Raw genomic sequence first — 115343 nt, 5'->3', positions numbered from 1 at the left:
TGCAGCACAAATTAATGCCATACCTCGAGGGCGAATTAAGATTAGTGCACCAACAACATTTGGCACTCATGCATTAGCACCTCAGTTACCCGAGTTTTTAAGCACTTATCCAGAAATTTCCATTGATTTATCACTTACTAATCGTATTGTTGATTTAATTGATGAAGGATTTGATTTAGTTTTCAGAGTTGGCGAATTACCTGATAGTGGATTAATTGCAAGAAAATTAAAACCTTACCAGTTGATTTTGTGTGCTGCCCCTTTATATTTAAAATCCTCACCACCGATTAATTCACCAAAAGATCTTAAATATCACGAATGTTTAGGTTTTTCTCACACAACATTACAAACTCATTGGCAATTTGAGGGAGCTGAAGGTCATTTTTCTGTACCTGTATCAGGGCGATTCATGACCGACAGTGGTGATGCACTATTACCAGCTGCCATTGCTGGATTAGGTATTATGTTACAATCAGCCGAAATGGTGACACCAGCAATAGAAAAAGGACTGTTAGTTCATCTTTTACCTGATTATCATGTACCAACCCGACCCATGCATATTCTTTATGCATCTAATCGCCATGTTTTACCTAAACTAAGATGTTTTATTGATTTTTGTATCCAAAAATTTGGTGAAGATGAACAAGGTTAGAAATCATAATAAGCTGTATAAATTGGTTACCTAAAGCAGATGAGCCTGCTTTTTTGTTTATGAATATTCTAACCGCCTTGATTGGTGGTTTTTTGTATTATACAAAATAGATACTTAAGGAAATAAACAAATATACTAAAGCTAAGGCTAAAATTACTTTGAAGTTAAGTGATAACTTTCGGTAAGTAAATCGAATATTTCTTTATCTGATAAAGGTCCAGAAAGAATAATGCTGATCCAATGTTCTTTATTCATATGATATGCTGGCAAAATACCTTCTTTTTTCCTTAAAGATCCTATATGTTCAGGTCTTGCTTTAATATCCAGAATATCAATCTCTTTATCATCTTTTATACCAAGTTTTGAGCCAGATACATTCATAACAATAGCATACCATTTATCACCATCTTGATGATGTCGCAATACTGCATAATTAGGTAAATTTTCCCACAGATAATTAGGTTCTGAATGAAAATGTTTTTTGGCATAGTTAAATAATGTTTCTCTATTCATTATAATCTCCTAAAGATGTTGGATATAGAAAATACAACTTAACCGCATTGAAGTTTATTCCCTTAAGTATAACATTATAGTTGACTTGGAATAATCAAAATCATAAAAATAAATAGTCCATTATTTAGCTAATCTAATAAAAAATTTTTACACCACTGAATTATGTACAGTTCGAATGTAGAGTTATGTATAGTTAAAATGCCGACTATACATAGCACAAACCCTTATACAATAGGCCTTATAAGAAATCATGTATAGTATGTACAGTTTTTTATAAAATTTTATTTTAATGGGGGTAGTTAATTTCTTTACCACTCAAATTTGGGTGCAGTCTCTTTGGACAGATTTTTACATCCACGAAAAATCAACTTTAAATCAAAAATAAGTGAGTACTAAAAATACCCAATTTTAGGGGTTACTTTTTATTTTTGGGGTACACTAACGAATATAAAAAATAGAAATCATTTACCCAAAATGGTTTAAAAGACGTTTTTCAAGTCCCGACCACCCACCATTAACATATCTACACAACTCTACCTAAGTCAATCAAACCCTTATATACAAACACTTTCAAGAAATCCTTACTCAACCGAGTTCAACTGCAATTATCCTAAATCTAGCATTAAATCGGATACCAAACAGGATACAGAAAAAAACATTAACTAAATTTTTTATTTTTATTCAACATATTAGTTAAGTTATCCGAGTCCTATAACAGGGCTGGAAAAATAGATTTCATAACTTTGCCTTAATAACGATTATAATTTTATTTCTTAAAAATTGAACAATCCTCTAAATCTTCACATTTAAATTTAAACCCTCAACGTATTCACCACAACCCGTAATGCGGATGATATATTGCGATGTGGATAGTAGAGGTATAAAAATGGAAAAGTATAGCTATACTCATTAAAAATGCGGATGAGTTGACCATTAACCAGTTCCTTTGCAATCAGTTCTTCGGGTAAATAAGCAATCCCTAATCCCATTTTTGCGGCAACGAGCGTTGGATAATCATCATTTAAAATCCATTGTCCTTGTGGGGTGATTTTAACAATTTGACCTGAGTATTCAAATTGCCACTAAAAAAGATGTCCGTTGGATAAACGATAACTAATACCTTGATGTTGTGTTAACTTTTGTATCGTGCTAGGAAATCCTTTTTTTGAAAATAATCAGCCGTTGCTACAACCGCCATTTTCATAGGTTGACTAATGCAAAAAGCGACCATATCTTCCGCAACATCACTACCAAAACGAATACCCACATCAAATCCTTTTGCAACAATATCAACAAAACGATTATTACTAATAAACTCAAACTGAATATCAGGATATTTGTCCTTAAAATGGGCTAATTTAGAGAGTAGTAGCGTCTCAATCACTTGTAGTCCACAGTTAATACGCACTAAGCCAGATGGTCAATTTCGATAGTTTTCAATCTGTTGAAGTTCGTTATCCATTTTAGCAAAACTTGTTTCAACAGTACGAAATAGCTGCTCGCCAACTTGGGTAAGCGATTGCCAGTGCAACGGATAAAAGTAATAATATTACCACTATTTTATAAATCCACTTTTTTATATTTTAATGCCTTATTTAATTTACTCCACACGACTTAGTGTTGCCACAAAATCCTGTTTTAAATTTGCTAATACGGTTCGGCCAGACTCAATATGACCCAATGTAAACAATTGTGAATTAGTTCCTACACCTTGATAAAACAGAGCCAAATTCCCCCAAGGCGCATAATAAGTAAAATCCCCAGAAATATGAGCGGCACTTGCCATACCTTGAGTAATTAAGCGTTGTGGCAGATAAGCGATCTTCTCGGCTCCAACATAATCACTAAAAGTCAGTGTTAAAGGTAGCAGTGCCAGTAGCTGATGACTGGCAGGAGTATCGAGTAAATTGACAATCACTTGCTGATCGTCAATAGTCAGTTTTATTTTTGCTAATGTTGCACTTTCAGTTTTTTGACTAAACGCCGAGAAACTCATCAAAAGTGTAATAAATGCGGTTATAAACAAGTTTAATTGTCGTAATGGATGTCTATTTATCATGATGATATCGCCTAGAGTGAGAATTAGTTAGCTAGATACTGATCAAAAAACTGACTTGCTTCATTAAAATAACGCTGGGCTTCTGGCGCATCAGAAACCATTAAATATTGGGCATGAGATACGCCTTCTAGCACCACTAAATCAGCAGCCACGCCGGCATCTCGTAATTTCAAATGCATTCTGATTGTGTTACTTAAAAATAGATCGCGCGTTCCCGTAACTAACAGCGTTGGTGGAAAATCATTCACGTCACCATAAATGGGAGATAATAGTGGCTCTTTAAGATCATGATCGCCAGCATACAGTTTGGCTGCGTCTCCCAACCAGCCGTCATAACTGACGAGCACATTATCAATCCCCTCATGCGTAAAATAGGAATCACCAGTTTTACTTAAATCGGTCCAAGGCGTGCCAACAACGATCGCCGCTGGTAAAGGTAGGTCGTGAGCTTTGGCATTTAGCATTAAGGCTAGTGTCATACCACCGCCAGTTGAGGTGCCAAATACGCCAATATTCTCGGCAGGATACTGTTTAAGCAATTCGCGATAGGCTGTTAGTGCATCGTCTACGGCCGCTGGAAACAGAAAGTCTGGTGCCATTCGATAATCAATTGAAATGACGTTGATTTTTCCATATTCCGCCATCATAATTGCTTCAGCGGTACCTGCCTCACCTGGATTAAGCACATAACCACCGCCATGAAAATGTAATAAGATACGATTTTGATTATATGGTGCAATCGTTTTAGGTGTGACCATAAAGGCATTAACATTACCAAGCTGCGTAGCTGTAACACTGACTTGCATTCGTTCTTTTAACGTAGGAAGTGTTTTTAATGTTTGGGCAGCAATCGTATCAACCCATTGATGCCATTCGGAATTAGTTTTAGGATGATCCTTCCAAAAGGAAGGGGGGTCGCCAGAGACTAAAGGTTGTAATGCCTGACTCACTGTTGATGGATTTGGAAAATGTTGCACAGCCACTTCTGCCGTGTTCGCAAGTGTTGTTTGTACAAAAGTTAGCATAAACACTAAAGTCGTAAACTTGAATTTCATTTGTGATCCTTTTTATCTATATAAGATTAATTAAGCAAGGTTGCCTGTTGCTTTTTTATATAAACTAAAACACAAGGCGGTAATGATGGCACCTATAATACAAATAATCGTGGCCGTGATAAAAATGCCACTAACCCCTAATTGGTCAAAGGTCATTCCACCAACACCAGCTGCTAAACCAATGGAAAGTTGAATCGCGGCAACCGACAATCCACCAACCAATTCAGCTTTATCAGCAAGCGTTCGAGTGATCCACGTTGACCAACCAACAGGGATAAATCCAAACACAAATCCCCAAGCAATCACTAATGTAGTATCCATAGTCACATTATCAGAACTTAAAAACCTATATTTAATAAATAAGAGCATGGCTATAGCGGCTAAGACTAAATGAATAGCGATCATCACAGGTCTAAAAAATCGGCCAAGTAGTAAACCCGCAACAAAGGTTCCGATGCAATTAGCGATACCAAACACCAATAAAATAAGGGTTAATGGACCTGTTTGTAGTGCTAAATTGTGTTCTAAAAACGGTCGCAGATAAGTAAAAAAGAGGTGATAGCCTCCATAACTAAAAATTGTACCGATAATGCCAAGAAAACACCAATTTTGCTTAAATAGGGCAAACATATTTTTAAAATTACTGCTTTCACGCGGCGGTAAAGATGGTAGGGTAAGCCGTTGCCAAACTAGTGCGATAAAACTTAACGCCGCAGCAATAAAAAACACATTACGCCAACCGACTAAATGACCTAAATAACTGGCAAGAGGCAGTGAAATAATCGTTGCAACCGACACTCCGGTATAGACAATACTTAATGCTCGAGGAATATCTTTACTCGGCGCTAATTGTAATACTACAGCAGATGCCATTGACCAAAATCCACCAACACAAATCCCTAATAGCGCTCGACCAATCAGCATAATGAAATAATTAGGCGCAACAGCAACGAACAAATTGGATAATACTAATAAAATAGAAAAAGTGAGTAATACTACTCGACGATTAATATTTTGGGTCATGGGTGCGAGAAGCAAACTGGTGACTACCGCAAAAATCCCCACCATTGTGACGCTTTGGCCTGCTTGACCTTCAGTAATATTGAAATCTTGTGCGATAGGGGTTAATAAGCTAACAAGAATAAATTCCGCGGCAATCAAACTTGTTACTCCAATAAATAGTGAAAATATTGCTCCCCAATACGCCGTACTTGGGGAATTTAATGTGTTATCTGACATGGTTAATCCCATTATTATATTAAAGACGAATGAATTGAATAGTTGTGGAATGGGTCATAGTCTAAATAGCAGCTAAATATATGTAAATTACTTATATTTTATGGTTATTTATGCCTTAAAAGCATGGGTATAAACTGTATTTAATGTAATTAATATCAATAAAAAGAAGTCATAAGAATAAGCCCAGCAAAATAGGAGGATCATTTTGCTCACTTCTATATTCAGAGGAATTTATTGAGAAAAAGCCTGTTTCATTCGCTGTAAACAGATTTCAGCTGCTTTTGAAAAAATTTGATAACGTTTCCAAACTAAGTGAATATCAACCATTAATTGTGGCTCTAAAGGTTTAAAACAAAGATGACTATTACCTGTCGTGTTAATCAGCTTATCAATACTTAATGCATAACCCATGTTTTTTTCGACCATAAGTGAGGCATTGTAAAGTAGGTTATATGAGCCAATTACATTGAGTTTATCTAAATCACGTTTTAACCAGCGCGTAATTCGGTTATCGACTTCTTTCTGTTTAGAGATAATAAGTGGCAAGTTCCATAAATCGCTAGGTCTAATCACATCTTGATGTGCAAGTGGACTATCTTTACGCATTAACACTCCCCAAGTATCTTTTTCCGGCAATAGCAACGACTCATATTTGCTGATATTTTCCACACCAATTAATAATCCAAAATCGAGCAAGCCTTTATCGAGACGTTCTGTTACTTCATCAGCATCACCACTATAAATATGCACATGAATTTGCGGATAGTCGTGTTGTAATGCTTTAACAACCTCAGCAATTAATCCCATGGCATGGGTTTCACCACAACCAATATAGATATTGCCACTGATTTCCTCAGCTGAGGTTTGAAACTCTAATTCAGTTTTTTGCACTAATTCTAAAATTTCTTCAGCACGTTTGCGTAAACGCATACCTTCATCGGTTAAGGTAATTTTACGACTGCCTCGAATAAATAAGGTGTTACCCAATTCTTGCTCTAATTCAGCCAGTTGACGAGATAATGTTGGCTGAGTCAGATGTAAATACTCAGCAGCCGCAGTGATACTTTCCGCTCTAGCAAGAGCTAAAAAATAACGTAATACTTTAATATCCAAAATGACCTCACATACAACTATTTTTTATGCTTAAAAAGTATAACAATAATTAAGTTATAGGAAAAAGATTCGTTGTTTTTATGTACAGTAAAAATGTAGAGTTATGCAGAGTTAAAATGTAGACTATACATAGCACAAACCCTTATACAATAAGGCTTATAAAAAATCATGTATAGTATGGACAGTTTTTTATAAAATTTTATTTTAATGGAGGGGGTAATTTCTTTAACACTCAAATTTGGGTACAGCCTCTTTGGACAGATTTTTACATCCGCGAAAAATCAACTTTAAATCCAAAATAAGTGAGTACTAAAAATACCCAATTTTAGCGGTCACTTTTCGTTTTAGGTATACGTTTAGGTGTGCGATTGGTTGTGTTAAAATATAGTATTAATAAGGTTTTTTATTTGGTTGTTTAGTTTCCCTTGACCCACCAATTCCAAATTCTGCAATTTAAATCCTTTTAGCAATATTTATACAGTGCTAAGATAGTAAAACTATCAATTATCGGCCATATTATATGTTCCAATACCGTCCAAATGTCTTAGCCAATGAATGTCGTGATATGAATGATATTCGCGCGGAAATTGATAATATCGATCATCTAGTAATTCAATTACTAGCAACTCGTTTTGACTATGTTAAAGCCGCCAGTCAGTTCAAAAAAAATGCTATCGATGTTCAAGCTAAAGAACGTTTTAATAGTATGCTTGAGCAACGTAAGCTTTGGGCTGATGAGTTAGGTCTCGATGGTGATATCATTAAAGAATTGTATGCTAATTTAGTGAAATATTTTATTGATGAAGAATTAAAGCGTCTTCAACATAAAGAAAAATAATTACGTTAACTTGTTATTAACAATTTAATTTAAGCTTATTAATTGCTAGGTTAAATGTTTATGCTTGGTTCTTAACTTCCCCAACATTATTTATCTGGATAATGTTGGGAATGTGATAAACTTATTTAAATAAACCGTTGGTTTCAATAAATTCAATGACTTTATCTAATCCTTGTTTCGTCCGTAAATTAGTAAATGCCCATGGTTTATCAATGCGCATTTTATTGGTATCAGATTCCATCACTGCTAAAGAAGCACCGACATACGGTGCGAGATCAATTTTATTAATGACTAAAAAGTCTGATTTAGTTATACCAGGACCTCCTTTTCGTGGAATTTTTTCTCCTTCAGCAACATCAATGACATAGATAGTCAGATCGGCCAATTCAGGACTAAAAGTTGCACTAAGATTGTCTCCTCCACTTTCGATAAAAATAATATCTAGATGTGGAAACATTTCCATTAATCCCTCAACTGCAGCTAAATTCATTGATGCATCTTCGCGAATTGCTGTATGTGGGCAACCACCAGTTTCAACACCAACAATACGTTCGGGATCTAATGCTTTTGCATCGGTTAATATTCGCTGATCTTCTTTTGTATAAATGTCGTTAGTGACAACGGCTAATTGATATTTGTTGCGCATTGTTTTACATAGCATTTCAAGTAGGGCCGTTTTTCCTGATCCTACCGGTCCGCCAACTCCAATTCTTAGCGGTGTATGTGTAATGGTATTCATATTCTCTTCTCTTTTTTCTATAATTTTATGAGCTTAATTTATGATCGAAACAGTCTTGAGTACTGTGTTTCGTGACAACTACTGGCAATAGCTACTAAAGGCGATCCTGCGCCAATATCATCATCTTTAACATCATTTGCTTGCTTAATAATTGAAGGTAATAATGTTGATAATTGATAAATCAGCTGTTGTCCTGCTTGCTGTCCTAAAGGTACTAATTTGATTGCCGCCATAATGTTGCTTTCGAGCCAACTGTAACTCCAGCTTATTTGTATATCTTCTAACGACATTTTATTTGTGGCACCATACCAAGCAAATCCGGCAACTTGTGACTGTATTAATAAATTTTGCCATGGATGAATAAACCCTAATCCTTCTAGGAATCGAAAAAAGGCTTTTCCTCGTTGCTGTTCTTCAAGTCTTAATTCACTTGTTTCTCGTTGACGTAGTAAATTTCTAGTCCAATAACTAAAACCTTGTTCATCTTGGTTAATAGTACATTGATGTAGTCGAGCCAAAATAGGTAAGTCACAAAAGCGCAATGTGCTATACATTTGCTGTATTAGCCAATCTTTGGTTTCGATTTGATTAGTTAACCATTTGGCTTCAACTGCCCATTCTAATCCTTGAGAATAGGTGAATCCCCCAACAGGTAAATTTGCACTGGCTAATTGTAAGTTACGTAAATATTGCAGCATGTTTTTTATCTTAATGATGATGGTGGCCAATAGCACTACTTTGATAGGCTCCAGCTTCCGGTTCAAATGGAGCTTGTTCAACCAGTACTTTAATTCCTAATTGTGTTAGCATTTCATCCAACACATGATCATGTTGATAACGAACAAAGTCTGTAGCAATTTGTAATGGAACATGACGATTACCTAAATGATAACATGCTCTGGCTAACAACAATTTATCATTGCAGTAGGCTGTGGATACATTTTCGTTTGCAGCCAATACTTCAATAATTATTGATTCATCCTCTGTTGCAAGATAATCACCACCGCGAATTAATAAACCTCTAGGTAATATAACACCGGCTTCCTGACCACTATTAAGCACTATTTTGCTGCGGCTTTTTATTCGGCTATCAATATCTAATTTAGTACAGTATTTGACAGACTGTAGTTGTGTTTTTGTTAATGGTTTAGTAAGTATCTTTGTTAAAATTATCATGATGTTATGTTCTCAATTTATTAAAATAAAAAGTATCTCTGTGCCATTGGTAAGATAGATGTAGCTTCACAACTCAATAGATTGTTATCGGCCTTTACTTCATAGGTTTGGGCATCCACTTCAATATTGGGTTGCCATGAGTTATGGATCATGTCTTGTTTTTTAATCTGACGGCAATTTTTTGCCACACCAATCAAACTTTTTAATCCCAAGTTTTTTGCTACATTTAAATCGGCAGCTGATTGTGAAATAAATGTCATTCTAGATAAAAAACCTGCTTTTCCTAAGCTAGCAAACATAGGGCGATAGTGTACGGGTTGTGGTGTGGGAATTGATGCATTAACATCACCCATTTCGGCGTAAGCAATCATTCCCGCTTTAATAATTAAACTTGGTTTTATGCCAAAAAAAGCAGGTTGCCAAATGACTAAATCGGCTAATTTTCCTACTTCAATAGAACCTACTTCATGGCTTATACCATGGGTAATCGCTGGATTTATAGTGTATTTAGCTAGATAACGTTTAACTCTAAAATTATCATTCTGTTGATTATCTGGATATAATGGGCCACGTTGCGTTTTCATTTTATGAGCAGTTTGCCATGTTCTTATGATAACCTCTCCCACTCGTCCCATAGCCTGAGAGTCTGATGAAATCATAGAAAATGCGCCTAAATCATGTAATATGTCTTCCGCAGCAATAGTTTCTCTGCGTATCCTTGATTCGGCAAAAGCAACATCTTCTGCAATTCCAGCATCTAAGTGATGACAAACCATCAACATATCTAAATGTTCATCAATAGTATTGATAGTATAAGGGCGAGTAGGATTTGTGGAGGAAGGTAAAATATTAGCGTAACCACAAGCTTTTATAATATCGGGGGCATGGCCGCCTCCTGCGCCTTCCGTATGATAAGTGTGAATGGTTCGCTCTCCAATGGCAGCGAGAGTGTCTTCTACAAAGCCAGATTCATTTAAAGTATCGGTATGAATAGCTACTTGTACATCCATCTTATCGGCTACATCAAGGCAATTACTTATTGCTTGTGGTGTTGAGCCCCAATCTTCATGTAATTTTAAGCCAATAGCGCCGGCATTGACTTGTTCGATTAATGGCTCAATAACACTGCAATTCCCTTTAGCTAATAACCCAATATTTACAGGTAAATTATCACAAGCTTGTAACATTTTTTCGATATGCCACTTACCTGGTGTACACGTGGTTGCGTTTGTTCCCGTTGCTGGGCCGGTACCACCACCTATAAATGTAGTTATTCCTGAACATATAGCCTCTTCAGCTTGTTGTGGGCAAATGAAATGGATATGAGAGTCAATTCCGCCTGCTGTAACAATGCTATTTTCGCCAGCAATAATTTCAGTGCTAGCACCAATAGCGATGGTTATATCTGGTTGTATGTCGGGATTTCCCGCTTTACCAATAGCTAAAATACGTCCATTTTTAATACCAATATCAGCTTTAACAATTCCCCAATGATCAATGATTAAAGCATTGGTTATTACAACATCGGCAACCAAATCTTCACATAATTGGCTTTGCCCCATACCATCACGGATTACTTTTCCACCACCAAATTTAACCTCTTCACCATAAGTAGTGAAATCTTGCTCAACTTGTATCCATAACTCGGTGTCGGCTAAGCGAACTTTATCTCCGGTGGTTGGGCCAAACATTTCTGCATACGCTTGTCTAGAAATATTACTCATTTTCAATTCCTTTATTATCTAATGCACCCATTACAGCACCTTGGAATCCATACACTTGCCTTTTACCAGCTAGTTCAACTAACACTACAGTACGGCTTTGCCCAGGCTCAAACCGTACAGCAGTACCGGCTGCAATATCTAAGCGATATCCATAACTAATGGCACGCTCAAATTTTAAGGCTGGATTAACCTCGAAAAAATGATAATGAGAGCCTATTTGAATAGGTCTATCACTATGATTAGCAACTGTTATTTGAATGGTTTTGCGATTTTTGTTTAATTCAATATTACCCGCTTGTACAATCACTTGGCCTGGAATCATATAATTTACCTTTTAAATAATAGGATTATGAACAGTCACTAATTTAGTCCCGTCAGGAAATGTTGCTTCAACCTGAACATCTTGGATCATATCGGCAATTCCCTCCATTACGTCGTTACGCGTTAAGACTTTTCGTCCTAAATTCATTAATTCAGTAACAGTTAAACCATCTCTAGCACCTTCTAAAATTGCGGCGCTAATTAGTGCTATTGATTCAGGATAATTTAATTTTACCCCTCGCGCTTTTCGCCTTTCGGCGACCAATGCTGCTGTAAACAGTAATAATTTGTCTTTTTCTCTCGGAGTTAGTTTCATCGTTATTTTCTCATTGCATTTATAATAATTAAGCTAGGTTGCCCAAATTCGAGGTGGACATGCGGGTAAATTGATAATTAACGGACGCAATAATGCCCATAATTGGTGTAAATATTGTTGGCAAATTTGGTTATCATTTGCTAGTAAGCGAACGGTTAATAATTGTCCCAAAGCAGTTGCTCCGATGGGAACCGTACTATTTTCAAATCTTTTTTGCACTTGTTGTAAAATGGCTAGATTAATCGGATAGGCAAATAAAGTTGCACTGTATGTGTAATTACCTATAGGGGCACAATTACCATCAATAATTTTTAAGTGCTCATCAAGACCTAATTCATCCGGTAAATTAATTGTTAAACAGCTTTTAATATTGCCTTGTCCAAACTTTTCATGCATAACCGGTCGACCAAAGCATAATGTTTCCCATCCAAGCAATCGACTATTTAACGTTAAATTAAATTCAGTCGTTAAATTAGCATTAGTACCATTAAAAAAAATATTTTCTTGCGGTAACCATTCCATAATACTATTCGGCGCTAAAGTAAATTTTTGTTTTAGCTGTGCAATATTGCCGTGACTGCGATAAAATTTACTTGCTCCGGGCATAGTCATTAATAGATGGCTATCGTGATCTAAAAAAATATCCAGCTCAAGTTTATCGCCACCTACAATCCCCCCTGGAGGATGGAGTAAATAAATATGGCAAGGTTTTCCTTCTGGATAGAATGGCCGTTGTATAGTTAAAGGCCCTTGTTGTTGACGATCAACTAACTCAGTTCGCTGTAGTTCACCATTTACAAAACGGTTAGCAAAAGATAGTGATAGTTTACCCAACCAGCTATTAGCATTGTTTTGAGCTGTATTATTTTGAATCATACCGTTAAATAATTTTTTATTAAATCTGGTGTTAGTTGTTGTAAGGCGCCATTAGCGATATTTCGTCCTCGATCAAGTAAATAAAAATCATCAGCAACCATCTGAATAAAAGGTAATTTTTGTTCAACTAATAATACAGTTAAACCTAATTCATGATTGAGTCGATTAATGATAGCGCCTATATCATGTACAATATTGGGTTGAATACCTTCAGTTGGCTCATCTAAAATTAATAATGATGGTTCGATAACTAAAGCTCTTCCAATCGCTAATTGTTGTTGTTGTCCTCCAGATAGATCGCCTCCACGACGGTTTTTCATCTCTTTTAATATAGGGAATAGCGAATAAACTAAATCAGGTATTTTTGCTGAACGGGATCTTTTAGCTGCTAAACCAACCCGTAGATTTTCTTCAACAGTTAGTTGAGAAAAGATTTGTTTACCCTGTGGAACGTAACCTATTCCCATATAGGCGCGGGTTTCGATAGATTTATGGGTAATATCGGTATCATTAAATTGTATATTGCCTTTTTTGATCTTTAAATTTCCCATAATAGACTGTACTAGAGTAGTTTTGCCAACGCCATTACGTCCCATTAGACATGTACATTTACCTTTGGCTAAACACAGATCGATATTCCATAAAATGTGCGTTTGTCCATAAAATTGATTGACATTAGATAATTTAAGCAACATTAACGTTCCTCCCAGTAGTAGATTGTCCTAAATAGACTTCAATTACTTTAGGATTATTTTGTACTTGTTCCATATTTCCTTCAGCCAATATTGAACCTTGATGCAATACTGAAACAGTTTTGGCAATTTGTCTGACGAAATCCATATCATGTTCAACAACAATTAACGAATGTTTGCCCGCTAACGAATTTAATAATTCTGCAGTTTTATCCATTTCTTGTGTTGTCATCCCGGCAACAGGTTCATCAACTAATAGTAGTTGAGGTTTTTGCATTAATAACATCCCTAATTCCAACCACTGTTTTTGTCCATGAGATAAAATAGCCGCATATTCATGACGCATGTCCATTAAACCGATTAGCAGAAGTATCTCATCTATTTGTTCTTGTTCTATCTTGTTAACTCGATGGCGAAGAGTATGCCAAACTGTTTTTTTCCCGGCATTTGCTATCATTAAATTGTCATTAACTGTTAAGGCTTCGAATACAGTCGGTTTTTGAAATTTGCGACCGATGCCGGCTTGGGAAATTTGTGGTTCATCCATAGTTAATAAATTAAGTTTTTGACCAAACCATGCTGTGCCTGCTTGTGGTTTTGTTTTACCAGTGATTACATCCATCATTGTCGTTTTACCTGCGCCATTAGGACCAATAATGCAGCGTAATTCACCCTGTTTAATATAAAGATTCAAATCATTAATCGCTTTAAAGTTATCAAAACTAACATTAATGCCTTCCAAGTAAAGAATAATACCTTTACTGGTATCCAAATCTGGTTGAGGTAGTGCTTCAAAATCTTTAAGCAAAGAAGAGGCTGATTTTGATTTTTTATTTAAACTTCTTTTGTTCATATACTTGCCTCCAATGGTTTTAGTTTGTATTTTTTAGATATAGTTAGATTGATGAAACCAACAATACCTTTTGGTAGAAATAAAGTAACTAATACAAACAGAAGGCCTAAAGCAAATAACCATTGGTCAGGGAACCATACGGTGAAAAGTGATTTGCAATAATTAACTAAAAATGCACCAATAATGGCACCATATAAAGTCGCTCGGCCACCGACAGCAACCCAAACGACAATTTCGATTGAATTTAGAGGTAAAAATTCAATAGGTGTGATAATTCCTACTTGTGGCACATATAACGCTCCTGCAATACCAGCTAGTATGGCTGAAAAAGCAAAAACAGCTAATTTTATATTTTCAACTCGATACCCAACAAACCTAATGCGTGGTTCGGCATCTCGAATAGCAATAATCACTTTACCCAATTTACTTTTGATTAATTGATAACATATCAGATAACTAATAATGACAGCCATTAAGGTAATAAGTAATAATGTTATCCGCATTCCATTACTGGTGATTGAAAAACCTAATAAATATTTAAAGTTAGTCAGACCATTATCACCACCAAATCCCATCTCATTACGTTGAAACGCTAACATTAAAGCAAAGGTGAGTGCTTGTGTAATAATTGAAAGGTAAACCCCAGAAACACGGGAACGAAATGTCATATAACCGAATATAAAAGCTAATAATCCAGGTACTAGCATAATTAATAGCAAAGTAATTAAAAAATTATCTGAGCCTTGCCAATACCAAGGTAAACTTTGCCAATTAATAAATGAGGCAAATTTAGGCAGAATGGTCGAACCATTTTCTCCCTGTACAGACAAATACATTCCCATCATATAGCCGCCCAGTGCAAAAAAAGCACCGTGACCTAAACTTAAAATACCTAAATATCCCCAAACTAAATCAACAGATAGTGCAAGCAAGGCATAACATAGATATTTACTGACTAAAATAATAGTCTGATTACCAACATAAAATGGGCTATTAGTTGGGAAAAAGAGATTAGCCATTACTAAATAACTGACTAATAAAGTTAGACAAAATAGAACATAACAGCCATTATCTTGTTTAAAATATTTTGTTAACATATTTATCCCTCTACAGCTCGACCGCGTTGTGGAAAAAGACCTCGAGGTCGTTTTTGAATAAATAGTACTAAACTAATAAGCACCACAATTTTAGCTAACATGGCTCCAGTAATTGGCTCTAAAAATTTATTGGCCAACCCTAAAATTAAGCCAGCAATTAATGCTCCCCATAAATTACCAACACCACCAAATACCACTACCATGAATGAATCAATGATATAATTTTGACCAAGATTTGGGCCGACATTGGTGATTTGTGAAAGGGCTACACCAGCCAGACCGGCTATACCGGAACCAAGGCCAAAGGTTAACGCATTTACCCAGCTGGCTTTAACGCCTAAACATCTTGCCATTAATGGATTCATCGAAATAGCTCTGACATTAAGTCCTAAAGCTGTTTTTTTCATAATCAATAACAAAATAATGAAAATGGTTAAGCTAAAACCAATAACATATAGCCGATTAATCGTGAGCGATAAAAAGTCATTGACCTGAATTGAACCTTGCATCCAACTCGGCGTGATTATTGCTTTATTTAACGGTGAAAATATTGTTCTGAATAACTGTTGTAATAATAGACTGATACCAAAAGTGGCTAATAAGGTTTCGAGAGGTCTACCATATAGATATCTAATAACGCTTATTTCTATTAACATTCCTACCGCACCGCATACCAAAAATGCAGCAGGGATAGAGAGAATTAACGCTATGCCGGGATAGTTAGGCAATAGTTGTTGCATCACGTATGTGGTATATGCGCCAATCATAATTAATTCACCATGCGCCATATTAATCACGCCCATAACCCCAAAGGTAATAGCGAGTCCAATGGCAGCAAGTACGAGTACTGCACCTAAACTAATACCAAAATAGACTTGTTCAGTTTTTTCATACATTGCTTTTTTTGGGGTTAATTTATCAAGTAGGTTTTGTGCCGTATCTTTGACTATTTGTGAATCATTGGTGGTAGTCAATTGTTGTAGTTTCTGAACAAAAATAGGGTTAGTCACCTGACTAAGTTGTGTCAGTAGAACCAAACATTCATTTTCATCACAATTTGTCAGTTTTGCGAATGATAATGCTTCAAGTAATCGCTGTTTAACTTCACTATCTTGTTCTTGAGCTAACCTTTCAACAATGAAATTCATTTGTGATGGTGATTGAATATGTCCGAAAAGCTCTTTCGCTGCAATACGTCTTGTTGGAATAGTATTACTACTTAGCTTCATTTGAAGTTGATATTCGGCAATTAATTGACGAATATTATTGTTAATCGCAATACGTTTAAACTTATTTTTAGGTACATCCAGTACTTGCTTGTTATTCCAATTAACAAATTGATTATCCTTTTTTATAACTAGTGTACTATTGGTCTCCAGCCAGTATAAGTTCCCCTCAACTAATGCATTGAAAAGAGGCTGTATTGTTGCATTATTTTCCTTAATCATGTCACTGATTAATTGTTGTTTTTCAGTTAGTGAACCTTTTGCTAGTCTTTGCTCAAAATGTTCTGGTAGTACTGCTGTTGCTAGATTGGCGATCATCCATAACAGACAAATCAATATTATTCTTTTCATTATTTATTCCTATGCTTCTGCTCGTCATATTGATTAACCAGTAATCGTTTTGCATTTGCATCTTTATTGCAGAGAAATGGTGAGATATAACTCACCATGCATAATTTTTTGGCTTCAAATGATTAATCTTTTAGGCAAACTTTTTTACTCACATCATATTTACCGCATGCTAATGGTGCTCGCCAATCAGCAATCATTGATTTAGAACTAGGTAAATAATCTGACCATTCATCACCAACAATAGTACCTGCTGACTTATATACCACTTCAAATTGACCATCGTTTTGAATTTCTCCAATCATAATAGGTTTAGTAATATGATGGTTTGGCATCATTACTGCATAACTACCAGATAAATTAGGTACTGTTACACCTATTAATGCATTTTGAACTGCGGTTGGATCATCGGTACCTGCTTTTTCTACCGCTTTTACCCACATATTAAATCCAATATATGTGGCTTCCATCGGGTCATTTGTTACCCGTTTATCACTTTTAGCAAAGCTATGCCAGTTATCTATAAATTCGCTGTTTAAGTCAGTATCAAGTGATTGGAAATAATTCCATGCTGCTAAATGACCGACTAATGGAGCCGTATCAATACCTGATAATTCTTCCTCACCTACAGAAAAAGCAATGACCGGTAGTTGGTTTGCTGTAATACCTTGGTTAGATAATTCTTTATAAAAAGGAACATTGGCATCACCGTTGATGGTTGATATTACGGCAGTCTTTTTACCTGTTGCGCCAAATTTTTTGATATCAGCAATAATAGATTGCCAATCAGAATGACTAAATGGGGTGTAATTAATCATTATGTCACTATCTTTCACACCATAATGGTCTTTAAGATAGGTTTCTAAAATTTTGTTAGTCGTTCTAGGATAAACATAATCAGTACCCACTAAAACCCAACGTTCAATATTAAATTCTTTCTTCAAATAATCTACAGCAGGAATGGCTTGTTGATTTGGTGCTGCGCCGGTATAGAAGATATTTTTTGAGGATTCTTCTCCTTCATATTGTACTGGGTAAAATAGAATACCGTTAAGTTCCTCAAAGATAGGTAATACCGATTTTCTTGATACCGATGTCCAACAGCCGAATACCGCTGATACTTTATCTTTTGCTAGTAGTTCTCGTGCTTTTTCTGAAAAAAGACTCCAATTTGATGCTGGATCGACGACCACTGCTTCTATTTGTTTACCTAACACACCACCTTTTTTATTTTGTTCATCTACCAGCATTAAAAGTGTATCTTTCAAAGTGCTTTCTGAAATTGCCATCGAGCCAGAAAGTGAATGCAATACACCAATTTTAATGGTATTTTCAGCCGCATAAATTAGATTAGTCGTGAATAAGCCAACAGCTAGACAAGTTAACTTAATGGATGTATTTAATTTGCTCATTATTGACATAGTAATACCTCTTTAAACATACAATTGGTGGTGATTTATTGTTATTTAAGGTAATGCAAAAGTTATGCCAAATAGATGATGAACTGTGTTTTTTATTTAATAAACTTATAGATACAATATTTTATACTAGCCATAGACGTTTACGTTGTAGGTTGACTATAGGTATTTTTAGCTTATAAACAATATGAATAAAAATAGATAACGCACTTTATTTGATCGAATGGTCTAAATTGGTGCAGATTGAATATGTCTTTTGACCCAAACCTATAGTATTGATATGATTGATTAAAATGATATAAAGATGAAAGGTAATCAGATATGAATTACGTCAATAAACAACAACTATTAGATGAAATTAATAAAACAGCTAAGCTATTTATTGATGAATTCAGTGGATTAACCGAAGCGGAAAAAGATAAACTGATAGAAGGTGTTGATCGAACACCAGCCCAAATGATAGCTTATCAATTAGGATGGTTAGATCTTGTAAAATATTGGGATGATGCCGAACTTGCTGGGCAAACGCCTATATTGCCAGCGGAAGGATACAAATGGAATCAGTTAGGTGAATTATACCAACATTTTTATAAGATTTATCAAGATGATTCATTACAAGAACTGATCCAATTATTTAAGCAGAAACTAGCTACTTGGAATAGTTGGATTGAGTCATTAGATGAAAATACGCTTTTTACTAAAGATGCTCGCAATTGGACTAAGCCTTATCCTTCAGCGTGGCCTGTGGCACGATTTATCCACATTAATTCAGTTGCACCATTTAAATCCTTTAGAACTAAAATCAGGAAATGGAAAAAACTAAATTCGCATTAGTAACATCATAACAATTTTTTAAAATGGACAGAAAAAATGGCCTTTTCAGAAACCGAACGCCAACAATTATTAGAATTAAAATTTGTTGGCACTAAAATTATTGAAAGACTTGAAGAGATGCAACTTGATTCTTTTGATAAATTACGCAATGCTTCGTTAGATGAAATTCTTAACAAAGGTGCTTTACTAACAGGATCATCATGTTGGAAAAATAGCCATCAAGCTAAAACAGCCATCCAAAATATTTTGGCTTTGGTTAATAACGGATAACTCGTTGCTAGTATTACATTAATATTAATAATAGAGCCAATTTAAAAGAAATTTTTTAGCAATTTTAAATTAACTTATCTAGGAACTCATTTTCAATTGAGACTAATGGTTTTTTTAACGGTTAACAAAGGTTAGTTTTATAAAAAAGCGTAACATTGATTTATATTACGATTAAAATTGCTAAAAATAGCGTTAAAAAACCCCGTTCCTCAAAATTTTTTTATTATGAATCATGACGATTTATTCTTATCTAGTTAAAAATTTGTTTTTATAAAAGAATATATCTTAAACAAATATTGATAACAATTAATGTTATAATCGCTGTTCATTATTAAGTTTATTAATAAGGTTTTGCTCATTCGCTGGAAGTTTGGCAAAATAGTTAACTTACTATGTTATTTAGCGTATTCTAAATTGTTTGAAATTTTTAATACTCAATAGGGTAAAATCTTATTTTGATAAATTGTTGATAAAACAGGAACTAAATTAGGATGATTAGTCAAAGAAAAAAAAATATCAAAAAGTTATTCATCTCAAGCTGTTTGAGTGGATTATTCTTTTGTTCAATGACTGTCTATGCCGAAGAAGAACCAAATATCACTTTGCTGTCAGATACACCGCTACAAGCTAACCCATCAACTGAGACCATTGAATCCCAGCCGATTGACAGCATTGAACCGAATCAACCAACCGAGCATATTTACCATAAAACCATTTTTTCGTTATTGGGTGATCCGAAATATCCTGAAAATTTTGACCACCTAGAATATGTGAATCCCAATGCCCCTAAAGGTGGGATTATCAAACTACATGAAATAGGTACCTTTGATAATTTTAACCGTTTTGCTAGTCGTGGCGCACCTGAACATCATTCTGGTTCGTTATATGATTCTCTTTTTACCTCAACAGCCGATGATATTTCCAGCTTTTATCCACTAATAGCAACTTCAATAACTTATTCTGATAGTTATCGTTGGGCAGAAGTCTCGATTAATCCCAATGCACGTTTTCAGGATGGTAAGCCAATAACCGCATATGACGTGGAATTTACTTTTCATAAATTTATGACCGAAGGTGTTTCACAATATCGAGTTTATAACAAAGGTATAAATGTTAAAGCGATAGATGATTATCGGGTTAGGGTGGAATTACCTGAAACCGATCGTGAAAAATTACTTTCTTTTGTCGGTAGTATGCGTGTTATTCCTAAACATTTTTGGCAAGATCATAATTTTTCTGAGCCGTTAAGTACTCCTCCTATTGGCAGTGGTCCTTATTATATTAGTGATTATAAAATGGGGCAGTATGTAGTTTATAAGCGTAATCCTGACTATTGGGCAAAAGATTTACCTGTTAATAAAGGTTTAGATAATTTTGATGAAAAACGTATCGATTATTATATGGATACGAGTATAGCTTTAGAGGCGTTTAAAGCTGGAGAATACGATTTCCGCGGTGAAGGGCAACCGAAAAACTGGTTTACTCAATATCAAGGAAAATACTTTGATTCAAAAGATATCATAAAGAAAGAAAAAAACGTCGAAACCGCTGTAGATACTAAATGGTTAGCGTTTAATTTGCAGAAAGATCTTTTTAGAGATGTTAGAGTTCGTCAAGCAATAACCTTAGCTTTTGATTTTGAATGGCTTAATCACGCCTTTTATTATGATAGTTATAAGAGACCGTTTAGCTTTTTTGAAAATACTATTTATGCTGCAAAAGGTAAACCTAGTGAACAAGAACTTAAATGGTTAACACCATATAAAGATATTATTCCCGAGCAAGCCTTTGATGAAGCCTACACTATTGCGAAAAGTGATGGACAAGGTTTTAACCGCAATAACTTATTAACCGCCGCTAAATTGTTAGAAGACGCGGGTTGGATTATTAAAGATGGTAACTTAATTAATGCTAAAACTGAGCAACCTTTTGCGTTTGAATTGTTGACTTATCTAGGTGATGACATTAAATATGCGATCCCATTTCAGCAAAATTTAGCCCGTTTGGGGATTACAATGAAAATAACTTCATTAGATTATGCCCAATTGACGCGCAGAATGCGTGAGCGTGATTATGACATGATGCCACGTAATTATAATGCAATAGATTATCCATCCTCAGATTTAATAATTTTTTGGGGAAGTGAATATTTAAACTCTACATATAATGGTTCCGGCTTACATAATCAGGCAATTGATTCGATTATTGCTGAAATAATCAAAAATGTAGGTAATCAAAGTGAGTTAATTTCACTGGGACGAGCGCTCGATCGTATTTTAACTCAAGAATATCCTATGATTCCAATGTGGTATAACAGCAAAACTTATTATGCATATTGGAACAAATTTGGGCAACCAGCCATACAGCCAACTTATGCAATAGGTATTGATAGCTGGTGGTATGATGCAAACAAAGCAGCTAGTTTGACAAAGAATAGAGTACGTTAATATGTTGAATTATTTTATCCGTCGATTATTGCTAATTATACCAACCTTATTAATCATTTTGACTATCAACTTTTTTATTGTGCAAATTGCACCAGGTGGCCCCGTCGATCAAGCTTTAGCTATGATAGAGAATGGCCCTCAAGCAGGGCAAGTATTGCTGCCTGGCAGTGAAAATAGCCCTGCTAAGTTGACCGAACCAAAAAATGAATCAAATTATCGTGGTGCACGCGGTTTAGATCCAGAAATTGTGGCAATGATTGAAAAACAGTATGGATTTGATAAACCGCTTTGGGAACGCTACATCAATACGTTAAAGCAATATATCCAGTTTGATTTTGGTAACAGTTTTTTTAAAAGTGAATCAGTATTAAGTTTAATTGCAAAAAGTTTACCTGTTTCTATTTCATTGGGATTATGGAGTACATTAATCATTTATTTAATCTCAATCCCATTAGGGATTCGTAAAGCGGTTAAAGATGGTTCAAGATTTGATTTTTGGTCAAGTACGTTAATTATCATTGGTTATGCAATACCTGCTTTTTTATTAGCCGTATTATTAATTGTTTTGTTTGCAGGTGGCAGTTATTGGGATATTTTCCCGCTGCGCGGATTGATTTCTAATAATTTTGAACAATTAGATTTTTGGGGCAAAGTAAAAGATTATGCGTGGCATATTTGCTTACCGACTATCGCTATGGTAGTAAGTGGTTTTGCCACACTAACCATGTTAACCAAAAACTCATTCTTAGATGAGATTCGTAAACAATATGTTGTCACTGCCAGAGCGAAAGGGTTAAGTGAAAGGCAAATTCTGTATAAGCATGTTTTTCGTAATGCGACCTTGCTTATTGTATCGGGTTTTCCTGCTGCATTTGTTGGCATTTTATTTACCGGTTCCGTTTTGATTGAAGCTATTTTTTCGCTTAATGGATTGGGTCTTCTCGGTTATGAAGCAATTATTCAGCGTGATTACCCGGTTATTTTTGGTTCATTGTATATATTTACATTGATTGGGCTTATTACCAAACTCTTATCAGATTTATCTTATATGATAATCGATCCACGTATTGACTTTGAGGCTCGCAACTGATGACTACGCACTATTCAATTAATCAGCTACGTTGGCAACGATTTAAACGCAATCGACGTGGGTATTATTCATTATGGTTATTTTCAATATTATTTATAATCAGCCTATTTTCTGATTTTATATTTAATGATCGACCAATATTTATCAAGTATCAAAATAACTATTATTCGCCAATATTCCATTTTTATCCGGAAACTGAATTTGGTGGGCAATTTCAAACACAAACTAATTATTTAGATCCAGCGGTACAAAATAAGATTGAGTCTGATGGTTGGATACTTTGGCCTCCATTTCGTTATACTCATAATACTGTGATTCATGATACAACCAGCACGTTCCCTACACCACCATCAAAAAACCATCTGCTTGGCACCACCGATGCTGGATTTGATGTTTTAGCAAACATTGCCTATGGTTTTAGAGTTTCAATGTTTTTTGCCTTGTTTCTTACCTTTTTCACCTCCATTATCGGCGTGCTAATTGGCGCAATTCAAGGTTATTATGGCGGAAAAGTTGATCTATTAGGACAACGATTTATTGAGATTTGGAGTGGTTTACCTGAGCTATTTGTGATAATTTTACTTGCCAGTATCTTACCGCTTAATTTTTGGTGGTTATTAGGTATTACGGTGTTATTTGGTTGGATGGCATTGGTCGGTGTTGTTCGAGCAGAATTCTTCCGAACCCGTAACTTCGATTATATTCGAGCCGCTAAAGCTATGGGAGTAAGCGATAGTAAAATTATGTTACGGCATATGCTACCAAATGCGATGGTGGCAACATTAACATTTTTACCATTTATTCTTTGTGGTTCAATTTCAACACTAACGGCACTTGATTTTCTCGGTTTTGGTTTACCAATTGATTCACCATCTTTAGGACGATTATTACTACAAGGCAAAAATAATTTGCAAGCGCCTTGGTTAGGAATTAGTTCTTTTTTAGTTATTTCCATCTTATTGTCACTGTTAATATTTATTGGTGAAGCAATTAGAGATGCATTCGATCCAAACAAAGGAGTATATAAATGAGTTCTCCTTTATTATCTATCATTGATTTAAGTATTGCCTTTAAAACTGGACAGCATTCACAAAATCAAGTTGTTGACGCTATTAGTTTTGATGTTAATGAACAAGAAACAGTAGCATTAGTCGGTGAGTCAGGCTCTGGTAAAAGTGTAACAGCACTGTCAATATTAAGGCTGTTATCAAAAGAGCGAGTGATTTATCCTTCAGGAGATATTATTTTCGAAGATAAATCATTATTACATGCCTCTGAAAAAGAATTGCGTAAAATTCGCGGTAATGAAATTAGTATGATATTTCAAGAGCCAATGGTATCACTTAATCCATTGCATACCGTTGAAAAACAACTTTATGAAGTCTTATCTTTACATCGGGGTATGCGACGTAATGTGGCTCGAGGTGAAATCTTACAATATCTCGATCGGGTTGGCATTAAAGATCCTAAAAGCAAACTGGCTTCTTATCCTCATCAGTTATCTGGTGGTGAAAGGCAACGTGTAATGATTGCCATGGCCATTTTAACTCATCCAAAATTATTAATTGCTGATGAACCAACTACTGCTTTAGATGTTTCTGTTCAGGGACAGATTATTGAATTACTCAAAGAGCTCAAAAAAGAGCTTAATATGAGCATGTTATTTATTTCACATAATTTGGGCATAGTAAAAAAATTGGCAGATAAAGTAGCGGTAATGCAGGATGGCCTAATTGTTGAATTCAATAATAAACAACGTATCTTTTTGCGTCCACAGCATGAATATACTCAAACATTATTAAATTCTCAGCCTAGTGGTGAACCGGTTCCTTTACCTGATACTCCTGGTATATTGCTGAATGTGAATCATCTTGATGTTGAGGTCGTTACTCAAAAACGATTATTTAGCAGCAAAAAGAAAAAAATTGTTGATAATATTGGTTTTGCGGTACATCAAGGTGAGACAGTTGGTATTGTTGGGGAGTCAGGCTCAGGTAAAAGTACCACCGCACTGGCTATTTTACGTTTAATCAAATCAAAAGGTGATATCCTATTTGATAGCCATCCTATCCAGAATTTATCTGGTAAGAAGTTATTACCATTCCGTAGCCGAATTCAGGTTGTATTTCAAGATCCATTTTCATCACTTAATCCTCGCTTTAATGTTGAGCAGATCATCAGTGAAGGTCTAATGACGCACAAAAAATTGACTAAAACTGAGCGAGAACAAGCGGTAATTGATATTATGCTAGAGGTTGGTTTGGATCCTGAAATGCGTTTTCGTTATCCAAATGAGTTTTCTGGTGGACAACGGCAAAGAATAGCGATTGCTAGAGCTTTAATATTGCAGCCGGAACTATTAATTTTAGATGAGCCAACGTCATCTTTAGATCATACAATTCAAAAACAGATAATTAATTTACTTAAATCATTGCAAGAGAAACATCACCTTAGCTATCTGTTTATTAGCCATGATCTTGCGTTAATCTATTCAATATGTCATCAGATTGTGGTTATGAAAGACGGTAAAATTGTTGAACAAGGTTCACGAGAAAAAGTGTTTTATACGCCGGAATCAGAGTACACTAAAGTTTTACTGTCATTTTTAGATAAACCACCGAGAAAAGCGACTAAGACGTTAATTCATGCGGATATTATCGAAAAAACTCAAAAAACAGGATCATCTGAAAATGTAGAAAAAGATGGACAGTCTGATGAAAAACAACAAGCTCAGCAAGAGCATAAACAAGAACAAAAGGTTAATTGGGAAGACGCATTATTAATGCGAAAAAAATAAATGTACAACTTTGTGGCTTAGCTATAAGCCACTATTAAATATTTAGTTTAGTAAACGAGTTAACAGGTTCATTATGCAAAAAAATATATTCCGTTTTTTAACCGCTTCATGTTTATCATTTATCTCAATAAATGCAATGGCATTGACATGTTCAGATAATCCCGAACAAAATAAAGTTGAGGCAAATAACTATATTTTTAAAATATTAGACTTTATTGATTCAACAGCTAAAGGGATTAAGCAAGAAGTGAGAACTTCAACCATTACATCAGATACTGGTACGATACGTTCAATTGTCAAACATAGTTTAAATTATGATCCAAATGGTTTGATTACAGAAAGTCATTACGATCTTTATTCCGGTGATAATGAAAAACTCTATTCTGAACATCTACAAAAAAACGAATCTGGCTGGCAAAATGTGATTGAGGATATTGAGGATGAAACAAGGAGCACCTCTCAGTTCAAAATCGATACACAAGGTAGAGTTATTGCTTCTGAACAGATAAAACAAGCGCCCGATTTTACCTTTATTGAGAATGATAGTTATCAATTTGATAATAACAATTGTTTAATTAATAAAAATGTGCAATGGCAGCTAAAAGAGTTGGATGCTAATGGTCAAGTAGTAGGAACAGAGCAAAAAGGTGCTTCGATTTATGCATTTGGTTATCAAAATCGCCATCTAGCAAAGGTCTCGGCGCAATATAGTAATAAAACTAAAAATGAAAGCGATTTTTCTTACCAATATGATGATAAAAATCGATTAAATGCAATCCAATCGACTTATTCAATAGTTGGAAAAAATACAACTCATTACATGACTGAATTTTTAACTTTTAATGAGAAAAATGATTGGCTGAGTGCAACACAATCAAAACAAAATAGAAAAAACAAACAAACTAATATAGTTCGGCAGATTACGTATTATTAATCAATTAAACATGGCGTTATCACTAGTGAACTCGATAACGCCAATGAATAAACATCACTCTAGTTTTATCTTACAAATAAAATATAAATCGCATGAGCTGTCCATGCTAACGCTAAACCATACGTAAGTAGCTTTTCTCGCTTTGGATAGATATTAAATTGATGTAACAAAGTTAGAATCTGTTGCAATCCACACCAAATTGGTAGCGAAATCATTAAGCACAAAAATAATTTACCTAATTCAGTATTGGCTAACTTTAAAATATATGAACGCGTTATTGCGTCACCAAAAGGAATGATAAACGCGACAATGATTAATACCACTGGTGCGAAAATAGCTGCCCAAAGCCCACCTAAAGCAAATAATCCTTTTGCCACTTTTGAGTCAGACTGTATTGGTTGAGTTTCTTGATTTTTCATTGATCAAATACCACTTATTTAATTATCAATAATAGTAAGCAATATGAAAGTAAAATTGTTACACCCCATAAGCCAATAATAAGTAAATATCCTTGTTTCTTTTTATGAATATTTTGCTTAAAAATAATCTTTGGCATTAACCTAAACCAGTTTATTGAATGAAATAAAGCGAGTAATAAGGCAATACAGTTTAGCACTACAACAACTGGGCTTTGTAAGAAAAAGATAAAACGATAAAACTCATCTTGTCCCATTTTATTTGTATACATACAGATAACACCATACATCAACACCAAACTAACCCAAATCATGGAAAAAGGCGTTAATTTATCAATGATAGACAGAAACAACGGCTGTTTTGTCTGTAACGATGTGATCTCGGACTGTGTACCAGCATTGTTATTATTTAAATCATTATTTGCTGGATAATTATCATTATTCTTTTTAATCATAACTTTCTCAATGTGAGTAACATTATTATGTAATTAACGTTTCTAGGGCTGAATATTTAATGTTGTATTATAAACATTAACTGATTCAAATCGTCAAATTAAAGTCCTGCATAATATCGGTTTTTAAGGTAATAACACTAGGCAGAAAGTGCGTTGAAATGGTTTACATGATATTGCAAATGTGATTAATTAGTAAATTATTTGCTAGTAACAAATAACTTATAATCAATTAAGTATGAGCCTATTGGTGTTTCTTTAACTCTTACTTGAGCTTTAGTACCATATTTGATTTTGTCATTTAAATTTATACATAGAAAAAAGAAATAATTGTTATCTTTATCAAGAATCTTTAAACCATTTTTACAATGCCCATGTTTACCTCTACTTGGCCCTGGTGCGGTAATTTTATATTCAGTGGTATAAATTTTAGATTCAGTAGGATAGAAATAAATAATATCTATTGGTATACCTAAAAAAATTAGGAGATTAAAAGAAAAAATCATAAAAGCACGTGCAAGGTACTGTTTAATTCGTTCTAAAAATGGTTTTTTCAACATTTTTTTTCTAGAAAAAGCGAGAAGAAAACTAAGCATGATGGCTACAGAAAAAAATGAAAATTCAATTTTAGGGAAGATAATAGTTCTTTGGTGTACTCGCAAAGTAAAAAGAATATTAAGAATAAACAAGAGTGCCACTGAAAGCTGTACTATTGCTGTTATATTTTTCTTTAATACAACTTTTTTTAATAGATCTTGATTATAATTTTTAAAGTTTTGTGGCATATAAGATCTCTATCATCTCTTCTTAATAAAGTTTATTTTTACTATATCATTAATAGCTAATTTTTAGCTAAACTAAAATAATTATTAAAAATAGCGTACAATACTCAATATTAATCATCAATTCATTATCAATCATTTAGGAATTTTGTATGACAGGTAAATTTATTGTCATCGAAGGTTTAGAAGGTGCAGGCAAAACAACAGCCATCAATACTGTTGCACGTATTTTAAAACAACATCATATTGCTGATTTACAATTTACTCGCGAACCTGGCGGTACTCCAATTGCAGAAGCATTACGAAATATTATTAAAAATGGTTTAGATAATGAACCGCTAACCGATAAAGCGGAATTGCTAATGCTTTATGCTGCTCGTATACAATTGGTTGATAATGTAATTAAACCGGCATTAAAAATGGGGAAATGGGTTATTGGTGATCGGCATGATTTATCAACTCAAGCTTATCAAGGTGGTGGGCGACAGATCGATAAGGTTTTTATTGAAACATTACAAGCTCAGGTTTTGGGTAATTTTAAACCTGATTTAACCTTGTACTTAGATATTGTGCCAGAACTCGGTTTAATGCGGGCCAAATCTCGCGGGCAGCTTGATCGCATTGAACAACAATCATTACCGTTCTTTGAGCGTATTCGTCAGCGTTATTTACAACTAGCTGAGCGTGATAATACTATTGTTACCATCGATGCCAATAAATCTATAGAAGAAGTGACAGCTCAAATTGAAACTGTTTTGAATTCATGGCTAATAAATTAGGTTTTGGTTTTATGATTTTTAATAAATATCCTTGGCTTGCATTACCTTTTCAGCAACTTGCTGATACGATTGTTAATAATCGGGCACATCATGCCATGTTAATTAATTATATTCAGGGAAGTGGTGAAGAAGAATTGATAAATCTACTGGTTAATCGATTAATTTGTCAATCTTCACAACAATTAGAGCCTTGTGGTAATTGTCATAATTGCCAGTTGTTTTTATCTCAGCATCATCCTGATTATTACGTAATTACACATGAGCAAGGTAAACAATCAATTGGTATTGATCAAATACGTAGTATTTCGACTAAAGTTTATGAAAAATCACAGCAAGGTGGCAATAAAATAATTTGGATCAAACATGCGGCTTCAATGACGGAAGCTGCAGCTAATGCATTGCTAAAAACATTAGAAGAGCCGCCAGAAAATACCTATTTTATTTTGAGTGATGAGCATAATAGCCAATTTTTACCCACAATTCACAGTCGTTGTTTTAGTTATTTTTTACCTATTCCAAAATTAGAACAATCCATTGATTGGTTAAAAAAACAACACAATCACCTATACAGCGATAATGAGCTTGCCACTGCATTATTATTGAGCGAAAATGCGCCACTAAATGCAGCAATATTACTTCAACCTGAAAAATGGCAGCAGAGAAAATCATTTTGTGAAAATTTATTAGAAATCTTACCGCAAAATAATTTTTGGCAATTAGCAAAAACTTTTAATCATGAAGGTTTTTTTGAGCACATTACTTGGTTTTGTGCATTGTTAAGCGATGCCTTAAAAGCCAAACAAAAAGTAGGTCGATACATAGTTAATCGCGATCAAGTGCCTTTAGTCAGGCTACTTGCGACAAAGAATAATGATGAAATAGCTTCGTTGTATCAAATTTGGTTACAAGCGAGGAATTTATTGTTATCGGTCACTGGATTAAATAAAGAATTGATTATTTGTAATGTTTTAGCTCAATCACAACTAATTGGCTATCAGCAGCAGAATTAATAGAGTAATAATATAGAAATAAAGTTTTGGTCAACGGTATATTTACAGATGAAAGGATTGCAGTGAGTTATTTATCGATTGAATTTGGTCTAATTTTTGTGGGTTTCTTTGCGATATATTGGGCTTTTAGATTATTACCAACATTTCAGAATAAATTACTTTTGATTTCAAGTTATCTTATTGTTGCTAGTTATAGTTTTCAGTTTGCTGTTATCCTTTTTATTTATACCTGCGCGATATATTTTGTTTCTGTGATGATTGCTGGTTCCAAACATCATGCTAAGCGATGGTTGATATTAGGATTGGTTGCGGCAATCATCAATTTAGCATTATTTAAATATTTTGATTTTTTTCGATATGAGTTACAGTCATTATGTAATTATTTAAACTTATCAATTTTGATACCTGTTGTTACTGTTCTTATTCCAATAGGCATTTCATTTTATACTTTCCATTCTGTAAGTTATTTAGTATCTATTAAAAAGAGAGAATTACCGGTAGCGAGATTTTGGGATTTTGCTTTGTTTTTAGCTTTTTTCCCCAGTTTAATTGCCGGTCCAATCAATCGAGCAAAAACGTTTCTACCTCAAATAGCGGTAAATCAACCTAGAGATATATTAGAGCCCTTTCGCGCTTTTACATTAATTATTTTAGCCGTCATAAAAGTTTATTGTCTGGGCGGATTAATTAGTGAAAATTGGGTAACGCCAATTTTTTCAAACCCTTTAGAATATAGTGTTATTGATTTATTAGTTGGCTTATATGCTTATGCTATGCAAATTTATCTTAACTTTTCTGGTTATACTGATTTAGTGACAGGGATTGCACTTTTATTAGGTTTTCGGTTGCCGATTAACTTCAATTTTCCTTATTTAGCCTTTAATTTACGTGAGTTTTGGGATCGCTGGCATATTAGCTTATCTCATTGGATTAGAGATTATATATATATTCCTCTCGGTGGCAGTCGTTGTGGTTTTGTTCGCACTCAAGTTAATGTGATGTTAGCGATGTTGCTGTCTGGATTATGGCATGGAGCTGGGATTAATTTTATTATTTGGGGGGCCTGTCACGGTATAGGCATTGTCTTTCTTAATATTTTAGATCGTTTTATAGGTAGAGGATGGATAACGCAACGTTCGCCAACTGTTGCTCGATTATTAACTTGGCACTATATCTGTTTTACCTGGCTATTTTTCTGTTGTGAGAGCTTCACTGATGCATTAGATTACCTATATGCTTTATGCCACAATTTTACCGTAGATTCACATTATATCGGGGCATTTATAAGTATAGGTATCGTATTTTTTATATATCCAATATGTAAAAATATTCCTACTTGGAGTGCGTTACAATTTAGTAAAATAAATAGTATTTACCTGCCAGTCTTTTTTATCTTTATATTATGGCTAACAATCTATTTAGCACCTTCTGGTGTACCAAATTTTATTTATGCTAATTTTTGATTATGATGAAAAATTAAAATGACATACAAAAAAACATTTTCGAAAAATAGAAGAAATACGTCTAAAAAAATTAGGCCACAAAATCAAGTGTTGAAAAATAATAGTTTTAATAATAAGAGAACTAAAAACAATTTTAAAAAATCAGATTGTTTACTAGATAAGCAAGATACGCTTTCTGCAAAAAAAATTTTTTTCCTATTATTTATTACCGGTATTGCATTAATTGCAATTTATCACCGATCAATTTTAATCTATTGGCAACAAACTTATCATTCCGATCTTTTTAATTCAGAAAGTGTTACTCAAGACTTCATAAAAGAGGATTCTGACGAACCTATGGATGAAATTTTATTAGGATCTCAAACAACAACCGTTGAACAGAATGATAACTTAAAAGATGTTAATATTCATTTGGTTAAAGATGTTCTAATTATTTCACAACCAGATGTTGTTAAAATAAACAATACGACTAAACAACAAATACATAATCAATCCATTCCTAATAATAAAGATGTTACTCAATCAAAAAATCAGCCGAATGAGCCAGAAAACAATCAAGCATCTTTATTAACTGATATTGAAACACCTAAAGTGCCAAAACATGATATCCCATTAATTCATGAACCATTACCAATAGTATTAACTGAAAATGATAAGGTCTTTTTTGCCGGTGATTCATTAATGCAAGGCGTTGCACCATATGTTAAAAAAATGTTATTCAAACAATATAAAATAGAAAGCATTGATCTTAGTAAACAAAGCACGGGACTTGCTTACCCAAAAGCCTTTAATTGGCCAAAAACAATTAGTGATAACTTAATTACCGATCCTTCTATTAAATTACTTGTGGTATTTCTGGGGCCTAATGACCCGTGGGATTTTCCCTTAAAAGGATACCCTAAATACGTTAAATTCAAATCACCTATATGGGAAGAAGAATACCGTTTGCGTATAGCTGCTATTTTAAATAGTGCTTATGAGCATGATGTACAAGTCCTTTGGCTAGCAGCTCCTTGTATGCGTAAACCGAAACTCAATGAAGGCATGGTGTATTTAAATATGTTGTATCAATCTGAAATAGAAAAAGTACAACAACATTTTTTAACTACTAATCAGTTATTAGGTTGTACTTATGAGAATTTTACAAGTTTTGTTGAATCCGATAAAGGAAAAATAAAAGTAAGGGTTGATGATGGCGTCCATTTTACCACCACCGGCCAGAAAATTTTAGCCACGGCTATTATGGAAAAAATCATTTTTAAACAATTAGAGGACAATGATAGTGATTAAACTTTTAAAGTATATTCTTACTGTAATGATTGTCACTGTTTCTGTTGGTTGCAGTGTCGCTGAAAGTAGAACAAGTGCACTATCCGGTATTGTTGACTTTGGCGATCCCAATAGCAAACAATTTATCCAACGATTAAACTCATTGTCCAAAAATACAAATAGTAATCAAGTAGTGAATATCACTCAACTTGGCGATTCTCACTCTGCAGCAGATTTTTTTACTGGTGAATTTCGAACTTTGATGCAACAAAAATATGGTAATGCAGGGATTGGCTGGGTCACTCCGGTTGCGATAAAAGGTCAAAGCCATGCAGGGGTAAGTTGGAAAGTAAAAAACTGGAATGTATTAAGTAGCCGTACATTAAGTAATTTAGATTTCCCGATGGGAGGATTTATTGCTAAGCCAACCAAAGATGTAGCGACTATACAGCTGATACCTAAAAATGCAGGCAACAAAAATTGGCGAGTACAATTAACCGTTAAAGTTTTAAAAAATAGTCCTAATTTGTTGAATATTTATGATGCTAATGATAAAAAAATAGATATTAGCTATTCATCCAAAAGTAATGTCTGGCAGACAATATCTTTTATCACTAAAGCACCTTTTTCTATCAAAGCAACTAACGATATTGAAATAGGTGGTATATGGTTAACTCGTTACCAACAATCTGGCGTTGTTGTCTCTTCGATTGCAACTAATGGTGCCAAACAGACAATATGGCAGAAGTGGGGCCCTAACTGGTTAAATGAATTATCGGCATCAAAAAGTGATTTGATTATTCTTGAATATGGTACAAATGAAAGTTTTGATGAAACTTTAGATGCGAATGCTTATCGTAAAAACTTGGTGAAAAATATTCGTCAAATTCGCAAATCCTCACCAAATTCGGTAATATTATTAATGACGCCACCAGATACAATGTTAAATGAAAAGAATTTTCCAAAGTCTTTTGCTAAAGTAATGAGTATCCAAAAACAAGTTGCTAAGTCAGAGAAAACGCTATTTTGGGATTGGCAACTGGCAATGGGCGGCCCTCATTCTATTAAAGATTGGCGTAGGCGAGGCCTTGCTCGTCCAGATTTAGTACATCAAACATTACAAGGTTATAAAGAAAGTGCTCGTATATTCTATGCTGATTTAAGTGAATTTATTAAAAAGAATAGTTAAAAATTTATAATTAAAAGGAATAACTAAGTTATGTCATCTCCAATTATTGTTGCTGTTGATTTTTCTGATACAAAGTCCGCATGGAATTTTATTGATAAAGTTGAACCTAAAGATTGTCGCCTTAAAATCGGTAAAGAATTATTTACTCATGCTGGTCCTGATTTTATTAAACAGATACAACAAAAAGGTTTCGATATTTTTTTAGATCTCAAATTTCATGATATTCCTAATACGGTAGCCAAAGCGGTAGCTGCTGCTGCTGAGTTAGGTGTCTGGATGACAAATGTTCACGCCAGTGGTGGGATTCGTATGATGGAGGCGGCAAAAGATGCCCTTTACCAATATGGAAAAGATGCACCTTTATTAATTGCGGTCACTGTACTAACGAGTATGGAATCTTCAGATCTTAAAGAAATTGGTATTGAGGTATCGCCATTAGAACAAGCAACTCGTTTAGCATTATTGGCCAAAAACTGTGGGCTTGATGGTGTAGTTTGTTCAGCTAAAGAAGTACAGAGCTTTAGAACACGACTTGGTAGTGATTTTAAATTGGTTACACCAGGTATTCGTCCGGCCGGTTCTACACCTGATGATCAGCGACGAATTATGACTCCACAACGAGCGCAAGCAGCTGGTGCAGATTATTTAGTCATAGGTCGTCCTATAACGCAAGCGGATGATCCAAGCAAAGCATTACAAACTATTTTATCAACCCTTGATTCATCTAAGAGCAATTAGTATGTCAGATAATCCAATTGTTTATTCAACTGAGCATGGTCGAATAACACCTGAAAAAGCCACTAAGCCTCGTCCTAAAGGTGATGGTATTATTCGTATTTCACGTCAGACATCGGGCCGAAAAGGAAAGGGTGTTTGTGTGATTGATGGTTTTGACTTAGATGATGGCCAATTACAGCAATTAGCCGCCGATCTTAAAAAACGTTGTGGTTGTGGCGGTTCGGTTAAGGATGGAAAAATTGAGATTCAAGGTGATAAACGCGATCTATTAAAATCACTAATAGAAGATAAAGGATTTAAAGTTAAACTTGCTGGAGGTTAGTAACCAGAAAATAATACCCTTTTTAAAAAGGGTATTATTTGAAAAGAAATTAATTAGAACGGTAACTACGCATTTTTTTACTGATGTCACGACGTTCCTTAGAAATTTCAGCATTTTTGATGATGTAATCATCAACACGATCATCGTAATCGCTCTTCATGTTGGCAATAATAGCTTGAAGCTCTTCGTAAGTCATATCAGGTTTAATATAATCACTTAAATTTTCAAGTAATAATACGCGCTTTTGGTTGTCACGAATTTTCTTCTCGTTATCTGAGATTTCGCGTTTTAATTTGTTTAAACGACGTGACAAACGAATGTATTCAAGAACATCTTGAAATGATGGTGCGGCTGATTTTTCCTTGTCCATCTATAACCCCTTATTTCTGAAAAAATGAAAAACAATTATTCTTTAATTATATACCAATAATTTTTTGTGGTCATATTAAATATAGTTTTATTGTTAAATGTTATACTTAAAAATTAATTTTGATGATTATTTTTGTTTTGTCTGAACTTTTTTAAAGTTTGGTTGTATATTATTTTTAAGTAATATCAAAAATTTTATTGAATTGCGGATAAATTGATATAAAAGCAAAAACAAGTATTAAGAATTATTGCAAAGTATTATACAATACGTCGTTAATTATAGAGTACCGAATGAGAGAATCATAATGAGCTGGATTGAAAAAATTCTGAGTAAAAATAATATATCGTCAGATCATAAAAAGGCGAATATTCCAGGTGGTGTTTGGACTAAATGTAGCAATTGTGAGCAGGTCATTTATCAAGCTGAACTTGACCGAAACTTAGAGGTCTGTCCGAAATGTGATCACCACATGCATATTCCTGCCCGAGTTCGCTTATATCGTTTCTTAGATGAAGGATCTGATGTCGAAATTGGTGCAGAACTTGCTCCGAAAGATATTTTAAGATTCAAAGATACTAAAAAATATAAAGATCGTTTAACTGCTGCACAAAAAGAAACTCACGAAAAAGAAGCTATGGTCGTTATGAAAGGAACACTACTAGGCATTCCGGTTGTCGTAGCTTGTTTTGAATTTGCTTTTATTGGTGGATCAATGTCATCGGTGGTTGGCGCTTTATTTACTCGTGCTGCTGAACAAGCAATTGCAGATAAATGCCCACTAATATGTTTTTCAACCAGTGGTGGTGCTCGTATGCAAGAAGCACTATTCTCATTGATGCAAATGGCAAAAACGAGTGCTATTTTAGCCAAAATGCAAGATGAAGGGTTACCATACATTTCAGTAATGACTGATCCAACAATGGGCGGTGTATCTGCAAGTTTAGCTATGCTAGGCGATATTAATATCGCAGAGCCTAAAGCGTTAATTGGTTTTGCTGGCCCTAGAGTAATACAACAAACTGTACGTGAAACATTGCCAGAAGGATTCCAACGTAGTGAGTTTTTACTTGAAAAAGGCGCAATTGATATGATTATTCATCGTCGAGATATGCGACCAAAAATTGCTGGTTTATTGGCTAAATTAATGAAACTTCCTAACCCTTTTGATAATGTCGTTAATGATGAAACAATTTAATTGATCATGCAAAATAAAATCCCTGATGCCATGTCAGATCTTGAGACATGGCTTTGTTATTTGGAACAGTTACACCCTTCAAGCATTGAATTAGGGCTGGAAAGGGTAAAATCAGTCGCTGAGCGATTAGATCTATTACAACCAGCACCTTATATTTTCACTGTAGCAGGCACTAATGGCAAAGGGACAACTTGCCGTACGCTAGAAATGATTTTACTTGCTGCTAATAAGCGTGTTGGTGTTTACAGTTCTCCACATTTATTACGTTTTACCGAGCGAGTTAGAATCAATAATCAAGAGTCAACCCCATCAGATACTGTTAAGGCATTTGCTGCGATTGAAAAGGCCAGAGGCGATGTTTCATTAACCTATTTCGAATATGCAACACTGGCGGCTTTATATCAATTTAAGCAAGCTCAACTAGATATCGTTATTTTAGAAGTGGGGCTAGGTGGTAGGTTAGATGCCACCAATATTGTTGATGCTGATATTGCAATTATAACGACAATCGGTATCGATCATGTTGAATATCTTGGCAATACCCGAGAAAGCATTGGGCAAGAAAAAGCGGGTATTTTTAAACCTAAAAGCATCGCTGTAGTTGGCGAACCTGAAATACCATCTTCCATTTTAGACGTTGCCCATGCTATAAATTGTCCTATCTTTGCTGTAAACAAAGATTGGTCTTATCAACAAATTGATAAATTATCCTGGCAATTTAATTCTTCGATAAAGCAGTATAAAAATCTTCCGATTCCACATGTACCTCTAGATAATGCTGCAACAGCAATTGCAGCCCTTAGTTATTCACCATTTTCTATTACTCAAAAACAAATAGACAGTGCTCTTGAAAAAACTAGCTTGATAGGACGTTTTCAAATCATCCAATCATCACCAACAGTAATCGTTGATGTTGCGCATAACCCTCATGCGGCCAGTTATTTAGTCAAGCAAATTGAGTTATTAAAACAACAACAACAATTAAAAGTTGGAAAAGTGAGATTTGTGATAGGAATGCTTAAGGATAAAGATATTAAAAGTACTTTATCTATATTTAATGCTGATCAGTGGTATTGTGCTTCACTTTATGGTGAACGGGGATGTAATGCTGATATATTAAAGCAGTTTTTACAAGAAGAAAATGTAGCGAACATTGCAACGTTTGATTCGGTATATGAAGCATATCAAAAGGCTATGCAAGAAGCTAAAGAAGATGATATTATTGTCATTTGTGGTTCATTTCATACCGTTTCTGCCGTTTTGGATACTGTAAGCAACTAGGCAAATGTGAACATGGATAATAATCAAGAGAAAATTAAATGTGGCTCAAATAAAGTTAGAAATCAACTTATTGGTTTTGCTACATTTTTATTAATAATTGCTATTATTGCTCCAAATATAATCACTGATAAATCTAATTCGCAAACATCAACAGTTTCTATATTACAATCAGGTGTAATAGATGAACAAAATCAATATGTTGCTCTGAAAAATGATTCTTCTTATACACCTGATTCAGATCAATATCCTAGCCCTTTAGCTTCACCTGATATTATTGATGAGAGTTTTGATTCTCAAATAACGACATCTTCTGAACAAACTGATAAACCCTATATGATTCAGCTTGGTGCATTAAAAAATAAGAAAAAAATTGAGGAACTAGTTGCCTTATTAAGGCTGAATAACTATAACGTTAGAGTGATACCAAATAATCCTGGGCCAAATCAACTAATGAAATTACAAGTGGGTCCTTATGCGAAAAGAGAACAAGCTGAACAGTTGATTAGTAATTTAAATAATTTAACTAAGTTAAAAGGTGTAATTATTACTAATTAACAACCATTTTATGATGTATAAAGATTAAAAAATATTAATATAAAATTGTGAGTTATTATGATGAATTGGGTTGATTTTACGATTATCGGTGTGATTCTTTTATCTGCACTGATTAGTATTATTAGAGGTTTTGTCAAAGAAGCGCTATCTTTAATTAGTTGGGTGCTAGCGTTCTTTATTGCCAGTCGTTTTTATATGTACATTACTAGTTATTTGACTTATTTTGATAGTGATGTCATTCGGATTGCAGTTGCTATTGCGATACTTTTTATTTCGACCTTAATTGTTTGTGCAATCGTCTCTTATATTATAAGTCAATTAGTCCAAAAAACAGGACTATCAAGCACCGATCGAGTATTGGGAATTTGTTTTGGGGTATTAAGAGGTATTTTAGTTGTTGCAGCAGTGCTCTTTTTTGTTGATACCTTTACACCTTTATCTCAATCTCCATATTGGGTGCAATCACAACTTATTCCGCATTTCCATTTTATCATTCGCTGGTTTTTTGATTTTATACAGCAGTCGTCTTCATTTTTAGTTCAATAAGTTTGAGGTAATCATTGTATGTGTGGTGTTGTTGGTATTGTAGGATGTAGTACTGTTAATCAATCTATTTATGATGCTTTAACTGTTTTGCAACATCGTGGACAAGATGCAGCTGGGATTGTAACCATTGATGAACAAAATCGCTTTCGTTTACGTAAAGCAAATGGTTTGGTAAAAGATGTATTTCAAGAACATCATATGCAACGTTTACAAGGTAATCTGGGTATAGGTCATATTCGTTATCCAACCGCGGGTAGTTCAAGCCCTTCAGAAGCTCAACCTTTCTATGTGAATTCACCATATGGTATAGCATTGGCTCATAATGGTAATTTAACTAATACTGACCAGTTACGAGATAAGGTGTTTGAATTAGCAAGACGTCACATAAATACTAGCTCAGATTCAGAAGTGTTACTTAATATTTTTGCTAGTGAGTTGGATAAATTTCCGACTTATCCGTTAACTGCAGATAATATCTTTAGTGCTGTCCATCAAGTTCATCAAATTATTAAAGGAGCTTATGCTTGTGTCGCAATGATTATTGGTCATGGGCTGGTTGCTTTTCGCGATCCATTTGGTATCCGACCATTGGTTATTGGTAAAAAAGTTATTGATGATCAAAAAACAGAATATATGGTTGCCTCTGAAAGTGTCGCTTTAGATATCCTCGATTTTGAATTTATGCGAGATGTAGAGCCAGGTGAAGCTATTTATATTACTCAGGATGGACAGCTTTATTCTAAACAGTGTTCTGATAATCCGCAATATTACCCATGTATTTTTGAGTATGTTTATTTTGCTCGACCTGATTCATTCATGAATGGTGTATCTGTTTATCAGTCTCGGATATTAATGGGGCAAAAACTAGGACAAAAAATAGCTAGAGAGTGGAAAGATATTGATATTGATGTCGTCATCCCTATTCCAGAAACATCCTGTGATGCAGCTCTTGAAATTGCTCGTATTTTAGATAAACCTTATAGACAAGGATTTGTTAAAAATCGTTATGTAGGGCGCACCTTCATTATGCCTGGACAAAATGCTAGAAAACTTTCAGTAAGAAGAAAACTTAATGCTAACCGTATTGAGTTTGAAGGTAAAAATGTACTTCTTGTTGATGATTCTATTGTCCGAGGGACGACGTCGGAAAAAATTCTTGAAATGGTTCGTTCTGTTGGTGCTAAAAAAGTTTATTTAGCTTCGGCTGCGCCAGAAATTAGATATCCTAATGTTTATGGTATCGATATGCCTGTTGCTAGTGAGCTAATTGCTTATAATCGATCAGTAGATGAGATTGCAAAGGAAATTGGAGCTGATAAATTAATATTTCAAGACCTCTCTGATTTAATTGATTCTATTAGAGAACAAAATCCCAAAATTCCCCATTTAGAATGTTCTGTATTTAATGGCGACTATATTACAGAAGATGTTGATGATAATTATTTTAATCAATTAGAGAATAATAGAGCAGAAACTAAAATATCTTTGCCAATTAAAGAAGCTGAAAATCTTGAAATTTATAATGAAGAACAATAGCAGTTATTTAATATTGCTAAAAATTATGACAAAATTATAATAAATAAATCTGAAGTAGTAATTTCAGATTTATTTATTGAAACCAATCTATTTAATCAGTTTGAAATTTGAACGAGTTGATTAATTTTTTATTAGTAAAAAACTATATTTTTCAACAAAGTAATAAAAAAGCTAATTTATCCTAAAAAACCTCCAAATATAACCCAATGAAAAATAAGGATAAAATTAATCTTTACAAAAAAAATCAAAAAAAAGAATAAAATATTTTGATAAATGACTTTTTTGTAATAAAATTCCTATAAATTTAATCTTTTTGTAAAGAAATATTAATTTTGTAAAAGTGATTTAATAATATATAAATTTAATTAAAAGCAATAAATAATCACAACTATTAATGACAATGCAGTAATGCTAAAAAACATAAAAAACATTGTAATATTGTCAGAGGAATATAAGGAATAATTAAGATGAGAAAGAGTCTTAATTTAAAAATTATCTCAGTTTTCGTAATTGCAACGTTGTCTTTGCAGCCTGTTTATGCTACAGACTCGGAGACAGCATCAAACGCAGTTGATAGTAATAAGATAATTGAATTAAAGAACGGCACTAAAGCTCGAGAAATGATAAATAATCAACAGCGTAGTCTATATCAGATTGCGCTATTAAGTAGTATTTCGATTTCAGAGCTAAGAGCGATGAACGCTGGTCGATTTGACAAGAAAGATGTTGTTGATGTTGGTGAGCGTTTAATTTTGCCAGAAAACTCTCCTTTATTACCTGCTATAAAAGTTAGTAATGATAAAAAGGATAAACATCCGAATTTACCTAAACTAAGTTCTGATGATAATTACGATGTAAAAAAAGATAAAGATGCTTTAGCCACGCAAGTCGCTTCTACATTACAGACTCTTGCTACTCAAGACTGGAAGCAAATTACTTCATCTGATAACGGAGGTATATCTGGTCGTTTGAAAGACAAAGGTAAAAATTACGCTGAAAGTTATGTCCGTAATGGCGTTAAGACGCAAGTTGTTGATCCAGTTCGTAATGCAGCACAGGATTTCTTAGGTCGTTTTGGTACAGCTCAGTTACAGTTTGATTTGAGTGATAAAGGCCAATTTAATAACGTTAATTTAAAATTATTTAGCCCTTGGATTGACACCGAGGATATGTTGCTATTTAGTCAAATTTCATTTCAAGAATATGAACATAATCGCCGTATAGGTAATATTGGTATTGGTCAACGTTGGGATGTTGCCGATAAGAAATGGTTACTTGGTTATAATGTGTTTTGGGATCACGACTTTCAACGAGATCATAACCGTTTAGGTATTGGTGCCGAAGCATGGAGTGATTACATGAAATTTGCGGTCAACTATTATCACCCATTATCGGATTGGAAAAAGTCCAAAGATTTTGATGATTATTTAGAAAGAGCTGCTAAAGGTTTTGACATTCGTTTTCAAGGTTATTTGCCGCAATATCCACATTTAGGTGGTTCGTTAATGTATGAACAATACTTTGGTGATAAAGTTGCATTATTTGGTAAAGATAACTTACAAAAAGATCCTCGAGCGATAACTGTTGGCTTGGATTATACTCCTGTTCCTCTATTCACGATAAAAGCGCAGCATAAACGAGGGCAAGATAACAAAAAAGCTACTACAGCAGAATTAACCATGAATTATCGAATTGGTACGCCATTAAAAGACCAATTAGATCCAGACATGGTGCAATCAGCTCGCTCTTTAAAAGGCAGTCGATATGATTTAGTTGATCGTAACAACTATATTGTTCTTGAATATAAAGAAAAACGAATGACTGTGGATTTAGGGTTAGAATCTGTTCAATTAATTGAAGGATCAACATCTAATATTACTATAGGTTTGCATAATGCTAAAGGTCTATCCCAATTAGAATGGTCTGGTAATATGCAAGATATTGATAATGGTGGCGGTTTCTTATGTTCTGCAACGGGAACTTGTACTGCCTCTTCATGGCTTAACCCACCAACGAGTATTGATAATTGGAAAATAGTTGCGCCGAGGTATCTTGATAAAAACGGTCAACGTCAACCAGTTAGCACCAATGGTATTTATTCTTTATCGGTGACTGTAACTGATGGTAAAGGAAAATCAGCAACATCTAATAGTGTCTCATTTGAGGTTCTACCTAATACTGAACTACGCAAAGTGGGGGTTTGGGCTATTGATAAACTTGGTAAACCAAGTGCAGATCCTATTCAAAATCCAGCTAATGGTTTAGATGCGGTTACGGTAATGGCAACATTGATCATGCCAAAAGATGGAGTAGGAAGCCGAAGTTTGACTGATTATAATGGATTTAGTGATGATATCTTAATGGATAGCATTGCCAATACGTTTGAAGCTTCTGTTACCAATTTGTGGATAGCAACTAGTAATGGTAAACAAATTAATTTAATTGATGGAACTTCTGGAAAAGTGAAATCTTGTCCAACTTCAGATCCTTGTGTCATTGTTAAATCATTCGAAAAAGTTAAGATGGGACAAAAAGTATCTAGTAATGCTGCGACTGCTAAGGATATAGAAGTAATTGGTGATACCTATGCTATTGATGTTGCTTCAAATATCACAGGTACAGTTGATTTTGTAGCTAAGTTAAATAAATATGGTCAATCTTTGAACCATGCTGTTGTTTACTTCAATGGAGGACAAGCAGGTAAGCTTGAGGTCTATCGAAGTGAAGGTAATGTATTAGTCGCAACCAGTGATAATAGTTCTTATCTAGTATTTAATCCAAATGGTCCGAAAGAATGGAAAGTTCACAGTGATTATTATGTAGTCGCTTATGATATGGCAGGAGAAGTAATTCAAGATCCATTTGTTGTCTGGTCACTTGTTGGATCAAATGATAGTGCATGTCCAGGTGATAAGATGACACATATAAAAAATGATTATACTAATCCGGATTATCGAAATGGACCATGGTTCAACGTAAGTATGGGTAGAAATGCACATTATAAGATTCGAGGAATTAAATCGAAAAGAAATGGCAGTAACAGCGATGGTGAAGATAGCTACGCGTTTATAGGTACTAGTATTGAAAAAGTTGATGGTGCACCTGAGTATGTGAATTGGCAACAAGTCTCTATTTCTGAAAAAGCATGTGCTGGTGACCAAGGCTTTTTATTACAAGTTACTGCTTATTAAAATTAGAAGAGTTTTTAATTGTCGCGATTTATCGTTGATAATTTAAAAGGGAACACCAAAAAAATGGTGTATTTATATAAATACAACATGTTAATTTATCAAAGAAAATAGGAAGTTAAACATGAAAAATCTAACAATCAAAAAAGTCGCATTAGGCTTGTTCTTAGCTGGTTATGCAGCTAGTAGTGCCTATGCAGTAGATTTAAAAAGTACAACAAGCAAAGAAATACTAGGTAATGCACCTGTTATTTATTCTGACAAAAGTAAAGAAGAACGACAAGTGACTGTTCGTATTTCAGCAGACGAAGCAGGTGTAACTGCTGGAGGCCCTGATAGAAAAGCAGAAGTTGGTGATTTTATTCACGTCTTTTATGAATTAAGAGATTTAGATGGCGATCTAGATGAAAATGGTGTAGTAAAAGATACACTAAAAGTATGGATTAATGATGGTACAAACTGGGTCAAAGTGAACACTGCTCTTGATATTAAATTCTCCAATGATGGTGAAAGAGGTCACATATATTTCCAAATCCCTGAAGATATGGCCGGTGCGGTGAAAGTTGGTTTACAACTTCAAGAGAAAACTACATTTGGTAACCCAAATACAAACCAATGGTTAGACATTGCTGATATTTGGAGTAATAAAACTCCTGAAGTAAAACCAGAAATTGGTGACAATGACAAACCAACCGACGAAACTGGTCCTGGTGATACAGATCCTGATAACCCAGTGGGACCAATCGTTTCTAAAGAAAGTACAAAATTGGGTATTTTCAAATATGACACAACTGGTGCACTTGATATGACTGTAAATTTAGCTAGTTTGTCAAAACCAGAAGGCATTACAGATGATGTGTGGGCTCAAAAATCAACTCCACGCTATGGGGATCGCTTAGCTGCTGTTGTTTGGCAAAAAGTGAAAGGTGATACAACAGCTACTTCTGTACCAGGTGCTAACGATAGAATAATTACTGCTTCATATAGCTTTACATGGAATCTTTCAGGTCCTTCTAACGACACAACTGGTAATGTAGATTCTTCAGAAAAAGTTACTGCAGGTGTGTATTCTGTAACTGCTGCTAATAATAATGATTCAATTGCTTTAGGTGCGGTTAACGCAGCAGGAGGCAATGTTGCTTTAACTGGAGCAAAACATAACTCAGTATATAGTATCGCTGGTACTAAAGCTGGTATTCAAGGCTTCAAACTTCAAGTTACAGCAAACTAATTATTCATTAGTTATGAAATTAATAAAAACCACTCTTTTGGGTGGTTTTTTTTTGATTAAATGAACTTAATTCAAACTCAATTGCTAAAAGTTATTGGTTAATATAATATTTAATTGTGCACTTCTCAGCATTAAATTGCTACAATAATTAATATAGTCAAATTGATAACTACACTCATGATTATTCCTTGGCAACAACTTGAACCTCAAACATTAAATAATCTTATTGAATCTTATGTACTTCGAGAAGGTACTGATTATGGCTTGCAAGAAAAAACACTTGTAGATAAAGTTAACGAGGTTAAACTTCATTTAATTAATGGAACTGCGGCAATTTTTTGGTCTGAATTACATGAAACAATCGATATCAAAATTATAAAATAATGATTAAAATCGTTTTATTGAGTATATGATTTATTGTGTAACTTTGTTATAGTGTAATTGTAGTAATTGAATGGAGAGGACGGAATAATGATTGGTAAACAGCAATCAGATACAACATTAGAATGGTTTTTATCTCATTGCCATATTCATAAATATCCAGCTAAAAGTACCCTTATTCATCAAGGAGAAAGAGCCGAAACCCTCTATTACATTTTGAAAGGATCTGTTGCTGTATTAATTAAAGATGATGAAGGTAATGAAATGATTTTGTCTTATTTAAATCAAAATCAATTTCTAGGTGAATTAGGTCTTTTCGAAGAGGGCACGGAGCGTAGTGCTTGGGTTAAAGCGAAAACAAGTTGTGAAGTAGCTGAAATCTCCTATAAAAAATTTAAACAGCTTGTACAAGTTAATCCCGATATTTTAATGCGACTCGCTAGCCAAATGGCAAGTCGATTACAAGTTACATCAGAAAAAGTGAGCAACTTAGCTTTTTTAGATGTTGCTGGACGAATTGCACAAACCTTATTGAACTTAACTAAACAACCAGATGCAATGACTCATCCGGATGGTATGCAGATTAAAATTACCCGTCAGGAAATTGGTCAAATAGTTGGTTGTTCACGTGAAACAGTAGGCAGAATTTTAAAAATGCTTGAAGACCAACATTTGATTTCAGCACATGGCAAAACAATTGTGGTTTATGGTACCCGTTGATTATCGAAATTGTAATTAAAATGATTGAGATATTACGAGATATTAAATGACACAACAAAGATATATTCCGAATCATGTCGCTATTATAATGGATGGTAATGGTCGTTGGGCTCAACAACGTAATCAATTAAGGGCGATTGGCCATCGAGCTGGTTTAAAAGCGGTTCGTAAAATTGTTACTCATGCTGCAAAACTAAATATCAAAGTACTGACTTTATATGCTTTTAGTAGTGAAAATTGGAAGCGGCCATCTAATGAAGTTTCAGCATTAATATCACTTTTTATTTATGCATTAAATCGAGAAATTAAAAGTTTAAATAAACATAACGTCCGTTTAAATATTATTGGTGATATCTCAAAGTTTAATGAACATCTTCAAAAACTGATTATTGATGCTCAATGTTTAACACAAAATAATACGGGTCTGGTTCTCAATATTGCGGCTAATTATGGTGGTCGCTGGGATATTGTACAATCAGCACAAAAAATGGCAACTGAGGTTTTGCAAGGAAAAATGAAAATTGAAGATATTAATGAGGATAGTTTTGCATCAACTATTAGTATGAGTGATTTGCCTGAAGTTGAATTAGTTATACGTACTGGTGGTGAATATCGAATGAGTAACTTTTTATTATGGCAAAGTGCCTATGCTGAACTCTATTTTACCGACACACTATGGCCTGACTTTAATTCAATATCCTTTGATGAAGCGATAAATGTATTTAATACTAGAGAACGACGTTTCGGCGGTGTTCAAAATGAGGAACTTTAATGTTAATTCACCGTATTTTAACTGCACTAATACTTATTCCACTGGTAATTATTGCTTTGTTTTTTGCACCATTATCAATATTTTCTTATCTAATGATCGCTGTTTGTGGAATGGCTGCATGGGAATGGACTAATTTTCTCGCTATCACTAAACCATTAAATAAAATTGTTTTTACATTTTTTGTTGTAATGTTATTAAGTTTAGTTTACTTAATTCCAAATACAGAATTAATAAAATATATATTATTCAATTATATAATTTGTTTATCGATTATTTGGTGGTTAGTTGCGTTATTGCTGGTAATTGGTTATCCAAAATCAGCAAAATACTGGTCTAACTCTTTAGTTATTAAGTTATTATTTGCATTTTTTACACTGGTTCCTTTCTTTATCAGTATGATTGAACTGCGATCAATTAATTATACATTAAATACTTATACCGGTGCTGTTTGGTTGCTATATGTATTTGTGGTAGTATGGGCCACCGATACTGGTGCATATTTTGTTGGTAGAACGTTAGGTAAACGAAAATTAGCAGCAAAAGTATCACCTGGTAAAACGATAGAAGGCTTTTTAGGTGGGGTTGGCTCTGCTATTTTAATTAGTATATTTGTTTATTTAACTGGCTATTTTCAATTGAGTTTCACTGCCTTTATATTGAGCTCTTTATTGGCTATTTTGGTTTCAGTATTGGGCGATTTGACTGAAAGTATGTTCAAAAGAGAAGCTGGTATTAAAGATAGTGGTAATTTAATACCTGGACACGGTGGCATTTTAGATCGGATTGATAGTTTAACTGCGGCAGTTCCGATGTTTGCGGCACTATCTTTATATTTACTTTAAAAGGTTATTGATTTTGCTCTGGTCACTGTTGTTATTTATTATTACTATCAGTATATTAGTCACTGTACATGAGTTTGGGCATTTTTATGTGGCTAGGTTATGTAAGGTCCAGGTAGAATGTTTTTCGATTGGTTTTGGTAAAAAACTATGGGCGCGTAAGTTTTCAAGTGGAACTGAATTAGTTATTGCTATGATTCCACTAGGTGGCTATGTTAGAATGCTTGATAGTCGAGCTAGTGAACTAGCGCCTAATTTTGAAAAATTCGCTTATGACAAAAAGAAATTGTGGCAAAGAGCAGCAATTATTTTCGCTGGCCCATTTGCCAATTTTGTTTTAGCAGTGTTTATCTATTGGATTATTTTTTTGATGGGAGTCGTAGAGTACCCCGTTAAAGTAAAAAATGTTATACCTTTAACCCCGGCTGCAACCTTAAATATTCCAGCTGATTCAGAGTTAAAGATGATAGATAATGCAAAAATTGATAGTTGGAATGATGTAAATATTGCATTGATTACAGCTTTAGGAAATCAGAATATTAATGTTACCTATATAGATAGTTCAAATGGCGATAAAACACCAGAAGAAGTGACTAAAAATGTTAATATTAGTCATTGGTATTTTGATATAGAGAAAGATTCTGCTATAAGAGCTTTTGGTTTTATACCTAAACAGTTGGAAATTTATCCAATTGTAAGTAAAATTGTGACTGATTCAGCTGCAGAGCAAGCGGGTTTGCAAGTTGGAGATAAAATTATCAGTTATAATAATCAGTTATATACAAATTGGATTGATTTTACTAATACAATAAAAAAAGCTGAAATCATGGTATTGAAAGTGGATCGTAATGGTAAAGATATCAATCTAACTTTAACACCCAAAATAAATAAAAATGGAGAGGGTGTTGCTGGATTTTACCCGACATCTGATTCAGTAATTAGGCAGTATAGTTTTTTAAATGGATTTGGCAAGGCGATGGAACAAACTATATTAACAACTAAGTTAACTGTTCGATCTCTTTATCAATTAGTAACAGGTGTTATTGGCCTTAAACACTTATCAGGACCAATAACTATAGCAAAAAGCGCAGGGCAAACAGCAAGTTATGGTTTTACTCCTTATTTATATTTTCTAGCTTTTATTAGTATAAGTTTAGGTGTAATCAATCTTGTTCCATTACCAATGTTAGATGGCGGGCAGTTGCTTTTTTTATTATTTGAAAGAATAAAAGGAAATGCCTTATCAAATAAAGCACAAGAGCGTTTTTTTCGTATCGGATTTGTTTTATTAATGGTAATAATGGGAATTGCACTATTTAATGATATTTTACGATTGTAATGGGATGAGGTTATAAATATATACGATGAAAATAAATAACTTACTTATAGCATCTTTGCTGTTTAGTACTACAGCAGTATATAGTTCCAATGCATTTTGTGTTGATGATTTTGTAGTTAAAGATATCAAGTTTGAAGGCCTACAGCGAGTAACTGTTGGTGCTGCCATGCTTGAAATGCCTATCCAAGTTGGTGATTATGTAAATGAAGCTGACTTAGGCCGTATTATTAAATCTCTTTACTCAAGTGGTAATTTCGATGATATCACCGTATCAAGAGATGGCGATAGGCTGATTGTACATGTGCAAGAACGTCCTACTATTGCCAGCATTACTTTTTCCGGTAATAAATCTGTTAAAGATGATATGTTGAAAAAGAATTTAGATAGTACAGGTATTCGAGAAGGTGATGCATTAGATCGCACCATGCTCTCAGGTGTTGAAAAAGGTTTAGAGGACTTCTATTACAGTGTGGGCAAATATAATGCTCAAATTAAAGCTGAAGTTACACCATTGTCTCGTAATCGTGTTGATCTAAAATTAGTTATTGCTGAAGGCAAATCTGCGTTAATTGATCAAATCAATATCGTAGGTGCAAAAGCTTTTTCATCAGAAGAACTGATTTCTCGTTTTACATTACGTGACGAGGTTCCGTGGTGGAATATGTTAGGAGACCGTAAATATCAAAAACAAAAATTAGCAGCTGACTTAGATGAATTACAAAGCTTTTATCTAAATCGAGGTTATGCTCGTTTTAATGTTGAATCAACACAAGTTAGTTTAACTCCAGATAAAAAAGGTATCTATGTAACTATTAATATCCATGAAGGTGAGCAATATAAATTGTCTGGCTTGGATTTCAAAGGTAACTTTGCTGGTCATAGAGAAGCAATAGCTAGAATAGCTAAAGAAAAACTAACTGTTGGAGACCTTTATAGTGGTAGAAAAATTACTGATATCGAGGATAATGTAAAACGTTTATTAGCTAATTTTGGTTATGCTTACCCACAAGTATCTATTCAACCCGAAATGGATGATGCATCACATACTGTTAAATTGATAGTATTAGTTGATGTTGGTCAACGTTTCTATGTCCGTAATATTAAGATTGTCGGAAATACAATTACTAGTGAAAGTGTTGTTCGTCGTGAGCTTCGTCAAATGGAAGGTTCATGGTTAAGTAATGGTTTGGTCGAACTTGGAAAAGATCGTTTAAATCGACTTGGATTTTTTGATTCGGTAGAAGCGAATACTGAACGTGTTCCTGGAGTAGATGATCAGGTTGATATCATCTATAAAGTTTCCGAACGAAATACAGGTAGTATTAAATTTGGTGTTGGTGTTGGCTCTGATAGTGGTGTTAGTTTTAATGCTGGTATTTCTCAAGATAACTGGTTAGGTACTGGTAATAGTGTTTCTTTTGATATTAATACTACTAGCAATGATAAAACAGCATCAATATCGATTGTTGACCCATATTTTACAGTTGATGGTGTCAGTTTAGGCGGTAGTGTTTATTACAATACTTATAAAACTGATAGCGATGATGATGAGTCAGAATATTCAAGTAAAACCTGGGGCGCTACAGCTAATTTAGGTTTCCCAATAAGTGAAAATAATTTTCTTCGTTTTGGCGCAGAATTTGCTAACCATCAATTAACTGATATGCAGGCGCAGTATAATATGTGGCGCTATTTTGAATCAATGGGTGAAAATATGAAAAATAAAGATAAATCTTTTTCATATGATACCAACGATTTATTGTTAAATGCTTATTGGACATATAATTCATTAGACCGCGGATATTTTCCAACTGATGGTTTAAAAGTGACAGCAAATTTAAAAGCAACAGCACCAGTCTTTGATAACCGATACTATAAAATGGTTACTGATGCATCTTATTACTATCCAATTGATGGAGATCATAATTGGGTGTTCTTAGCTCGTGGTCGATTAGGCTATGGTGGTGGATTTGGTGGTAAAGAATTACCATTTTATGAAAACTTCTATGCAGGTGGTTCAACCGTTTTACGTGGTTTTAAGTCGAATACTGTTGGGCCTAAAGCGGTATATTTTAATAAAGATGGTTGTCGAACTCTAAATGATACATCGGGATGTGAAAAATCTAAAGATGCTATCGGGGGGAATGCTCTAGCATTTGCCAGCACAGAATTGGTTGTCCCTACTCCATTTGCCAGTGAAAAATATGCCGATAGTATTAGAACATCAGTATTTTTTGATGCCGGTACTGTTTGGGATACCGAATGGGATCTAAAAGGAAAAAATATTCCTGATTATAGTTCCCCATCGGATATTAGAATGTCAGCGGGTCTTGCTGTTCAATGGATGTCTCCATTAGGTCCATTGGTATTTTCTTACGCACAACCACTTAAGAAATATAATGGTGATTCAGCACAACAATTTCAATTTAATATAGGTTCAACATGGTAATACCAAGTTGTGAATAACTAAAATATATAGGTGAATAAAGTGAAAAAAATTATATCTGTTCTTGGTCTTAGTGTTGCATTGCTTTTTACTGGTGTAGCAAATGCTGAAATTAAAATTGGTGTTATTGATGTTATGTCCGTGTTACAACAAATGCCACAACGAGAAACGGTTGGAAAAGCTTTAGATAAAGAATTCGAAGCGAGAGCGAAAACATTACAACAAGAAGAGAAGAAAGCTAATGAAGCGGCAGCGCGTTTAAAGAAAGATGGTTTAACTTTATCGTCTTCTGAAAAAACAAAATTGAATAAAACTATTTCTGATTTTGAAAATAAAGCAAAAGCTTTTTCAAATGATTATCGTAAACGAGAAACAGAAGAAGCCAGTAAATTATTAACTAAAATTCAAGAAGCTGTTAAAAAAATAGTTGAAGAAGAAAAATATGATTTAATATTAAAAGCAGAAGCAACTTTATCGGCTTCAGATGCAGTTGATATTACAAATAAAGTTTTGGAAAAGGTTAAAAATTAATGTTTGCTTTTCGTTTAGAGCAATTAGCTGAACAGTTGGGTGCTACTTTATATGGTGATGGTGAATTAATCATCACTGGCGTGGCATCAATGAAAAGCGCCACACAAGGTCAAATAACTTTTTTGTCCGATAAGAAATTTCAAAATAATTTATCTAGCTGTGATGCATCTGCTGTTGTCATGACTGAAGATAGTCTTAAATATTGGAGTGGGGCAGCTTTAATCGTAAAAGATCCTTATTTATGTTATGCAAAATTAGCCCAAATTTTGGATACCACTCCTTTGCCAGCTAAAGATATTGCTGATTCAGCAGTTATCGATCCCACTGTGAAACTAGGTAATAATATTGCTATCGGTGCCAATGCCGTTATCGAAAGTGGTGTTGTTCTTGGTGATAATTGTATTATTGGTGCCGGTTGCTTTATTGGCAAGGATACAATTATCGGAGCGGGTACAAAACTATGGTCTAATATATCTATATATCATAATTGTGTTGTTGGTGAAAATTGCTTAATCCAATCAGGAACTGTAATTGGTGCTGATGGGTTTGGTTATGCTAATGATAAAGGTAAATGGATAAAAATTCCTCAACTAGGCCGAGTTGTAATAGGTAATAATGTTGAAATTGGCGCATCAACTACTATAGATCGTGGTGCTCTAGATGATACTGTTATAGGCAATGGTGTCATCATTGATAATCAATGTCAAATAGCTCATAACGATATTATCGGTGATCATACCGCTGTTGCTGGGGGTGTAATCATGGCTGGAAGTTTAACTATTGGTCGTCATTGTTTAATTGGTGGTGCAAGCGTCATTAATGGACATATGGAAATTTGCGATCAAGTTACAGTAACAGGAATGGGAATGGTAATGCGTCCAATTACCGAACCTGGTGTATATTCATCGGGAATCCCATTACAACAAAATAAAGTATGGCGTAAAACAGCTTCATTAGTATTACATATTGATGAAATGAATAAACGTTTGAAAGCACTTGAGAAGAAGCAGTTAAATATCTCGACGTAGTCGATTACGGTCGGTATAATGCTTTCCTATTTTGTAAAATTAATTAGCTCAATTATTGTTTATAATATGATTATGAGCGACTATATTTAATAATTTCGAGGTATAAAGATGCAAGTTTCGGTAGAAACAACACAAGGTTTAGGTCGTCGTTTATCAATTACTATTAAATCAGAAGATATCACTAAAGCGGTTAATAAAGAACTTTTAAATACTGCTAAGAAAGTTCGTATCGATGGTTTTCGTAAAGGCAAGGTTCCTTTAAAAATTGTTGAGCAACGCTATGGTGCTTCTATTTTACAAGATGCTTTAAGCGATTTAATGCAACGTAATTTTATCGATGCTATCATTCAAGAAAAATTAAACCCAGCTGGTGCACCAGTATATACTCCAACAGAATATAAAGATGGTGAAGATTATACTTTTACCGTTGAGTTTGAAGTTTATCCAGAAATCAAAATTAAAGATTTAGATAAAATCGAAGTTGAAAAACCAGTTGCCGAAGTTGTGGATGCAGATGTTGACACAATGATTGAAACTTTGCGTAAACAACAAGGTTCTTGGAAAGTTGTTGAACAAGAAGCTAAAGAACAAAACCGTGTTACTCTCGACTTTTTAGGTAAAGTTGACGGTAATGAATTTGAAGGTGGTAAAGCTGATGATTTTGCTCTTGTTTTAGGACAAGGTCGTATGATTCCTGGTTTTGAAGATGCAATTATTGGTCATAAAGCTGGTGATCAATTTGATATCAATGTAACTTTCCCAGAAGATTATCATGCTGAAAACTTAAAAGGTAAGCCTGCGGTATTTGCTGCTACACTTAAGAAAGTTGAAGAGCTTGAACTTCCAGAACTTACTGAAGATGTAGTTAAAAGATTTGGTATTGCTGATGGAACAGTTGAAAGTTTACGTGCAGAAGTACGCAAAAATATGTTACGTGAACTTAATGCTACAATTCGTAATAAAATTAAATCACAAGCTATTGATGGTTTAGTTAAAAATAACGATACTGAAGTTCCTGCCGCTTTAGTTGATCGTGAAGTTGATGTGTTACGTCAACAAGCGGTTACTCGTTTTGGTGGTAATGCTAAACAAGCAATGGATCTTCCTAAAGAGTTATTTGAAGCAGAAGCTAAACGTAGAGTATTAGTTGGATTGCTATTTAGTGAAATTATTGAAAGCAATAAATTACAAGCTGATGATACTAAAGTTCAATCATTGATTGATGAAATTGCAACAGCTTATGAAGATCCAAAAGAAGTAGTAGATTATTACCGTAAAGATAAGAAAGCAATGGATAATATTCGTTCTGTTGCGTTAGAAGATCAAGTAGTTGATTTATTATTATCTAGTGCTAAAGTAACAGAGAAAACCTATTCGTTTTCTGAATTAATGAATCAGCAAGTTGCATAAGCAATTTGTTATTTTATTTAATTAAAAAATTTTTTATAAAGCCCAAATAAGGATTAACTGTTTGGGCTATTTTGTTTAATTAGGAGATGAAAATGCCTTTAGAACCATGCATGAGTGTGATTCCAATGGTTGTTGAGCAAAGCTCTCGAGGAGAAAGGGCTTATGACATTTACTCACGACTATTAAAAGAAAGAATTATATTTTTGACTGGACAAGTCGAAGATAATATGGCGAATCTAATAATAGCTCAAATGCTTTTTCTTGAAGCAGAAAATCCTGAAAAAGATATTCATTTATATATTAACTCTCCTGGTGGAGTTGTAACTGCTGGTATGGCTATATATGACACGATGCAGTTTATTAAACCAGATGTTAGTACTATCTGTTTAGGACAAGCATGCTCAATGGGCTCTCTACTTTTGACAGCTGGAACGAAAGGTAAACGTTACTGTCTACCGAATGCTCGTGTTATGATTCATCAACCTTTGGGTGGTTTTCAAGGTCAAGCATCCGATATTCAAATTCATGCTCAAGAAATTTTGCAAGTTAAAAGTCGATTAAATAATATCTTGTCAATGCATACAGGGCAGGATATAAGTGTGATTGAAAAAGATACAGATCGAGATAATTTCATGTCAGCTGAAAGAGCGGTTGAATATGGATTAGTTGATGCCATATACAATAAGCGTTCTTAAATATTAAATAGGTGGTAAAAGTGGATAAAGAAAACTCAGAAAAATTACTCTATTGTACTTTTTGTGGAAAAAGTGAGCATGAAGTCCGTAAACTAATTGCTGGGCCATCATCTATTTATATTTGTAATGAATGTATTGGTTTGTGTAATGATATTTTAAAAGAAGAGAGTAAAAATTTTCTATCTCATGAAGAATTCATAAGTAAACCATTGCCAACTCCTCATGAAATACGTGATCATCTTAATGAATATGTCATTGGTCAAGAACGAGCAAAGAAAGTATTATCTGTGGCTGTTTATAATCATTATAAACGCTTGCGTAGTTATTCTATTCGTAGTGATGTAGAGTTAGGTAAAAGTAATATTTTATTAATCGGTCCAACTGGTAGTGGTAAAACACTATTAGCTGAAACATTAGCGCGCTTTTTAGATGTTCCTTTTGCTATGGCGGACGCAACAACTTTAACCGAAGCAGGTTATGTTGGCGAAGATGTTGAAAATATTATTCAAAAATTATTGCAAAGTTGTGATTATGATGTAGAAAAGGCCCAACGAGGAATTATCTATGTTGATGAAATAGATAAAATCTCAAGAAAATCAGATAATCCATCTATCACACGAGATGTATCAGGTGAAGGGGTACAACAAGCATTATTAAAAATAATTGAAGGTACAGTGGCATCGGTTCCTCCTAAAGGTGGGCGTAAGCATCCGCAACAAGAATTTTTACAAGTTGATACCTCGAAGATTCTTTTTATTTGTGGTGGTGCGTTTAGTGGCTTAGATAAAGTTATTGAAAATCGAGTTTCTACTAATACTGGTATTGGTTTTGGCGCAGATGTAAAAAGTAGCAAAAATAAAGCAACAGAGTCTGAATTACTAGCTCAGATTGAGGCAGAAGATTTGGTCAAATTCGGTTTAATTCCAGAATTTATTGGTAGACTACCTGTTATTGGCACTTTATCGGAACTAGATAAAGATGCTTTAATTAATATATTGACAGAGCCTAAAAATGCCTTAACTAAACAGTTTAATGCATTATTGGAATTAGATGGTGTAGAACTAGAATTCACGAAAGAGGCTTTAGAGGCAATTGCCATTAAAGCTATGAAACGTAAAACAGGTGCTAGAGGATTACGTTCAATTGTGGAAAATATATTGTTAGATACAATGTATGATTTACCATCAATGGATAATGTAAAAAAAGTACTTGTTGATAAAGAAACGGTTGATCAGTTGCAATCACCTAAATTAATTTATAGTGAAAATGCAGAATTGTCTGCTTAATAGGTAAACTAATAAATTTTTTAAGCAGATAAGTTACAGTTAATGTTCAGCAGCCTAAAATACGTAGGTGCTTTGATAGTGCTTACGTATTTAAAACGTCAAAGGAAAAGCTTGAATATCTTTAAATGGCCCCAATATAAGACAGATAAGTTTGTACTACCGAGAGAATAAAATGAAGACAAAACAAACTAAACAAATGATTATGCCTATTTTACCATTACGTGATGTTGTTGTATTTCCTCATATGGTGATTCCTCTCTTTGTTGGTCGAAATAAATCAATTCGTTGCTTAGAAAGTGCAATGGAAATGGATAAGCAAGTTTTCCTTGTTACGCAAAAGCATCCTTCCCAAGATGAACCAAATGTTGAAGATTTATATGAAGTAGGTACCGTAGCTAATGTCTTACAGTTACTTCAATTACCAGATGGTACAGTGAAAGTACTGGTTGAAGGGGTTACCCGAGCTAAAATTGTTGATATTGTTGAACGAAAAGAAGATGATTTTTTAATAGCCAATATCAAACCCTTAAAAGAGTCGAAGAAAACAGATAAGATCAATCAAGCAATGACAAGGGTACTACTGTCAAACTTTGATGATTATGCCAAACTTAATAAAAAAGTGACACAAGAAGTTGTTGATTCTATTCATCTTATAAAAGAACCATCACAACTTGCTGATTCCATTGCCGCAACCTTGTTTATAAAAGTTGAACAAAAACAAGATATTTTGGTTACGGCGGATTTAGAAAAACGTTTTGAATTACTTATTTCATTAATGGAAGCTGAAATCGATTTGTTACAAGTAGAAAAAAATATTCGTCAACGAGTCAAGCAACAAATGGAAAAGGCTCAAAAAGAGTATTATCTGAATGAGCAAATTAAAGCAATCCATAAAGAGTTAGGTGATATTGATAATAAACCTGATGAATTTGAAGAGTTAAACTTAAAAATTTCTAAGGCAAAAATGCCTCAAGAGGCCAAGGAAAAAACGCTATCCGAACTGAATAAACTTAAAATGATGCCTGCCATGTCAGCTGAAGCGACTGTTGTAAGAGGTTATATCGATTGGATGCTACAGTTGCCTTGGCATAAACGTAGTAAAGTAAAAAAAGATATCCAAGCAGCACAAAAGGTATTAGATAAAGATCATTATGGGCTTGAGCGTGTAAAAGATCGAATATTGGAATATTTAGCCGTACAAGGGCGTGTTAATAAAGTAAAAGGTCCAATTTTATGCTTAGTAGGTCCTCCGGGTGTCGGTAAAACGTCATTAGGCCAATCTATTGCGAAAGCAACTGGACGACAATATGTGCGTATGGCATTAGGCGGTGTTCGTGATGAAGCAGAAATTCGTGGTCATAGAAGAACTTATATCGGATCCATGCCGGGTAAATTAATCCAACGGATGGTTAAAGTTGGGGTTAAAAATCCCCTATTTTTGTTAGATGAAATTGACAAAATGGCTTCTGATATGCGAGGTGATCCAGCTTCTGCATTGCTTGAAGTACTTGATCCAGAACAAAATAATGCATTTAATGATCATTATTTAGAAGTAGACTATGATTTATCTGACGTAATGTTTGTGGCAACGGCTAATTCCATGAATATCCCAGCCCCATTACTTGATAGAATGGAAGTCATCCGACTGTCTGGTTATACGGAAGATGAAAAATTAAATATAGCTAAGCAACATTTAATATCTAAACAGATTGCTAACAGCGGTTTAAAAGCCAAAGAAATTGATATTGATGACTCCGCTATTATCGGTATCATTCGCTATTATACTCGTGAAGCTGGCGTGCGAAGTTTAGAAAGAGAAATAGCTAAAATCTGTCGTAAAGTGGTTAAACAATTAGCTTTAAATAGTAAATTACGTAAAGTGAATATTAATCAAGACAATCTAAAAGACTTTTTGGGTGTACAACGTTTTGATTATGGCAAATCAGAAAGTGAAAATCGAATTGGTCAAGTTACTGGTTTAGCATGGACGGAAGTCGGCGGCGATTTATTGACAATAGAATCGGTAAGTGTTGTTGGTAAGGGGAAATTAACTTATACCGGCTCTCTTGGTGATGTAATGCAAGAATCGATTCAAACTGCACTGACTGTTGTTCGTTCGCGAGCAGAAAAACTTGGTATCAATAACGATTTTTATGAAAAACGTGATATACATGTGCATGTTCCTGATGGAGCTACGCCTAAAGATGGTCCAAGTGCAGGTATTGCGATGTGTACCTCGTTGGTATCAACTTTAACCGGTAATCCAGTTCGTTCTGATGTCGCGATGACCGGTGAAATAACTTTACGAGGTGAAGTATTACCAATTGGTGGATTAAAAGAAAAGTTATTAGCCGCTCATAGAGGTGGTATTAAAACAGCATTGATTCCTATTGATAATGTTAAAGATCTTGAAGATATCCCAGATAATGTGAAATCTGAAATTGAGATTAAACCAGTAAAATGGATTGATGAAGTATTAACTATCGCCTTACAAAATAATCCATTTGGTATTGAGCCTATAACAGAAAAAGTGAAAAGCAAAAAAGCTAGCACAAAATCTAGTAAAAATACAAAAAAAGTATAAATTTATTAGCTATAATTTTTTTAGTTTTAGAATAAAAAGTCAACCGTGCGTTGACTTTTTTTATCGACTTTTAATTGAATAATAGCCTATTTTAGCAAATATGCTATACTTGCGAAATTCAAATTCAGGTGTATGGAGAATAGCCAGTTATGATGGAAACAATTAGAACAGCAGCAAACAGTGTTGTTGTTAAAATAATCTTTGCAATCATTATTTTATGTTTTATTTTTACCGGCGTTGGATTTTTTGGTTTTGGTGGTAGTGGTAATAGCGCCAATGATGAGCAGCTATACATTGCTAAAGTTGATGGTGAAGGTATCAGCCGAGCAGGATTTGAAGAGCAAGCAAAACAGGCGATAGCAAACGCTTCTGGCGATGCTTCTCTTATCAAAATGTTGCGTCGAAATATTTTATCTCAGCAAATAGATAATTATTTAGCTTATCAGTTTGCTCACAACATTAATACTGCTATCAGTAACGAGAATATAAAAAATTATATTAAACAACAAAGAGTTTTCTTTATAGACGGTAAATTTGATAATCAGAACTATTTAGATTTACTAGCTGAAAATGGTTTCACTCCTGATAGTTATGCCGAAATATTGAAAACATCATTACAACAACAACAAGTTATTGATGCTTTAGTTCAATCGAGTTTTGTTTTACCATCTGATTCTGAAATTGGATTATTAAAAAATCAAACGAGAAATGTTTATGCGACAGTAATTGATTCATCAATCGATGATAATAAAGATATAAATATTTCTGAAGCTGATGAACAAAAATATTATGATGAGCACAAAAATAATTTTCACAAAAAAGAACGTGTAAAAATTAAATATATTTATAATTCTAAAGACCTTTTAGCTAGTTCAGTTAAAGTCAATGAAGATGAAATTAAAGCAGAATATAATAAGAATATTCGTGACTATAGTTATCCTGCACAAAAAGCTTTTAGTGTCATTTTTGTAACAGATAAAGCACAAGCTTATAAAATTACTAAAGAAGCTACAGGAGCTAATTTTGAACAAATTGCACAAACGCTTAATGCAAATAATGATATTTCACCTTATGGTAAAAATGGTTCATTAGGCTGGTTTTCTGAAGATAATTCTTTACCTGAGTTATTTAAAAAAGCAAAATTAAAAAAAATTAACCAAATTTCAACACCAATACCTACAGATGATGGATTTGCGATAATAAAGTTAGATGGTGAGAAACCAGCTCAAAGTATGGATTTTAATTTAGTCAGAAATAGGATTGAAGCAAGTATAGCTAATCAAAAAATACAAAATGAATTTAATGCAATTGAAGATAAAATTAAAGTTGCATTAAGTGAATCACCGAAATCTCTTGAAGAATTAGCCGAGAAAACAGGACTTACTGTTAATACTACTGATTGGACAACTTATCAAGATCCTTTTTCAATCATGAACCATCCTGAAATAAGCGATTTAGTCTTTAGTGAAGAAATGATAGCTGATGGTCAGTTAACTCATAAAATATCTGACTTAATTCCAATTGAAAGAAAACATGGTAGTTATGATTTTGTTATTCAAGTTATTGATAATCGTCCTGAAGGGATAGCGCCATTTGATGAAGTTAAAGATAGCATTAAACAACAGTTAACTAAAGATATATCCGATAATCGTTTTAAATCTAATGTTGAAAATCTATTAACTGAATTAAATACTACTGGCAAATCAGATAAAATTCGATTAAGTCAAAGGTATGAGTTAAAAAGAGACTCAACCGATTTAGATAAACAAGTTGTCGATATGGTATTTAATTTAGAGCAACCGATTAAAGGTGTTAAATCTATGGTTTATGGAGCAAAACTATTAGAAAACAATACAGCTTATATTGTTGCATTAACTAAAGTAAATACTCCAACTGAGTATCAAGATATTTCATCAGAATTATTACCATTATTTGCTGCTGATACTTATTATTATCTTCGCGATGATATTCGTTCTAAATCAAAAATTGAAATAATGCCTGATGCTAATATGTGATTGAGATCGAAATAAATTTCTATTAGCTGTAATTAAAGCAAAGCCACTTAGGTGGCTTTTCGCATTTCTATTATAAGTAAAATTCATTTTATTAACTTAGTGAGATAGTTAACTTGCAAGTTTAGTTGCATAATTATTTTGGAGTTAATCAAATGAAAATTTTTACAATATTATGTTTTTTATTCTCAAGCATCTTTTTTCCAACTATCTGTTTTGCAGAATCGAAATCAGAAACTACTACAGCAGTAGAAAAACAAGTTGCTCAAGTTAATATCAACACGGCAACAGCTGAAGAATTAACTAAAGAGTTAGTTGGTATTGGTATGAGTAAAGCTCAGAAGATTATTGAATATCGAGAAAAATTTGGTCCTTTTATTTCTATAGAGCAGTTAAAAGAGGTTTCAGGTATTGGTCAAGCAACACTTGATAAAAATATAGGAAAAATTACATTATAAATTTAGTCTCTTCCAACAAATAACCTGTTGGAAGAGTTATTTAATTATCAATTGGATCAACATCAATATTCCATCTTACTTTTGATGCTTCGTTCCACTGAGTGATATTCATAAGAAGATTATCTAATATTTGCTGTAATAATTGTCGGTTGCTATGTTGCAAGAGTAATTGCCAACGATTATAGCCCGCTTTTTTCGGTTGGCTTGCAGGCATAGGGCCAAGTTGCCATAAATTTTGATCATAATTCGCTTTTAGCCAATCATGAATACGCTGTAAAAATTTTGGTGCTTGCTGGTTATTACGATCAGCGGCACGAATTAACACTTGATAGCTAAATGGAGGTAATAATGTTTGCTTGCGTTCTTGTAAGGTTTGTTTTGCAAATGCTTGATAACCTTGAGTTAGTAATATATTCAATAATGGATGTTCTGGATGATAGGTTTGTAGAATAACCTCACCAGCTTTTGTTTCCCGACCAGCTCGTCCTGACACCTGGGTATATATTTGTGCAAATCTTTCTGTGGCTCTAAAATCACTTGAAAATAGAGCTCCATCAACATCCACTATTCCAACTAATGTAACATCGGGAAAATGATGTCCTTTAGCCAGAATTTGCGTACCAACTAAAATATGAGCACCGCCTTCTTGGATATCATGTAAGTAAGTGTTTAATGCTTCTTTTTTGGTTATTGTATCGCGATCAATACGAGTGATTTTTACATTCGGAAATAATATATTGAGTTGTTTTTCTAGTTGTTCTGTTCCAAATCCAATAGGTAATAATTGCGTTGAACCACATTTAGGACATTGTTGGGGAATGTCTCTAGGTGTATCACAATAATGACAAATTAGTCTATTTTGTTTTTTATGAAAGGTATAAGGTCGATCACAGCGTGGGCACTCGGCAATCCAACCGCAATCATGACAAATGATTAATGGCGCAAATCCCCTACGATTAAGAAACAACATAACTTGATTATTATTATCTAAATGTTCTTTTATCTGGGCAATTAATGGCTGGGAAAGTCCAGAAGCCAGAACCATGCCACGAATATCTAAAATAGATTGTTTGGCTAATCTGGCATTGCCAGCCCGTTGTGTAAGCTTAATTTGCTGATACTTATGGCTTTGGGCATTATTAATGGTTTCAAGAGAAGGGGTCGCCGAACCTAAAACTATAGGTATATTTTCAATTTTTGCTCGGATAATTGCTAAATCTCTGGCATTGTAACGCCAGCCTTCTTGCTGTTTGTAGGAACTATCATGTTCTTCATCAATAATAATGATACCTAAATCTTGAAATGGAGTAAAAAGTGCCGATCGTGTACCTACGACGATAGCATTGTCACCAGCTTTACTTCTTAACCAAACTTCAAAACGTTCCTTATCAGTAAGGCCTGAATGTAAAATATCAATTGGGGCATTAAAACGTTGTTTAAAACGTTTGATAGTTTGTGGAGTTAAACCAATTTCAGGTACTAATACTAAAGCTTGTTTCCCTTGCGCTAAAACATTGGAAATGATATTTAGATAAACTTCCGTCTTACCAGAACCTGTTATACCATCGAGCAAAAATACACCAAATTGTTTGTTTTGTTTATTAATCGTTGTGATTGCATTTAATTGTTCGTGATTTAATTGGAACGGTGCTTTGTTGGTTGAATAATTTGTCTGCCAACAAATTTTATCAGGTTGACGATAAACAAGCTCAATAAGCTGTTTTTTCTGTAATTCTTGATAGATATTAGAATTAAATTCACTTTCATTCAAACAGTTGTTTCTGAGTGAAGATATTAATAATTTCTGTTTTGGTGTTCGTGATAGTAGGTTTAAATCAATTTGTTGCCCTTTTGGTGTTAATTGCCAATGTTTTATGCCATCTTTGATGGCTGGTCGACCTTGCCTTAATAGGATCGGCATAGCATGAAATATTACTTCACCAATTGGGAAGTGATAATAACTGGTTGCCCAATTTAATAATTGCCAGACTGGTTGAGGAAAGAGGTTTTTTGTATCAATAATTTCTATAATAGGTTTTAAATTTTCGATATCAAAAGTTGTTTGCTGATCAATCTTAACGATGATTCCAATTATTTCTCGTTTACCAAATGGCACTTTAACCCGCATACCAACTCCAGCTTGCGTAGTAAGTGTGTAATCAAACAATTGATAGAGAGGCACCGGTAAGGCTACATGGGCAATCAGCATTAACAATCACTATTACAGTTATAAAAATTGCTATTGTACGCAGATTTTATTTAACTCGCAAAAATTACGCAGATTAATTAATTATTTCAAAATTAAATATTCAAAACTTTATGTATACGCTAGTAGTATCGATAAACAAAATTTGTTATCTTGAGTGACAAATTAAAATATAATGTTTAAGGGTATTTAAAAATGTCAGCGTCATTTTCACATATTAATCAACGTGGTGATGCTCATATGGTTGATGTTTCAGAAAAACAGATAACCCATCGAGAGGCTAGGGCAGAATCAATAGTATTAATGAATGCAGAAACATTTAATATGATTATTGAAGGAAAACATCATAAAGGTGATGTGTTTGCGACAGCTCGAATTGCAGGAATTCAAGCTGCGAAACGGACTTGGGAGTTAATACCACTTTGTCATCCATTACTACTTAGTAAAATAGAGGTTAATATTGAACCTCTATTTGAAAATCATAGTGTAAGAATTGAATCAATCTGTAAGGTAACAGGTCAAACTGGTGTGGAAATGGAAGCATTAGTTGCTGCTTCTGTCGCTGCATTAACGATATATGATATGTGTAAGGCTAGTCAGAAAGATATGATTATCAATCAAGTTAGATTATTAAATAAAGTTGGTGGTAAATCTGGCGAATATAACTTAAACAAAATAGAACAATGAAAGTATGAATAAAATTTATTTTTTTGCACAAATTAGAGAGTTGTTAGGCGTGGAATCTTTGGAATTAATGGTAGATCAAATGTCTATAGCTCAACTTTTAGAGCAGCTTAGTTTACGTGGTGACAAATGGTCATTAGCTTTAAAAGAAAAAACTGTATTATGTGCGGTAAATCAAGCATTAGTTGATTATCATCATATTATTCGATGTGGTGATGAAATTGCATTTTTTCCACCAGTAACAGGTGGGTAATAATATGAATATTATTGAAATTAACCAATCAGATATTGACATAAATTCATTAATAATATGGCTCTATGAATTACCTCAAGATGGAGCTGTAGTCACTTTTATGGGGAAAGTGCGTAGTTTAGAAAATCAAGTGATTAGTTTAACATTGGAACATTATCCTCAAATGACGGAAAAAGTATTGAGCAACATTATTCATCAAGCCAGAGATAGATGGTCAATTAATCGAGTTGCATTAGTTCATCGTGTGGGCAAAATTAATGCTAATGAGAGTATTGTTTTTGTTGGTGTTAGTTCGGCACATCGCAGAGATGCTTTTGCCGCAACTGAATTTATTATGGATGTATTAAAAAATGAAGCACCGTTTTGGAAGAAAGAACAAACTACTAGTGGTGAAAATTGGGTAGAGGCTAAGCAGTCTGATGTAAATGCCTTGAAGAAATGGTATTAATCCCTATTTAATATATAATAAAGTTGTTATGTTATTTTTATGAGAGGAAAAAGATGTCAAGTTATACTCCTAATGGTTCAATTATAGAACGTGCTAATAGCCGTATACAAACATACATGAGTCAAGTGTATGGTTGGATGGCTGTTGGTTTACTTTTAACTGCTTTTGTTGCTTGGTTCGCATCAACTAGTTATGAGTTTCTCATTTTATTATCACGAGTAATGTGGGTACTTTTAATTGCTGAAATCGGATTGGTATTTGTTATTTCAGGAATGATTAATCGTTTGTCTGGTGCTGCAGCAACAACTTTATTTATGCTTTATTCAGTAATAAATGGTTGTACTTTTTCTATATATTTTATTTATTATACGTCATCTTCAATTGCCAGTGTCTTTTTTATTACTGCTGGAATGTTTAGTGCGTTAGCATTTTATGGCTATACGACTAAACGAGATTTATCTGGTTTTGGTAGCTTTTTATTCATGGGATTAATTGGTATTGTTATAGCCTCTCTAGTTAATCTATTTTTGCAAAGCGAACCTTTAATGTGGGCGGTAACCTATATTGGCGTATTCGTTTTTGCCGGATTAACTGCGTATGATACGCAAAAGCTTAAACAACTGGGAGTCAACTTATCGCAAGATGATCAAAATATGTTTAGGCGTTATGTAATATTAGGTGCATTAACACTCTATCTTGACTTTATCAATTTATTTATCATGTTACTACGCATATTTGCTGATCGAAGATAACCATTCAGATATTAAGAGGGCTCTATAATGAGCCCTTTTTGTTAAGTTTGTATCAATCTCTACGCGTTTATTGTTTTTTTGTTACAAATTTTGTGGAAAGCCCTAACTCAAAATAAAAAAAATATTATTATTAAAAATTTCAGCCTCTTACATAATGGATTTCTATGAAAAAACTTTATTTGTTCTTGTTAGTAAATATTTCAATTTCGTCAATAATAGCAATCCGATATTTTTGGGTACCTGGTTCTTCGTTTACTTGGGATGGAAGCCTTTTTGCATTTATTGCAGTTTTAGGTCATTTTTTTTCAGCTTATTTATTAATTTTTGTTTTATCTATTCCTATCCTTTGGATAAATAAAAAAATTACTAATATCTGCTTGGCACTTATATTCAGTTTATTGCAAATTGTTTTATATATAGATACTATTGTCTTTCAACAATATCGATTTCATATCAGCGAATCGGTATTATCAATGGTGTTTTCGGGTCAGGTTGTAGATTTTTCAGCTATGACTTATTTATTAATATCTTTATTAATATTCGTTTGTTTTGCAACGGAATATTTAGTCCTTTATCTACTTGATAAGAAATTTAATCATAAAACTATTCGACCTAACATATTAATTATACCGACAGTTTTTCTTGTTAGTTGCTTGGTTATCAGTCATTTGATACATATGATTGCTTTTTATTACGCCTATTCTCCGATTATGGTTGTCAAAGAATATATTCCTTTATATCGTCCATTTACCTCAAAAAAGATAATGGGATATTTTGATAAATCAGGGCAACGTAAAGTGCTTATTGAAATGGATAATCAGCATGCAAGTATCTATTACCCTAAAAAAGATCTTATGATTAATCCAGATAATCAAGCAACACCTAACATTATGTTTATTGTGTTAGATTCTTGGCGTTATGATTCTTTTAGTCCAGATATTTCCCCCAACACTTATCGTTTTGTTAAACAGAATGATAGCATAATTTTTAATAATCATTACTCAACTGGTAATGCTACTCGAACCGGTATTTTTGGTCTTTTTTATGGTATTCCCGGCACGTATTGGGATGCTTTTTTAAGAAACCGAATCCCATCGTTATTTATAACCACTTTGCAAAAAGAAAATTATAATATTGGTATATTTACTTCAGCCAAAGTTACCGCCCCTGAATTTGATCGTACGGCGTTTTTGACTATCAAAAATTTAAGAATTAGTAGTAGAGATGGTAAGGCATCTAGTCGAGATAAACAGTTAACGGAGGATTGGCTAAATTGGTATAAAACTAGAGATCAATCTAAACCGAGTTTTTCATTCTTATTTTTTGATGCTCCACATGCTTATGATTTTCCTAATAACTTTGACATAAAATTCCAACCTGTCGGTGAACTTAATTACATGACATTAAGTAACGATACTGATCCAGTCCCAATTTTTAATCGATATAAACAGAGTGTCTATTATGATGATTATTTGTTGCAAAAAGTCTATGATGAACTCAAACAGTCTGGTTCATTAGATAATACCTTGATTATTATAACCGGTGACCATTCACAAGAAATGAATGACAATAAACTAGGTTTTTGGGGGCATAATGGTAACTATACTGATGCACAAACTAAAGTTCCTTTTATTATTGTTGGGGCAAAAGATCTTCAACACATGAGCGATAACATAAATAAATTTACTAGTCATGAAGATGTAGTACCAACAATAATGCGGAATTATTTATATGTCGAAAATGATATTAGTGATTATTCGACAGGTTATGATTTGTTTAGCCCGATATTAAATCGAGATTGGTTATTAATGTCGAATTATAGTTCTTATGCTGTTCGAACTAAAGATAACATCTATTTTGTTAATCGTCTTGGTATTAGTCATTATTTCGATGCTTATAATAATGAAGCAAATGAAACTCCTAATTATAATCTCATCCATGCTGCAATGAATAATATGCGTTATTTTTTCCAAACAGAACAATAAGAATAAATAATAATCCACCTTAATGGTGGATTATTTGAATTATTTTATATCAGCACAGTTTATGCAGTAAATATAACGATTTTGTCCATCTTGGAACTTGTCCCAGAACGAAACTTGTTGCTTGATCTGTTTTATTTCTGGTAGTTGTTCGAACAATATTTCTGCTGTTGATTTTGGCATCATTGCAATCATATCTGAATATAAAGCATTGATCCAATTACCTTCTTGTTTTTGCCAATCTATTTGGTAATCTGAAATATTAGCTAATGTGGCTGCCATTTCAATTGCATCATCAAAATCACCTAATTTATCAACTAAACCGTTTTTACTTCCTTCTGAACCCAGCCACACTTGACCTTGGGCTATATTATCTACTTGTTCGGTAGTCATATTTCGTGCTTTTGCTACTAAAGAGATAAAAGTGTGATAACCATGATCAATATTCATTTGAATAAATTGGTTCATTTCATTGGATAAATTCTGAGTTATGCTTCTATTTGCTAACGGTGATGTTGATACTCCATCATTATAGACTCCGATGTGAGAAAGTGAATTTTCAATGGTTGGTACTATACCGAAGATGCCAATGGATCCGGTTATAGTATTTGGGCTGGCAACAATATAGTCTGATGCAGTTGATATCCAATAACCGCCAGATGCAGCCATTCCGCCCATGGAGACAACCACCGGAATTTGGTAACTACGTAAAGCCTCTAATTCATTGCGAATTGCTTCTGAAGCATCAACACTTCCACCAGGACTATTTACCCTAAGTATGACAGCTTGTATATTATTTTTATTTAAATTTTTACGAATGTTTCTTAATTGCGCAACAATATCTTGGCTTCCGGCGACGTTGCTGCTATTTTCTCCGTTGGTAATTGTTCCATTAACAAAAACAATGGCTATTTTTGGTTCTTCAGTTGCTGGTTTAGCATTTTCTTTCAGCTGGTAATCATAAATACTTACTCTATTTTTTATATTGATTTCAAGTTCGAACTCGTGATTAGTCGCTATTGCATCAATCAAACCATTTGCTAAAGCGTATTGTGCCATGTTGCCATTAGCTGCTTTTAATTCTGATAACATGTCTTCAGGTAATGGTATTAATTGTGTCGGCGCTTTTTTTCGTTCTTCTGAAATATCACCAAGGTAGTTATTCCACATTAGATTTAACCATCGAGAGGTGTTGCTTCTGGCTTCATCCGACATATTGTCTCGAATGAACGGTTCAATAGCAGATTTATAAGTACCGACACGGAAAACATGAGTATTTATCTTTAAATTATCTAATAATGTTTTGTAATATAAGTTATTGGCTGATAATCCAAATACACTTACAGCGCCTAATGGCGTTAAGTATATTTTATTAGCATAACTGGCTAAATAATATTGACTTTGATTAAAGTTTGAACCAATGGCATAAATAGGTTTATTAGCTGCTTTGAATTTCGTTAAATATTTTCCAATATATTGTAGAGAACTCATGTCAGCACCAACAAAATTATCTAATTTCAATACCATACTTTTAATATTAGGATCTGATGTGGCTTGAGATATCTTTTGCACTAAATCAAATAAGCTATTTTCACGAGATAGATTTACTCTTTTGCCATAAATCTTATCTTGTATTTCATAAATTTCATCACTATAAAGTGAGTTGTCAACGACAACACCCTCAAGATCCATAATTAAAGTGCCTGATTGAGGAATGACATCTTGCTTGTTTACTTCTTTTATTAATGCGATACCACTAAAAATCAATAGAATAATGATTAAGAAAACGAGATTAAGAAAAATTTCTCTGATTAAATTGATAATTTTCCAAATTGATTTGATAACAGATAGTGCAGACATAATAAAATAGCCTTTTTCTAATTTAATTGGTTTCTATATTTCTCTTTTTGAAGTATTTTTTGTCTTCAAATCGTAAACAAGTTAATTTGCCACCCCAACAACATCCTGTATCAAGCGCGTAAATATTCTCAGGAGTCCCTTTTCCATTCAGTGCTGCCCAATGACCAAAAGCTATACTATAATCTGAGGAGATTTTTCTTGGCAGAGCAAACCACGGTTTAAGCTTTGAGGGAGCTTGATCTGGTTGGTTTTTGTAATAAAAATCGAGTCGGCCATCTTCGTAGCAATAACGCATTCGCGTTAATGCATTGGCAATATATCGTAATCGATCTAATCCTTGTAGATCTATTGACCATTCATCGGGAAAATTACCATACATTTTGTCAAGGAAAAGGGGATAGGAATCACTGCTTAAAATGACATTTAGATCATGGGCACATTTTTTTAATGTTTCCATATCCCATTGTGGTGATATTCCAGCATGAGTCATAATGAGTTTTAGTTTTTCATCTATTTGGACTAGTGGTTGTTTACGTAACCAGTTCATTAATTCATCAAAATCATCTGCATGAATTAATTCATCAAGGTTATCCTTCTTTTTAGGAGGGGTAACATTGGCATAGATTGATAACAGATGTAAATCATGATTACCTAACACTAATCTAATTTGTTCGCTATTTTGTTTAACAAATCTAATAACTTCCAGTGATTTAGGCCCCCTAGCAACTAAATCACCAGTTAACCATAACGTATCCGATGACGAAAAACCTGCTTTTTCAAGTAAACGCATAAATTCATCATAACAACCATGAATATCACCAATTATTAGATTTGCCATAAGATTATTTCCAAGCGTTTGCCAATAGACAATATTGTTTTACCGTCAAATTTTCCGCCCGTAAATTAGGGTCAATATCTAATTCAAACATTTGTTCTGCCGTAAATAAATTACCTAAGCTATTGCGTATGGTTTTACGTCTTTGATTAAATGCTTCTGTAGTAATACGTGAAAGTATTTTGACGTCATTAACTAAATAAGGTCTTTGCTTATAAGGTATTAGTTTCACTACAGCGGAATCAACTTTAGGGGCTGGTTTAAAAGAAGTTGGTGGCACTTCTAAAACAGGGATAATTTGGCAGTAATATTGTGCCATCACACTTAAACGGCCATAATCTTTACTATTTGGCGCTGCAACTAGACGAGTAACGACCTCTTTTTGTAACATAAAATGCATATCAGCAATAATTGGCGCGTATTCAAATAAATGAAACATTAAGGGCGTCGAAATATTGTAAGGTAAGTTACCAAATACTCTTAATTGCTGACCTAATTGCTCGAATAATAGATTAAAATCAAATGTTAATGCATCTTGTTCAATCACACTAATTTTATTTTGTAAAAAAGGATTTTCGACCAATCGACTAGCTAAATCCCTATCAATTTCTATCACAGTTAGATGATCAACATGTTTACTTATCGGTATAGTCAATGCAGCAAGTCCTGGGCCAATTTCAACTAAAGCTTGCCCTTGTTTAGGTTGGATCGCGGCAACAATACTTTCAATAATATAATCATCATGTAGAAAGTTTTGACCAAATCGTTTGCGAGCAAAATGCCCTTGATGAACACGACTACTCATTCTTTCCTTCACCTGTAATTTTAATATAAGCATCACCTTTTAGTTCTTGGATCCAAACTTGTGCTTCTTCGGCAAATTTTCGGTTAAAAATAAGTCGGTAAGCTTGGTCTTTCTTGACCATATTGGTGCCGTCAGTCTGTCTAGTATCAATTAGTTGAATTAAATGCCAACCGTAAGATGATCTTATTGGTTGACTGATTTCACCTTTTTTCAATTGTAATAATGCACTTTTAAAACCATTATCATAAACTTCCGGTCTATTCCAGCCTAAATTACCGCCATTGTCTTTCGAACCGGTGTCTTCAGAATTCGCTTTTGCCGCCGCCGTGAATGTAGTTGCTCCACTAGTAATGGCTTTACGGATATCAGTTAATTTTTGTTTAGCAACTTGATCAGTAACTAATACGTTAGTTTTAATTAATATATGTCGAGCATTCACTTCTTGAAGAGTGATTTTTTTCGGTGCTTCAGAACGAGTATCATCAACTTTTATTATATGAATTCCAACACCTGAACGGATAGGCCCTATTACACTACCTTTTGCTGCACGAATCAGACGTTCTTCAAAAATAGTCGGTAATTCATTGAGTTTTCGCCATCCCATAGAACCACCTTTTAATGCTAGGTCATCATTAGAATATGAAGTGGCTAATTTAGCAAAATTTTCCCCTTTTTTAGCTCGATTAATAATGTCCATGGCTTTATTTGTGGCACTGTCAACTTGTTGTTTAGATGCTTTTTCTGGAATAGAAATTAAAATATGACTAATTTTGACATCAATATTGTTGGTGGGTTGATTAGTCATTGTCTTGGTTAATTGTTCTACTTCTCGAGGTGAAACTTTGATTCTCGGTCTAACCTCATGCATACGAGCTTGCTCAATCAACATATCATTATGAATGCGTTCTCGATAAGTACTGTAGCTAATTCCCATTGCTGATAATTTACTTCGTAGTTGATCGATTGTCATGCCATTTTCAGCCGCAATACTATCAATCGCGCCAGTTACTTCATCCTCACTAATGTTTATTTTAGCTTTAGCAGCTTTTTGTAAAATTAAATTTTCAACTATTAAACGATCTATAATTTGCTTTCGGAGCACTTTGTCACTAGGTAAAGTTCTCGGATCGGCACTTGCTTTAATAGTTTTTAACATATCATTAACATCACTTTCTAAAATGACATTATTATTAACAACCGCAGCAACTTGCTCTATAACTTTTGGAGCTGCATGAGCAGAAATTGGCGTAAATAGTGCTACATTAATACTTAAGTTTAATGCGATAAAAAGTTTTAATAATTTCATATTTATTTAACTCATTATTGTTGTGATATTAATTTTATCACTATAAATTTATTAGTTAGTTTATTCAAATGTTGATGTGTAAGGTAATTTACCAAAATCTAACATTTGGGCTTTGCTATCTCGAGTATTTCCTAAACCTTGTAATTCAAAGTTAATCGAAAATTTATTTTTGTATTTGCTCACATGGGTTGTGTCATCCCAATCGGTTAGTTTTCGGCCATATTGCATTGTTACACCCCAGCAACAATCACTATAATGTAAACCAATAAAGCTATCTGCAATTTGGTTAAGCTTAGTATCATAATAATATGAACCGACAGCACTCACTGTATCTGATAATGGCCAACTAGCCATAATACCAGCTTGAGATAAATCTTGTTTATAGCGTTTATCTCTATCTGATGAATCTTTATATCTGTCATCTACACTAGCAATATAATTATGATTGGCATATCGATAAGATAATTGCATTAATTTATCACCAGTAGGTCTGTATTCGAAGGTCGCGTTGGCTAAAGCAATGGTATCAATACGGGTATCATATTGAATTCCACTACGAAAAATAACATCATCACTGATACGCCAAAAATTATCTGTTGCCCATGTAATACTACCTGTATCTGAATTTTTATCTAATTCATTATTATTCTCGCTGGTTTTAGATTTGGTGAAATAAGTAATTTGACCAAGAGATAAATTGAATTTTTCAATTTTATTACCATTATAAAAACGTGTTGTTACACCTGTAGCAAGTTTGTTAGTAGATGCTATACGATCTAGGCCACTATAGGATAGATCCCTAAATAAGCCAACATAATCAGCCTGTAAATAACTCGAGTCATAGTTATTGATATTGGATTGATTACGATATGGAATATAAGTATATTTAATACGTGGTTCAAGTGTTTGTGTATAACCATTCATAAAATCAACATTACGCTCGAAAATAATTCTACCATCTAGACTAAATTTAGGCATAAAACGATTTACATTACTATCTAATTTTTTATCTGAATTTTTATTTATCCTATTATATCTTTTAAGATTTTGTTGTTTGTAATGAGTCGCCATAAAGCCTGTTTCTGTTACTAACGACGCCCACGAATTAGTTACAGTATAATTAAGTGTAGGTTCAATATGAGCTCGCCATGCATTAGGTTCGTTTTTTGCTGAGTTTATAAAATGGGAAAACTGAGAAAATGTTTTGAATTTTAGTAAGCCTAGATCGTAATTATAATAGTTAATATCCAATCGTGGCTGGGTTTGGTAAAGGTTATTATGATGAAATGGTTGAAAATGTCTGTAACCTAAAGCTACATCCCAATTCTCATTATTATAAGCTAATTTATAAAACTGCGTTAAATATCCATCTGTTTGAGAAGCATATTTAGAACTAAGATCAGTTAAATATTGATTATCACTAACTCGTGTAACATCAGTAAATAAGCGCCAATTATAGTTTATTAATTCGTCATTTTTCCAATGGAATAACCATCGATTATTATTATCATCATAATTATTACCATTTAATAATGTTTTTCTATCTTCTCGGTATTTTTTATCATGTTGTAACCAGTCGAACGCGATAGTTCCTAAGCCTAATTGATTTAAATAGCGAAATTCGGTTTGTAATTGTACGCCACGATGTTGTAAAACTCTTGGTGTTAATGTGGCATCATAATTTGGTGCGATATTCCAATAAAAAGGTAAAGCAAAATCAATACCATCGATACTGTCATAACCAAAAGTTGGCATTAATAAACCTGAACGTCTTTTATTGCCGGTTGGTAATTGTAAATAAGGTGAATATAAAACGGGGACTTTACCGATGCTAAATACTGCATTCCAGGCTTCGAGTAATTGTTCTTCGTTATCATGAATTACTGTAGTACCTTTAATATTCCATGTACCATCATCTACCGGACAAGAAGTAAAACTACCATTTTTTAGAATTATATAGCGATTTTTTTCCAATTTCATTTCATCAGCTTTACCTCGTCCAAGCCGATCAACTAAATGATATTCACTAGGATTCATATTGGAATCATTATTATTGAGATTTATTGCCGCATGATGACCTTTCATTTTTATCAAATTATCTTGATAAGTGATGTTTCCATCCAATATTGCCATACGGTTATTTGCATCTTTAGAATCAATAGTTACTTTATCAGCTAAAACAGTGCGATTACCCTGTTCAACATACACGTCGCCACTATAGATAGCTAAATTAGGATAAATCGCTTCAAATTCATCAGATTCTGCGTTAACCGGTAATGTATTTATATCACCGTTTACTATTGGGCGATCAAATTTTGGTACATTAATAAGACACTGAGAATTGCTCGTTTCGTTTTTAGGTATGCCAATTGCATAGCTAGTACTATCATAATTATACAAAGAAAATGAAACAGCTATAGCAATAAGAGAGAGTGATAATTTTTTCATCAATGATTAGAGTGTAATTATGATTATTTTAATTAAAACATTATAGCGGTTATTTGTAAAAGTGCGAATGAAAATTAACGTTTAATACGTCGTTTATTGCTTTTACCAAGTTGTTTAACCATAGATATTTTTCTTTCGGTGGATACATGTTGAAATTCATCCCACCATTTGGCTAAATCTAACAATTCACCTTTTTCAATAGATGATCGCATTTCTAGTAAATCATAAGCGGCACGAAATTTTGGGTGTTCCAAAATAGCAAAGGCGCGTTTCCCCTCACGCTTTCTTATTCTTAATTGTAAACGCCAAATGTCACTCATTACATTTGTTAATCGTTTGGGTATAGCGATAATTCGGCATTGTTCGCTTAATACATCATTAATGGCCATAGAAAAAGAATCATAATACTGTAAACCGCTTTCAATACTGTTAATCTGAGTCTGTTCTATAATTGGATACCAAAAAAACGCAGCGTATAAAAAAGCTGGATTGACACGTTGCTTGTTTTCTATTCGATAATCAGTGTTTTTTAATACGTTAGCAATAATCTTTTCCAGATTACCATTATTATTTTGTACAAATAAGCGTTCAATTACTGGAAAAAGTTGTTCAAATAATTGGTACTGTTTTAATAAAATATAAGTATTGTAACCATGACCAGATTGCAATAATTTTAAAGATTCATCAAAAAGTCGTGCTGATGGAATATTATTTAATAATGGCGCAAGTGTTTTTATGGGATCTGCCGTTGCTTGATCAATTTTCATGTTAAGTTTCGCCGCGAAACGAATTGTTCTTAACATTCTAACTGGATCTTCACGATACCTTGTTTGCGGATCACCAATTAATCGAATAATGCCATTTTTTAAATCATTTAATCCGCCACAATAATCACGGATAGTAAAGTCTTTCACATTATAGTAAAGGGCATTCATCGTGAAGTCACGGCGAATAGCATCTTGTTCAATCGTACCGTATACATTGTCACGTAATAGCATGCCAGATTGTGAACGTTTAGATATATTGGTCTGTTCACTTTGGCCATCATGATCACCACGAAAAGTGGCGACTTCAATTATCTCTTTACCGAACATAATATGGGCGAGGCGAAAACGTCTTCCAATTAATCGACAATTACGAAATACTTTTTGAATTTGTTCAGGAGTAGCATTTGTGGCAATATCAAAGTCTTTAGGTTTTTTACCTAAGAGAAGATCTCTAATACATCCACCAACTAAATAAGCTTCATATCCTTGTTTATTTAAGCGATAAAGAACTTTTAAGGCATTTTCGCTTATATTTTTACGAGAAATATTATGTTCATTACGAGAAATGGAGACATAGTGCGATTTTTGCCGTTCTTCATGCTGAAACATTTTACGATAAAAGCGAGAAACTTGTTTAAAAATAGCACACCTCAAATTAATAATAGTCTATATAGCAATCTAGCGCGCGATTATATCGCAATTACGGTTAACTTTCCATTTTTCTTAATATGCTATGGTAAGTAGAGTAAAAGGATATAGTTTATAATCATCAAAGATTCTATTTGATTTTTTAAACATAATTATCAACAATAGTAGTTTATATAGTACAATTAATTAAATTAGCCTATTAAGCATCAAGAGGTTATGCACAACAACAGATTTTATCTGTATTTGAATGACTAATTAATTTTACTGAATTTGATACTCTTATTTTATAAATGATTTTTATACAAAAAATAGTAGTATTTTATATCTATTTATTAGATTTCTGAGTATATAACCATTAACTGATAATTTTTTGGGGACACTATGAATATTCGTGATTTGGAATATTTTGTATCGTTAGCTGAATTTCGGCACTTTCGTAAAGCAGCAGATGCTTGTAATGTTAGTCAACCAACATTAAGTGGTCAAATCAGAAAACTTGAAGACGAATTAGGTGTAATGTTACTTGAGCGAACTAGTCGCAAAGTGTTATTTACCCAAACCGGTATGATGCTTGTTGAGCAAGCTAAAGAAATTTTACGTAATATACAAATTTTAAAAGAGATGGCTAGTCGTCAAGGCGAAGAGATGTCTGGTCCGATGCATATAGGTTTGATTCCTACTATTGCCCCTTATTTATTACCACATGTAATTACGGTATTACATGAATCTTTTCCTCAATTAGAACTTTATTTGCATGAAGCTCAAACAGCAAATATTGTTGCTCAACTTGAGAGTGGAAAACTGGATTGTGCGATTATTGCTCAAGTGAAAGAAACGGCACAATTTATTGAATTACCGTTATTTAATGAACCAATGTTTTTAGCGGTTCCTGCAAATGACGAATTAGCCACTAAACAAACAGTTAAACTTTCTAATTTAAAAGGGCAAAAATTTTTAATGTTAGAAGATGGTCACTGTTTGCGTGAACACGCAATGGGATATTGTTTTCAAGTCGGAATCGATGAAGACAAACAATTTAAAGCAACAAGTTTAGAAACATTGCGTAGTATGATATCTGCTGGACGAGGTATTACCTTATTTCCAGAGTTGGCAGCACCGAATGAGCGTACTCGCGATAATATTTGTTATATTCCTTGTAGTGATCCTATACCGACGCGAAGTATTGCTTTGATTTATCGACCAGGTTCTCCACTAAGAGCTCGTTATGAAACTATAGCTAAAACTATTCGCGATCATATGCCAAAAGTATTTGCAGAAAAAGAGCGATTATTAGGGCAAACAAACTGATAACTTATATTTTTATCATGCTGAATTTTGAAAATGAAAAACATTAAAGCCGGTGGTATCAGAGCGCAGCAAAAGGAAAGAACTCGTCGAAGTTTAATTGATGCTGCGTTTAATCAACTTAATGCTGAACAGGGTTTTGCAAGTTTAAGTTTGCGTGAGGTTGCTCGTGAAGCTGGTATTGCCGCCACCTCATTTTATCGACATTTTCGTGATATGGATGAATTAGGTTTAGCGATGGTTGATGAAAGCGGTTTAACGCTTCGCCAATTGTTAAGACAAGCTCGAAAACGTATCGAAAAAGGTGGCAGTGTGCTTCGGACTTCTGTAACCACTTTTATTGAATTTATAGATAAAAACCCTAAAGTATTTCTATTATTGCTGCGTGAAAAAGCCGGAACATCTTCTGATTTTCGATCGGCGATTGCACGTGAAATTCAGCATTTTATCGTCGAGCTTGTTGACTATTTAGATAATGCTAATCAAATGCCACATCATTACAATGAAGCTCAAGCAGAAGCGATGGTTACCATTGCTTTTAATGCTGGTGCTGAAGCGCTTGACTTTGATAGTATTCAGCGTCAAAAATTAATAGAAGATCTTATTTTTCAACTTCGAATGGTTTCTCGAGGAGCCTATTACCTTTATCATAAAGAACAAGTAAAACTTGAAAATTATTGATCATTTCTTTCATTGTATATTTATACCCAAATTATAATTTAGATTTCAATTATAATAAAAAGAACCTTGTTAAGGATAATGTATGGTTAGGTTACTTTTCTGTGTAATTTATTTATTTTACTTTTTCCTCTTATTTCCAACGCATCAGAATATATTGGTTTCAAGCGAATTCATTATGATATACAAGATGGAAGACCATTAGATATTGCTGTTTGGTATGCAACTAATAATAAGCAAAATTTAATAACTATAGCTGATAATGCTATTTTTTTTGGTTCTGAAGTTATTGCTGATGCAAGACCGGAAATAAAGAGCACTCAATCTCCATTAATTTTACTTTCACATGGTTATGGTGGCAGTTGGCAAAATTTAAGCTGGCTTGCACATGAATTAGCTGCAAAAGGATATATTGTTGCAGCTCCTAATCATCCAGGAACAACCATATTTGATAAGAATACTGAGCAGTCAGCTAAACTATGGTTACGTCCGCAGGATTTAAGCAAAACTATTGATGCTCTGGCTGAAGATCAAATACTCACAAATATTATTAATTTTAATCAGATTGCCGCTATAGGCCATTCGTTAGGTGGTTGGTCAGTAATTGCACTTTCTGGCGCTAGATTTAATACTGACACTTTCAATGAGGATTGTAAAAAGTATTCATATTTAAAAGGTTGTCATTTGATGTCAGAACTTGGTTTGGCCAATCCAGAACTGAATAAGAGTATGTTAGACCCTAGGATTAAGGCATTCATATCTCTAGATGCTGGTTTGACAAGAGGATTCACCGTAGATAGCTTAGAAAAAATTAAAATTCCTGCTCTTATTATTGGTGCTGGAGTTGATATAGGTGATACAGATGCCAAACTTGAATCAGGTTATGTACAAGAATTTCTACCAAAATCGTCCTCCAATTATATTATTATTCCAGATGCAATGCATTTCAGTTTTATTCAAATTTGTAAATCCAATGCATTAGATATCTTAAATCAAGAGAAACAAGATGAAAGTATTATTTGTAAAGATGGTGGTTATCGTGCGAGAGGGGAGATACATCGTGAAGTTACCGATCTCATTATTGGTTTTTTATCTAAAACATTCAAAAAATAAAAATTGTCATTAAAAAAACTGCGACTTAAGTCGCAGTTTTTTACATTATTATAAATTTTGTAATACTTTTTCAACACTATCTTTAGCATCACCAAATAACATGTAGCTATTTTCTTTAAAGAATAGTGGGTTTTGCACGCCAGCATAGCCGGTATTCATAGAACGTTTTGAAATAATGACAGTTTTTGCTTTCCAAACTTCTAGAACTGGCATTCCTGCAATAGGGCTATTAGGATCTTCTTCTGCCGCTGGGTTAACTGTATCGTTAGCACCAATTACCCAAACAACATCTGTATCAGGGAAGTCATCATTAATTTCATCCATTTCTAATACAATATCATAAGGGACTTTTGCTTCAGCTAATAATACGTTCATATGGCCAGGTAAACGTCCTGCAACTGGGTGAATACCAAAGCGAACTTCTATACCCATACCACGAAGTTTTTCAGTAATGTTACTTACTGCACCTTGAGCCTGAGCAACGGCCATACCGTAACCAGGTACGATTATTACTGAGCGAGCTTCTTTTAAGGTTTGCGCAACTTCTGCTGGTTGCATTTCACGGTATTCACCTTGTTCTTCTTCTGAAGAGCTTGATGAACTGCCATCACTACCAAAACCACCGGCAATTACGCTGATAAATGAACGATTCATTGCTTTACACATAATGTAAGAAAGAATTGCACCAGAAGAACCCACTAACGCACCAGTTACAATTAGAAGATCGTTTTGTAACATAAAACCTGCCGCCGCTGCCGCCCAACCAGAATAGGAATTAAGCATTGAGATAACAACAGGCATATCCGCACCACCAATTGATGCTACAAGGTGGAAACCAAACACTAATGCAATAATTGTCATGATAAGTAAACAAACTAATGCACCTGCGCCAGTTTGTACATTAATAAATATAAACATCAAGATAACTGATACAACTATTGCAGCTAGATTTAGGTAGTGTTTATATGGGAGAGATAATGGTTTTGAACTAATTTTACCATTTAACTTTCCAAATGCTACAATTGATCCAGAGAAGGTAACTGCACCGATAAATACACCTACAAAAATTTCAACTAAATGAATTGTTACTTCATTCGGTGCAACCATGTGCGGATCTAAGAAACTATTTATACCAACAAGAACGGCCGCCATACCAACAAAACTATGGAGAAGTGCAACTAGTTCTGGCATTTGGGTCATTTCTACTTTTTTAGCTAGATAAAGACCGATAGCGGCACCAATAACCATAGCAATAATGATCCAGTGCAGTCCACCTTTGATACTAGCAACAGCAGCAATAAGTGCTATTGCCATACCAATCATGCCATAAATGTTTCCAGATTTAGCTGATTCTTGATTTGATAGGCCTCGTAAACTAAAGATAAACAGTAATGCAGCAATAACATAAGCTGCTTGAATGATTCCATGACTTAACATTATCAATAATCTCCTTTACTTGCCACGTTGGAACATTTTTAGCATTCTTTGGGTAACAAAGAATCCACCAAAAATATTGATACTAGCAATCAAAATAGCAACGAAGGCAATCGCCGTAGTTAAGCCATTATCATCACCGACTTGCAATATTGCACCGACTAATATAATACCCGATATTGCATTAGTAACTGACATTAACGGTGTATGTAATGAATGAGTTACATTCCATACTACGTAATAACCAACTACACATGATAATGCAAATACGGTAAAGTGACCTAAAAAGCTTTCAGGTACTGAGTTTGCTAACCAGAAATAGGCAATAATAAATAAAGCTAAAATGCCATATTTTTTGGTTGGTGACATTGGTTTAGGTTCAGGTTTAGCCACAGGCTCAACCGCTTTTTTCTGTGGTTGGGCTGAAACTTGAATAGGTGGAGCAGGCCAAGTTATTTCTTTATCTTTAACTACAGTTACACCACGAATCACTACATCATCAAAGTTGATATCAATGTTGCCATCTTTTTCTTTGGCAAGTAGTTTTAATAAATTAACAATGTTAGTGCCATATAATTGTGATGCTTGTGCTGGCATACGGTTCGCTAAATCAGTATAACCAACAATTTTAACATTATTATCAGTTTCGAATACTTCACCTGGTTTAGTTAATTCACAGTTACCGCCAGTTAAGGCTGCTAAATCAACAATAACACTGCCTGGTTTCATCGATTCAACCATCTCTTTGGAGATAAGTTTTGGTGCAGGTTTACCTGGAATTAATGCTGTAGTAATAATGATGTCAACATCTTTCGCTTGTTCAGCAAATAATGCCATTTCTGCTTCAATAAATGCAGCAGACATTTGTTTAGCATAGCCATCACCGGAACCAGCTTCTTCTTCGAAATCTAATTCTAAGAAGTCAGCACCCATACTATTAATTTGTTCTGCAACTTCAGGTCGGGTATCGAATGCACGAACAATAGCACCTAAGCTAACTGCCGCACCAATTGCAGCAAGGCCCGCTACACCCGCACCAATTACCAACACTTTTGCTGGTGGTACTTTACCTGCTGCTGTTACTTGTCCAGTAAAGAAACGACCGAACTGGTTTGCTGCTTCAATAACTGAACGGTAACCAGCAATGTTCGACATTGAACTTAATGCATCAAGTGATTGAGCTCGTGAAATACGAGGTACACAATCCATCGCCATTACAGTGATATTTTTAGTTGCAAGTTTTTCTAAAAGATCTTTATGTTGAGCAGGATAAATATAGCTGATAAGCGTTAATCCCTCTTTCATTAGAGCGATTTCTTCATCAGTTGGCGCATGAAATTTTAAAATAAGATCATTTTGCCAAATATCCTTTGTACTTTGAATAGTGGCTCCAGCATCAATAAAAGCTTGGTCTTCGAAATGAGCAGCATGCCCAGCACCTTGTTCTACTGAAACTGTAAATCCTAGTTTTAACAGTTGTCCAACGGTTTGAGGTGTTGCTGCAACTCTAGCTTCATTGGCTAACCGTTCTTTTGGTATACCGATATGCATTGCGTTACATCCTTATGTTAAGAAAGATTATTCATGTTTTGCGATTTTAGCATAAATTAGCGACAGTGCGAGTAAGGAATTAATTTTTTATTATCAAAATTAGATTATTATTTTTTATGATAACTTGATATAGCGTTATGAGTTATAGCAAAAGTATAGTTGTTTTGCTGATAGTTATTACTAATAGATGTGACAATAATAAAATGAATAATTTTCATTAAATTTTACTATTTTTAAAGCAGTCGAGTCCAACCTATCTTACTTCCGTTTGCTTCTGTTTTATCTCATAAGTTATGATTATTATCACTCTTTTAATGATTTAATCCAGCTATACTTTGATTTAATCATCAAGAGGTTTACTTTATGTTCTTAGAAGAAAGACAAAAAGCTATCTTAGCTTATTTAGATAAACATGAAAGAGGTAGTGTTCAATATTTTTCGGAAATATTTGAAGTATCTAAAGAGACTATTAGAAAAGATCTTTCTACGCTGGCGAAACAATTATTAGTTATTCGTTGTCACGGTGGTGCCATGATAAAAAGGCACAGACTAGTAAGCAATGTTACTGATAAAGAGTGTATTACCTCATTAATGACGAGATATAAAAAACAGAAATTTAAAAAAATAGGAGACAGAATGAACGGTAATGTTTGTATTTTAGGTTCATTTAATGTTGATATTGTTGCGCAAGTAGCAAGATTTCCAAAAGGTGGTGAGTCAATTCTGGCGCAAAAAAGTATGATTGGTCCAGGTGGAAAAGGTGCTAATCAAGCGCTTGCTGCAAGTCATGCCGATGCAAAAGTTCATTTTGTCGCAAAAGTGGGAACTGACCAATTTAGTCAATTTGCTCATGATCATCTTTCTTCATCGAAAATTAACTCATTTACTTTGTATCAATCAGATAAAGAACCTACTGGCAATGCTGTCATTTATGTTTCTGAGGAGAATGGCGAGAATATGATTGCCATCTATCCTGGTGCAAATTTAACAATTACTAATAAAGAAATTGTAATGTTAGAAAGTTATCTTAAACAATCTGATATTCTATTAGTTCAACTTGAAAATAATATTGATGCTGTTTTAAATGCAATGAAATTAGCTAAAGCAATGGGGGTTAAAGTGGTGTTAAACCCGGCGCCTTATTCTAAAGATATTCAGCAGTTATTGTCTTATATCGATATTGTTACTCCGAATGAAACTGAGGCAAGTTTAATGTCAGGAGTTGAAGTTAATGATTTCGATAGTGCTAAGCTTGCAGCAGAAAAAATCTATTCATTAGGGATTCAAACAGTCATTATTACTTTAGGTAGTAAAGGTTCTCTTATCTATGATGGAAAACATCATCAACATATTAAGCCTTTTTTAGCTGTTCCTGTTGATACAACTGGTGCTGGTGATGCTTTTAATGGCGCTTTTTGTGCTTCATTGGCTAAAGGAGAAAACCTTTATCAAGCAGCAGTTTATGCTTCAGCTTTTGCATCTTTAGCCGTTGAGCGTGAAGGTGCATCAAATATGCCATCGCATCAAAATGTGCTTAAACGAATGGCAAATATATAAATTTACTTGAGGAACCGATTTATGATGAATCAGCCAAAAAAAATTATCCTTGATTGCGATCCCGGTCATGATGATGCTATCGCACTTTTATTAGCTCATGGTAATCCAAATATTGAATTGCTAGCGGTAACTACGGTTGTTGGTAACCAAACATTAGAAAAAGTAACTCGAAATGCATTATCTGTTGCACGTATCGCTAATATTACAAATGTACCTTTTGCTGCAGGAGCGGTAAGACCTTTAATTAGAAATGTAGAAGTGGCACCTGATATTCATGGTGACTCTGGACTTGATGGCCCCGTTTTACCGGAACCGGCAATTCAATTAGATAAAAGGCATGCTATTGATTTAATCATTGATACCATTATGTCACATCCCCCTAAAACAGTTACATTGGTTCCAACAGGCGGTTTAACTAATATTGCAATGGCGGTACGTAAAGAGCCGAAAATTGTTGAACGAGTAAAAGAAGTTGTTTTGATGGGTGGTGGGTATCATGTTGGTAACTGGAGCGCAGTCGCAGAGTTTAATATCAAGATAGATCCAGAAGCTGCTCACATAGTATTTAATGAAAAATGGCCTGTTACTATGGTTGGATTAGATCTTACCCATCAAGCATTAGCTACACCAGAAGTAATTGAAAAAATATCTGCAATAAAAACAAAACCAGCTAAATTTGTTTTGGAAATGCTGGAATTCTTCGGAAAAATGTATAAACAAGCTCAAGGTTTTACTTATCCGCCAGTGCATGACCCTTGCGCTGTTGCTTATGTTATAAATCCTGAATTAATAAAAACTAAACGAGTGCCAGTTGATATTGAATTGACAGGTACATTAACTTTAGGAATGACCGTGGCTGATTTTCGTTTTCCTCCTGATGATAGTTGTCATACTCAGGTTGCAACTGAACTTGATCATACTGGTTTTTGGGATTTAATTGTTGACTCCCTAGAACGAATAGGTGAGGTTAATCTATGATTGAAAAAAGTAAAGATAAATCCAGTGTATTTACATTGATGATGGCTTTGCTTGCTGCATGTGTTGCTTTCCAACTTAATGCTAGTATGTTAAGCCCTGTATTAGTAACCATAGCAAAAGAGTTAGGAACGAATGATGCTGCTGTTGGGCTATCGCAAACCTCATTTTTCACAGCAGCAGCTCTATTTTCATTATTTTTACCACGATTAAGTGATATAAAAGGGCGAAAAAAAGTCTTAACAGCTATGTTATTAGTCATGACATTAGGTACAGTTTTAGCTGCTGTTGCACAAAATATTGAAGTGTTATATGCCGCGCGGATTATTCAAGGTGTCTCTGGACCTGTCGTACCTCTATGCTTGTTAATGTTAAGTTTTGAAGTAAAAGATGTTAAACAATATGGTATGTTAATGGGAATAATAACAGCAGTAAATGGTGGTATTGCTGGTGTTGATGCGATAGCTGGTGGTCTACTTGCAACTCATTTCGGTTTTCGTTCTGTATTTTGGGTTATAGCTATAGTGGCTGCAATTTCCACTTTATTTGTTCACCGTTTTGCCTCCGAATCCAAACCATCGGCAGGCACTAAAATGGATTGGTTAGGTGTTTTGCTAATTGTCTTAACCATAGCTGCGCTATTACTCGCGCTTAATGAAGCGGGTAAACTGGGTAATGCAAATTGGTTGATTGTGGTAGCATTAACACTGTTTGCTATCTTATGTTTTATTCTATTTTGGCATGTAGAAAAAAGAAATAAACAACCACTTGTTACCACCAATCATTTGAAACAACGTGCTACATGGGCTTTATTATTAACAACAACTTTAACCATGACAGGTATTTTCGCCATTGTTAATGGTTTGGTCATGTCAATTGCTCAAAATCATGAGATTGGCTTTGGATTAGAAGCGGATTGGGCTTCACTCATTTTTCTTACTCCTTATGCTTTAATTGGTTGGTTTGTGGGACCATTTTCCGGAAGGTTGGCACCAACAATGGGTTATAACAATGTGTTAAAATTAGGTCTTGTGGGCTGTGTTATTGGCATTTTAGTTATTATGTTTTATGGCATTCATTCTCTACCTATTTTATCGGTAGGGGTTATTGTGCTAGGTATTTTCTACGCAGGCATGGCCAATATTATCTTAAATGGCTTAGGTGTTGTTTTATCTCCTAGCGAAAACCCAGGTTTTCTACCAGGAATGAATGCTGGTGCATTTAATTTAGGCGCAGGCTTAAGTTTTGCTTTATTACCAGCAATTCAGATGATGAATGGTAGTTCAATTGATGGTTATTTTAATGGCATGTTACTTGGATTAGCGATTACGGTATTAGCTCTAATTTGTAGTTTTCTTATACCTCGTCCAATTAATGCTGAAGTTTAATCAGATGATTAATAATAAACGGGATAATAATCCCGTTTTTTAAATATAAATTAATCTTGTGTCGCTAGTTGGTTATTTTTACTAGCAAGTCAATTTCAACCCAATAACATTTGGCCTTTGATTGGGTTTAATAGTTACTTGCCCTTTATCATTGGATATCTCTGTTTTATCTAAATTATTAACTACATCAATAGTGACAGGAGTACTGGTCAGCGGTTTACCCTCTTTATTTGCAGTAATTGATAAGTTGTCACTGCGCTTCAATTTTGTTGGATTTATAGAAAGCACCAGTTGTAGGTTAATATTCTATTATTTTTGTATCTATAGAAGCCAATTTGATTAAGGTAATAAAAGTAATTTGAGAAAATGGAATATAGTATATTACATCTAATAATAAATCCTAAACTCAGCTATTTTTAACTACTACAATTTGTTATATAATCGATAAAATTTTGTCCATAACACAATATATTGTGTTTCTCATATTATTTTAAGATGTCAGGCTTTCTGAACATCCTTAATTAAGGAATCACTATGATGGATTTTTCCCAATCAGTGCCAGAACTGGTCTCTTGGGCAAAAAAAAATGATTTTTCGATTGCTTTGCCTGTTGAGCGATTAGCCTTTTTGTTGGCAATAGCTGTATTAAACAGTGAACGCTTTGATGGTGAAATGACTGAATCTGAATTAATTGATGGTTTTCGACATGTTTCACACATTTTTGAGCAAAGTGAAGATACTATTACTGTCCGTGCTAATAATGCGATTAATGATTTAGTACGCCAGCGTTTAATCACACGTTTTGCTAGCGAAATGACCGATGGTTATTCTATTTATCGATTGACACCTTTGGGAATTGGTATATCTGATTACTATATTCGTCAACGAGAATTCTCGACTTTACGTTTATCAATTCAGCTTTCAATTGTTGCACAAGAATTAAAACGTGCCGCAGATGCTGCTCTTGAAGGTGGTGATGATTTACATTGGCATCGTAATGTTTTCGCACCTTTAAAATATTCAGTAGCTGAGATCTTTGATAGTATTGATATCACTCAGCGAGTGATGGATGAACAACAAGCTGATGTAAAACAAAATATTTCTGCATTATTAAGTCAAGATTGGCAGGCGGCAATTAGTAGCTGTGAGGGCTTACTGACAGAAACATCGCAAACCTTACGTGAATTACAAGATACATTAGCAGCGGCTGGCGATAAGTTACAAGCTAGTTTGCTTTTAATACAAGATGCGACTTTGGATAATCCTGAGTTAGATAAAATTAATAATGTAGTTATTGATTTACAAGGTAAATTAGACCGAATCATCGGTTGGGGACAAAAAGCAATAGACCTATGGATAGGTTATGATAGGCACGTTCATAAATTTATTCGTACTGCAATTGATTTAGATAAGAATCGAGTTTTTTCTCAACGATTACGCAAATCGATCCAAAGCTATTTTGATTCACCATGGTCACTTACTTTTGCGAATGCTGAACGTTTACTGGATATGCGTGACGAAGAGTTGGCATTACATGAAGCTGAAGTGACAGGTGAGTTACCTTCTGAACTCGAATTTGAAATGATTGAAGAAATTCAAGAGCATATAGTTGCACATATTGAACAAAATCTATTGATCTTTAAACAAGAAAATAAACCACTTGATATGAGTATTGCTATTCATAGTTATTTAGCACAGTTCCCACGAGAACAGCATTTTGATATTGCAAGATTGTTTATTGATCAGGCTATTCGATTAGGTATTGCCGAAAGTGATTTACTTGGTATTCCTGCCGAATGGAAACCTATTAACGATTATGGAGCTAAGGTACAAGCACATGTCATCAACAGATACTAAAGATATAGAAATGGAACAAACTGCTCATCATCTCGATGAAGTCATGGGACGTATTGCTGCAAGTTCTCAAGCGTCTATAGATAAATATATGCCAGTGAAATTGGCTCAAGCTATTGCCAATCCAATTTTTCCTGAACTAGATAGTTTATTACGCTCAGGCCGCCATATTGGTATTGATGAACTGGATAATCATGCATTTTTGATGGATTTTCAATTTGAACTTGAACAGTTTTATCAACGTTATAATGTTGAGCTTATTCGTGCACCAGAAGGCTTTTTTTATCTTCGTCCTCGTTCAACCACTTTAATTCCCCGTTCAGTTCTTTCTGAATTAGACATGTTAGTGGGTAAAGTATTGTGCTATCTCTATTTAAGCCCAGAACGATTAGCGCATGAAGGTATTTTCACTTTGCAAGAACTTTTTGATGAACTGGTTTCCTTAGCGGATGAAAGTAAATTGTTGAAATTAGTTAATCAACGTTCAACGGGATCTGACTTAGATCGTCAAAAACTATTTGATAAAGTAAAAACCGCATTAAATCGCTTACGTCGACTAGGCATGATCTTCTTTATTGTAGGTAACGATAGTAGTCGATTTCGTATAAATGAATCTATTTTCCGCTTTGGTGCTGATGTTCGCAGTAGTGATGATGCGCAAGAAGCGCAATTACGCTTAATTCGAGATGGTGAAGCGATTAAAATAGAATCATCACTTATTTTGGATGATGATAATAGAGAAGAACAAGATGAAGATGTTAATGAGGAGATTGAATAATGATGATGGGACACGGTAAATTTCACTCATTAACCTTAATTAACTGGAACGGTTTTTTTGCCAGAACCTTTGAGCTTGATCAACTGGTCACCACGCTTTCAGGCGGTAATGGCGCGGGTAAATCAACGACTATGGCTGCATTTGTCACAGCGCTAATTCCTGATTTGACTTTATTACATTTTAGAAATACCACTGAAGCGGGTGCAACCTCTGGTTCAAGAGATAAGGGTTTACATGGTAAGTTAAAGCCAGGTGTGTGTTACTCTATGCTAGACGTTATCAACTCTCGTAATCAGCGAATTATCTGTGGTGTACGTTTACAGCAAGTAGCAGGGCGTGACAAAAAAGTAGATATTAAACCTTTTTTAATACAAGGTTTACCGGTCAATATTAGTCCAACAGAATTGGTAACGGAACGTTTAAATGAAAAACAGGCTCGAATTTTATCACTACCAGAATTAAAAGATAAAATTGAGTCAATGGAAGGCGTTATTTTTAAACAATTTAACTCTATTACCGATTATCATTCAGTCATGTTTGATTTTGGTGTATTACCGAAACGGTTACGCTCTTCATCTGACCGAAGTAAATATTATCGCTTGATTGAAGCTTCTCTATATGGGGGGATTTCAAGTGCTATTACACGATCATTACGTGATTATTTGTTACCGGAAAATAGTGGTGTCAGAAAAGCCTTCCAAGATATGGAAGCAGCATTACGTGAAAATAGAATGACGCTTGAAGCTATTCGAGTAACACAATCGGATCGTGATTTATTCAAACACCTTATTACTGAGTCTACCAACTACGTTGCTGCTGACTATATGCGTCATGCTAATGAACGTAGAGTCCATATCGAATCGGTTTTAGGATTGCGTCGTGATATGTTTAAAACGCAAGATCTGCTGATTAGTAATCAATTCCGCCAAGTTGAAATGGCAAAAGAATTAAAAGAATATCAAGATGCTCAAAGCGACTTAGAAACGGATCTTCAGGCGGCCAATGATCATCTTAACCTTGCGCAAACAGCTTTACGTCAACAAGAAAAAATAGATCGTTATCAAGCGGACTTAGATGATCTGAATTTAAAACTTGAAGAGCAAAATGAAGTTGTCCTCGAAGCCAATGAACAGTATCAAACTTACCGTGATCAGGTTGAACAGACTGAGCAAGAAGTTGATGAAATAAAAACCCAATTAGCTGATTATCAACAAGCTTTAGATGTGCAGCAGACTCGAGCAATCCAATACCAACAAGCTATTCAAGCTTTAAAAAATGCTCAACAACTATGCCAATTACCAAAATTAGGTATAAGTAATGTTGAAAATCATTTTGAAATCTTTGAAGAAAAACAAAAAGAAGTTACTGAACAACTGTTAGAATTAGAGCAAAGACTAAGTGTTTCTGATGCCGCAATTAATCAATTTGATAGAGCTTATCAACTAGTTGTTAAATTAGTGGGGGACGTAGTGCGCAGTGATGCTTGGCGTGCCGCTAGAGAAGCATTAAAGCAGTGGCCTTCACAATGTTACCAAGCCGATCAAGCAGAACATTTACAACTACAATTAGATGAATTAGAGCAACGCTTTTTTGAGCAAAAAGAAGCTGAATCATTATTAACTCAATTTTGTAAGCGTTTTGGTCGTCAACTTAACTATGATGAGCTTGATGAATTCAAACAAGAGCTAGAAGTTCAACTAGATCAAAATGCAGAGCTTGCCAATGAATCAAGTGAAAAACGTATTGAATTTAGACAAGAGCTAGAGCAAATTCAAACTCAAATTGGTGCTTATCGACAAAAAGCACCTGTATGGTTAAAAGCCCAAGATGCACTTATCGCATTGCAAGAACAAACAGAGCAAACGTTTACTAACAGTCATGCTGTCACGCAACATATGCAACAATTGCTTGAACAGGAACGTACTTTAGTTACACAACGAGATCAAATAAACTTCAAACGCAATCAACTTGATGCACAAATTGAACAACTCAATCAACCAAGTGGTGTTGATGATGGTCGTTTATCGACGTTAGCGGAAAGGTTTAATGGTGTATTACTTTCTGAAATTTATGAAGATGTAACCATTGATGATGCACCTTATTTTTCAGCATTATATGGCCCATCAAGACAAGCTATTGTGGTACCTGATTTATCACTGGTAAAAGCTCAACTAGAAAGCCTGACAAATAGTGAAGAAGATTATCCAGAAGATATCTATTTTATCGAAGGTGATCCATCTTCATTTGACGATAGTGTTTTTGATTGTGAAGAGATGACTAAATCAGTATTAGTTAAAACCGGTGATCGTCAATGGCGCTTCTCCAGTTTTCCTAAGGTCCCTTTATTTGGCCGAGCAGCACGTGAAATTCATCTTGAAAAATTATCGGTAGAACGCGATGAACTACATGAACGTTATGCAACAATTTCATTTGATCTGCAAAAATTACAACGTATTGAGCAAAATGTTGGGCAGTTTATTGGTGAATATCTATCTGTAGCATTTGATATCGATCCTGAAGCCGAAGCGCAAAAGTTATCGACAAGACGTAATGAAATCGAACGTCAGCTCTTGGCACAAGAAAGTATTGATAAACAAAATCAACAACAAGTTGCAAATTGTAAAGAGCAGTTAATCACTGTAAATCGATTGGTAGCTCAAATGCATTTATTGGCTGATGATGATTTAGCGGATCGGGTTGATGATCTACGTGAGCAAGTTGCTGAAGCGCAAGAGGCCGCGCAATATGTTAGTCGTCATCGCCATACTATTGCAGAACTTGAACCCATTGTTGCAGTATTGCAAAGTGATCCTGAGCAGAATGAATCGTTACGTGAGCAGTACAATTCGGTTAAAGCTCAGCAGCAAACCATTCGCCAACAAGTTTTTGCTTTAACGGAAGTGATGCAACGTCGTGCACATTTTAGCTATGAAGATTCAGCGGGTATGTTGAATGAAAATAGTGATCTCAATGAAAAATTACGTGCTCGATTAGAAGTTGTTGAAGGACAACGAGGTGAAGCTCGTCGTCAAATGCAACAGTATCAAGATAAATATAATCAATACAATCAAACATTAGCATCCCTTAAAAGTGCATTTGAAACTAAGCGAGACATGCTTAATGAATTGCATAAAGAGATCGAACAAATTGGTGTTAAAGCGGATGCAATCACTGAAGAGCGAGCTCGTATCCGTCGTGATGAAATTCATCAAAAACTCAATAGTAATCGCCAACAATGTACGTCTTTGGAAAAACAACTTATTATGTGTGAAAGCGAAATGACGCAAATGCAAAAACGCTTAACACAAACACTGCGTGATTATAAACAATTACGTGAACAAGTTGTTGAAGCAAAAGCTGGTTGGTGTTTAGTGTTACGACTTGTTAAAGAAAATAGTGTAGAACGACGATTACATCGACGAGAATTGGCTTATCTCAGTGCTGATGAACTACGTTCTATGTCGGATAAGGCACTTGGTTCATTGCGTTTAGCGGTAAATGATAATGAACACTTACGTGATATATTAAGATTATCCGAAGATCCGAAACGACCAGAACGTAAAATCCAGTTTTATATTGCGGTTTATAAACATCTACGTGAACGGATCCGCCAAGATATCGTCAAAACTGATGACCCAATTGAAGCCATTGAACAAATGGAAATTGAGTTGTCACGCTTAACTGAAGAACTTACTTCACGAGAACAACAATTGGCCATTAGTTCAAAAAGTGTAGCTAATATTATTCGTAAAACTATACAACGTGAACAAAACCGTATTCGTATGCTTAATCAAGGATTACAAGCGGTGGCATTTGGTCAGGTTAATGGTGTTCGTTTGAATGTTAGTATTCGTGAGGCACACTCTTCATTATTAGCTGCATTAGCTGATGATCAAAATGAACATCAGGATCTATTTAGTAATAATCGTATTACCTTCTCTGAAGCGTTAGCCAAACTTTATCAACGTTTAAATCCACATATTGATATGGGACAACGAACTGCACAAAATATTGGTGAGGAGTTGCTAGATTATCGAAACTATTTAGAGATGGATGTGGAAGTTAATCGTGGTGCTGATGGTTGGTTACGTGCTGAAAGTGGTGCTTTATCAACCGGTGAAGCGATTGGTACAGGTATGTCTATTCTACTTATGGTAATTCAAAGTTGGGAAGAAGAGTCTAAACGTCTACGTAATAAAGATATTTCACCATGTCGATTATTATTTTTGGATGAGGCCGCTCGTCTTGATGCCAAATCGATTGCTACACTCTTTGAGTTATGCGAACGATTAGAAATGCAGCTTATTATTGCTGCACCAGAAAACATTAGCCCAGAAAAAGGTACAACCTATAAACTAGTTCGTAAGGTTATCAATAACCAAGAACATGTTCATGTTGTTGGCTTGAAAGGTTTTGCTTAATAAAGTTAGCTATGGTATTTTATAAAAATATTGCTGGTATTTACCAGCAATATCTTATTTTGATATAAAAATTCATAAAGATATATGGATTTATCTGCAATATGAATATTGGATGTAGTTGTATTTTATAGATTAGTAGATAGCTTTAAGTGTTAATTATATAAATTCACTGAGTTTGTACTTTCTAAAAAGTGAGCCAATGCTTAACTTGTCCATTACATTCAAATCAATCAAATAGTCGTTTTCAATAGATCATAATTAAACATGATTTCTTATCTAGTAATATTGGATAATTTGCGTCATAAAAGAAATGCTTATTTTAATCTATTGAAAATGAAAACAGTCGAAATTTCTCGTTTAGATAGTCTTTAAATCGATTATTTAGCTTGCAAATTGACACTTTTAACGACAATTTAATATTTTTATCTGATGATATTTTATTAACTATATTGTGACTATAGTTTTTATTATGGGATAAAAAATTTAATAAAAAGGTCAGGCTAATTTTTGTCTAAGTTTAAATTAGCTTAGCTTAGCTAGTTGCATCTGATGTATAAAAATGATCACCAAAACAGATAAAAATAAAGAAAATATACGTCACAATTTCGGTTAAAAGCGTTGTTAAGAATTTCTATTTTGGTTTCTGAATGAGAATTAACCAAATTACCTATTTTGTTACTGATTTCGTTAAAACGAGTGATTTTTAATCAGCATAATTTGTTAACGGTTACACTAATTTGTTTGATTATTTGTCTTATTTTATTGAAATAATTAAATTATTTATAAATAAGGTTTTTTTTATTAAAAATTGACTTGATCGGCATTTTATTTTCTGCTTAAATAAAAAGGAATTTAAGCGATACCATGTATTAATTGGTATCGGTTAGATTTAAATTTAAAATTAATTTTTTGGAATAAGGAAAAAAAAATGAAAGAATTAAACAAAGTAGAAGTTGAACAAGTATCTGGTGCTGGTTTCATCGCTGATGCAGGTGGTGCTTTAGGTAAAGGTATCGGTTGGATCATTGATGCTAAAAATCCAAACAATGGTGGTTTAGGTCAACAAGCTGGTGGCGCTTTAGGCCAAGGTATCGGTCAAATCGTTGAAGCTGGTATCGGTGCTATTAGCCAAATTATCGGTGCAGGTTTAGGCCTAATCGGTCTTGGTAAAAGATAGTAGTAGCTGATTGTCCTTAATTTATATTGTTTAAAGTGGTAAAACGGGAAGCGAGATTCGTTTCTCGTTTTATTTTGAAATGTCATCTAGTGAATTGAAACAAAGCCATCTTAAACTAAGATTTAGCAATTTTTCAATAAGTCATTATCTTTAAATTATAAAATGCCAAATTAATTTAGATGCTAGTTTTAATTATTTTAAAAATTAATTAACACACTCTAATTGGTTTGTTTATACATTAAGAAATAGAAATATCACAGTAAAGTCGAAAATAATTAGCATATTTTCAATATGATAGTCTTATAAAAAATAAAGTTTACATACTTAACTATATAAATAGAAATAATAAATATATCGTAGCTACTTAATGGTAAGGAAAAATAGGTAACATATTGTATGGAAGATAATCGATTGTTTCGTCAAGAAGCTGTTAATTACCAAAAAGCTAAATGGATGGGAAAGGCTTTACTACTTAAAGGATGTTCAGCATGGTTAGTTTTCTTATTATCAATTACTTTCATTATCATTTTAGTGCTCACGGTAATATTCGGCACCTATACTCGACGAATTAATGTAGCTGGTGAAATTACCACTCAACCAAGAGCTATTAATCTATTTTCACCACAGCAAGGTTTCATTACTAATAGTCATGTTAAAGTTGGCGATATAGTTAAAAAAGGTGATCCTATTTATGAATTAGATGTAAGTCGAACCACACAGTCAGGTAATGTAACCCAAATAACAGTTGAAGCAATTAATAATCAAATTAATAATATATCGAAAATTATTGCCACACTAACTGAAAACAAACAGATCACATTAAATGCGCTACAGCAACAAATAGACGAGTATAATAAATCCCATCAAGAATCTTTATCTTTGGTCAAAAATGCCGAAAAAGGTATGACAGATATGTATGAAAGCATGCAGAATTTTGCTGTTTACCAGAAGAAGGGACTTATTAATAATGAACAATTTAATAATCAAAGATATTTATACTATCAACAACAAAACGCCTATCAATCACTACAGAATCAAATCATCCAAGAAAAATTAGGTATTATTCAGCTCAAAAGTGAATTAGTGACCAAGATAGCTGATTTTGATAACAAAATATCTGAATACCAATATCAATTAAATGATTTACAACGTCAATTAACTGAAGTTAATGCCAGAGGAATGTTAATTATAAGTGCGCCTAGTGATGGTCGTATTGAATCACTAAGTGTTACAGAAGGGCAGATGGTAAAAAATGATGATAGTCTTGCACAGATTATTCCTGCGAACACTAATGGTTATTATTTAGTGCTTTGGGTTCCTAATGATAGCGTTCCTTATATCTCGGTTAATGATAAACTTAATATTCGTTATGAAGCTTATCCTTATCAAAAATTCGGTCAATTTTCCGGTAAAATTATGTCAATATCTAAGGTGCCGGCTTCTAATCAAGAAATGTCGACTTATAGCAGTTCTCCACTATCACAAAGCACCATTAATTACCAAGCATATTACAAAGTAATGGTATCGCTTGATAAACAGCAAATGGCTAAGTTCAATAATAAAATTAAATTAACTAATGGCATGAAAGCTGATGTTACTCTATTTTTAGAGAAAAGACCTATTTATCAATGGATGCTATCACCTTTTTATGATATTCAGAAAAGTATTACAGGACCAATCAATGGCTAGAAATCAATTTCAGTATATACTTCAAAGTTTACATTTTGGATGGCGAAGAAAAATACCACAAATTTTGCAAACCGAAGCTGCTGAGTGTGGTCTAGCCTGTTTAACCATGATTTGTCGCTATTATGGCATGAATGTCGATTTATTTAGTTTACGAAATCAGATAGGTGTTTCATCACATGGTGTCACTCTTGCGACATTAATCGATATGTCAGCTTCAGTTCAATTACAAAGCCGCCCACTTTCTTTAGATTTAAATGAGATAAACCAGTTAAAAACTCCCTGTATCTTACACTGGGATCTCAATCATTTTGTGGTATTAGTCGCCGTTAAAAGAAACAAATTTATTTTACATGATCCGGCATTTGGTCGTCGAGAAGTGGGTATAAATGAAATGTCAAAGCATTTCAGTGGGATAGCACTTGAGTTATGGCCAGATAAAGAATTTCAGCCACGTACACAACGTAGTCAGCTTAGTTTGCTAAAAATGTTGTTTCAAATTGATGGTTTAAAAGGGTTTTTAGTTAAAATTCTGTCACTATCTCTGATTATTGAATCCATTAATTTATTACTTCCGATTGGAACGCAATTGGTTATGGACCATGTAATTATCGCCAAAGATCATAGTTTATTAGGTTTAATCTGCATTGGGTTACTGTTCTTTATTTTGTTTAGAACTTTTATCGCTATGTTACGATCTTGGTCATCATTAGTTATGGAATCTTTAGTCGATATTCAATGGAAAGCAGGACTTTTTGGGCATCTAATGAAGTTACCTTTAGCCTATTTTGAAAAAAGAAAACTAGGTGATATACAGTCTCGTTTTGTTTCATTAGAGGTTATACGTTCAACGCTAACAAAAAGTATCGTAAGTAGTATTATTAACATTTTGATGACAATCGGTGTCTTTATCATGATGCTACTGTATGGTGGCTGGTTGGTTTGGATTGTCTGCGGTTTTACTCTAATTTATATAATATTAAGAGTGGTAACTTATCAGCGTTATCGACAAGCATCTGAAGAAAAGATTGTGAAAGAGGCCAAAGCTAATTCCCATTTTATGGAGAGTTTATATGGTATTGATACACTAAAATCATTAAAACTCACTGAGTCTAGAGCTCAATATTGGCTTAATATGAATATTGATACAACTAACGCCAATATTCGCCTAACCAAATTAGATATGATATTTAATGGTGTAAATACATTAATTATGCTGGTTGAGCAAACTTTAATATTATGGGTTGGTGCATCGCTGGTAATGAATGACAAAATGACACTTGGTATGTTTATTGCGTTTACTGCATACAGATCTCAATTTTCAGAACAAGCAGCAAATCTGATAAATATGGTATTAGATTTGAAAATGCTAAATTTACATACCGAACGATTAACCGATATTGTATTGACTAACACTGAAAACGATATTGAATCAAAAAATCAATTACCGAAAGATATCCCTGTTGAATTTGAACTGAATAATATAGCTTATCAGTATGATAACCTTTCGCAGCCTATTTTTTCTAATATAAATATGAAAATTAAGGCTGGTGAGAGTGTCGCAATTATTGGTCCATCAGGTGCAGGAAAGACAACCTTGATGAAAGTCATGAATGGCCTACTAGAACCAACTCAAGGCGAAGTTCTTATAAATGGTATTGATATTTATAAGTTTGGTGTCAATAATTATAGAGATATTGTTGGAAGTGTATTACAAAATGATAAACTTTTTGCAGGGTCTATTTCTGATAATATCGCCAGTTTCGATAATGAAAAAAATCATGAATGGCTGGTTGAATGTGCTAAGCACTGTAACATCCATAATGAAATTATGAAAATGCCCATGGGATATGAAACCTTAGTCAGCGAATTAGGTAATAGTTTATCAGGTGGGCAAAAACAGCGTTTATTGATTGCTAGGGCATTATATCGTAAACCTTGCTTGTTATTTCTTGATGAAGCGACAAGTCATTTAGATGAAAATAATGAAACTAAAATTAATAAAGCAATATCTTCATTAAAAATAACGCGTATCATTATTGCTCATCGAACATCAACAATAGCAAGTGCCGATCGAGTGATTGATATCACATCAGTGAATCATTAAAGATCAGTATATTAGATAAAAATGAATTTAGTCTGGTGAATTTTATTGGTAGTTTATCGCTACTAAAATCTAGCTATTAGTTTAATAATTTTTCTTTATTTTAAAGATTAATTAATCCAAACAAAAACTCATTAAAAGATTTCACCGACGATTGTCGGTGAAATTATCTTTTCAATTGCTGTTTATAATAAGCTAATAAGTCAATTCTAATTAGGATATCAGTATCCAATTACGCTAATGGATATCTAATACTGCATGGAATGCTTCTTGTGGAATATCAACACCGCCAAATTTACGTTGTCTAATTTTATTTTCCTTAATATTTTTAGCTATCTTTTTCTTTTTCGATGCCGAACCCGAATAGCCGCGACCGGTGACACTTTTGCGTAATGGTGGAATATCTTCCCGAGCAATGACTTTATTTTCGACTACCGATTGAACCGGCATAGGATAGAGTTTACGAGGAATAACATGTTTCATCTTTTGAACAATTTGTTTACCTCGTTCAAAACTTTTATCTCGAGGTAAAATAAATGAAAATGCATCCACAATTTCATCATTCAACCAAATATCCATTTTTACCAAATCCGATGCAATATAACTTCTATCACGATAATCTATAGATGCATAGCCATGAGTAATCGATTTAAGTGAATCATAAAAATTGTATGCAATCTCTGAAATTGGTAGTTTAAAGGTCAACTCTGCCATTTTATTATTTAGATAAATCATATCGACGTAGATACCTCGTTTTTCCTGACAAAGTTCCATAATTTCGCCAATATTTTCCATAGGAATAATAATTGCTGCATCTATAAATGGTTCTTCAATATAGTCAATTTTTTCAAAACTCGGCAACAACATAGGATTATTAACATTGATGATTTCACTATTTTTTAATGTTACACGGTATTCAACACTAGGAAAGGTAGAGAGAATTTCGATACCATATTCTCTTTCAAGTCTTTCTTGAATAATCTCCATATGTAAAATACCGAGAAAACCACACCTAAAACCAGCCCCCAATGCCATGGAATTTTCTTGTTTATAAATGAAAGCCGAATCATTAAGGGATAATTTTTCAACCGCATCTTTAAGTTTTTCTTGGTCTTCATTTTTTATTGGAAATAATCCAGCATAAACCATAGGTTTGACTTCTTTATAACCAGGTACTGCTTCGGTATTTGGGTGATTAGGATCAATTAAGGTATCACCGACTTTAACATTTGCGACGATTTTAATATTAGTCGAAATATATCCAACTTCACCTGCATCAAGTACATCAACAGTTTTCATTGCTGGTAAAAATACGCCAGTTTGTAATGCTTCGAACTCAATATCACTTTTGAGCATTTTAATTTTCATTCCGGTATGAATGGCACCGTTAAAAACGCGTACGTGTAGTACTACACCGCGATACACATCATAATGAGAATCAAAGATTAACGCTTGCAGTGACTTATCTTTATTACCTTCTGGCGCAGGAATGTTTTCAACGATTGATTCTAAAATATTATCAACTCCTACGCCGGTTTTAGCTGAAGCTAAAATAACTTTATCTAAGTTTATGCCATCTAACTCTTCGATTTCTTTAATCACACTGTCAACTTCCGCATTCGGCATATCGACTTTATTGATAACTGGAATAATAGTTAAATTCTGCTCTTGAGCCAGTTTTAAATTAGCGATTGTTTGTGCTTGTACGCCTTGGGTTGCATCAACTAGCAACAAAGCTCCTTCACAAGCAGCTAAACTGCGTGAAACTTCATAATTAAAATCAGTATGTCCAGGGGTATCGATGAGATTAAGTTCATATTCAATATTATTAGAAGCTTTATAGTACATGCGTACAGTTTGTAACTTAATTGTAATACCACGTTCTCTTTCGAGATCCATGTTATCTAATAATTGCTCTTTCATATCACGTTCAGAGACAGTATTGGTCATCTCAATTAATCTATCTGCCAGTGTTGATTTACCGTGATCGATATGGGCAATAATACAAAAATTTCTTATATTATTTGGGTTCATGTTAATTTCTCCCATACTTTTCTTAACTGTTGGCGTGAACTATAATGGTTAGAGTAACTCTAAGTCAAGTTTGGCCAAATTATTATACTTGCTAATCTATTTAATTGATTTTTATGAAAACATGGGTATAAATATGGTAAATATAAATGATTGTATTGCATCAATTGCACAAAATGGTGAATTAAACCAAACACCTAAATACTCGGTGACTAAAGCAGCAAAACTATTAGGCTTGTCAGCCCACACGCTTAGGTATTATGACTCACTTAATCTATTTCCATTTTTACAACGCGATCAAAATGAAAAACGGTTATTTTCTGATGCAGATTTACAGTGGGCAAAATTGATTGAATGTTTACGTAACGCCAATATGTCAATTAAAGATGTTCAACACTATGTCAAGCTGTGTCTTAAAGGTGATGAAACATTGGATGAGCGTCTAACTATCATTAATCAACAAGAAAAGATATTAATCAATACTATAACTCAACTAAATGAGCAATTGGCCTTATTAAAATTTAAAAAACAATACTATAAAGCCACTCATCAAACAATAAATAACTAAGCGTTTTCCAATGAAAACTTTACCAATGAAAAAATTTTGAGGAAAGGGGTTTTTGCTTCTTTCCCCATTCCGGTTTATTTTATAACCGTTTCCTGACTAATTAAATGTTCGTAAGATGGTATAGACTTCTCAATTATTTTTACAACAAACCAATAAATTAAAATAACCGTTATCTAAAAGCAATTAGGGAATTAACTGCTAAAAATTGTGAAGAATTTGGAACGAATACTATTTAGTATTAATATGGTAAAAGAATAAAGCTACTTTTATTAAAGTATCTCAGGAAGCTTAATTCCTAATTTGTAGATATTAACATAGCCTGATTCTTTTTTTAGTTTTTGTATATTAGACTTAGGTATTTCATTTTGATCATCTAAAATAAAGTGGTTAATCGTAAAATCTTCATCGCTCTTCTGATGAGAATATATAATTAAACAATCGATATTTTGTCGATAATCTGTTACTTTTAATTCTTTATAGACTTTTTCAATTCTTGCATAACCACTTATTTGTCTAATGTCCTCAATAATTACTGATTGATTGTGGTATTTAGGTTTATATTTAGTATCAATTACAAATTTGAAATCTGCTTGGTTAGTAAATTTTAAGATAAAATCTAATTCCTGATATTTTGCTTTATAGTGATATTTTACTTCCTTTGATGTAAATATATTTCTCAGTTTTTTATAAACATATAATTCAAACAATTTACTCATATCAATCCAGAAAGGTGGGGTCATGATTCGTTGTTGTTCGGTATTACTAATATTGTAGGCGTAACGTTTCAAAATCAGTAATGCTAATTTGATCGCTTGATCATACTCTTTATATAACGGATTACTTCTGAAGGTTTTTATTTTTGTTATATCAATATCATCAGATACCTGCTCAAAAGCAGGGTGAATGTAATTAATCCACTGCAATAATGGTGTTTTATCAAATCCGTTTTCAAATTTTTGAATGACGCGTTGGGAAAAACGATAGGCTTTTTTTAGAATTTTATTTTCATCACAATTAACGCCAAATTCTTGATATTGGCAGATTGTGTTAATTTTTTTACCACTAACTAAATTCTGTTTGATATTTTTACTGACAAGAATTTTTCCTTTTACGCGGGCATTAAGATTTTCGATTTTAGAATAATAAGATTTTTTTAAGCCTTTTTTTACAATTTGTTTCATAACTTTAAGAAACAGGGCTATTAAGAACGGAGAAAGTAAATCTTGCTTTTGTGTTATTGGGATATGAGGTTTATCAAAATAAATATATAACAAATCATCTAGATGCTTTAGATTTTCGGGCTCTTCAATCGCATCTAACAACATTCGCATATAATCAATCTGCGTTGATTCATTATTTAATTTTGGTTGTATATATATTGGGAGTTTATTTTCAACAATCCAATTGATACCAACAAAATAAGACGTTTTGAAATAGAATAACTCTTTCTCGCAATTTATTGAGTAGCAGGACTGTTTTTCACCTTTTCGCAAAACTTGGTATTCGTATGAGTCTTTTTCCTTTAAAATAGCAATATAATTGTCACACGCATTAATACAGTGATCTTGTTTTAAAAGTCCATCATACTGTTCAAAAAGTTCAATCATGGTTGATTCGAGTATTTATTTTCGATTTCTTTAATTTTAGCTTTTACACCATCGACATCTTTAAAAATGCCATCCTTTATATATTCCTTCAAAATAGGAATTATTTCATATTGAAGGCGTGTTTGAGTTATATCCTTTTCATCTTTACCATTTATTATAAAGTAGCTTTGCCCTAACCAAACATCTTCAACTCGAAATTCATCAGACAAATATATTGATGGATTCAATATTTTATTTTTTTCATATTCTTCATAACTTTTAATAAATAATTCAGAAATATCTATGAATAAATCCTTTTTAAAATCGGCTTGTAAAGATGTTGGTAATATGTCAATAAATGCAAAACGACGACGAATAGCATAATCAATCTGTCCAACACTGCGATCAGCAGTATTCATTGTGCCAATAATATAAAGATTAGGCGGAATGGTTAGCCTATTATCATCATTAACCGCATACATACTTTCGACTTGTTCGCCTCGATACTCTAGTGCATAAATTAATTCGCCCAATACAGCAGGAAGATTTGCTCGGTTTATTTCATCAATGATCAAAATATATTTTTTTTCAGGATCAGCCGATGCTTTTTTAGCCATTTCTATAAATAGTTTATCTCTCGTAATATATTGAGGTTGGCCATTTTCTGTTTTTACTTCAATTCCTCGCACAAAGTCTTCATAGGTATAGGCAGAATGAAATTGGATGAGTTTAAATTGTTCATGAGATCGTAAATTAGATGCTTGCTCATTTTTATCTGAAGAGACCTTGCCAAAAATGAGTTGTTCAGCAATATTTTTTGCTGTATAGGTCTTTCCAGTTCCAGGAGCACCTTGAAGGATAATTTGTTGTTTATTTTTGAGTAACTCAATATATTTTTTTAACTCATTCATATCATTAACGTTTTCTATATTCTCTTTAAATAGATAATTTGATATATATCCGGGAATAGTTTGTGACTTAAATAGTGTCCCAAAAGGCCGCCATATAGTTTCTGGTTCAGTAATCTTTAAGTCCGAAGATTTAATATACTCATTTTTAGTCGCATCATAGCTAAGCCAAGCAACATCTACATAGTGTGAATAGAAACAACGGTTATTTTGTTCATCTTCTCCTGCAAAATGAATATTTTTTTTATATCGGTAGGAAGATAGCGCAACACCAATACCCCATAATCCATGATTATTGTTTGTAGTGCAAATTATATCGCCATATTTGATATCTTTTATATTTTTAAATGCTTGAATTGCTGGTGATTTTTCCGGATAAGAATTTTTTATTTCTTCAGCTGTAGAATTAGAATAATCTTCATCTTTCCAACCAATAGCCATAATCTCATTGTTCAAAAAACTATTCCATGCTTTTTTTTTGAATTTAGAACAATGAGTCGGAGAAATAAAATAACAAGCGCTATTAGCATTTAAATCAGAAAGGTCAATATTATTTGGTATAAAGAATTTTGTTTTCTCTATTTCATTTTGCATAAATGGGCTAATAAATTTTTGAAATTGATTAATTAAAAATTCATTATCCTGTATTTTTGAATAAAGTAATCGTTTTGATAAAATTTTATTTGTCTGCCTGCCATCTTTATTCTTATTATTTTTATGGATTTCAATGGAATTGTTTTTATAACCTACGAAACGGCTTGGTCCAAAAAATAGTTTGTTGCCAATTTTTTCAACAGCAAACCATACCCCATTGTTATAAAGATCTAAAACGTCAGTCTTGTTATTGCCACTAATCAAACTGCGATAAAGGGTTAGAAAATTTTTGATAACATCACTTCTTTTTTCTACGAATTCTTCTTGCATAGCATCTGGTCGTCAACAGTTAGGAAACAATATCGAAATTTATATAATCTTATATATGATTATATAAGAATAAGATTGTTTATAAGCAAAGGCAATATTTTTGTGTAGTTAATATAATTTTGTATCTTGAGAGGATTTAGACTTCATTTATGGGATGTAAATTATTAGTAAATTGTAGATAGGCTATACTAATTCGTACCAGTGTTATAACGTTATTTTTATGATAAATTAAAAATAAAAAGTTGATTTGTCTTGAACAATAATTTATTTGCCTTGTTAACCACAGCATTAAAAATGAGACTGTATTTATTTTTTTATTCTAAATAAAGAAAAATATAAATAAAAAAACATGATAGAGAGTATACCAAAAGTAATACCTCATATTGAAAAAGTCTTAACAAACTTCCAATGGTGGATTGTTTATCTTTTTTTGAGCCATTGCTATCTGAATTAATGAACTTTGAAACAGTCCTCCACCTAAACCATAGCTCATAGTAGCTATAACATAATTAAAGACTGAAATATTAAAACTTATAAATAAAAGTAAGGCGAAAGCAAATAGCATAAACGGTAAAGCATAAATTAGTATTATTTTATTACCACTTGAATTTTTGATTTTTTTGGCAAAAACATTTAACTGTTTCTTATTTATTATTTAAGGGTTGTTTTTCCTAATCATATAACTAAAAATTACTGATAGTAAATGTATCTTCCTGATGCTTAATGAATAACGAAATAGGCTTTAAGCCTTGTATTTGTTAGTTTTGATGTGTTTTAAAGGATTTAAAAGAATGTTAATGAATATTGAATTGGTGCGTGGGCGGGACTTGAAAAGACTGTATTAAACCTTTTTAATAAAAGTGTTTTATCTATTTAAAATTTACTTCGTATACCTAAACGTATACCTAAAACGAAAAGTGACCCCTAAAATTGGGTATTTTTAGTACTCACTTATTTTTGATTTAAAGTTGATTTTTCGCGGATGTAAAAATCTGTCTAAAGAGGCGGTACCCAAATTTGAGTGTTAAAGAAATTAACTACCCCCCCATTAAAATAAAATTTTATAAAAAACTGTACATACTATACATGATTTCTTGTAAGCCTTATTGTATAAGGGTTTGCGCTATGTATGGTCTACATTTTAACTATACATAACTCTACATTCGAACTGTACATAAAAACAAAAAACCGCCAATCAAGGCGGTTAGAATAGTGACAAACAAAAAGTTAATTAGTAGTCTCTTCTGCTTTAGGTAACCAATCTTTACTAGCGTTTAAATTAAGTTCTAAATTAGTTTTATTTCCTGCTGTATAGCGCTTCTTTATGTATTGCTTGCCGTTCTCGTTCATTGCATAACTTAAAGATGTGCCGAACTGGGTAAGGGATAGAGGATTATTCAGCCCTGTGTTACGGATGTATTCGACATAAGCATGGTAAAGATACTTTCTTGGATTAAATGGCATAATTCCAAGATTCCCTATTAACATACCGTTAGGGCTGTCTAACGCGTCAAAATAGCTACAGAAATCGACTAAATGGTCAGATTCTCTTTTAATAGTCGTTGCTTCTTCTGATTGTTGCTGTTTATGTAATCTTTCTTTAGCTTCTGCTGGACTGGTAAACTCATTTAATAGCAACCTCACAATAGAGGGGAGTTCTTGCTCTATTTTGCTAACCAAGTTTAAATCTCGCTCTTTTTCAGGGATGACCTCGCCAAAGTGAAAGATAACTCTACGCCGTGATATACCGCCGTTACGCTCGTTAAATCTCATTGCCTCGTTATTGATAACCAAGACTACCGCAGGGATTTTACAAGAATAGGGTTGCTTGTGTTTTGGGTCTATTGCGACTTCATCACCGCCAGTAATTGCTTTTAATCCTGCGCCACTGCCCATATAACGCGGTTGGTCGGGTAATATGACTAATGAGTAACCCACGATTAAGGCTCTGTCCCTTGCCTTTTCTAATGCGTCCATAGTGCCTATTACAGTATTGTTTTTACCTGATAACATCGTCGCAATTTCAGCAAAAACACTTTTACCGCTACCGCCTGCGCCTGTAACCTCTAAGAATAATTGCCAGTCATGACGATTAGCCAATATCATATATAGCCCAGCTAAGATATTTTTAGCCTTATCTTGATTGCCTGATGCTCTTTTTAGCCATTTAGCGAAGTTTGGCGCGTGAGTATCAAAAGATTCATTTTCTTTGGCAGGGTAGTAATCAATATCATTACTGACTAATAGCCAATCTTGCTTATTGTGAGGTCTAAAGGTTTGGCTTTTTAGCTCATATACGCCATTTTTAAAGCAGATTAAATCTTTCTGAGGTGTTCCCATTATAGGCAGTGATAACCTGAGCGATTCAACCGCTGAGCTAATTCGCATTGGGTTAAATGGCTCGCCTGATTGAGTGAATAAATCTGCTAATGTCCGCATTAAGACTTTATCGCTAATGGGTTGCCATGCATTAGCTTGATAGTGATAAATTTCATCAGTAGTTAAATTAATGGCGAGGTTATTGTGATAATGCTCATTTAACAATTCGGCGCGCTGACTAGATGCCATTTGCGATAGGTTCATGCTTGATAACTCGTTTTGCATGTTATGTTTTGTTATGGTGGATAACTCTGGTTTTATGAGGTTTTTATCAAATAAACCTGAAGTTTTCTGAAGTCCAAATTGTTGCCTATAATCATCCCAATCACATTTATAATCAGTGTCAGGGATTGTGTAATAACCATTTACCGCTTTAGCCGCTTCTATCGCTTTTTCCTTACCAGTGTTTTTATGACTACCTATATCATTATCACCCGCAATAATAATATTTGCGGTAGAATTAATCTCACGAATAGCTTCGGCTACATGAATAAGATTACCTGCATCAATGGCAGATATCACCAGTGACCGATGGCGGAATTCCGCTATCGATATACCTGTGGCTAATCCCTCACAAATAATAATCTCGTTAGCTGTGAGCAACTCTTTTTTTACCTCGTCAGGCTTGCCCAAATTTGGGTTGACCCATATAAAAGCACCTTTTTTATTCGAGCCTTTCATTAAGTGCTTGCTTCCGTCTGGCTCGATAAATTGACCGCCTGCGTATTCATTATGAAGATTCAGCATGGGCACAAAAATGCGCCCGTTATCTAACAAAGGCAAATCAAAGGTTAACCCTTTCTTGGTCAGGTATTGAGATTGCCCTAATGTTGCTTTAGATAGCAAATACTCGACCTTTTTACATACGGGATTATCTGGTATGTTATCGTTATGTAATTGTTTGGGATCTATTTTTCTAAATACGAGATTTTCCCGTATTTGGTTATTTTGATTAGACAGATTTAAACATTCCGCTACTTTATTTGATGCTTCGTTAGCGTCACATTGACAATAGTTTTTGATAAGCTCTAAGCCATCACCACTACCACACTGGTTACAGATGTAAGTACCTCTACCATTTTGGTTATCAAATCTAAATCTATCTTTACCACCACAGACAGGACAAGGGCAATGTTTGCCATTACCCACATCAATACCTAATGAACTAAAGATTGATTGCCATTTACCTACCGCTTGGGTGGTAATTTCATTTATTTTCATTACCGCCCCCTTAATGGATTGTCCCGTTAGATTCAGCTTTGATATCTTCGACTAAATCAATAAACAATGTTGAAAGTAATTTTTGTCCTAATGAGGTTAATGCTAAAGGGGCATCTGTACTTTCTATGTACATGTCTTTCAACATTCCATAAGTGCGATTTAATCCCTCTTTTTCTCCGAAATCCTCAATCAAGCATTGCTTAAGATTGATATCTAAACCTAAGACAATTAAATCTTTGTTAATATCAATCTTAGTGCCTTCATGAATAAATACCTGACTATCATTTTTGTTAATCTGCTCAATTAAAAACAAACCTGCCACTATCGCCATAGTTGAATCAACGATGATATGGTGAATTGTAGTTATTCTTTGTTGGTTATCCATAATAATTACTCCTTAATTTGTTCCATATATCGCCTAACTTCGGGCGGTAATCGTTTGGTTACATCTGCTAGCAAGTGAGGAATGTCTGCCTTGCCAAAAGAAAGAATTTCCATATATTTGTTATTTTTGAACCTTAGCGCGGTGAAAGTTCCATTACTATTTTGTTTGAAGTCAAATTCTTTCATTTGCTGATACCTCGCTCTGTTTCACTTCGAAATAGCTTTTTAGAATCAGTTATTAGGTCTGATATCGCACCAAGCACATATGAGCGTAGTTCATTGCTTAATTGACTACCTGAATCGCATTCACACATTAAAAGCATTGTTATTGCGTCTGCCTGACCGAGTTTTGAGTTAATAGTATTAATTGCATCTAAAGAGATATTAGGCATTGTTATCTCCTTTTAAATCGATATTTAATAGTTCTTTGTACGCATCTTCGAGTAAGTCACCAGTCGCCCAAAGTAAATTACCTGTATCGCAATGGTTAATAAAAGGCTCGTCTAATCCATCGTCTTTATAATTATGGTTATCTAAGATTACCCTAATCATGCTTTGAGCTTGCGATAGTTTGGTTTCAATATTATTTATTAATCGATGGTTATTATTGCGCATTGTCTTTACTCCCTAATAAGTGGTATTCCTGCAGGTCATTAAAGGCTTGCTCTGCTAAATCGACTATAGCCCATAGCAAATTACTCATATCCGATTGGTCAATAAAAGGCTCGTCATACCCTGATAATTTGTAATTTGTATTATCTAGCGCGATTTTTGCCATACTTTTAACTTGAAGAAGTGTGCCTTCAACTTTACAAACTAATTGATGGTTATTCATGGCTGTAGCCTCCCCAAGTTCTAGCTCGTTCAATGATTGGGGTTAATCGAATTCTTGCGATAAAGATAAGCGATTGCTTGCCTAAGCTCTTACGCGCTTCTCGTTCAGTTGTAGCTGTAGTTTGGATAACTTGAGCGGTTGAAAGGTCGTAAAATTTAAATAGTTTTTGTGTGGATACAATAGGGTTAGGGGTAGTAGTCATAATGACAGCCTCCAGTAGATAATTATTAAGATAATCACCGCTAGAGGTTCCAATCTCGTTGGCGGTGACATTAGCAGGGTTGGAACTACTAGCTCTACTGGATACTAGCCACCCTTTCGGATGCCCTACTAACGCCACCATAGAAAAAGATTTGATAAACAGGCGTGCGCAAGTATTGACACAAAAAAAGACGCTTAGGGCGTCGTGTGTCGCCAGTAGGATAAACAGGGTTCCAATCCTGACACTAGATTTTGCTAGTGCAAGATTAATATAGCCCAAAGTCTGAAATTCATGCAAGCGATTTTTTATTTTTACCTTCGTTATTACTGATTGACGCGAAAAACTCACCAAACCAAATAAGAAATAATTTACTAGCTTAATACCACTTTTTGGTGGTATTTGTTTTCTTGGTTTCCTTTTTATGGACTGACAAAACTTAGTTATTAATATTCTGCTTTCCCTTTTTATGGACATGCAAAACCATTTTTTAAAATTCAACCTCATGCAATAAGTTTTCCGATGCATACACGCGCGCGTAGTGATATCAATAAAATCTTCTCTAACGTGTCGGAAAATTGCGCCGTAGCGATTCATTGGGCGATTATTTAAGGGTTGGGTATACATCTGTATTGCTAAATTGTTATATAAGCTTGTAGTCATTTTTAAGCCTCTTTGCCAATTAATCTAGTCATATAGCTTTGTGATAGCTTGATTAGTTCTGCTTTCCTTTGCTCATAACACCAACCCAACTCAATTAGTGTAATATTAGAACGCTCAAGGTAAGCTATTTGGCTTAGTTGTTCTTCATTGAGGTAATCGCGGATATCACCAGTTATATTATGAGTTTTTCGGAAACCTTTAGCTGTCATACCTAGTACAATACCGTTAATCATATTAAATTCGTTGGTATAGTTATGAGGTTTTGTCTCTTTACCAAGTGATAGCCTGTGTAGAGTTAATGCATCACACATAGGACGACTATAATTTGCAACTTCATTGCGTGCCTTTAAGCGTTTTAGTTCTTTCTTTTGGATGGCGGGTGCAATGTTCTTAAGGTGTTCTTCACAACGAATAAAGTATTTTCTGATAGCTCGCCCGTGTTCATTGTTTTCAATCATTGCTAATTCTTTAGCGGTTCCAATTGTGAGAATATAATCAATACTTTTCCGGTCTCCGCCTCGCTTAGTTGTCCACTGTTCATTATTTGTGCTTTGATTCCTGAATTCTAATGAATCAAAGATTAAAAAATCATCACCTTTAATTAGGTCATATTCTTTTATTCTTCCCTTTATCCATGTAGAAAAATCATTTCCTACTTTTAAGTAAGAATGTAAAGACTTTGCGCTAACTGTTTGCTGTAATTTACCGTTGAATTGCATTTCTATTACTGGTACTAAATTATTAAAATCTGTCATAAGTATTACTCCTAGCGTGTCGAAAAATCCCTCATTTAGCTAAATTTAGGCAAGGGGAGACCGTAACGAATTTTTTCGCTTTACTTTAAAATCAATTAGTTATTTCAGTGTTTTTTAGCTAGACACTTAACGCGAGATTGACTATCATTGGAAGCGTCATTATTCCAGTGTTAGCCCTTTATCATTTCGCGATATAAAGGGTTTTGCTTTATCACCATTAAGCCACCTCTCGACGTTCTACTCTACGAGATTCAAGCCAAGAGTAAATTTCATCAGCGCGATACCCAACGCGACGCAAGCCGATTCTGATTTTTTGGGGAAAAGTTTTATCTTTCTTTTCTAGCGTATAAAGACTAGTGTCAGATTTGAAGTGAAGTAAATCTTTTACTTCTTTTTTGGATAGGATTTGGTTGGTCATTCGTTACCTCATCTAAAAGTTTATAAAACAAGGTAACTGTACCAAACGCCGTATATAAAAACAGATAAATAAATAATTAATTAATAAATTAATAGTTTATTTATTTTTTAAGTGTTTTAAATGTTCTGGTATAACTAATTCGTAATTCAGTTTTAAATCTCTTTCTATTTGTCGAGGTAGTTCATTTGATAAAGATATATACTGTTCAATACTCCCACGCTTTGGAAATTCAGGTAGATGATTAAAATAATCATATATTTTTTGAGATAATGATTTACCTGAACATGTAGGAAATTGCTTTCTTGTTAATTTTGCTATTTCAATAATATCTTTTTTAAAACTATTTTCAGGTCTACCTATGAAACTGCTTTTAACAAAATTAGACTCTATTTTTTCTTTCCCATTTAAAAAATTTTCTAATTCATTAGATGTTATCAACATCTGTTTTGGAGATAGTTTTACAGGATCATCTAATTCAACAATAGCATTAACTTTAATACTTTTTAGTAAGTCTAATTCATTATGCTCTTTCAAAAGACGGTAAGTATCAACAGAAATAGCCCAACTCTCAGCAGGAAGAGAGAATTTATTTATTATTATATCATCGATGATTGGATATTGAATGGTAGATAAATCTATCGCCAACAAAGAGTGAATATAAAATATATCTGAGTCAGAATTAACGAAAGGATATTGATAATTATAGGATGAGATTGGAAATTCTTTCTTTAGTTCTTCACTTCTATAAAATAAATTACAATTTATTCTACCATATTCAGTTTTAATAATATCATTAAAATTACCTTCTTCTGGGAATAGCATAGGCAGCAAATCGAGATCAACATCATTTTCAGCTTGAATAAAAATATTTCCGCATTTACCTGCTGAGTTAGGAGAATAATAATGAACACATAATTCTAATTTTTTTTCAAAAGCAAAATATAATAAATCTTCAGTATCTACAGTTCTATTTTTAATAACTTTATTAATTTTATCAACAGCTTTATTTAAAGTGTAAAACCGTCTTTCTGGTAATGCCATACGCCCCCTCACGCCCCTAATAGATATTTGCGCCAGTTCGCTAGGGTTGCGAATGTTCGGGGATCAGCCTAGACGCAAATAATACTTTAACATACAGTTAGATACATTATAACACTGTATCTATATACATGAATACAATCATGGTAAAATTAGAGGGGTAAATAATTTTTAGGAAAGAATAATGACCTTTCAATCTATATTAAATAAATCATCAAATACAGGTCTGATTATTTCTGAGGCTGGAACATTCAGCCTCGATATTAATACCGTCGAGCAACATACATCAAAATTACGAGTAACGGAAAATCCGATAGAAAACGGCGCTAATATTGCAGATCATGCAGTGTTAGATCCTAAGGAGGTGACTGTTAACGGATTAGTGGTTGGTTATGAGGTTAACACGCCGTCAATTGATAGTATTTTAGATTACGATTACCCCGAATATCCGTTACCTATGGAGGTTCGAGTTATAACGGAACAGGCTGAAAAAAAACTGAGACAGTATTATGAATCGCGTAATCAGACCATCGAAAAAACAGTTAATAATGTGATTGCTGATTTCTTACCTGACTTTCAAACACCATTTTTAAATAATCTATCATCAGACAGAATCAGTGATGCTTATGAAAAACTGTTAGCAATACAACGTAGCGGTGAGCCAGTTACATTGCAAACTAACTCAAGGCAATATAAAAATATGGTGATTACGTCCGTAGGACTTACTCAAAAACAAAATACAGTAGGCGAGTTTATCATAACATTTCGTGAAATATTTATCGTAGAAACTCAAATTGCTAACGGTTTTAAAATGCAAAAGCCGAAAGTTCGCAATCTGGGCAGAACTCAGCCGCAGGAAATAACGGGTGAGGCTAAGCGCGCGGTTCTTGATAGATTACGAAGCATTATTTAAATAGGAATATATAAATGCATACTATACAAACAACATCAGATGACGTGTTAGAGCAAACAGTATCATTATTCGGTATGAATTTAAGGATAACCCTGCGCTATAACTCTATTTTGCGAGGCTATCAATTTGATTTATTTAATATAGACAAAGATGAATATATTACAAAAAATAAGGGGTTATCGGTTGGTAGCCCGTCCCTAATAGAGTTTAATTTGCCTTTTGTGTTAGTTTTGATTGATAAATCTGGGCGCGGAGTTAACTCAATATCTAAAGATGATTTTAACAATAGGATGCAGATCGTGATAATGTCTAAGGATGAATGGCGTGCGTCAATTCGTCAGCGCTCTCAAACTCAAAATAGGTAATCTTCATGAAAGATATAGTCAAAGCCAATAGTAAATATTTAAGCCGTCGCGCTACATCAAAATATCAGGCTCGCACGGTAGCAAGATAGTTGTAAGCCCTTTGATGGGCTTTTTAAATTCAACCCCATGAAAGCGATTAATAAGTTATCTTTATTATGAAGATAACTGTTTTAATTTAACAGAACTGCAACATTGAGCGCTCTTTTTATGGACTAAAGAAACTAAGAATATTTAATTTTCCATGTATTGGGTTGCTCTCTAAAAAAAAGTTAAAAAATCATACAATTGACTGTGATTTTAACTCAGTAAACATGGCCTTATGCTTTTTTATTTCTGTAGTTACCCTTTCTTTCAATAACAATTAGCTTCAGGCATGGCATAAATCATTATAGCTAGATTAAATAGTTTATTATGATCAAACGAAATAATAACATCTTGATTATTAACAAATTGAATATTTGGATTATCTATAATATTAATATAAATCATATTGTTATATGTGTGATCTAAAAGACATATATGAATGTATAGTAATGAATACTTATGAACACTTAAAAAATAAGTATACATAATATAATATATTAATATATATAAAGTTTTTTGTGTTTATGTATAGTATGTATAGTTATATGATAAATTCTAAATTAATGGGGGGTAATTAAATAAGCAAAGTATATGTTGTGCGTAACTCAAATCTGAGTTACGACTAACGTACTGATTTATAAGGTTAAGGGTGACATTTGAAAAAGCACCCCTCAGATATGAGGAGTGGTTTAATATGAAGTTATTGAAGTGAGTAACTCAAATTTGAGTTACGGTTTTATCGTAACCCAAATATGGGGCACGGTATGAATAGCGCGATATGGTTAATGATTAACTAGCTTTAGATTACGGTTACCTGACAATGAGACATTCCCTTTACTGGCTTGCTCGACAAAGTCACCCCACCAGTCAAGCATAATACGCTTTTGTTGCTCATACTCTGCCTTGTTGTAGGCCCTTCTCACTGCGTTTTTATCAACGTGCGATAATGCGCTTTCAATGACATCATAATTAAAGCCTTGCTCGTTTAAAGCGGTACTAGCTAAAGCTCTTAATCCATGCGCAACTAACTTATCTTTGTATCCCATGCGCTTTATTGCCATATTAGCAGTTTGGCTACTCATTGGTTTGTTATAGGGAGGTCTAGCAGTAGGGAATACAAACTCGCTTTTATGATTAATAGATTTCATTATCTCAAGTATTTTTATTGCTTGCGGTGACAAAGGTATATTGTGCGGTCTATCCATTTTCATGCGTTCGGCAGGAATACTCCACAATTTCCTATCAAAGTTTATCTCGTCCCACTTAGCCCCTACGGCTTCACTTGGTCGCGTTAATGTTAATAACTGCCATTCAATCACGCATCTAGTTTGCAATTCAATATTTGCCATAGCCAGTGCTTGCATGAACTGCGGTAATTCAGTAGGGGGTATAGTTGGCTGATTCTTAACTTTTGGGCTATTAAATACGTCGGTAATTCTAGCGAGAGGGTTATTATCGATAATTCCCATATTGACAGCATAATACATTATTTCATTAATTCGCCGACAAACTCGCTTAACTGTTTCGTATTTATTGTTGTTATTTAATGGCTGTAGTGCATTAATTGCTTTAATAGCTGTTACTTGTTTAATGGGAATGTCTTTTAT

At 33.9% G+C, this 115343-nt stretch carries 103 protein-coding genes and 1 pseudogene (2 of these 104 cut by a window edge); 58 read left to right on the top strand and 46 right to left on the bottom strand.

Annotated elements, in window-relative coordinates:
* Window positions 1-652 carry the 3' portion of a LysR family transcriptional regulator gene (locus tag AC5LWZ_RS11585; protein WP_370548235.1) on the top strand. Its footprint begins 245 nt before the window's first position, so 652 of the gene's 897 nt are visible here — the last part of the coding sequence; its start codon lies off the left edge, out of view; the stop codon is at window positions 650-652.
* A gap of 153 nt (window positions 653-805) precedes the next feature.
* Here the strand turns inward: AC5LWZ_RS11585 and AC5LWZ_RS11580 are convergent, their stop codons facing one another.
* The 7 genes from AC5LWZ_RS11580 to AC5LWZ_RS11550 all read right to left on the bottom strand — a co-directional run bounded on the left by AC5LWZ_RS11580 (window position 806) and on the right by AC5LWZ_RS11550 (window position 6631).
* Entirely contained in the window at window positions 806-1165 is a 360-nt protein-coding gene (locus tag AC5LWZ_RS11580; RefSeq protein WP_198201016.1) for an MmcQ/YjbR family DNA-binding protein, read from the bottom strand.
* An 812-nt stretch (window positions 1166-1977) separates the two neighbouring features.
* Entirely contained in the window at window positions 1978-2193 is a 216-nt protein-coding gene (locus AC5LWZ_RS11575; protein WP_370548274.1) for a LysR substrate-binding domain-containing protein, read from the bottom strand.
* Between the two features lie 104 nt (window positions 2194-2297).
* Window positions 2298-2549 carry a LysR substrate-binding domain-containing protein gene (locus tag AC5LWZ_RS11570; protein ID WP_366939977.1) on the bottom strand — a complete coding sequence of 84 codons (252 nt, stop codon included), beginning with the start codon at window positions 2547-2549 and terminating at the stop codon, window positions 2298-2300.
* A gap of 216 nt (window positions 2550-2765) precedes the next feature.
* Window positions 2766-3224 (bottom strand): cyclophilin-like fold protein, encoded by a 459-nt coding sequence (locus AC5LWZ_RS11565; protein WP_493463751.1) that lies wholly within the window; start codon window positions 3222-3224, stop codon window positions 2766-2768.
* 23 nt (window positions 3225-3247) lie between these two features.
* Entirely contained in the window at window positions 3248-4279 is a 1032-nt protein-coding gene (locus AC5LWZ_RS11560; RefSeq protein ID WP_493463750.1) for an alpha/beta hydrolase, read from the bottom strand.
* Window positions 4280-4309: 30 nt separating this feature from the next.
* Window positions 4310-5518, bottom strand: coding sequence for an MFS transporter (locus AC5LWZ_RS11555; RefSeq protein WP_493463749.1), 1209 nt, complete (start codon window positions 5516-5518; stop codon window positions 4310-4312).
* A 231-nt stretch (window positions 5519-5749) separates the two neighbouring features.
* Window positions 5750-6631, bottom strand: coding sequence for a LysR family transcriptional regulator (locus AC5LWZ_RS11550; RefSeq protein ID WP_294892542.1), 882 nt, complete (start codon window positions 6629-6631; stop codon window positions 5750-5752).
* 520 nt (window positions 6632-7151) lie between these two features.
* On the opposite strand from AC5LWZ_RS11550, the gene AC5LWZ_RS11545 reads away from it, so the two are divergent.
* Window positions 7152-7469, top strand: coding sequence for a chorismate mutase (locus AC5LWZ_RS11545; protein ID WP_493463748.1), 318 nt, complete (start codon window positions 7152-7154; stop codon window positions 7467-7469).
* Between the two features lie 121 nt (window positions 7470-7590).
* On the opposite strand, the gene ureG is transcribed toward AC5LWZ_RS11545, so the two are convergent.
* From ureG to urtA, 12 genes are all read right to left on the bottom strand, one after another.
* The gene (ureG, locus tag AC5LWZ_RS11540) at window positions 7591-8208 is read right to left on the bottom strand and encodes an urease accessory protein UreG (RefSeq protein WP_086359531.1); all 618 of its coding nucleotides are present in this window, start codon (window positions 8206-8208) and stop codon (window positions 7591-7593) included.
* 38 nt (window positions 8209-8246) lie between these two features.
* On the bottom strand, window positions 8247-8915 hold the full coding sequence (locus AC5LWZ_RS11535; protein WP_493464210.1) for an urease accessory protein UreF: 669 nt from the start codon (window positions 8913-8915) through the stop codon (window positions 8247-8249).
* A gap of 1 nt (window position 8916) precedes the next feature.
* Window positions 8917-9384 (bottom strand): urease accessory protein UreE, encoded by a 468-nt coding sequence (ureE, locus tag AC5LWZ_RS11530; protein WP_086359529.1) that lies wholly within the window; start codon window positions 9382-9384, stop codon window positions 8917-8919.
* Window positions 9385-9404: 20 nt separating this feature from the next.
* Entirely contained in the window at window positions 9405-11108 is a 1704-nt protein-coding gene (gene ureC, locus AC5LWZ_RS11525) for an urease subunit alpha (protein ID WP_493463747.1), read from the bottom strand.
* Window positions 11101-11430, bottom strand: a complete 330-nt coding sequence (locus AC5LWZ_RS11520; RefSeq protein ID WP_493463746.1) for an urease subunit beta — start codon at window positions 11428-11430, stop codon at window positions 11101-11103. The genes ureC and AC5LWZ_RS11520 overlap by 8 nt, the downstream gene beginning before the upstream one ends.
* Before the next feature lie 12 nt (window positions 11431-11442).
* Window positions 11443-11745 (bottom strand): urease subunit gamma, encoded by a 303-nt coding sequence (gene ureA / locus AC5LWZ_RS11515; RefSeq protein ID WP_086363101.1) that lies wholly within the window; start codon window positions 11743-11745, stop codon window positions 11443-11445.
* A 33-nt stretch (window positions 11746-11778) separates the two neighbouring features.
* Window positions 11779-12621: an urease accessory protein UreD gene (locus tag AC5LWZ_RS11510; RefSeq protein ID WP_493463745.1), complete on the bottom strand. Its 843-nt coding sequence runs from the start codon at window positions 12619-12621 to the stop codon at window positions 11779-11781.
* On the bottom strand, window positions 12618-13313 hold the full coding sequence (gene urtE, locus AC5LWZ_RS11505; protein WP_493464209.1) for an urea ABC transporter ATP-binding subunit UrtE: 696 nt from the start codon (window positions 13311-13313) through the stop codon (window positions 12618-12620). The genes AC5LWZ_RS11510 and urtE overlap by 4 nt, the downstream gene beginning before the upstream one ends.
* Window positions 13306-14166: an urea ABC transporter ATP-binding protein UrtD gene (gene urtD / locus AC5LWZ_RS11500; protein WP_493463744.1), complete on the bottom strand. Its 861-nt coding sequence runs from the start codon at window positions 14164-14166 to the stop codon at window positions 13306-13308. Before urtD ends, urtE begins: the two co-directional genes overlap by 8 nt.
* Window positions 14163-15263 (bottom strand): urea ABC transporter permease subunit UrtC, encoded by a 1101-nt coding sequence (gene urtC / locus AC5LWZ_RS11495; RefSeq protein ID WP_493463743.1) that lies wholly within the window; start codon window positions 15261-15263, stop codon window positions 14163-14165. Before urtC ends, urtD begins: the two co-directional genes overlap by 4 nt.
* Window positions 15264-15265: 2 nt before the next feature.
* A complete protein-coding gene (urtB, locus tag AC5LWZ_RS11490) occupies window positions 15266-16840 on the bottom strand; it encodes an urea ABC transporter permease subunit UrtB (RefSeq protein ID WP_493463742.1) in 1575 nt (524 codons plus the stop codon).
* 122 nt (window positions 16841-16962) lie between these two features.
* A complete protein-coding gene (gene urtA, locus AC5LWZ_RS11485; RefSeq protein ID WP_367275203.1) occupies window positions 16963-18258 on the bottom strand; it encodes an urea ABC transporter substrate-binding protein in 1296 nt (431 codons plus the stop codon).
* Between the two features lie 318 nt (window positions 18259-18576).
* On the opposite strand from urtA, the gene AC5LWZ_RS11480 reads away from it, so the two are divergent.
* From AC5LWZ_RS11480 to AC5LWZ_RS11450, 7 genes are all read left to right on the top strand, one after another.
* Window positions 18577-19089, top strand: a complete 513-nt coding sequence (locus AC5LWZ_RS11480; RefSeq protein ID WP_493463741.1) for a ClbS/DfsB family four-helix bundle protein — start codon at window positions 18577-18579, stop codon at window positions 19087-19089.
* Between the two features lie 36 nt (window positions 19090-19125).
* The gene (locus tag AC5LWZ_RS11475; protein ID WP_198221042.1) at window positions 19126-19359 is read left to right on the top strand and encodes a hypothetical protein; all 234 of its coding nucleotides are present in this window, start codon (window positions 19126-19128) and stop codon (window positions 19357-19359) included.
* A 491-nt stretch (window positions 19360-19850) separates the two neighbouring features.
* Window positions 19851-21806 (top strand): extracellular solute-binding protein, encoded by a 1956-nt coding sequence (locus AC5LWZ_RS11470; protein ID WP_493463740.1) that lies wholly within the window; start codon window positions 19851-19853, stop codon window positions 21804-21806.
* A 1-nt stretch (window position 21807) separates the two neighbouring features.
* Complete coding sequence (locus AC5LWZ_RS11465) at window positions 21808-22896, top strand: microcin C ABC transporter permease YejB (protein ID WP_110447102.1); 1089 nt, start codon at window positions 21808-21810, stop codon at window positions 22894-22896.
* Window positions 22896-23927 (top strand): ABC transporter permease, encoded by a 1032-nt coding sequence (locus AC5LWZ_RS11460; protein WP_065577742.1) that lies wholly within the window; start codon window positions 22896-22898, stop codon window positions 23925-23927. The genes AC5LWZ_RS11465 and AC5LWZ_RS11460 overlap by 1 nt, the downstream gene beginning before the upstream one ends.
* Window positions 23924-25693, top strand: a complete 1770-nt coding sequence (gene yejF, locus AC5LWZ_RS11455; RefSeq protein WP_493463739.1) for a microcin C ABC transporter ATP-binding protein YejF — start codon at window positions 23924-23926, stop codon at window positions 25691-25693. Before AC5LWZ_RS11460 ends, yejF begins: the two co-directional genes overlap by 4 nt.
* 73 nt (window positions 25694-25766) lie before the next feature.
* Complete coding sequence (locus AC5LWZ_RS11450; protein ID WP_493463738.1) at window positions 25767-26627, top strand: hypothetical protein; 861 nt, start codon at window positions 25767-25769, stop codon at window positions 26625-26627.
* 65 nt (window positions 26628-26692) lie between these two features.
* On the opposite strand, the gene frdD is transcribed toward AC5LWZ_RS11450, so the two are convergent.
* From frdD to AC5LWZ_RS11435, 3 genes are all read right to left on the bottom strand, one after another.
* A complete protein-coding gene (gene frdD / locus AC5LWZ_RS11445; protein WP_198191926.1) occupies window positions 26693-27046 on the bottom strand; it encodes a fumarate reductase subunit FrdD in 354 nt (117 codons plus the stop codon).
* A 14-nt stretch (window positions 27047-27060) separates the two neighbouring features.
* On the bottom strand, window positions 27061-27498 hold the full coding sequence (locus AC5LWZ_RS11440; RefSeq protein ID WP_198200985.1) for a succinate dehydrogenase/fumarate reductase transmembrane subunit: 438 nt from the start codon (window positions 27496-27498) through the stop codon (window positions 27061-27063).
* A 197-nt stretch (window positions 27499-27695) separates the two neighbouring features.
* Window positions 27696-28280, bottom strand: a complete 585-nt coding sequence (locus AC5LWZ_RS11435) for a hypothetical protein (protein WP_198221032.1) — start codon at window positions 28278-28280, stop codon at window positions 27696-27698.
* A gap of 149 nt (window positions 28281-28429) precedes the next feature.
* On the opposite strand from AC5LWZ_RS11435, the gene tmk reads away from it, so the two are divergent.
* The 7 genes from tmk to yciH all read left to right on the top strand — a co-directional run bounded on the left by tmk (window position 28430) and on the right by yciH (window position 35047).
* Window positions 28430-29056 (top strand): dTMP kinase, encoded by a 627-nt coding sequence (gene tmk, locus AC5LWZ_RS11430; RefSeq protein ID WP_198200978.1) that lies wholly within the window; start codon window positions 28430-28432, stop codon window positions 29054-29056.
* Window positions 29041-30066, top strand: a complete 1026-nt coding sequence (gene holB, locus AC5LWZ_RS11425) for a DNA polymerase III subunit delta' (protein ID WP_493463737.1) — start codon at window positions 29041-29043, stop codon at window positions 30064-30066. The genes tmk and holB overlap by 16 nt, the downstream gene beginning before the upstream one ends.
* 62 nt (window positions 30067-30128) lie before the next feature.
* The gene (locus AC5LWZ_RS11420) at window positions 30129-31529 is read left to right on the top strand and encodes an MBOAT family O-acyltransferase (protein ID WP_493463736.1); all 1401 of its coding nucleotides are present in this window, start codon (window positions 30129-30131) and stop codon (window positions 31527-31529) included.
* An 18-nt stretch (window positions 31530-31547) separates the two neighbouring features.
* Window positions 31548-32819, top strand: coding sequence for an SGNH/GDSL hydrolase family protein (locus tag AC5LWZ_RS11415; RefSeq protein ID WP_493463735.1), 1272 nt, complete (start codon window positions 31548-31550; stop codon window positions 32817-32819).
* On the top strand, window positions 32812-33987 hold the full coding sequence (locus tag AC5LWZ_RS11410) for a GDSL-type esterase/lipase family protein (RefSeq protein ID WP_198247339.1): 1176 nt from the start codon (window positions 32812-32814) through the stop codon (window positions 33985-33987). Before AC5LWZ_RS11415 ends, AC5LWZ_RS11410 begins: the two co-directional genes overlap by 8 nt.
* 30 nt (window positions 33988-34017) lie before the next feature.
* On the top strand, window positions 34018-34725 hold the full coding sequence (gene pyrF, locus AC5LWZ_RS11405; RefSeq protein WP_198200968.1) for an orotidine-5'-phosphate decarboxylase: 708 nt from the start codon (window positions 34018-34020) through the stop codon (window positions 34723-34725).
* Window position 34726: 1 nt separating this feature from the next.
* Entirely contained in the window at window positions 34727-35047 is a 321-nt protein-coding gene (gene yciH, locus AC5LWZ_RS11400; protein ID WP_305040874.1) for a stress response translation initiation inhibitor YciH, read from the top strand.
* A gap of 49 nt (window positions 35048-35096) precedes the next feature.
* Here yciH and tmaR read toward each other — a convergent pair whose 3' ends face one another.
* Window positions 35097-35417 (bottom strand): PTS system regulator TmaR, encoded by a 321-nt coding sequence (gene tmaR / locus AC5LWZ_RS11395; RefSeq protein ID WP_493463734.1) that lies wholly within the window; start codon window positions 35415-35417, stop codon window positions 35097-35099.
* A gap of 304 nt (window positions 35418-35721) precedes the next feature.
* Between tmaR and accD the strand changes: the two genes are divergently transcribed.
* The 21 genes from accD to AC5LWZ_RS11290 all read left to right on the top strand — a co-directional run bounded on the left by accD (window position 35722) and on the right by AC5LWZ_RS11290 (window position 61450).
* Window positions 35722-36612: an acetyl-CoA carboxylase, carboxyltransferase subunit beta gene (accD, locus tag AC5LWZ_RS11390; protein ID WP_110447116.1), complete on the top strand. Its 891-nt coding sequence runs from the start codon at window positions 35722-35724 to the stop codon at window positions 36610-36612.
* A 6-nt stretch (window positions 36613-36618) separates the two neighbouring features.
* Window positions 36619-37893, top strand: a complete 1275-nt coding sequence (folC, locus tag AC5LWZ_RS11385; protein WP_493463733.1) for a bifunctional tetrahydrofolate synthase/dihydrofolate synthase — start codon at window positions 36619-36621, stop codon at window positions 37891-37893.
* A 12-nt stretch (window positions 37894-37905) separates the two neighbouring features.
* On the top strand, window positions 37906-38448 hold the full coding sequence (locus AC5LWZ_RS11380; RefSeq protein ID WP_493463732.1) for an SPOR domain-containing protein: 543 nt from the start codon (window positions 37906-37908) through the stop codon (window positions 38446-38448).
* A 60-nt stretch (window positions 38449-38508) separates the two neighbouring features.
* Window positions 38509-38994 carry a CvpA family protein gene (locus AC5LWZ_RS11375; protein WP_198201190.1) on the top strand — a complete coding sequence of 162 codons (486 nt, stop codon included), beginning with the start codon at window positions 38509-38511 and terminating at the stop codon, window positions 38992-38994.
* Window positions 38995-39012: 18 nt separating this feature from the next.
* Window positions 39013-40530, top strand: a complete 1518-nt coding sequence (gene purF / locus AC5LWZ_RS11370) for an amidophosphoribosyltransferase (RefSeq protein ID WP_493463731.1) — start codon at window positions 39013-39015, stop codon at window positions 40528-40530.
* Window positions 40531-40997: 467 nt separating this feature from the next.
* Complete coding sequence (locus AC5LWZ_RS11365) at window positions 40998-43721, top strand: inverse autotransporter beta domain-containing protein (protein WP_493463730.1); 2724 nt, start codon at window positions 40998-41000, stop codon at window positions 43719-43721.
* Window positions 43722-43842: 121 nt separating this feature from the next.
* Window positions 43843-44949 (top strand): hypothetical protein, encoded by a 1107-nt coding sequence (locus AC5LWZ_RS11360; RefSeq protein WP_493457150.1) that lies wholly within the window; start codon window positions 43843-43845, stop codon window positions 44947-44949.
* A gap of 177 nt (window positions 44950-45126) precedes the next feature.
* The gene (locus AC5LWZ_RS11355) at window positions 45127-45333 is read left to right on the top strand and encodes a YheU family protein (RefSeq protein WP_110447122.1); all 207 of its coding nucleotides are present in this window, start codon (window positions 45127-45129) and stop codon (window positions 45331-45333) included.
* 84 nt (window positions 45334-45417) lie between these two features.
* Window positions 45418-46050 (top strand): cAMP-activated global transcriptional regulator CRP, encoded by a 633-nt coding sequence (gene crp, locus AC5LWZ_RS11350; RefSeq protein WP_110448015.1) that lies wholly within the window; start codon window positions 45418-45420, stop codon window positions 46048-46050.
* A 46-nt stretch (window positions 46051-46096) separates the two neighbouring features.
* Window positions 46097-46822: an undecaprenyl pyrophosphate synthase gene (gene uppS / locus AC5LWZ_RS11345; RefSeq protein WP_110447123.1), complete on the top strand. Its 726-nt coding sequence runs from the start codon at window positions 46097-46099 to the stop codon at window positions 46820-46822.
* Window positions 46822-47664, top strand: a complete 843-nt coding sequence (locus AC5LWZ_RS11340) for a phosphatidate cytidylyltransferase (RefSeq protein ID WP_493463729.1) — start codon at window positions 46822-46824, stop codon at window positions 47662-47664. Before uppS ends, AC5LWZ_RS11340 begins: the two co-directional genes overlap by 1 nt.
* A 13-nt stretch (window positions 47665-47677) precedes the next feature.
* A complete protein-coding gene (rseP, locus tag AC5LWZ_RS11335; RefSeq protein ID WP_493463728.1) occupies window positions 47678-49000 on the top strand; it encodes an RIP metalloprotease RseP in 1323 nt (440 codons plus the stop codon).
* A 25-nt stretch (window positions 49001-49025) separates the two neighbouring features.
* A complete protein-coding gene (gene bamA, locus AC5LWZ_RS11330; protein ID WP_493463727.1) occupies window positions 49026-51449 on the top strand; it encodes an outer membrane protein assembly factor BamA in 2424 nt (807 codons plus the stop codon).
* A 39-nt stretch (window positions 51450-51488) separates the two neighbouring features.
* Window positions 51489-51977, top strand: a complete 489-nt coding sequence (locus AC5LWZ_RS11325) for an OmpH/Skp family outer membrane protein (RefSeq protein ID WP_198200950.1) — start codon at window positions 51489-51491, stop codon at window positions 51975-51977.
* Window positions 51977-53005, top strand: a complete 1029-nt coding sequence (gene lpxD, locus AC5LWZ_RS11320) for a UDP-3-O-(3-hydroxymyristoyl)glucosamine N-acyltransferase (RefSeq protein ID WP_493463726.1) — start codon at window positions 51977-51979, stop codon at window positions 53003-53005. Before AC5LWZ_RS11325 ends, lpxD begins: the two co-directional genes overlap by 1 nt.
* A gap of 108 nt (window positions 53006-53113) precedes the next feature.
* Window positions 53114-54415: a trigger factor gene (gene tig, locus AC5LWZ_RS11315; RefSeq protein WP_493463725.1), complete on the top strand. Its 1302-nt coding sequence runs from the start codon at window positions 53114-53116 to the stop codon at window positions 54413-54415.
* Window positions 54416-54507: 92 nt separating this feature from the next.
* Complete coding sequence (gene clpP / locus AC5LWZ_RS11310) at window positions 54508-55110, top strand: ATP-dependent Clp endopeptidase proteolytic subunit ClpP (protein WP_294882269.1); 603 nt, start codon at window positions 54508-54510, stop codon at window positions 55108-55110.
* A gap of 20 nt (window positions 55111-55130) precedes the next feature.
* Entirely contained in the window at window positions 55131-56396 is a 1266-nt protein-coding gene (clpX, locus tag AC5LWZ_RS11305; protein ID WP_198200941.1) for an ATP-dependent protease ATP-binding subunit ClpX, read from the top strand.
* A 172-nt stretch (window positions 56397-56568) separates the two neighbouring features.
* Entirely contained in the window at window positions 56569-58980 is a 2412-nt protein-coding gene (gene lon, locus AC5LWZ_RS11300; RefSeq protein WP_493463724.1) for an endopeptidase La, read from the top strand.
* A gap of 149 nt (window positions 58981-59129) precedes the next feature.
* Entirely contained in the window at window positions 59130-60995 is a 1866-nt protein-coding gene (locus tag AC5LWZ_RS11295) for a SurA N-terminal domain-containing protein (RefSeq protein WP_493463723.1), read from the top strand.
* Window positions 60996-61147: 152 nt separating this feature from the next.
* Complete coding sequence (locus tag AC5LWZ_RS11290) at window positions 61148-61450, top strand: ComEA family DNA-binding protein (protein ID WP_110447133.1); 303 nt, start codon at window positions 61148-61150, stop codon at window positions 61448-61450.
* A gap of 40 nt (window positions 61451-61490) precedes the next feature.
* Here the strand turns inward: AC5LWZ_RS11290 and priA are convergent, their stop codons facing one another.
* Window positions 61491-63659, bottom strand: a complete 2169-nt coding sequence (gene priA, locus AC5LWZ_RS11285) for a primosomal protein N' (RefSeq protein WP_493463722.1) — start codon at window positions 63657-63659, stop codon at window positions 61491-61493.
* Window positions 63660-63851: 192 nt separating this feature from the next.
* Between priA and moaC the strand changes: the two genes are divergently transcribed.
* The 5 genes from moaC to AC5LWZ_RS11260 all read left to right on the top strand — a co-directional run bounded on the left by moaC (window position 63852) and on the right by AC5LWZ_RS11260 (window position 67778).
* Window positions 63852-64343, top strand: coding sequence for a cyclic pyranopterin monophosphate synthase MoaC (gene moaC, locus AC5LWZ_RS11280; protein ID WP_493463721.1), 492 nt, complete (start codon window positions 63852-63854; stop codon window positions 64341-64343).
* Between the two features lie 4 nt (window positions 64344-64347).
* Window positions 64348-64593: a molybdopterin synthase sulfur carrier subunit gene (gene moaD, locus AC5LWZ_RS11275; protein WP_198220996.1), complete on the top strand. Its 246-nt coding sequence runs from the start codon at window positions 64348-64350 to the stop codon at window positions 64591-64593.
* A 4-nt stretch (window positions 64594-64597) separates the two neighbouring features.
* Window positions 64598-65041 carry a molybdopterin synthase catalytic subunit MoaE gene (gene moaE, locus AC5LWZ_RS11270; RefSeq protein WP_198220994.1) on the top strand — a complete coding sequence of 148 codons (444 nt, stop codon included), beginning with the start codon at window positions 64598-64600 and terminating at the stop codon, window positions 65039-65041.
* A 53-nt stretch (window positions 65042-65094) separates the two neighbouring features.
* Window positions 65095-65793: a Bax inhibitor-1/YccA family protein gene (locus AC5LWZ_RS11265; protein ID WP_493463720.1), complete on the top strand. Its 699-nt coding sequence runs from the start codon at window positions 65095-65097 to the stop codon at window positions 65791-65793.
* A 164-nt stretch (window positions 65794-65957) separates the two neighbouring features.
* Window positions 65958-67778 (top strand): sulfatase-like hydrolase/transferase, encoded by a 1821-nt coding sequence (locus AC5LWZ_RS11260; RefSeq protein ID WP_493463719.1) that lies wholly within the window; start codon window positions 65958-65960, stop codon window positions 67776-67778.
* Between the two features lie 39 nt (window positions 67779-67817).
* On the opposite strand, the gene sppA is transcribed toward AC5LWZ_RS11260, so the two are convergent.
* The 6 genes from sppA to pcnB form a co-directional block, all read right to left on the bottom strand.
* A complete protein-coding gene (gene sppA, locus AC5LWZ_RS11255; protein WP_493463718.1) occupies window positions 67818-69635 on the bottom strand; it encodes a signal peptide peptidase SppA in 1818 nt (605 codons plus the stop codon).
* Between the two features lie 22 nt (window positions 69636-69657).
* A complete protein-coding gene (apaH, locus tag AC5LWZ_RS11250; protein WP_493463717.1) occupies window positions 69658-70473 on the bottom strand; it encodes a bis(5'-nucleosyl)-tetraphosphatase (symmetrical) ApaH in 816 nt (271 codons plus the stop codon).
* 4 nt (window positions 70474-70477) lie between these two features.
* Window positions 70478-71275 carry a 16S rRNA (adenine(1518)-N(6)/adenine(1519)-N(6))-dimethyltransferase RsmA gene (rsmA, locus tag AC5LWZ_RS11245; protein WP_493463716.1) on the bottom strand — a complete coding sequence of 266 codons (798 nt, stop codon included), beginning with the start codon at window positions 71273-71275 and terminating at the stop codon, window positions 70478-70480.
* On the bottom strand, window positions 71268-72581 hold the full coding sequence (gene surA, locus AC5LWZ_RS11240) for a peptidylprolyl isomerase SurA (protein WP_493463715.1): 1314 nt from the start codon (window positions 72579-72581) through the stop codon (window positions 71268-71270). The genes rsmA and surA overlap by 8 nt, the downstream gene beginning before the upstream one ends.
* A 60-nt stretch (window positions 72582-72641) precedes the next feature.
* Window positions 72642-75029 carry an LPS assembly protein LptD gene (gene lptD / locus AC5LWZ_RS11235; RefSeq protein ID WP_493463714.1) on the bottom strand — a complete coding sequence of 796 codons (2388 nt, stop codon included), beginning with the start codon at window positions 75027-75029 and terminating at the stop codon, window positions 72642-72644.
* A gap of 74 nt (window positions 75030-75103) precedes the next feature.
* A complete protein-coding gene (gene pcnB, locus AC5LWZ_RS11230) occupies window positions 75104-76405 on the bottom strand; it encodes a polynucleotide adenylyltransferase PcnB (protein WP_493463713.1) in 1302 nt (433 codons plus the stop codon).
* Window positions 76406-76825: 420 nt separating this feature from the next.
* Between pcnB and oxyR the strand changes: the two genes are divergently transcribed.
* The 4 genes and pseudogenes from oxyR (at window position 76826) to AC5LWZ_RS11210 (ending at window position 79540) form a co-directional block, all read left to right on the top strand.
* Window positions 76826-77752 carry a DNA-binding transcriptional regulator OxyR gene (gene oxyR / locus AC5LWZ_RS11225; protein WP_198220981.1) on the top strand — a complete coding sequence of 309 codons (927 nt, stop codon included), beginning with the start codon at window positions 76826-76828 and terminating at the stop codon, window positions 77750-77752.
* 33 nt (window positions 77753-77785) lie between these two features.
* Complete coding sequence (gene fabR, locus AC5LWZ_RS11220; RefSeq protein ID WP_493463712.1) at window positions 77786-78430, top strand: HTH-type transcriptional repressor FabR; 645 nt, start codon at window positions 77786-77788, stop codon at window positions 78428-78430.
* 99 nt (window positions 78431-78529) lie between these two features.
* Window positions 78530-78988: pseudogene (locus tag AC5LWZ_RS11215) on the top strand (alpha/beta hydrolase family protein); the annotation flags it as partial.
* Between the two features lie 126 nt (window positions 78989-79114).
* On the top strand, window positions 79115-79540 hold the full coding sequence (locus AC5LWZ_RS11210; protein ID WP_086363398.1) for an alpha/beta hydrolase family protein: 426 nt from the start codon (window positions 79115-79117) through the stop codon (window positions 79538-79540).
* Window positions 79541-79588: 48 nt separating this feature from the next.
* Here the strand turns inward: AC5LWZ_RS11210 and pntB are convergent, their stop codons facing one another.
* Both pntB and pntA read right to left on the bottom strand, forming a co-directional pair.
* On the bottom strand, window positions 79589-80977 hold the full coding sequence (pntB, locus tag AC5LWZ_RS11205; protein WP_065650792.1) for a Re/Si-specific NAD(P)(+) transhydrogenase subunit beta: 1389 nt from the start codon (window positions 80975-80977) through the stop codon (window positions 79589-79591).
* A gap of 15 nt (window positions 80978-80992) precedes the next feature.
* Window positions 80993-82525, bottom strand: a complete 1533-nt coding sequence (gene pntA, locus AC5LWZ_RS11200; protein ID WP_198247361.1) for a Re/Si-specific NAD(P)(+) transhydrogenase subunit alpha — start codon at window positions 82523-82525, stop codon at window positions 80993-80995.
* A 363-nt stretch (window positions 82526-82888) separates the two neighbouring features.
* Here pntA and rbsK point away from each other — a divergent pair, with 363 nt between their 5' ends.
* From rbsK to AC5LWZ_RS11155, 9 genes are all read left to right on the top strand, one after another.
* A complete protein-coding gene (rbsK, locus tag AC5LWZ_RS11195) occupies window positions 82889-84082 on the top strand; it encodes a ribokinase (RefSeq protein WP_198220977.1) in 1194 nt (397 codons plus the stop codon).
* Between the two features lie 24 nt (window positions 84083-84106).
* Complete coding sequence (gene uriH / locus AC5LWZ_RS11190; RefSeq protein WP_370527995.1) at window positions 84107-85060, top strand: uridine-preferring nucleoside hydrolase UriH; 954 nt, start codon at window positions 84107-84109, stop codon at window positions 85058-85060.
* Complete coding sequence (uriT, locus tag AC5LWZ_RS11185; RefSeq protein ID WP_493463711.1) at window positions 85057-86445, top strand: uridine transporter UriT; 1389 nt, start codon at window positions 85057-85059, stop codon at window positions 86443-86445. Before uriH ends, uriT begins: the two co-directional genes overlap by 4 nt.
* Window positions 86446-86979: 534 nt before the next feature.
* Window positions 86980-88302: a chromosome partition protein MukF gene (gene mukF, locus AC5LWZ_RS11180; protein WP_086353907.1), complete on the top strand. Its 1323-nt coding sequence runs from the start codon at window positions 86980-86982 to the stop codon at window positions 88300-88302.
* Between the two features lie 43 nt (window positions 88303-88345).
* On the top strand, window positions 88346-89077 hold the full coding sequence (gene mukE, locus AC5LWZ_RS11175) for a chromosome partition protein MukE (protein WP_493464208.1): 732 nt from the start codon (window positions 88346-88348) through the stop codon (window positions 89075-89077).
* Window positions 89078-89079: 2 nt separating this feature from the next.
* Window positions 89080-93498: a chromosome partition protein MukB gene (gene mukB / locus AC5LWZ_RS11170; RefSeq protein ID WP_493464207.1), complete on the top strand. Its 4419-nt coding sequence runs from the start codon at window positions 89080-89082 to the stop codon at window positions 93496-93498.
* Window positions 93499-94426: 928 nt separating this feature from the next.
* Entirely contained in the window at window positions 94427-94675 is a 249-nt protein-coding gene (locus AC5LWZ_RS11165) for a hypothetical protein (RefSeq protein WP_110447153.1), read from the top strand.
* A 396-nt stretch (window positions 94676-95071) separates the two neighbouring features.
* Window positions 95072-96364 (top strand): HlyD family secretion protein, encoded by a 1293-nt coding sequence (locus AC5LWZ_RS11160; RefSeq protein ID WP_198220973.1) that lies wholly within the window; start codon window positions 95072-95074, stop codon window positions 96362-96364.
* Complete coding sequence (locus AC5LWZ_RS11155; protein ID WP_493463710.1) at window positions 96357-98468, top strand: peptidase domain-containing ABC transporter; 2112 nt, start codon at window positions 96357-96359, stop codon at window positions 98466-98468. The genes AC5LWZ_RS11160 and AC5LWZ_RS11155 overlap by 8 nt, the downstream gene beginning before the upstream one ends.
* Before the next feature lie 234 nt (window positions 98469-98702).
* Here AC5LWZ_RS11155 and lepA read toward each other — a convergent pair whose 3' ends face one another.
* Window positions 98703-100499 carry a translation elongation factor 4 gene (gene lepA, locus AC5LWZ_RS11150; RefSeq protein ID WP_493463709.1) on the bottom strand — a complete coding sequence of 599 codons (1797 nt, stop codon included), beginning with the start codon at window positions 100497-100499 and terminating at the stop codon, window positions 98703-98705.
* Window positions 100500-100632: 133 nt separating this feature from the next.
* On the opposite strand from lepA, the gene AC5LWZ_RS11145 reads away from it, so the two are divergent.
* Window positions 100633-101064 carry a MerR family transcriptional regulator gene (locus tag AC5LWZ_RS11145; RefSeq protein ID WP_493463708.1) on the top strand — a complete coding sequence of 144 codons (432 nt, stop codon included), beginning with the start codon at window positions 100633-100635 and terminating at the stop codon, window positions 101062-101064.
* A gap of 269 nt (window positions 101065-101333) precedes the next feature.
* On the opposite strand, the gene AC5LWZ_RS11140 is transcribed toward AC5LWZ_RS11145, so the two are convergent.
* The 12 genes from AC5LWZ_RS11140 to AC5LWZ_RS11085 all read right to left on the bottom strand — a co-directional run bounded on the left by AC5LWZ_RS11140 (window position 101334) and on the right by AC5LWZ_RS11085 (window position 112377).
* Complete coding sequence (locus tag AC5LWZ_RS11140) at window positions 101334-102671, bottom strand: 5-methylcytosine restriction system specificity protein McrC (protein ID WP_110447155.1); 1338 nt, start codon at window positions 102669-102671, stop codon at window positions 101334-101336.
* The gene (locus tag AC5LWZ_RS11135; RefSeq protein WP_493463707.1) at window positions 102668-104482 is read right to left on the bottom strand and encodes an McrB family protein; all 1815 of its coding nucleotides are present in this window, start codon (window positions 104480-104482) and stop codon (window positions 102668-102670) included. The genes AC5LWZ_RS11140 and AC5LWZ_RS11135 overlap by 4 nt, the downstream gene beginning before the upstream one ends.
* Before the next feature lie 1227 nt (window positions 104483-105709).
* Window positions 105710-108082 (bottom strand): primase-helicase zinc-binding domain-containing protein, encoded by a 2373-nt coding sequence (locus tag AC5LWZ_RS11130; RefSeq protein WP_493463706.1) that lies wholly within the window; start codon window positions 108080-108082, stop codon window positions 105710-105712.
* Window positions 108083-108092: 10 nt separating this feature from the next.
* Complete coding sequence (locus AC5LWZ_RS11125; RefSeq protein ID WP_493463705.1) at window positions 108093-108467, bottom strand: hypothetical protein; 375 nt, start codon at window positions 108465-108467, stop codon at window positions 108093-108095.
* 5 nt (window positions 108468-108472) lie between these two features.
* Window positions 108473-108652: a hypothetical protein gene (locus AC5LWZ_RS11120; protein ID WP_493463704.1), complete on the bottom strand. Its 180-nt coding sequence runs from the start codon at window positions 108650-108652 to the stop codon at window positions 108473-108475.
* Window positions 108649-108858, bottom strand: a complete 210-nt coding sequence (locus tag AC5LWZ_RS11115; RefSeq protein ID WP_493463703.1) for a hypothetical protein — start codon at window positions 108856-108858, stop codon at window positions 108649-108651. Before AC5LWZ_RS11115 ends, AC5LWZ_RS11120 begins: the two co-directional genes overlap by 4 nt.
* Entirely contained in the window at window positions 108851-109081 is a 231-nt protein-coding gene (locus AC5LWZ_RS11110; protein WP_086365993.1) for a hypothetical protein, read from the bottom strand. Before AC5LWZ_RS11110 ends, AC5LWZ_RS11115 begins: the two co-directional genes overlap by 8 nt.
* Window positions 109071-109301, bottom strand: a complete 231-nt coding sequence (locus AC5LWZ_RS11105) for a hypothetical protein (RefSeq protein ID WP_493463702.1) — start codon at window positions 109299-109301, stop codon at window positions 109071-109073. The genes AC5LWZ_RS11110 and AC5LWZ_RS11105 overlap by 11 nt, the downstream gene beginning before the upstream one ends.
* Window positions 109294-109977 carry a host cell division inhibitor Icd-like protein gene (locus AC5LWZ_RS11100; protein ID WP_493464206.1) on the bottom strand — a complete coding sequence of 228 codons (684 nt, stop codon included), beginning with the start codon at window positions 109975-109977 and terminating at the stop codon, window positions 109294-109296. Before AC5LWZ_RS11100 ends, AC5LWZ_RS11105 begins: the two co-directional genes overlap by 8 nt.
* Before the next feature lie 188 nt (window positions 109978-110165).
* Window positions 110166-110918, bottom strand: a complete 753-nt coding sequence (locus AC5LWZ_RS11095; protein ID WP_493463701.1) for an antA/AntB antirepressor family protein — start codon at window positions 110916-110918, stop codon at window positions 110166-110168.
* Between the two features lie 217 nt (window positions 110919-111135).
* The gene (locus AC5LWZ_RS11090; protein WP_493458816.1) at window positions 111136-111336 is read right to left on the bottom strand and encodes a helix-turn-helix transcriptional regulator; all 201 of its coding nucleotides are present in this window, start codon (window positions 111334-111336) and stop codon (window positions 111136-111138) included.
* Between the two features lie 96 nt (window positions 111337-111432).
* Complete coding sequence (locus AC5LWZ_RS11085) at window positions 111433-112377, bottom strand: hypothetical protein (protein WP_411592900.1); 945 nt, start codon at window positions 112375-112377, stop codon at window positions 111433-111435.
* Window positions 112378-112558: 181 nt separating this feature from the next.
* On the opposite strand from AC5LWZ_RS11085, the gene AC5LWZ_RS11080 reads away from it, so the two are divergent.
* Together AC5LWZ_RS11080 and AC5LWZ_RS11075 are read left to right on the top strand one after the other, a co-directional pair.
* On the top strand, window positions 112559-113287 hold the full coding sequence (locus AC5LWZ_RS11080) for a phage baseplate protein (protein WP_493463700.1): 729 nt from the start codon (window positions 112559-112561) through the stop codon (window positions 113285-113287).
* 14 nt (window positions 113288-113301) lie between these two features.
* Window positions 113302-113652, top strand: coding sequence for a phage baseplate plug family protein (locus AC5LWZ_RS11075; protein ID WP_493463699.1), 351 nt, complete (start codon window positions 113302-113304; stop codon window positions 113650-113652).
* Window positions 113653-114518: 866 nt separating this feature from the next.
* Here the strand turns inward: AC5LWZ_RS11075 and AC5LWZ_RS11070 are convergent.
* Window positions 114519-115343: the 3' portion of an integrase domain-containing protein gene (locus AC5LWZ_RS11070; protein ID WP_493463698.1), read on the bottom strand. 426 nt of this gene lie beyond the right edge of the window; the window shows 825 of its 1251 coding nt (coding positions 427-1251); its start codon lies beyond the right edge, outside the window; the stop codon is at window positions 114519-114521.

This window comes from Gilliamella sp. LMG 34362 (assembly GCF_984569125.1).
This window is presented reverse-complemented; position numbering and strand designations above follow the sequence as displayed.

Excerpts from the sequence above, each read along its gene's own strand:
- lpxD (WP_493463726.1), top strand. The coding sequence starts at position 51,977 with ATGTTTGCTTTTCGTTTAGAGCAATTAGCTGAACAGTTGGGTGCTACT.
- AC5LWZ_RS11295 (WP_493463723.1), top strand. The coding sequence starts at position 59,130 with ATGATGGAAACAATTAGAACAGCAGCAAACAGTGTTGTTGTTAAAATA.
- AC5LWZ_RS11120 (WP_493463704.1), bottom strand. The coding sequence starts at position 108,652 with ATGAAAGAATTTGACTTCAAACAAAATAGTAATGGAACTTTCACCGCG.
- AC5LWZ_RS11155 (WP_493463710.1), top strand. The coding sequence starts at position 96,357 with ATGGCTAGAAATCAATTTCAGTATATACTTCAAAGTTTACATTTTGGA.
- AC5LWZ_RS11545 (WP_493463748.1), top strand. The coding sequence starts at position 7,152 with ATGTTCCAATACCGTCCAAATGTCTTAGCCAATGAATGTCGTGATATG.
- tmaR (WP_493463734.1), bottom strand. The coding sequence starts at position 35,417 with ATGGACAAGGAAAAATCAGCCGCACCATCATTTCAAGATGTTCTTGAA.
- moaC (WP_493463721.1), top strand. The coding sequence starts at position 63,852 with ATGTCAGCGTCATTTTCACATATTAATCAACGTGGTGATGCTCATATG.
- AC5LWZ_RS11360 (WP_493457150.1), top strand. The coding sequence starts at position 43,843 with ATGAAAAATCTAACAATCAAAAAAGTCGCATTAGGCTTGTTCTTAGCT.
- AC5LWZ_RS11460 (WP_065577742.1), top strand. The coding sequence starts at position 22,896 with ATGACTACGCACTATTCAATTAATCAGCTACGTTGGCAACGATTTAAA.
- AC5LWZ_RS11365 (WP_493463730.1), top strand. The coding sequence starts at position 40,998 with ATGAGAAAGAGTCTTAATTTAAAAATTATCTCAGTTTTCGTAATTGCA.
- AC5LWZ_RS11475 (WP_198221042.1), top strand. The coding sequence starts at position 19,126 with ATGGCCTTTTCAGAAACCGAACGCCAACAATTATTAGAATTAAAATTT.
- priA (WP_493463722.1), bottom strand. The coding sequence starts at position 63,659 with ATGCTGATTGCCCATGTAGCCTTACCGGTGCCTCTCTATCAATTGTTT.
- AC5LWZ_RS11565 (WP_493463751.1), bottom strand. The coding sequence starts at position 3,224 with ATGATAAATAGACATCCATTACGACAATTAAACTTGTTTATAACCGCA.
- AC5LWZ_RS11080 (WP_493463700.1), top strand. The coding sequence starts at position 112,559 with ATGACCTTTCAATCTATATTAAATAAATCATCAAATACAGGTCTGATT.
- AC5LWZ_RS11135 (WP_493463707.1), bottom strand. The coding sequence starts at position 104,482 with ATGCAAGAAGAATTCGTAGAAAAAAGAAGTGATGTTATCAAAAATTTT.
- AC5LWZ_RS11140 (WP_110447155.1), bottom strand. The coding sequence starts at position 102,671 with ATGATTGAACTTTTTGAACAGTATGATGGACTTTTAAAACAAGATCAC.
- AC5LWZ_RS11465 (WP_110447102.1), top strand. The coding sequence starts at position 21,808 with ATGTTGAATTATTTTATCCGTCGATTATTGCTAATTATACCAACCTTA.
- AC5LWZ_RS11435 (WP_198221032.1), bottom strand. The coding sequence starts at position 28,280 with ATGCCACAAAACTTTAAAAATTATAATCAAGATCTATTAAAAAAAGTT.
- ureE (WP_086359529.1), bottom strand. The coding sequence starts at position 9,384 with ATGATAATTTTAACAAAGATACTTACTAAACCATTAACAAAAACACAA.
- pcnB (WP_493463713.1), bottom strand. The coding sequence starts at position 76,405 with ATGTTTCAGCATGAAGAACGGCAAAAATCGCACTATGTCTCCATTTCT.
- uppS (WP_110447123.1), top strand. The coding sequence starts at position 46,097 with ATGACACAACAAAGATATATTCCGAATCATGTCGCTATTATAATGGAT.
- AC5LWZ_RS11290 (WP_110447133.1), top strand. The coding sequence starts at position 61,148 with ATGAAAATTTTTACAATATTATGTTTTTTATTCTCAAGCATCTTTTTT.
- fabR (WP_493463712.1), top strand. The coding sequence starts at position 77,786 with ATGAAAAACATTAAAGCCGGTGGTATCAGAGCGCAGCAAAAGGAAAGA.
- AC5LWZ_RS11480 (WP_493463741.1), top strand. The coding sequence starts at position 18,577 with ATGAATTACGTCAATAAACAACAACTATTAGATGAAATTAATAAAACA.
- AC5LWZ_RS11415 (WP_493463735.1), top strand. The coding sequence starts at position 31,548 with ATGACATACAAAAAAACATTTTCGAAAAATAGAAGAAATACGTCTAAA.
- yejF (WP_493463739.1), top strand. The coding sequence starts at position 23,924 with ATGAGTTCTCCTTTATTATCTATCATTGATTTAAGTATTGCCTTTAAA.
- AC5LWZ_RS11265 (WP_493463720.1), top strand. The coding sequence starts at position 65,095 with ATGTCAAGTTATACTCCTAATGGTTCAATTATAGAACGTGCTAATAGC.
- AC5LWZ_RS11160 (WP_198220973.1), top strand. The coding sequence starts at position 95,072 with ATGGAAGATAATCGATTGTTTCGTCAAGAAGCTGTTAATTACCAAAAA.
- urtD (WP_493463744.1), bottom strand. The coding sequence starts at position 14,166 with ATGAACAAAAGAAGTTTAAATAAAAAATCAAAATCAGCCTCTTCTTTG.
- AC5LWZ_RS11340 (WP_493463729.1), top strand. The coding sequence starts at position 46,822 with ATGTTAATTCACCGTATTTTAACTGCACTAATACTTATTCCACTGGTA.
- moaD (WP_198220996.1), top strand. The coding sequence starts at position 64,348 with ATGAATAAAATTTATTTTTTTGCACAAATTAGAGAGTTGTTAGGCGTG.
- AC5LWZ_RS11100 (WP_493464206.1), bottom strand. The coding sequence starts at position 109,977 with ATGTCCATAAAAAGGGAAAGCAGAATATTAATAACTAAGTTTTGTCAG.
- AC5LWZ_RS11090 (WP_493458816.1), bottom strand. The coding sequence starts at position 111,336 with ATGACCAACCAAATCCTATCCAAAAAAGAAGTAAAAGATTTACTTCAC.
- clpP (WP_294882269.1), top strand. The coding sequence starts at position 54,508 with ATGCCTTTAGAACCATGCATGAGTGTGATTCCAATGGTTGTTGAGCAA.
- lptD (WP_493463714.1), bottom strand. The coding sequence starts at position 75,029 with ATGAAAAAATTATCACTCTCTCTTATTGCTATAGCTGTTTCATTTTCT.
- apaH (WP_493463717.1), bottom strand. The coding sequence starts at position 70,473 with ATGGCAAATCTAATAATTGGTGATATTCATGGTTGTTATGATGAATTT.
- moaE (WP_198220994.1), top strand. The coding sequence starts at position 64,598 with ATGAATATTATTGAAATTAACCAATCAGATATTGACATAAATTCATTA.
- tig (WP_493463725.1), top strand. The coding sequence starts at position 53,114 with ATGCAAGTTTCGGTAGAAACAACACAAGGTTTAGGTCGTCGTTTATCA.
- AC5LWZ_RS11110 (WP_086365993.1), bottom strand. The coding sequence starts at position 109,081 with ATGCGCAATAATAACCATCGATTAATAAATAATATTGAAACCAAACTA.
- holB (WP_493463737.1), top strand. The coding sequence starts at position 29,041 with ATGGCTAATAAATTAGGTTTTGGTTTTATGATTTTTAATAAATATCCT.
- AC5LWZ_RS11105 (WP_493463702.1), bottom strand. The coding sequence starts at position 109,301 with ATGAATAACCATCAATTAGTTTGTAAAGTTGAAGGCACACTTCTTCAA.
- rbsK (WP_198220977.1), top strand. The coding sequence starts at position 82,889 with ATGTTCTTAGAAGAAAGACAAAAAGCTATCTTAGCTTATTTAGATAAA.
- uriH (WP_370527995.1), top strand. The coding sequence starts at position 84,107 with ATGAATCAGCCAAAAAAAATTATCCTTGATTGCGATCCCGGTCATGAT.
- AC5LWZ_RS11555 (WP_493463749.1), bottom strand. The coding sequence starts at position 5,518 with ATGTCAGATAACACATTAAATTCCCCAAGTACGGCGTATTGGGGAGCA.
- AC5LWZ_RS11510 (WP_493463745.1), bottom strand. The coding sequence starts at position 12,621 with ATGATTCAAAATAATACAGCTCAAAACAATGCTAATAGCTGGTTGGGT.
- AC5LWZ_RS11115 (WP_493463703.1), bottom strand. The coding sequence starts at position 108,858 with ATGCCTAATATCTCTTTAGATGCAATTAATACTATTAACTCAAAACTC.
- mukF (WP_086353907.1), top strand. The coding sequence starts at position 86,980 with ATGATGGATTTTTCCCAATCAGTGCCAGAACTGGTCTCTTGGGCAAAA.
- surA (WP_493463715.1), bottom strand. The coding sequence starts at position 72,581 with ATGAAATTATTAAAACTTTTTATCGCATTAAACTTAAGTATTAATGTA.
- bamA (WP_493463727.1), top strand. The coding sequence starts at position 49,026 with ATGAAAATAAATAACTTACTTATAGCATCTTTGCTGTTTAGTACTACA.
- AC5LWZ_RS11095 (WP_493463701.1), bottom strand. The coding sequence starts at position 110,918 with ATGACAGATTTTAATAATTTAGTACCAGTAATAGAAATGCAATTCAAC.
- tmk (WP_198200978.1), top strand. The coding sequence starts at position 28,430 with ATGACAGGTAAATTTATTGTCATCGAAGGTTTAGAAGGTGCAGGCAAA.
- AC5LWZ_RS11470 (WP_493463740.1), top strand. The coding sequence starts at position 19,851 with ATGATTAGTCAAAGAAAAAAAAATATCAAAAAGTTATTCATCTCAAGC.
- AC5LWZ_RS11355 (WP_110447122.1), top strand. The coding sequence starts at position 45,127 with ATGATTATTCCTTGGCAACAACTTGAACCTCAAACATTAAATAATCTT.
- mukE (WP_493464208.1), top strand. The coding sequence starts at position 88,346 with ATGGGACGTATTGCTGCAAGTTCTCAAGCGTCTATAGATAAATATATG.
- AC5LWZ_RS11440 (WP_198200985.1), bottom strand. The coding sequence starts at position 27,498 with ATGATTAAAAAGAATAATGATAATTATCCAGCAAATAATGATTTAAAT.
- lepA (WP_493463709.1), bottom strand. The coding sequence starts at position 100,499 with ATGAACCCAAATAATATAAGAAATTTTTGTATTATTGCCCATATCGAT.
- frdD (WP_198191926.1), bottom strand. The coding sequence starts at position 27,046 with ATGAAAAATCAAGAAACTCAACCAATACAGTCTGACTCAAAAGTGGCA.
- purF (WP_493463731.1), top strand. The coding sequence starts at position 39,013 with ATGTGTGGTGTTGTTGGTATTGTAGGATGTAGTACTGTTAATCAATCT.
- sppA (WP_493463718.1), bottom strand. The coding sequence starts at position 69,635 with ATGTCTGCACTATCTGTTATCAAATCAATTTGGAAAATTATCAATTTA.
- AC5LWZ_RS11580 (WP_198201016.1), bottom strand. The coding sequence starts at position 1,165 with ATGAATAGAGAAACATTATTTAACTATGCCAAAAAACATTTTCATTCA.
- oxyR (WP_198220981.1), top strand. The coding sequence starts at position 76,826 with ATGAATATTCGTGATTTGGAATATTTTGTATCGTTAGCTGAATTTCGG.
- AC5LWZ_RS11125 (WP_493463705.1), bottom strand. The coding sequence starts at position 108,467 with ATGGATAACCAACAAAGAATAACTACAATTCACCATATCATCGTTGAT.
- AC5LWZ_RS11260 (WP_493463719.1), top strand. The coding sequence starts at position 65,958 with ATGAAAAAACTTTATTTGTTCTTGTTAGTAAATATTTCAATTTCGTCA.
- AC5LWZ_RS11450 (WP_493463738.1), top strand. The coding sequence starts at position 25,767 with ATGCAAAAAAATATATTCCGTTTTTTAACCGCTTCATGTTTATCATTT.
- urtB (WP_493463742.1), bottom strand. The coding sequence starts at position 16,840 with ATGAAAAGAATAATATTGATTTGTCTGTTATGGATGATCGCCAATCTA.
- ureA (WP_086363101.1), bottom strand. The coding sequence starts at position 11,745 with ATGAAACTAACTCCGAGAGAAAAAGACAAATTATTACTGTTTACAGCA.
- urtA (WP_367275203.1), bottom strand. The coding sequence starts at position 18,258 with ATGTCAATAATGAGCAAATTAAATACATCCATTAAGTTAACTTGTCTA.
- AC5LWZ_RS11380 (WP_493463732.1), top strand. The coding sequence starts at position 37,906 with ATGGATAATAATCAAGAGAAAATTAAATGTGGCTCAAATAAAGTTAGA.
- AC5LWZ_RS11145 (WP_493463708.1), top strand. The coding sequence starts at position 100,633 with ATGGTAAATATAAATGATTGTATTGCATCAATTGCACAAAATGGTGAA.
- AC5LWZ_RS11520 (WP_493463746.1), bottom strand. The coding sequence starts at position 11,430 with ATGATTCCAGGCCAAGTGATTGTACAAGCGGGTAATATTGAATTAAAC.
- AC5LWZ_RS11375 (WP_198201190.1), top strand. The coding sequence starts at position 38,509 with ATGAATTGGGTTGATTTTACGATTATCGGTGTGATTCTTTTATCTGCA.
- AC5LWZ_RS11130 (WP_493463706.1), bottom strand. The coding sequence starts at position 108,082 with ATGAAAATAAATGAAATTACCACCCAAGCGGTAGGTAAATGGCAATCA.
- pyrF (WP_198200968.1), top strand. The coding sequence starts at position 34,018 with ATGTCATCTCCAATTATTGTTGCTGTTGATTTTTCTGATACAAAGTCC.
- accD (WP_110447116.1), top strand. The coding sequence starts at position 35,722 with ATGAGCTGGATTGAAAAAATTCTGAGTAAAAATAATATATCGTCAGAT.
- pntA (WP_198247361.1), bottom strand. The coding sequence starts at position 82,525 with ATGCATATCGGTATACCAAAAGAACGGTTAGCCAATGAAGCTAGAGTT.
- pntB (WP_065650792.1), bottom strand. The coding sequence starts at position 80,977 with ATGTTAAGTCATGGAATCATTCAAGCAGCTTATGTTATTGCTGCATTA.
- lon (WP_493463724.1), top strand. The coding sequence starts at position 56,569 with ATGAAGACAAAACAAACTAAACAAATGATTATGCCTATTTTACCATTA.
- folC (WP_493463733.1), top strand. The coding sequence starts at position 36,619 with ATGCAAAATAAAATCCCTGATGCCATGTCAGATCTTGAGACATGGCTT.
- urtC (WP_493463743.1), bottom strand. The coding sequence starts at position 15,263 with ATGTTAACAAAATATTTTAAACAAGATAATGGCTGTTATGTTCTATTT.
- yciH (WP_305040874.1), top strand. The coding sequence starts at position 34,727 with ATGTCAGATAATCCAATTGTTTATTCAACTGAGCATGGTCGAATAACA.
- uriT (WP_493463711.1), top strand. The coding sequence starts at position 85,057 with ATGATTGAAAAAAGTAAAGATAAATCCAGTGTATTTACATTGATGATG.
- AC5LWZ_RS11085 (WP_411592900.1), bottom strand. The coding sequence starts at position 112,377 with ATGGCATTACCAGAAAGACGGTTTTACACTTTAAATAAAGCTGTTGAT.
- rsmA (WP_493463716.1), bottom strand. The coding sequence starts at position 71,275 with ATGAGTAGTCGTGTTCATCAAGGGCATTTTGCTCGCAAACGATTTGGT.
- ureC (WP_493463747.1), bottom strand. The coding sequence starts at position 11,108 with ATGAGTAATATTTCTAGACAAGCGTATGCAGAAATGTTTGGCCCAACC.
- ureG (WP_086359531.1), bottom strand. The coding sequence starts at position 8,208 with ATGAATACCATTACACATACACCGCTAAGAATTGGAGTTGGCGGACCG.
- AC5LWZ_RS11165 (WP_110447153.1), top strand. The coding sequence starts at position 94,427 with ATGAAAGAATTAAACAAAGTAGAAGTTGAACAAGTATCTGGTGCTGGT.
- AC5LWZ_RS11075 (WP_493463699.1), top strand. The coding sequence starts at position 113,302 with ATGCATACTATACAAACAACATCAGATGACGTGTTAGAGCAAACAGTA.
- AC5LWZ_RS11210 (WP_086363398.1), top strand. The coding sequence starts at position 79,115 with ATGTCAGAACTTGGTTTGGCCAATCCAGAACTGAATAAGAGTATGTTA.
- AC5LWZ_RS11560 (WP_493463750.1), bottom strand. The coding sequence starts at position 4,279 with ATGAAATTCAAGTTTACGACTTTAGTGTTTATGCTAACTTTTGTACAA.
- mukB (WP_493464207.1), top strand. The coding sequence starts at position 89,080 with ATGATGGGACACGGTAAATTTCACTCATTAACCTTAATTAACTGGAAC.